We start from the raw sequence: 112551 nt of genomic DNA on the forward strand, positions 1-112551 counted from the left end.
CCGGGAGATGACCGGGTTGATAGGCCAGATATGGAAGACCCGTGAGGGTTGGAGTTGACTGGTACTAATAAGCCGAGGGCTTGACCATTGATTGCTCGCGTCCACTGTGTCAGTTCTGAGACAACAACCCGCTTGTGATAATTGCAGAGTGAGTGTGTGTTGCCGATACAGGTTTCCACCACCCATGGTGGTGGTGGTGTGTTTCGGTGGTCATAGCGTGAGGGAAACGCCCGGTTACATTCCGAACCCGGAAGCTAAGCCTGACAGCGCCGATGGTACTGCATGCGGGAGCGTGTGGGAGAGTAGGACACCGCCGAACAAATCTTGAGAGAATAGCCCCGTTGGATGGTTAACCCCCCAACGGGGCTATTCTCATTTACCGACCCATGCCCGCGTACAGTTGCCGGCATGGGCAGGTACGACATGGTCGTCTTCGACAACGACGGTGTGCTGGTGGACAGCGAGCCGATCTCCAATCGCGTGCTCGCTGCCTTTCTGACGGAATTGGGACACTCCACCACGTACGAGGAATCGATCCGCGATTACATGGGTGCCGCTCTGCATCGCGTGCACGACGTCGTGTTGGAGCGATCCGGGGAGCGGCTCCCCGACGACTTCGACGACACCTTCCACGCCCGCGTCTTCGCCGCCTTCCGACGGGAGCTGCAGCCGGTGCCGGGCGTCGCCGAGTTGCTGGCGAAGCTGGACGCCGAGGGGCAGCCGTTCTGCGTCGCATCGTCGGGGAGCCACGAGCGTATCCGCGTCACGCTGAGGAAGACGGGCCTGTACGAACACTTCGGTGAACAGCGCATTTTCAGCTCGCAGGACGTGGGACGGGGGAAGCCCGCGCCGGACCTCTTTCTTCATGCGGCCGATGCGATGGGCGTAGCTCCGGAGCGGTGTGCCGTCGTCGAGGACAGTCCGCTGGGTGTGCGTGCCGCTCTCGCCGCCGGTATGGACGTCTACGCCTTTGCGGCGATGACTCCCCGCGATCGGCTCACCGCTGCCGGTGCGGGTGTGATCTTCGAGGAGATGGGCGAGTTGACCGCGCTGCTGGCGTAGAGCCGGGCAGCTTCGGTGCCTGCCGCGGCCCCCGGTACGGTGGCGGGATGAGCGGTGGCGCGCAGTTGATGTGGGACGAGGCAGTCACGGAGTACGACTTCGGTCCCGGGCATCCGATGGATCCGATCCGTCTCGCCTTGACGATGCGGCTCGTCGAGGCGTTCGGGCTCGACGACTTGAAGGATCTGAAGGTCGCCGCGGCCAAGCCGGCGGGCGATTCGACCTTGCGGCTCGTGCACCGTCAGGACTACATCGACGCGGTGCGCAGGCTGTCGGCTGACCCCGCGGCTGCGAACGGCGAGTACGGGCTGGGCACGCCGGACGACCCCGCGTTCGCCGGTATGCACGAGGCGTCCGCTCTGATCGCGGGACAGTCTGTGGCTGCTGCCGAAGCGGTCTGGCGCGGCGAGGTGAAGCACGGTGTCAACTTCGCCGGCGGGCTGCACCACGCGATGCACGCCTCTGCCGCGGGCTTCTGCATCTACAACGACGCCGCGCTGGCCATCGCGCGTCTGCTGGAACAGGGCGCCGAGCGCGTGGCGTACGTCGATATCGACGTCCATCACGGTGACGGTGTCCAGGACGCGTTCTGGAACGACCCCCGTGTGCTGACCATCTCGCTGCACGAGCACCCCCGTTTGCTCTTCCCCGGGACGGGCTGGCCCGAGGAGAGCGGCGGCCCCGAGGCCGAGGGCGGCGCGGTGAACCTCGCCCTCCCCGGCGGAACGGGGGACGAGGGCTGGCTGCGTGCCTTGCACTCCGTGGTTCCGCAGCTGCTCGAAGGGTTCCGGCCTCAGGTGCTCGTGACCCAGCACGGAGCCGACACGCACTTCGAGGACCCTCTCGCGCACCTCGCCGTCAGCGTGGACGCCCAGCGCCTCGCAGCGGAATCCCTTCACGGCTGGGCCCACGAGTTCTCGGACGGACGGTGGCTCGCCCTGGGCGGCGGCGGGTACGCGGTGGTCGACGTCGTACCGCGGACGTGGACGCACCTGGTCGCGATCGCGGCGGGCGCGCCGTTGCCGCCGGAGACGGAAGTGCCCGACGAATGGCGGCAGTTGGTGTACGCGAAGACGGGAAGCCCGGATTCTCCCCGCCGGATGACAGACGGACGCGAGATCGCCGTGCGCACGTGGGAGGAGACGGGGTACGACCCCGCCGACCCGCTCGACCAGGCGGTTCGCGCCACACGCAACGCCGCTTTCCCCGCGCGCGGGATGATGCCCTGACCGGGCCGGGACCTGAGGGCGCCTGACCCGGGAGACTGGCCGGGACGCGTCCCAACAAGCCCCGTCTGCCCGGCAGTCGGCGTTCCCTGCTGAGGACCCAAGACCCGCGCGGCCGGCGTGATCCGGAAGTCCGGAGGCAGAGCACCCGAGCCGACTCCTGGATCTCTACGCCTCATTCGTCCCAGGGCCCTCGTCGGCGTCGTGCACTCTCCTCACATCAGAGCAGTGGAGACGTGTCGACATAACGACCCGGTTCGGCGTACGCCATCTCATCCTCGCGGACGCGCCGACGGCTGTGTCGGCTGCCGGTGCCGGCGCGCGTTCTCCCCGTCATGCGCCGGTAGTTCACGCCTCTTCATGGGTCCGGTCCGGTGAGGTGTGGAGCGACGCGAGGACGGTGTGCCGACCGTCGCCGCGGCGGTTCCGGTGTCGCGCCCAACGGGTCTGCGCAGCAGGTCAGTTGGGTAGAGATGGGTGCAGGCCCTCCAGGACGCGCGGCATACCGGTGACGGCGGCGGACGCGTCGGTGGGCTCGCGGCGGCGCCCGCCGATGACGCTGCGCGGTCCGCCTACTACCGTCCGCAGACGCGCTATGTACTCAATCGGGCCCGTCTGTCACAGTAGGAGGCCGATCGCTACTCCTCTTCCCCACTTGCATCACCCGCCCCTAATCTGGGGAGGAGCGCGCATGCGAGCGGGAGTCGCCGGAAGGGGAAGCCGGTGACCGACATGTGCGGAAGGTTCAGGTGTGACATGGCTGCTGGCAAGGGACCTCTCAACGAGGTCAACTTTCTGACCGTGGCGGAAGTCGCCTCGGTGATGCGAGTGTCCAAGATGACCGTGTACCGGCTGGTGCACAGCGGTCATCTGCCGGCGATCCGGGTGGGAAGGTCATTCCGGGTCCCAGAGCAGGCCGTCCATGAGTACCTCCAGGAGTCGTACGTGGGGGTGGAGACCGCCTGACGGCCGCCCGCTGACCCACCCTCGGATTACGAGCTGCCCCCGGCGGCGGGTAGGCTGAACCTCATGTAGGTCGTGTGGGCTCGGACGCCCCGCGCCGAGTGAAGGCAGTTCCCTCCGCGTCGGCGGGGATGATTTGTGAGCGAGGGTAGTCGTGGGCTCTGTTATCAAGAAGCGGCGTAAGCGGATGGCCAAGAAGAAGCACCGCAAGCTCCTCAAGCGCACGCGTGTTCAGCGTCGCAACAAGAAGTGAGCGAGCGCCGGGTACGTAAGGGACCGCCGTTCTGCCGCCCGCACCGAGCTGTGCGGGACGGCAGGGCGGCGGTTTCGTGTGCGCCGTCCCCCTTGTCCCGCGGTTTCGCCGCAGGCGGTGCCCCGCGGACCGGTTTCGGGCGCGGGAGCGAGGACAGGCGGTAGACGGACGGCGCGGCCGCGCCGTCGAGCCGCGGTACGGACCGGCCGCGTGCGTGCGGCATGGGAGGAATCTTGGGCAGGGTCGTGCTCGTCACCGGAGTCGCCCGCCAGCTCGGCGGCCGCTTCGCCCGCCGGGTCCAGCGCGAGCCCGACGTGGACCGCGTCGTGGGCGTGGACGTGCTGGAGCCCGCGGACGATCTGGGCGGTGCGCAGTTCGTCCGTGCGGACATCCGGCAGCCGGAGATCGGCAGGGTGCTGGCGGAGTACGGGATCGACACCGTCGTGCACATGGACGTCCATGGCAGCCCCCTCGCCGTGCCGGGCAGCGGCAACCGCAGCTCGGTGAAGGAAACCAACGTCATAGGGACGATGCAGCTGCTCGGCGCCTGCCAGAAGGCACCCTCGGTGCGGCGGCTCGTCGTGAAGTCGACGACCAGCGTGTACGGCGGGGCGCCACGGGACCCCGCGCTCTTCGACGAGTCGACTCCCGCCAAGTCCCTGCCCAGCGGCGGCTTCTCGAAGGACGCCATGGAGGTCGAGGGATACGTACGGGGGTTCGCCCGGCGCCGCCCCGACGTGTCGGTGACCGTGCTGCGCTTCGCGCACGTGCTCGGCCCGTCGGCGGATTCCCCCCTCGCTGCGTACTTCGCGCTGCCGGTCCTGCCGACGGTGCTGGGTTACGACCCCCGCCTGCAGTTCGTGCACGAGGAGGACGCCGTCGAGGTGCTGCGGCTTGCGGCCCGCGAACCGCGGCGGGGCACCCTCAACGCGGGGACCTTCAACATCGCCGGGGAGGGCACTCTGCTGCTCTCCCAGTGCGCGCGGCGGCTCGGCCGGCCGACGGTGCCGCTGCTGCTCCCCGCGATCCGGTGGGGCAGGTCGCTGCTGCAGACGGTCGGGGCGACCGACTTCTCGCCGGAGCAGGTGCGGTTGCTGACCCACGGGCGGGTCGTACGGACGGTGCAGATGCGTGAAGTGCTCGGTTTCGAACCGCGGTACACGACGGCGGAGACGCTGGAGGCCTTCAGCCGCAGCAAGGGTCCCGGCCTGCTGCCGCCCGAGGCTCTCGCGCGTACTGTCGACAGGCTGGCGGGGCTGGTCCGTCCCGGGCCCGCGGGATCCGGGGAGCGAGAAGGCGAGGAGGCCGGAAGGCATGGGTGAGGCGAAGGTCATCCCGTTCGGCTCGCCGGACGACGGCTCCGGATCCGGCCGCCGCGGCAACAGGCAGGGCGGGCAAGCGAATCCGGGCGGCGGCGCGTCCGCCTCCGGCGCCGGCGGACATGAGTCCGGGCAGGCGGCAGGCGCCCCCCGCGCGGACGACCCGGGTACCGAAGGCCCGGGGCAGGGCGGCGGGAGCTGGGAGCAGAAGGTGGCTCAGGGCCTCGCGTTCCTGCGCCGGCGGGTGACGGGGGAGTACGAGGTCGACGACTTCGGGTACGACCCGGAGCTCACCGACCAGGTGCTGATGTCGCTGCTGCGCCCGCTGTACGAGAAGTACTTCCGCGTCGAGGTGCGGGGCGTGGAGAACATCCCGGACGACGGTTCGGCCCTGGTCGTCTCCAACCACTCCGGCACCCTGCCCATGGACGGGCTGATGCTGCAGGTCGCCGTCCACGACAACCACCCCGCTCAGCGCCATCTGCGCCTGCTGGCGGCGGACTTGGTGTTCATGCTGCCGGTGGTCAACTCCATCGCCCGCAAGGCCGGCCACACGCTGGCGTGTGCGGAGGACGCGGAGGCGCTGCTGGGCAGGGGCGAGGTCGTCGGGGTCATGCCCGAGGGCTTCAAGGGCCTCGGCAAGCCCTTCTCGGACCGCTACAAGCTGCAGAGGTTCGGGCGGGGCGGGTTCGTCTCGACCGCGCTGCGGGCGGGGGCGCCCATCGTGCCGTGCTCCATCGTCGGGGCCGAGGAGATCTACCCGATGGTGGGCAACTCCCGTACGCTCGCCCGCCTTCTGGGCTTCCCGTACTTCCCCGTCACGCCGACCTTCCCCTGGCTGGGGCCGCTCGGCGCCGTTCCGTTGCCGACGAAGTGGACGATCCAGTTCGGTGAACCGATCGAGACGGACGGATACCCGGCGGGGTCGGCCGACGACCCGATGCTGATGTTCAACCTCACGGACCAGATCCGGGAGACGATCCAGCACACGCTCTACAAGCTTCTGGTGCAGCGAAGGTCCGTCTTCTTCTAGGTGTACTGACCTGATGCGCTTCCAGCGCCTTTCCGAGGGCGCCGTCCACGCCGCGAGCGGTGCTCGTGGGCGCGGTGGGAGGCAGCCGGAAGCAGCGGGAGGCAAGAGCGAAGGCCCCTCCGCGTACCCGGCGCGTACGTCCGGGCGTGCGGGAGGGGCCTTCGGTCCGCGAGTTCAGTCGTCCGCCGACAGGTTCCGCAGGTCGGGGAGGACGTCCGGGACGATGGGCGGAAGGGTCACCTCGGAGCCCGGGAGCGGGCGTCCGTCCTTGCCGGGGCCCGGACGGTGGGGATCGCCCTGCTGGTCCCCCTCCGGGCCCAGGAGGCCGCCGCCGCCGATGAGTCCGCCCGTGTGCGGCGTCGAACCGGACGGTGAGGGGGAGCCGCGCTCCGTGCCGTCCCGCTCGCTGTCTTTCCCGGAGCCGGAAGAGGAGCGCGGCTCGGGCGACTCGTGCTTGTCCGTACGGTCCGCACCGCCCTTGCGGGGGGTGCGCGGGGCGTCGAGCGCGGGGTCGGTGAGGAGCCCGCGGATCGGCTCGATGTCGTCGTCCATGGCGGCGAGGACGGAGTTGACCTCGTCGCGCACGTCCGAGAGCTGGGGCGGCAGCCGGTCCTTCATGCGGGCCCAGCTCGCCCCGTGGTCGGCGCGGAAGGACGAGAGGGAGCGCATCGGCTCGATGCTGCCTTCCCTGGCGTACGCGGCGTTCAGCAGCCTGTGGCCGTCGGCCGCCTCGTTGCGCATGCCTGACAGGGCGCGGCGCACCTCGGCGAGCGACTCGTAGTCCAACTCGGCGCCGCCCCTTGCCCGTTCCATGAGCCGGCGGGCCTCCTGCATGCGCGTCGAGGCATGGTCGAGGTGGACGTTGCCGCGCTCCGCCTCGTCGTCGGCCATGTCCAGGCGGAGGTCCTCCATGCCGCGCTTGAGGCCGTACAGCGAGTCGCCCGGAAGGGCGTCGCCGCTCGCGGCGGCGACGCCGCCGAGAGCGGAGGCCGCCACACCGACACTGAGCCCGCTCGCCGCGAGTCCCTTGGTCAGCCGGGAGCGCGGACGGAGCTTGCTCACGGGGGTGGGAGCGCGGTGCGCCCCCTTCCTGCCGCGGCCGTCGCGCTGCTCGGGGACCTGGCGGGCGCGTGCCTCCGGTGAGGCGAACTCGGCCTCCATGGCGGCGATCAGCTGCGCCCGCTGGACTGTCTTCACCTCCGGGTCCAGCGCCGGCCGCGGCAGCTCCGCGAGCTGCCCGGCGATCTGCAGGAGGCGGGGGTGCCCGGGATCGCCCGCACCTTCGCACGGGGTGCAGGTATCATCTCCGCCGCTCTCGCTCCCGCCCGTCCGGGGCGGAGGCTCAGGGGTGGGCCGAAAGACACGTGCGCCCCCGTCTTCCGCCGCTCGGTCGGCCGCCGCCGCCTCTTCGAGCTCCCGCTCGTCCAGGGCATCGGCGAAGGCGGTTGCCCGCCTGCTCGTTGCCACGGAACCGATCACGGGCGGCACCTCCTCTCGTCAGCACGGTCCAATCCCCGGCACGGTCGGAAGGTCTTCGGCAAAACCGCTCGTCTTCACTCGGAAGGGTGAGTGACTACTTGCGCGACACGGTTGCGGGGAGTCTGCAACTCCCACAACGAGCCGCAAGCCAGTCGGGTTACGGACTCACGATGATGTGACCGCACGCGTCTCGGGGGTGACTGAACGTCACTGAACTGCCGCTGCGGGCAAGGCCGTTGCAGCGGCAGTTCAGAGTTCGTGCCCGGTGTTCGCCGGCGTTCCCGCGAGAGGCGGTGCCGGGTCAGCGGGCGTCCTGCGGGAGCAGACGCGCGAGAGTGCGGACCGCCCTGTACTGCAGGGTCTTGATGGCGCCCTCGTTCTTGCCCATGGCGCGTGCCGTCTCGGCGACGGAGAGGCCCTGCAGGAACCGGAGTGTCACGCACTCCTGCTGCTGCGGGTTGAGCCGGCGTACGGCCTCCAGCAGCGCGGCGTTGGAGAGCGACTCCAGGACGGAGTCCTCGGGGCTCCGCTCGACCTCGTTGGCGTCGAGCATCTCCCCGGTGGTCACCTCCAGCCGGAACCGGCTGGACTTGAAGTGGTCGGCGACGAGGTTCCGCGCGATGGTGACCAGCCACGCGCCGAAGTCGCGCCCCTGCCAGGTGAAGGTCCCGATGCGCCGCAGCGCCCGCAGGAACGTCTCGCTCGTGAGGTCCTCGGCCGTCGCCTTGCCGCCGACGCGGTAGTAGATGTAGCGGTACACGGTGTCGCTGTACTGGTCGTAGAGGCGGCCGAAGGCCTCGGACTCCCCCGACTGCGCACGCTCCACCAGCTCCATCATCCGGCGGCTGTCGGTGTCGCTCGCCGCCGGACGGGCCCGGCGTGCGGTCGAGGTGCCCGCGCTCCCGGAGGCTCCGCCGCGGGTGCGTCTGCCGATGTTCCCGGCAGGGGCCGCGGCGGCGGTGGCCTGCGCCGCGCTCGCGGGGGCCGCGGCGGGGGCGGAACGGCCGCCCAGTGCGTGGCGACGGCCGGCGGGGACGGGCGCGGCCATGGCGAAGGCGGGGACGGCGTACGTGTGGGGGACGAGTGTGCGTAGCCGGCCGACAGCGGCAACGACCGTGCTGCGCAGCGTAGCCAGGCCCGAGGCGTCAACCCCGACGTGTGGGTACACGGGACTCCCAGAGGCAGAGCTTCCATCACGTGCAGTACGGAACCGTTCGACCCGGATTGGGGCGGGTGGGTACCGATTGCGTCTGAGGAGAATAACGCTTCGTACAGACAGTGCTACGCCTAGTTGCTGAAATCGCCGGTTCAGTCGGTTGTGTTACGCATTGGTGCCCATCCGGACACCGACTGTGATCGGCTCTCTGACCGCTTCCTGTCCGCAACTTGTCGTTTGGATGGCGTCTTGTGCTCGAACGTCCGAAGCGTGACTGGCGGGAGCGGGGGCCGGGCGGGATGCGGGAATTGCCTCATCGCCCGGGCGCGCAGCGTGAGTTCGGTCGACGCGGAGAGCGCCGCAACGGGGGGAGTCAGAGCCTGGAGCAGCCGTGAACGGTGCCCCGGCGGGGCTCAGCGCCGGCGTCGCTGGATGGCGACAGCGGCGGCGGCGCCGCCCGCCACCGCGCCGACTCCGGCCGCCGCGGGGATGCTTGCCTTGGCCGCCTTGCGCGCGGTGCGGTAATCCCGCAGCCGCCAGCCCATTTCGCGGGCGTGGCCGCGAAGCCGGCTGTCAGGATTGATCGCATACGGATAGCCGACGAGCGAGAGCATCGGTATGTCGTTCGCCGAGTCGCTGTAGGCGGCGCACCTGTCCAGTTCGAGATCCTCCGCGGCGGCGAGCGCCCGGACGGCCTCCGCCTTGGCCGGGCCGTGCAGCGGCTCTCCGACGAGCCTGCCCGTGTACACGCCGTCGACGGACTCCGCGACGGTGCCCAGGGCGCCCGTCAGGCCCAGGCGGCGGGCGATGATCGTCGCGGTCTCGACGGGAGCGGCCGTGACGAGCCAGACCTTCTGGCCGGCGTCGAGGTGCGCCTGGGCGAGGGCGCGGGTGCCGGGCCAGATGCGGCCGGCCATGTACTCGTCGTAGATCTCCTCGCCGATGGCGGTGAGTTCGCTGACGCTGTGGCCCTTGACGATGGAGAGCGCGCTGGAGCGGACGTCCTCCATGTGGCCCGAGTTCTCGCTGCCCGCCACCCGGAACCAGGCCTGCTGCCAGGCGAACCGGGCGAGTTCGCGCTTCTCGAAGAAGTCCCGCTTGTAGAGGCCCCTGCCGAAGTGGAAGAGGGCCGCGCCCTGCATCACCGTGTTGTCGAGGTCGAAGAAGGCGGCCGCGCGGGTGTCTCCGACGACGGGGAAGACCTCCTCCCCGGGCCCGGCGGCGGCCAGTTCGCGGCCGACCTGCTCCAGTTCCTGCTTCCGGGCGGCCTCCGCCGAAGCCTCGCCCGCCATCACGCTGCGCGCGGTCGCCGAGCGGCTGCGGTGCGCGAGCCAGGCCCAGGCGCGTCGGGGTGAGGGGCGGGAGAGCATGCCTTGAGGATAGCCACCGGATGCGCCGGTCCTGTTACGGCCGGGTGTCCGGTTGTGGGCGATCAGGAACACGGACGGGACGTGCTTCCCGCATCGGTGTGCTGGACGCGCGGTGGGCCAACTCGGCGGTGCGGCCCGGTCGTCGGGCCCGTGCGCTGGTCGGTGGGGTGCCGCGGGGCGGGTGCCGGGTGTGCGCGGGCGCGGCCGGAGGCGCGGATGCCGGATGTGAAGCGGGACGGACATGCGGTGTGGTGTCCGCGAAGCGTGACAATGGTGCGCATGAGGACTGTCACGCTGATCGGGAAGCCCGGGTGCCATCTGTGCGACGTCGCACGGGACGTGGTCGTCCGGGTCTGCGAGGAGACCGGGGCCGCCTGGGAGGAGAAGGACATCAACCAGGACGGGGAGCTGTACCGGAAGTACTGGGAGCAGATCCCCGTCGTGCTGGTGGACGGTGCGCAGCACGACTTCTGGCGCGTCGACCCGGACCGGCTGCGGAAGGCCCTGACGGGCTGAGCCGCGGCGGCCGGCGGCGGCGCGGCGTGACCGGCCCGGCGGCCCGGTCCGTCACGGGCGGTGCACGAGGAGTGGTGCGTGGTGCTGCCGTGGCGTGTGGCGCCGGTCACGTTGAACGGACAAATCGGGCACCAGCTTTGTGCACGCGTTCACAAAGGCATAGCCTGGTTCGCGACGGAGCGGTCCGGGCGCGCACTCGGCGAAGGATCGCTCACCGCTTCGCGCAACCGGCAGGAGCACCGTGGCAACTGGCCGAAACCACCGACCGGCGACGAGCCGGAGCCGAGGAATCCCCGAGGCCACCGTCGCCCGGCTACCGCTGTATCTGAGGGCGCTCACGGCACTGTCGGAGCGCTCCGTGCCCACGGTCTCCTCCGAGGAACTCGCGGCCGCCGCCGGTGTCAACTCCGCCAAGCTCCGCAAGGACTTCTCCTACCTCGGCTCGTACGGCACCCGCGGCGTCGGGTACGACGTGGAGTACCTCGTCTACCAGATCTCCCGTGAGCTGGGACTGACGCAGGACTGGCCCGTCGTCATCGTCGGTATCGGCAACCTCGGCGCCGCGCTCGCCAACTACGGGGGCTTCGCGTCCCGCGGCTTCCGCGTGGCCGCGCTCATAGACGCCGACCCCGTGCTGGCCGGCCGCACCGTTGCGGGCATCCAGGTCGAGCACACCGACGGCCTCGAGCAGATCATCGCCGACAACGGCGTCTCCATCGGCGTCATCGCCACCCCCGCGGGGTCCGCGCAGCAGGTGTGCGACCGGCTCGTGGCAGCCGGCGTCACCTCGATCCTCAACTTCGCGCCCACCGTCCTGTCCGTGCCCGAAGGCGTGGACGTACGGAAGGTCGACCTCTCCATCGAGCTCCAGATCCTCGCCTTCCACGAGCAGCGGAAGGCCGGCGAGGAGGCTCCCGAGGAAGAGGAGACCGCGCCTCCGGCGGCTCCGCCCGCCGCCGCCGTCACCAAGAAGCGTTCCGAGCCCGGACCAGACGGGGACGTCCCCGCCGTGATGCCCGCATGAGTCTGCTGGTCGTCGGATTGAGCCACCGCAGCGCGCCGGTGAGCGTGCTGGAGCGGGCCGTGCTCGCCCCGCAGGTACGAGGGAAGCTGCTGCAGGAGGCGATGAGCGCCGAGCCCGCGGCGGAGGCGGCGGTGCTCTCCACCTGCAACCGCATCGAGCTGTACGCCGACGTGGACAAGTTCCACGCCGGCGTCGCCGAGCTCTCGACCCTGCTCGCCGAGCACAGCGGTGTCGGACTGGACGAGCTCACTCCGCACCTGTACGTGCACTACGAGGACCGGGCGGTCCACCATCTGTTCTCCGTGGCGTGCGGCCTGGATTCGATGGTCGTCGGCGAGGGGCAGATCCTCGGCCAGATCAAGGAGGCGCTGGCGCTCGCGCAGGACCAGCACACCGCGGGGCGGCTGCTGAACGACCTGTTCCAGCAGGCCCTCCGGACGGGGAAGCGCGCGCACAGCGAGACGGGCATCGACAAGGCCGGCCAGTCCCTGGTCACGTTCGGCCTCGAACAGCTCGCCGGTTCCATGCCGGTCGCGGAATGGGTGCGCGGCAAGCGGGCCCTGGTGATCGGCGCGGGTTCGATGTCCTCCCTGGCCGCCACGACGCTCGCGCGCGCGGGTGTCGCCGAACTGGTGATCGCCAACAGGACGCTGGACCGCGCGGAACGGCTCGCCACCGGCCTCACGTCCGGGCTCGCCGCGGGCGCGGCGCCGGCCGCGGCCCTCAGCGGCGGCGACGGCCCCCGCGCGCACGCCCTGCCCATGGACGGGATCACGGCGGAGCTGCCCCGCGCGGACGTCGTCGTCTCCTGCACCGGGGCGACCGGGCTGGTCCTGACGCTCGACGCGGTGCGCGAGGCGCTCGGGCGGCGGGAGGGGGCCTCCTCGCCGGAGCCCTCCGAGCCCATGGCCCTGCTCGACCTGGCGATGCCGCGCGACATCGACGCGGCCCTGCACCGCTCGGAGCTCGGGGGCGGGGTACGCCTCGTCGACATCGAGTCGCTGGCCGAGGCGGCGGCGGACGCGCCGCTCGCCGCCGACGTGGACGCCGTACGCGGCATCGTCGGCGAGGAGGTCGCGGCCTTCGGGGCCGCGCAGCGAGCGGCGACGATCACACCGACGGTCGTGGCCCTGCGCACGATGGCCGCCGACGTCGTCGCCTCGGAGATGGCCCGGCTCGAAGGACGGTTGCAGGGGCTGGACGACAAGCAACGCGCGGAGATCACCCAGACGGTGCGCCGCGTCGTGGACAAGCTGCTGCACGCCCCGACGGTGCGCGTGAAGCAGCTCGCCGGGGAGCCCGGAGGTGCGGGCTACGCCGACGCGCTGCGCGAGCTCTTCGACCTCGATCCGCAGGCGGTCGCCGCGGTCAGCAGCAGCCCCGCGTCCGGGTCCGTCCCGCCGAAGGGCGTCCCCGGGCCGGCCGGACCGCCGGAGCGCACGCCGCAGCACGCTGCGGGAGGTACGACGGAACACTCGCCGGAACGTTCGCGGGAACGTCTTCCGGATCCGACGACGGGCGGTCGGCCATGAACGGGCGGACGGCCGTGAGCGAGGCCCTCACAGGGAGAGGCGGGCGTCATCCTGCCCGGCACGGGCCTGGCGGGGGCGGGCCCCGCGGGGCCGGGCAAGTCAACGAAGGACGCGTCCCGCGCGGCAGCGCGGACGGGCACGACGAGGTGAGCGCATGACCCACACGCCAGAAGCACCGGCCCTGCGGCTGGGCACACGGCGCAGCAAGCTCGCCATGGCCCAGTCCGGCCTCGTGGCCGAGCAGGTGCGCCGGGTGACGGGACGTCCCGTCGAACTGGTCGAGATCACGACGTACGGAGACACCAGCAGGGAGCATCTGGCCCAGATCGGCGGCACCGGCGTCTTCGTCGCGGCGCTGCGCGAGGCGCTGCTGCGCGGCGAGATCGACTTCGCCGTGCACTCGCTGAAGGACCTGCCGACAGCACCGCACGACGATCTGCTCATCGCGGCGATCCCCCCGCGTGCGGACGCCCGCGACGTGCTCATCGCCCGCGACGGCCTGGACTTCGAGCAGCTCGTGCACTCGTCGCGCACCACCGGGAAGGCCGCGACCGTCGGCACGGGCTCGCCCCGCCGGATGGCGCAGCTCAACTCCTGGGCTCGGTCCCTGGGCGGGCGGGTCGAGACGGTGCCCATCCGGGGGAATATCGACACGCGCATCGGGTATGTGCGCTCAGGCGAACTCGACGCAGTGGTGCTGGCAGCCGCCGGGATGGAGCGCACGGGCCGTCTCGACGAGGTCACCGAACTGCTCAGCCCCGACGCTGTACTGCCCGCCCCCGGCCAGGGGGCACTGGCCGTCGAGTGCGCGTCCGCCAACGCGTATCTGGCTGTCCAGCTCGCCGAGCTCGACGACCCGTCCACACGGGCCGCCGTGACCGCTGAGCGAACCCTGCTCGCCGCCCTGGAGGCCGGTTGCAGCGCGCCTGTGGGCGCGCTCGCCGACCTGCGGGACGACGGGCAGGCTGTCACCGAAATGCGCCTGCGTGGCGTCGTCGGAACCACCGACGGCGAGACGCTGGTGCAGCTGTCCACCACCGGTCCCGTACCGGCATCCGGCGACGGCACGACGGTCCCGCAGAACATGGGCCGTGAACTCGCCGACGAGATGCTCGCCAAGGGTGCGGCCGGTCTGATGGGGGAGCGAGCACTTTGAGCCCCACCACTGCCCACAATTCGACAACTCAGCACCTCTACGGTGCACACGGACACGTCACCTTCCTCGGTGCCGGGCCCGGAGATCCGGGTCTGCTGACGCTGCGCGCCGTCGAGGCACTCGCGCATGCCGATGTGCTTGTGGCCGACCCCCAGGTGTACGACGTCGTCCGCACCCACGCTCGGGCAGGGGTGGACACGCCGCTTCGGGATGCTGACGACGCGTCAACTCCCGCCGCGCCCGCGGGCGGTGCAGCAGATCTTGCCATGGCTGCCGCACGCGCGGGCAAGCGGGTGGTGCGTGCGGTCACCGGTGATCCCGGGCTCGACGCCGACGCCGCGAGGGAGATGCTGGCGTGCGCGGCAGAGGGCATCCCCTTCGAGGTGGTGCCGGGTATCGCGACCGCCGTGGGCGTCCCCGCGTACGCGGGTGTGCCCCTCCGGAACGGCCAGGGCACCGACGTCCGCTTCATCGACGCGCGTACAGCGGACGAGAGATGCTGGACGGAGGTCGGGGCGAGCGACGCCACAGTGGTCGTCTCGACCACGCTGGAGTCCGTCGTCTCCGTCTCGGGCGAGCTGGTCGCGGGCGGCCGCAAGCCGGAGACGTCCCTGACGGTCACCGCCGCCGGCACCACGACCCGGCAGCGCACCTGGACGGCGACGCTCGGCACCATCGGGCAGGTGCTGAAGACCGCGAAGGTCCTCCCCTCCTCCGACGGCGGCCAGCCGGTGATAGCCGTGGTCGGGGAGCACGGCACGGCGGCGGAGCGCCCCCAGCTGGCGTGGTTCGAGTCCAAGCCGCTCTTCGGCTGGCAGGTCCTCGTGCCCCGTACGAAGGAGCAGGCCGAGTCGCTCTCCGACCAGCTGCGCAGCTACGGCGCGGTGCCGGCCGAGGTCCCGACGATCGCCGTCGAACCGCCGCGCACGCCGCAGCAGATGGAGCGGGCCGTGAAGGGCCTGGTGACGGGGCGGTACGAGTGGATCGCCTTCACCTCCGTCAACGCGGTGAAGGCCGTGCGGGAGAAGTTCGAGGAGTACGGCCTGGACGCCCGCGCCTTCGCGGGGATCAAGGTCGCGGCGGTCGGCGAGCAGACCGCCAGGGCGCTCGTCGAGTTCGGCGTGAAGCCCGACCTGGTGCCGAGCGGTGAGCAGTCGGCCGCCGGGCTGCTGGACGACTGGCCGCCCTACGACCCGGTCTTCGACCCCATCGACCGCGTCTTCCTGCCGCGGGCCGACATCGCGACGGAGACCCTCGTGGCCGGGCTCATCGAGCTGGGCTGGGAGGTCGACGACGTCACCGCCTACCGCACGGTGCGGGCCTCGCCGCCGCCCGCGGAGACGCGCGAGGCCATCAAGGGCGGCGGTTTCGACGCGGTGCTGTTCACCTCGTCCTCGACGGTGCGGAACCTCGTCGGCATCGCGGGCAAGCCGCACAACGTCACAGTGATCGCCTGTATCGGGCCGGCCACGGCCAAGACGGCGGAGGAGCACGGCCTGCGGGTCGACGTCATGTCCCCCGAGCCGTCGGTGCACAAGCTGGCGGAGGCGCTGGCGGACTTCGGCGCCAAGCGGCGCGCGGAGGCGGTCGCGGCGGGCGACCCGGTGAAGCGGCCGAGCGAGAAGCGCCCGGCCCGGAGGAGGGCACGTACATCTTGAGCAGTGAGCGTTCCGCGGCGGGCGGCTTCCCCGGCGCACGTCCCCGCAGGCTGCGGACGACGCCGGCCATGCGCCGCATGGTCGCCGAGCACCGGGTCCACCCGGCCGACCTGATCCTTCCCGTCTTCGTGCGGGACGGCATCAGCGAGCCGGTTCCGGTCGCCTCGATGCCGGGCGTCGTGCAGCACACGCGGGAATCGCTGAAGGAGACCGCCGCCGAGGCCGTGCGGGCCGGCCTGGGCGGGATCATGGTCTTCGGGGTGCCGAAGGACGAGGACAAGGACGCGGTCGGCAGCTGCGGCACCGATCCCGGGGGCATCCTGCAGGTCGCGCTGCGGGACGTGCGCTCGGAGGTCGGCGACGACATCGTCGTCATGTCGGACCTGTGCCTGGACGAGACCACCGACCACGGCCACTGCGGCGTGCTCGACGCGGACGGCAGGGTGGACAACGACGCCACGCTGGAGCGGTACGCGGAGATGGCGCGCGTCCAGGCGGAGGCCGGTGCCCACGTGCTGGGGGCCAGCGGAATGATGGACGGCCAGGTCGGGCACGCGCGCAGGGCGCTGGACGCGGCGGGCCACGAGGACGTGTCGATCTTCGGGTACACCGCGAAGTACGCCTCCGCTTTCTACGGGCCGTTCCGTGAGGCCGTCGGCTCGTCGCTCCAGGGCGACCGCCGGACGTATCAGCAGGACCCCGCCAACTCCCGCGAGTCGCTGCGCGAGCTCTCGCTCGACCTCGCCGAGGGCGCGGACATGGTGATGGTCAAGCCGGGCCTGCCGTACCTGGACGTGCTGCGGGACTTCGCCGAGCGGGTCGACGTGCCGCTGGGCGTCTACCACATCTCAGGTGAGTACGCGATGGTCGAGGCGGCCGCGCGGAACGGCTGGATCGACCGGGACGCGGCGATGATGGAGACGCTGACCAGCTTCAAGCGCGCGGGTGCGGACCTGATCCTGACGTACTGGGCGCTGGAGGCGGGGCGCAAGCTCTGACCGGTGCCGTTGCCGTTGCGGCGGCGACCGCGACGGCGACGGGAGGGCCGGCCTGCCGCAGGTGCGGCGCCCCCGCCCGCGTTCCGCCGCCGCCTCAGGGCTTGCGGCCGATGCCCGCGTAGAAGAAGGCGTCGGCGTCGGTGATGCCGGAGTCCCCTTCGGGGCGCCAGCGGTGCGTCGAGGTCAGACCGGGCTCGATCAGCTCCGTCCCGTCGAAGAAGCGCTCGATCTCCGCCCTGGTGCGGATCTGCGCGGGCGTGCCGCTCTGCCGGTAGACCGCCACGGCGTCGTGGGCCGCGGGGTTGAAGTCCGGTGTCGCGTGCGAGAGGACGAGGAAGCTGCCGGGCGCGAGCCGCTCCACCATGGACCTGACGATCTCGTACGGCCCGTACTCGTCCGGCAGGAAGTGCGTGACGGCGAGCAGCGACAGGGCGACGGGCTCTTCCAGGTCGACGGTGGCGCGCAGCCGCGGCGCTTCGAGGACGTCGTCGTGGCGCAGGTCGGCGTGGACGTAGGCGGTGCGCCCCCGCGGATGGCTGAGGGTCAGCGCGTCGGTGTACTCCAGCACCGTCGGATCGTTGTCGGCGTAGACCACGCGGGCCTCGGGCGCGGCCTCCTGGGCGACCTGGTGCAGGTTGGGTGAGGTCGGGATGCCGGTGCCGATGTCGATGAACTGCCGCACTCCGTACTCGGCGGCGAGGGTGCGCGTGGCCCGGTGCATGAAGTCGCGGTTCGCGCGGGCTCCGGTGACGATGAAGGGGAAGACCTCCTTCACCTTCTCCGCTGCCTCCCGGTCGACGGGGTACCAGTCCTTGCCGCCGAGGTAGTAGTCGTACATCCGGGCCGAGTGCGCTCGGCCGGTGTCGATCGGGGGAGGCTGTGCGCCGGAACCGGTCATGGTCGCTCTTCCGTTCCTCGTCTGCCGCCGGCCGTGCGGTCCGCTCGACCGGGCGAGCGCGGCTGTTCGGCCCGTCCGGCGTCAACATGCCTTCAGGGCGGGCGGGTTGAACGTACCAAGGAGCGTGCGGACGCTCGCGGCGCGCACGGGAGCCCTCACGTGATCGCCGCTGTTCGGGCGCGAATCCCGCCCCTTCAGGCGGCGTGCTCAGCGAGGTGCACGGGATGTACGGGGTGCCCGGGGCGCACGGGACATGGCGGCCCTCACGCGCCCGTCCCCCTCTCCGCCCCGGGAACGGGATCGCCGGGATCGCCGGGACCGAGCTCCACGACGAGGTCGGCGGCGTCCCGGCACGGCGCGATCCGCCGGGCGTTGGCCTCGTCCGAGCGGTGCACCCAGCTCTCGGCCTCCGCGCGGCTCTTGCCGTACCGCATGTGGCGGTCGATCAGCCTGCGCAGACGTACGTCCTCGGCCGGGCCGACCCACCAGCATGTGTCCAGCAGGGTCCGGACGGGCCGCCACTCCGGCTCGTCCAGCAGCAGGTAGTTGCCCTCGGTGACGACGAGCGGCACGTCCGGCCGCACCGGCAGCGAACCCGCGACGGGCTGCTCCAGCTCGCGGTCGAACGCCGGGGCGTAGACGGTCTCGCCGCCCTGGCTCCGCAGCCGCCGGAGCAGAGCGGCGTAGCCGTGGGCGTCGAACGTCTCCGGGGCCCCTTTGCGGTCGAGCAGCCCGAGGCGGCGCAGCTCGACGTCGGCGAGGTGGAAGCCGTCCATCGGGACGTGTACGGCCCGGCCGGGGCCGAGCGCCTCGGTGAGCGAGGCGGCGATCGTGGACTTGCCCGCGCCCGGCGGCCCCGCGATCCCGAGGATGCGGCGGCCGCCGGAGTCGGCCGACTGCTGCGCCAGCGCGAGCAGCCGGCCGAAACGACGCGCGGTCTCGCGGCGTGTCACGGCAGTCCGGCGGCGGTCAGAAGACGCCCTGGCCGGGAGTGAGGATGCCGGACGGGTCGTAGCGGTGGCGGGCCGCCGCGAGAGCGGGGAACGCGGGACCGAAGTGGTCGCGCCAGTCGGCCCGGTCGAAGGGGACGGAACCCACCGGGTACTGCTTTCCGCCCGCGTCGCGCACCTGCTCGTACGCCGCGCGGTTGTCGGCGAGCAGGCGCTTCACGGTGGCCGGGTCGCCGGGCGGACCGGTGCGCAGCACGGCCAGCAGGTACGGCACCGGGTCGGAGGGCATCCGCAGCAGCGGCGTGCGCAGCACCTTCCTGCGCAGCGGGTAGAGCAGGACGACACCGCTCGACCCGATGTCCTCGGGACGGAGGCCCCCGAGGATGTCCGAGGCCAGCGCTTCGACGGAGGAGGAGGGCAGCAGCAGGTTGAGCCAGGGGTGCGGGTCGTCCCAGACGCCGGACTCCTTCTGCTCCTCGACGGACGGAGCGAGCCTGTCGAGGAAGGTGTAGTAGTCGAGCGTCTCCGCGGTCATGCCCGCCTGCTCGAACCGCAGCCCGGCCAGGAGCTCGCCGTCGTCGGGCTCCGGCCTGGGGGCACCTCCCAGGCCGGAGGCTCTGGGGGAGGGCGGGCCGTACGCGACGGCTTCCAGCACGTGGACGCGGAAGGCGCCCGTCTCGTCGGGGAGGACGAGGCCCTCGACGTAGTCGAACCTCCCGTCGGTGACCAGCCGCCGCTGGTCCTCCAGGTACGTGCCCAGCTCCGCGTACGGGAGCTGGAAGTGCCTCACGGTCTCCGGCGCGCGTACGAGGCGGATCGTCGCGCTGACGACGATCGCGCACTGGCCGAGGCCGGCCCGTACGGCGTCGAACAGGTCCGCGTGCCGGCTCGGCGAGCAGCGGACCAGCTCTCCGGCGCCGGTGACGACCTGAAGCTCGGTGACGTTGTCGGTCTGGGCGCCGTGCCGGTGGGTCTGACCGCCGAGACCGCCCACGGAGAGGGTGCCGCCGACGGACAGTTCGAGGTAGTCGGTGAAGACCGGAGGCGTGAGGCCGTGCCGCAGCGTGGACTTGGCGACCCGGCTCCAGCGGGCGCCGGCGCCCACCGTCACGGTGCCGCCGCGGACGTCGCCGATGTGGTCCAGCGGCGTCGTCTCGACGACCAGGCCGCCCTTGACCTGGGCCTGGCCGAACGTCGTGTGCCCCTGCCCGCGCGGGGCGACGGGGATGCCGTGACGGCGGCAGAAGCGCACCATCACCACGATGTCCCGGACCGAACCGGGACGGAGGACGGCGGCGGGCCTGCGGTGGACGATGTGTCCGAAGTCCTCGGCGGCGGCGTCGCGTGACGCGTCGTCGGTGAGCAACGACCCGTCCAGGGGCGGGACTTCGTGGAACGGGGAGCGGGAAGGAGTCGGCCGCTCCGTCGCCCATGCCCGGGCTGCGGGGTCGAATCCGACGACGGCGGCTGCCGTGGCCAGGCCGTACAGTGCGGTCCGTCTGGTGGGTTCCGGGCGCATGCGGGTCCTCCTGGGGGCCGGCGGGTGATGGAGTCTCAGGCGGTGGATGCTACTTGCAAGCACATGCGCCGGGCTCGCGGTCGCGAGGGCCGACCCCCGGGAGGGTGAGCGGCGGGCGGGGGCTCCGGGACGGCGTGCGGTGCCGCGCCGGGACCGGACAGCGGCGCCGGCCGGGCGGCGCTGCCGCACCGTCAGCCGTCGCCGCCGCCCCGCCGGCAGGAGACGCTCAGAGCCGCTCGGGCGTGCGGATGCCCAGCAGCGTCATGCCCTCGCGGAGGGTGCGGGCCGTCAGGTCGCAGAGGAAGAGGCGGTTCTCGGCGGCCTGCTGCGAATCGGCCTTCAGCACGGGGCAGTTCTCGTAGAACGGGCCGAAGAGCGTGGCCAGTTCGTACAGGTACGCCGCGAGCTTGTGCGGCTCGTAGTTCTCCGCGACGGCCGTGAGGGTGTCGCCGAACTCGTCGAGGTGCAGCGCGAGGGCACGCTCGGCGGGCTCCAGCGCCAGCATCGGATGCACCTGCGGCCGCAGCTCTCCCGCCCGGCGGAAGATGGACCGCACCCGCGCGTAGGCGTACTGCAGGTAGACGCTGGTGTCGCCCTGGAGGGAGACCATCCGGTCGAGGTCGAAGACGTAGTCGCGCGTCATCGAGTTCGACAGGTCGGCGTACTTCACGGCGCCGATGCCGACCTGGGCGGCCCGCTCCTGGATCTCCTCCTCGGTGAGGTCCTGCGCCTTCTCCCGCACCACGACGGCAGCGCGCTGCTTCGCCTCGTCCAGCAGGTCCACCAGGCGCACGCTCTCGCCCTCGCGGGTCTTGAACGGCTTCCCGTCCTTGCCCAGGACCGTGCCGAACGCGAGCTGCCGCGCCGCGCCCTCGGGGAGCCAGCCCGCCCGCCGGGCGGTCTCGAAGACCATGCGGAAGTGCAGCGCCTGCCGGGCGTCCACGACGTAGAGGATGGTGTCCGCCTGGAGCTTGCCCACGCGGTCGCGGATGGCGGCGAGGTCGGTCGCGGCGTATCCGAAGCCGCCGTTGGACTTCTGGACGATCAGCGGAGTCGGAGTGCCGTCGGGACCCTTGACGTCGTCGAAGAACACGCAGAGGGCGCCCTCGGAGCGCACGGCCACGCCCGAGGACTCCAGGTCCTTCACGACCTGCTGGAGGTCGTCGTTGTAGGCGCTCTCGCCGACGATGTCCTTGTCGAGGATCTCCACGTCCAGGTCTTCGTAGACGGCCTGGAAGTACGTCTTGGACTCGTCGACGATCTTGTGCCAGAGCCTCCGCGTCTCCTCGTCGCCCGCCTGCAGCGCGACGACGCGGTCGCGCGCCCGCGCCTTGAACTCCTCGTCGGAGTCGAACAGCGAGCGCGAGTCCTTGTACAGCCGGTTGAGGCGGGCCATCGCGGCCTCGCCCTCGTCCCGCCCGTCCCCGGTGTCCGACGCGTGGTCCAGCTCGTGCGGGTGCTCGATCAGGTACTGGATGAGCATGCCGAACTGGGTGCCCCAGTCCCCGATGTGGTGGCGCCGGACCACCGTCTCGCCCCGGTGCTCGAGGATCTTGGTGACGGCGTCGCCGATGACGGTCGAGCGGAGATGGCCGACGTGCATCTCCTTGGCCACGTTCGGCTGCGAGTAGTCGATCACCGTGACGCCGGGGGACTCCGCGTACGGCACGCCCAGCCGCTCGTCGTCGGAGCGGGCCGCGAGGTTGCGCAGCACCGCCGCGTCCGAGACGACGATGTTGAGGAAGCCCGGACCGGAGACCTCGACCGAGGCGATCTCCTCGTTGGCCGGGATGCTCTCCACGACGGTGCCCGCGAGCTCACGCGGGTTGGACTTGAGGCGCTTGGAGAGCGCCAGCATGCCGTTGGCCTGGAAGTCGGCCCTGTCGCTCCGTCGCAGCATCGGGTCCAGCCAGTCGGCGGGAGTCTCCTGCGGCACTGATGCCGACAGGGCCTCCGCGAGGCACTGGTGGAGCGTGGCGGCGAGCGAAGGGACCGAGGCCATGAGTGCGAGCCGTTCCGTACGTGGGTGGCTGGGTAAGCAGGCCCGAGTATCCCACGCACGGGCAGGGCCGGGCACACGCATATCCCAGGGGCGGGCGGCACCCCGGCAGTGGGAGAATGGGCCCCGCAGACACGCCTCGCCGGAGCAGAGAGAAGGAAGTGCCGGAAGTGGATCGCACCACCAGCGAGACCGACTGGGTCTCCCGTATCGCGGATGACGTCGTCGCCGAAGCGGAGCGTCGTGCGCCCGGGAAAGCAGTGGTCTGCGCCTCCGGGCTCTCCCCCTCCGGCCCCATCCACCTGGGCAACCTGCGCGAGGTGATGGTTCCGCACCTGGTCGCCGACGAGATCAAGCGGCGCGGCGTGGAGTGCGAGCACATCATCTCCTGGGACGACTACGACAGGTTCCGCAAGGTGCCCGCCGGTGTCGAGGGCGTCGACGAGTCCTGGAACGAGCACATCGGGAAGCCGCTCACGTCCGTGCCCGCCCCGCCCGGGAGCGCGTACGAGAGCTGGGCCGCGCACTTCAGGAGCGCGATGGAGGAGTCGCTCGCCCAGCTCGGCGTCGAGTACCGCGGCATCAGCCAGACCGCGAAGTACACGGCGGGCGCCTACCGCGAGCAGATCCTCTTCGCGATGCGCGAACGCGAGCGCATCGACGCCGTGCTGGAGCGCTACCGGACGCTGGACAAGGCCGCGGCGGGCGGCAAGAAGCAGCAGAAGAAGAAGCAGGGCGAGCCGGACGCCGCCGAGCTGGAGGCCGCCGAAGGCTCGGGCGCCGCCTCGGAGGACGACGGCTCGGGCGCCGGCGGCGGGGCGTACTACCCGTACAAGCCCTACTGCACGGCCTGCCTGCGGGACACGACCACGGTCACGGCGTACGACGACGCGACGACCGAGCTGACCTACAGCTGCCAGTGCGGCCACAGCGAGACCGTCCGGCTGGACGAGTTCGACCACGGCAAGCTGGTGTGGAAGGTCGACTGGCCGATGCGCTGGGCGTACGAGGGAGTGGTGTTCGAGCCGAGCGGCGTCGACCACCAGTCGCCCGGCTCGTCGTTCGTCGTCGGCGGCCAGCTCGTCAAGGAGATCTTCGACGCCGAGCAGCCCATCGGGCCCATGTACGCGTTCGTCGGCATCAGCGGCATGGCCAAGATGTCGTCCTCCAAGGGCGGGGTGCCCACGCCCGCGGACGCGCTGGAGATCATGGAGGCGCCGCTGCTGCGCTGGCTGTACGCGCGCCGCCGCCCCAACCAGTCGTTCAAGGTGGCCTTCGACCAGGAGGTCCAGCGCATGTACGACGAGTGGGACGCCCTGGAGCGGAAGCTCGCGGCGGGCCAGGCCCAGCCCGCCGACGCCGCCGCGCATCTGCGTGCGTCCACCACCGCCGCGGGGCCGCTGCCCTCGACGCCGCGTCCGCTCCCGTACCGCACCCTCGCCTCCGTCGTGGACATCACGGCGGGGAACGACGAGCAGACCCTGCGCATCCTCAGCGAGCTGGACCCGGAGCGTCCCGTCAGCGCGCTGGACGAGGTGCGCCCGAGGCTCGACCGCGCCCAGCGCTGGATCAGCACGCAGGTGCCCGCGGAGCAGCGGACGCGCGTGCGGGAGGAGCCGGACACGGCGCTGCTGGAGTCGCTCGACGACGAGCAGCGCGAGTCGCTGCGGCTGCTGCTGGACGGCCTGGACCGCCACTGGTCGCTGGAGGGCCTGACGCAGCTCGTCTACGGCGTCCCGAAGGTGCAGGCCGGTATCGAGCCGGAGGCCAAGCCGACACCCGAACTGAAGGTGGCGCAGCGGTCGTTCTTCGCGCTGCTCTACAAGCTGCTCGTCGGGCGTGACACGGGCCCGCGGCTGCCGACCCTGCTGCTGGCCGTGGGATCGGGCAGGGTGCGCAAGCTGCTCGGGGCGTGACCCCGGGACGGGCGCGCTGCCGCCGCCACGCGCGTGGCGCGCCCGTTCGGCACCCCTCGCGGTCGGTTCCTCCGGGCGGTGCGGGTCAGCCCGCGAGGCCCATCTCGGTGTTGTACCGCTCCCTGAACTCCCGCATGTACGAGCGGAGATAGCTCTCGCTCAGCAGCGATCCGTCGGCGTTCGTGACGCCGTGCCGCTCGTGCAGGGCGCGGGAGAGCTGGCGCGCGTTGGGGAAACTCGCCTGCGAGGCGACGAACTGCCGGTAGGCGTTGAAGTAGAACTCGTCGCGCGGCACCCCGTCGGGTATGCCGACGGGTTCGGTGTCCTCCGGCAGAGAGCCGGACGCCGGGGCGGCGGGGGCCTGTTCGCGGAGCTGCCGTTCCGGCGGCAGGTCGTAGTCGTAGTCGAACTCCTGCTGCGCCTGCTCCGCCGCCAGGGCCTGCTGCTGGGACGGCGGCGCGGGCCTGGGCTCAACGAACAGCTGCTGCTCTTCGGCGCGTTGCGGGGGCAGGTAGGCGGGCCCGCCGTTGACGGGTGCGTTCGAGTTGCCCAGCGCGCGGCGGCGGCCGGGGCCCACGGGCACGGTCACCTGCGGGTTCGGGGGCTGCGCCTCGGCGTACGAGTACGCGGGGGCCTGCTCCTGCGGCTCGTGCGCCGCGGCCGGTGCCGGCTCCGGTACCGGCCCGGGGGCAGGGTCGCCGGCCTCGTGCGCCGGCGGTCTGCGGGACGGCGCCTGCGGTGCCGGCTCGGCGGCCGCCTCGCCCGCACCGTCGGTCGCCGCGGCGAACGGCCTTTCCCCGGCGGCCTGTTCATGCTGCACGGCGGCCGACGGTTCCGCCTCGCCCGCGGGGGATCCGGCCGCTCCCGCGGTGAGTTCCGGACGCGGCCGGTCCTGCTCCGCCCGCTCGCGCACGGCACCGGCACCGCGGGACGCCGCCGCCGGACGGGACGCCACGGCGGGCGCGTCGATGCCGGCCGCCGCGAGTCCCTGCGGTCCGGTCTCCGACAGCGGGACGCCGTAGCGCGCGAGCTTCAGCGGCATCAGGGACTCGACGGGGGCCTTGCGCCGCCAGCTGCGTCCGAACCGCGCCTGTAGCCGGGCCTCGTAGACGAGCCGGTCCTGCTCCATGCGGATCACTTCGTCGTAGCTGCGCAGCTCCCACAGCTTCATCCGGCGCCACAGCCGGAAGGTCGAGGGGAACGCCAGCAGCCAGCGCGAGACGCGCACGCCCTCCATGTGCCTGTCGGCCGTGATGTCGGCGATCCGCCCGATCGCGTGCCGGGCGGCCTCGACGGAGACGACGAACAGGACGGGGATCACCGCGTGCATCCCGACGCCGAGCGCGTCGGGCCAGGCGGCGGCGCCGTTGAAGGCGATCGTCGCGGCGGTCAGCAGCCACGCGGTCTGGCGCAGCAGCGGGAAGGGGATGCGGATCCACGTCAGCAGCAGGTCCAGCGCGAGCAGGACGACGATGCCCGCGTCGATGCCGATGGGGAAGAAGGGGGCGAACGCGCCGAAGCCCTTCTTCTCGGCGAGGTCGCGCACGGCGGCGAACGAACCGGCGAAGCCGATCGCGGCGATCGTCACGGCACCGATGACGACCACCGCGACCAATATGCGGTGTGTACGAGTCAGTTGTACGGCCTGCACTGGAGTTGTCCCCCACCCTCGGAAACCGGCGCGGCGCACCAGACTGGCACACGCGTCAAGTCCCCGCCGCACGGAGTACGGCGGGGGCCCGGCCTCACTTCAGGGACGCGACCGCTTCCTTGGCCGCCTTCTCGGCGTTCTTCCCGAGGTCGTCGGCCTTGGGGAGCTTGGCGTCCTCGAACCCGGCGCCCGAGTAGTCGACGGAGACGACGACGTTCGCCTGGCGCACCACGAGGCGCTCCTCGCGGAAGGCCTCGGACTTCTTGCCGTCCTTCTTGTCGACCTCGTAGCTGACGGCAGTCGCCTGCTCCCCGATGCCCTTGACCGGCTCGGTCTTGAGGTCCTTGTTGGCCTTGTCGGTCTTGAGGCCGTCGACCTGCTGCTGGAGGAAGGCGCCGGCGAGCTTGTCGCCGGAACCGCGGGAGGCGTCCGAGTCGAAACGCTTGAGGGAGACGGTCAGCTGCCGGTAGTCGAACTTGTCGAGGCCGCTCCACAGGCAGCTTCCCGAGTCCTGGGTGTTGCCCGCGCCGATGCGCTTGCCCGAGGCGTTGTCCGTCTTCGGCGTCAGCTTCTTCACCGTGTCCTTGGAGAGCGTCTTGCACGCGTCCGGCAGCTCCTTGAACTTCACGGGAGCCGCGCTGGGAGTGCTCTCGCCCTGCTCGGAGGAGGCCGGCTCCTCTCCGGAGTCGGAGGAGCAGCCCGCGACGAGCAGGGCCGGAAGAACGAGTGCCGCGCAGGCGAGCGTACGGGCGGAACGCGTGGCGCTTCGCGAGGAGGTTCGCTGAGCTGTACGGGGCATGGTTCCTTCGCTTCCAGTCAGTCTGCGTCTGCGTCGTCAGTTGTCGTCGAAGTCCGCGGCGAGCTCTTCCGCGACGCTGCGGGCCTTCTCCTGCAACTCGGCGCTGTCCGGGGTGCGCCGCTTGTCGGTCAGCCACTGGTCGTAGGTGACCGTGGCGATCACGTTGGCGCTCCGGAAGACGAGCGTAATGTCCCGGTGGACTCCGGAGTCACCGGTGTCCAATTGGTCGTCGATGTAGGCGTTGTCGCCGATATCGTCGAGTGTCCGCGGGGAAAGGTCCGCGTCAGAGGAGGGGGACGGTTCGCCGCCCGGCTCCTCGGAGGCGTCGGAGCCGCCGCCGCTGTCGGATTTCTCACCCTCGCCGCCGGGGTCGCCGCCGCCTTCGCCGCCGCCCTTGCCGTCCGTGCCGGAGTCCGCCGCCTCACTTCCGCCGTCCTCGCCGGAGCCGCCGCTCCCGGATTTCCCACCCTCGTCGGCGGGGTCGCCGCCCTCGCCGCCTTCCTCGTCGGCCGGGGGCTCGCTCTCGGTGGGGATCTCGGCCTGGCCGGCGCGCTCGTCGTAGAGCAGCTGCGCCTGCTCGTCGTCGCTGACGGCGGGGTCGTAGGAGACGACGCGCTCGAAGTCGACGGTGAGGTTGCGGGTGGCCAGGCTGTTCGTGCTCTTCCAGCGGCAGCCGGCGCGGCGGTCGGTGTCGTACGTGGCGATCGGCTGCCCCTCGTACGGCGACTCCTCGTCGCCGCTCGCCGTTCCCTTGCCGGGGGTGCTGCTGCCCTGCGGGGCGCCCTCGGCGTCCGGGAGGAGCTTCTTGAGGGTGCTCAGGTCGACGGCTCCGCAGGGCTCGGGGAGTGTGCGGTACCTGCCGGGCGGGGCCGAGGAGTCGGGGGCTCCGGAGCTGCCCGCCTTGGTGTCCTCGCCGCCTTCGTCCTCCGGGGAGCCCGTGCAGGCAGTGAGCCCGCCGGAGAGCATGACGGCCAGCGCGACGCCGGTGAGGTACGTCCTAGCCCTCCGCTGCACTGTCCTGCCTCCTGGTCCGGCACTGCCGTCGGTGATGGTTGCTTCGTCGCGGGGTGCCGGCCGCCCGCCGCGGGTCGGGCCGGCGGGCTCCTGCGGGGGCGGTGGCCGCCCGGGGGCCCGGCCGGAGGGGCCGGTGGTCCGGCGTCGCCGGAAAAGCGTTGTCGCCGTGGCGGGGCCACGGAACACAATGTCTATCGCACGCACGGCTCGGCCGTCCGGTCGACCGGTGCTTATGTTGCGCAAAGTCCTCTTTTTCCTTTTTCTGGGCTTGATGCGCTTGTCTGTGCTTCGTCCATGGGGGAGTTGAGTGAGATGTCCTACACCGAGGTAGCCGGCGCACGGGTGCCCATCCGGATGTGGGCCGACCCGGCGACCGTCGAGGCGGGGGCGATGCAGCAGCTGCACAACGTCTCCACGCTGCCCTGGATCCAGGGCCTCGCGGTGATGCCGGACGTCCACTACGGCAAGGGCGCGACGGTCGGCTCCGTGATCGCCATGAACGGTGCGGTCTGCCCGGCCGCGGTCGGCGTCGACATCGGCTGCGGCATGTCCGCGGTGAAGACATCCCTCACGGCGAACGACCTGCCGGGCGACCTGTCCCGGTTCCGCTCGAAGATCGAGCAGGCGATCCCCGTGGGCCGCGGGATGCACGGCGAGCCCGTGGACCCGGGCCGCCTGCACGGTTACCCGACCGCGGGCTGGGCGGACTTCTGGAAGCGGTTCGACGGCATCGCGGAGGACGTGAGGTTCCGCCGGGAGCGGGCCGTGAAGCAGATGGGCACCCTCGGATCGGGCAACCACTTCCTGGAGGTGTGCACCGACACCGAGGGCGCGGTGTGGCTGATGCTGCACTCCGGGTCCCGGAACATCGGCAAGGAGCTCGCGGACCACCACATCGGCGTCGCGCAGAAGCTCCCGCACAACCAGGACCTGATCGACCGGGACCTGGCCGTCTTCGTCGCGGACACCCCGCAGATGGCGGCGTACCGGAAGGACCTCTTCTGGGCGCAGGAGTACGCGAAGCACAACCGCGCCGTCATGATGGGGCTGCTGAAGGACGTCGTCCGCAAGGAGTTCAAGAAGGCGAAGCCGGTGTTCGAGCCCGAGATCTCCTGCCACCACAACTACGTCGCGGAGGAGCGGTACGGCGGACTGGACCTGCTGGTGACCCGAAAGGGCGCCATCCGGGCGGGCTCCGGCGAGTACGGCATCATCCCCGGCTCGATGGGGACCGGGTCCTACATCGTGAAGGGGCTCGGCAACGCCGCGTCGTTCCAGTCCGCCTCGCACGGTGCGGGCCGGAGGATGAGCCGCAACGCCGCGCGCAAGCGCTACTCCGCCAAGGACCTGGAGGAGCAGACGCGGGGCGTGGAATGCCGCAAGGACTCCGGGGTGGTGGACGAGATCCCGGGCGCGTACAAGCCCATCGAGCAGGTCATCGACCGGCAGCGCGACCTCGTGGAGGTCGTCGCGAAGCTGAAGCAGGTCGTCTGCGTCAAGGGGTGAGGCGCGGACGGGACGGCCCCCGGGCGGTGCTTGAGTTCTGGTGAACCCGGGGGCCGCGCGGGGTGGGTCGCCGCGGCGGCGCGGGGGCGGGGCGGTACGGGCGGGCGCCGGGCGTCAACGCTCCCGGTGCACCTTGGAGTTGGACGCCTGGGCGCGGGGGCGCACGACGAGCAGGTCGACGTTCACGTGCGGCGGGCGCGTGACCGTCCACGTGATGGTGTCCGCGACGTCCTCCGCGGTGAGCGGCTCGGCCACGCCCTCGTAGACCTTGGCGGCGCGCTCGGCGTCCCCGCGGAAGCGGGTGAGCGCGAACTCGTCCGTCTTCACCATGCCGGGGGCGATCTCGATGACGCGCACCGGCTGCCCGCACAGCTCCAGGCGCAGCGTCTCCGCGAGCACGTGGGCGCCGTGCTTGGCCGCGACGTAACCGCCGCCGCCCTCGTACGTGGCGTGCCCGGCCGTGGAGGAGACCACCAGGACCGTGCCGTCGCCCGAGGGGGATCCGGTCAGGGCGGGCAGCAGCGCCTGGGTGAGGTGGAGTACGCCGAGGACGTTGACCTCGTACATCGTGCGCCAGTCGGCCGGGTCGGCCGTGGCGACGGGGTCGGTGCCCAGGGCGCCGCCGGCGTTGTTGATCAGGACGTCGCAGCGGTCGAGCCCGGCGGCGAAGGCATCGACCGCCGCTCTGTCGGTGACGTCCAGCGGGGTTGCGACGGCCTCGTGGCCCGCGCCGGTCAGCTCCTCGGCGAGCGCGTCGATCCGGTCGCGACGCCGGGCGGTCAGGACGACCCGGTAGCCCGCTTCGGCGAGTTGGCGTGCGGTGGCGGCGCCGATACCGCTGCTGGCGCCGCTGATGACAGCAGTGCGGTTGGTCATGGCTGAAGGCTACGTGCGCTGTCCAGAGGGGCCGGGGGGAGGAGCGGCCCATGGGCAGCGGGCAGCGGGCAGCGGGCAGCGGGCAGCGGGCGTGTGGGCGACGGCGGGGCGTGCGGGCGACGGCGGGACGGCCACGCCTCTGCCGGGCGGGAGGCGGCGCGGCTCTCAGCGGGCGGCGAGGACGCCCTCGACCACGGCCCGCAGACCGGGTGTGAAGGCGTCCTCGGCCGTCAGCGAGGCCCAGCGGTTCCCGACACGGGCCAGGCGGGGGAACTCTTCCGGGTCGAGCCCGCCGAACACCCGCTCCCGGTACGTCGTACGGTCGTGCTCCGCGCGGCGCTTGGCGGCCGTCCCCCGGACGACCATCTCTCCGGCGGTGTAGTACCAGATCGTGCGGTACCCGTGCACGGCCTGCTCCAGGGTCAGCCCGCACTCGACCAGGCCGCCGACGATCTGCTCGACGTGCCACAGGGCGGACGTGGACATCAGGTCGTCGGCCGTCAGCACCTCCACGATCCAGGGGCATCCGGCCAGCGCCTCATGGATCGCGGCCGCGCAGACGGTGACCTTCTCGCGCGGGTCGGCGGGCAGTTCGGGCCGGCGCAGCGTCCGTGCGGCGTAGTCGTCCAGCAGCAGGACGAGCAGCTCTTCCTTGTTGCGCACGTGGTGGTACAGCGCCATGGGGGTGGTGCCGACCTCGGTGGCGAGCCGGCGCATGGTCAGCCGGTCCACGCCTTCCTCGTCCACGATCCGGCGGGCGGTCCCGACGACCTGCCCGAGTGAGATGCGCGCGGGCCGGCCCCGGGCCTTTCGCGGTGCGGGCGGCTGGGACGGCTGGGACAGCTGGGACATGGCCCCATCATCACGCAGGACCCGACAGCGCTGACCTCCCTCGCTAGTTGTCTTACCTGTAAAAGAACTGAGAGGCGGACCCGGGTTGATCCTGGGGGCGACCGCCGCCGTCCTGTTCGTCCTCACCTGGACATACCGGTCGTCGACGTCGCCCTGCCCGCGATCTGCGCCGCGCTGGGGTTCGCACCGGTCGACCTGGCGCGGTTCGCGCACGGGTACGCCCTGATGTTTTCGGCGGATTCCTGCTGCTCGGCGGGCACGCCTGCGACGTGTGCGCTGGGCGTCCTGGCAGGCGGGCTGCTATCCCCGTCGCGCGGGCGGGCGCCGGGTGATGCTCGTCAACCTGCCTGTCGTGGCGGTGGCGCTCGTACCCGTGGCCGTGGGCGTGTCCGCGGGGGAGCCGCACGTACGGGCGGGAGCGGCTGGACTCGCCGGGCGCCCCTGGCGACCGGACCCGAGGGAGCGCCGCGGCCGTCAGTGACCGCGCGGCGCGTACATGATCACGGCGACCCCGGCGAGGCAGACGAGAGCACCGGTCACGTCCCACCGGTCGGGGCGGAAGCCGTCCACGACCATGCCCCAGGCCAGCGAGCCCGCGACGAAGACGCCCCCGTACGCCGCCAGGATCCGGCCGAAGTCCGCGTCGGGCTGCAACGTGGCGACGAGCCCGTAGAGCCCCAGGGCGACGACGCCCGCACCGATCCACGCCCACCCACGGTGCTCGCGGACGCCTTGCCAGACGAGCCAGGCTCCGCCGATCTCCAGGAGCGCGGCGAGAGCGAACAGGACGATGGAGCGGCCGACGAGCATGACCGCAGGCTACGCGGCACGCGGCGCCGTGGCACCCGCCCATTGCCGCAGAGCGCGACGCAGGCCCTCCGCGTCCGGTGCGTCGCTTGCCCAGGCGATGTATCCGTCGGGCCGTATCAGCAATGTCCGGGTTCGCTGCCCGCCGCTTCCGCCCGCCGACTGGACGTGTACGACGCGCTCTTCGTCGGCCGCTTCCGGGCCGGGTGCGTCTCCTGCCGGCGTGACCAGCACGAACTTGCCTTCCCTCAGGGCCTCGTAGAGCCGTTCGCGACCCGGCGCGGGTTCGAGCGCGAGGTCCGGAGCGCGCTTGCCGACGAGAGGGTGGGAACCGCGCGGGGACGGGTACGAGACGCCGATGCCGGAGACGGTACGCACAGCGCGCCGGCCCAACGGGCCCACCCGGTTGAGGAGTTCGGCGCCGACCGCGCGCAGGGCGCGCAGCGCCGGGGAGCGGGCGAGGGCGAGCCGGATGATGGCTCCGCTGGCCCGCAGCGCCTGCTTGCCGACCGGGTGGCGTTCCCTGTGGTAGCTGTCGAGCAGTTCGGCGGCCGCGCGGCCGTGCAGCACGGCGGAGAGTTTCCAGCTGAGGTTCGCCGCGTCCTGCAGGCCCGTGTTCATCCCCATGCCCCCGGCGGGGGAGTGGACGTGCGCGGCGTCCCCCGCGAGGAGGACCCGGCCCACGCGGTAGCGCGGCACCTGGCGTTCGTCGCTGTGGAAGCGGGAGACCCAGCGGGGGCCGTACATCCCGAAGTCGGAGCCGAGGGCCCGGCGGGTGAAGTCGCGGACCTCGCCGAGATCCGCGGGTTCGCTGTCCGGGAGCTGCCGCTTCCGGTTCCATCCGCCCACGCGGTACCAGCCGTCGCCGAAGTCGGCGACCAAGGCGAACGCGTCGTCGACGGCGTTGAACATGAAGGGTTCCGACGGAGGTTCGGCCAGCCGGACGTCGGCGAGCACGATGGAGCGGATGACGGATCTGCCGGGGAAGGGGAGCCCGAGCGCCGAGCGGACACTGCTGCGCACTCCGTCGCAGCCGACCAGGTACGAGGCGCGCAGCGTGCCCGTGGTGACGGCAGGGGCAGCGGCGGCGCCTCCGGCAGGGGCGACGCTCCCCGAGCCCGACCCGTCCGACCCGTCCGGCTCGTCCTGCGCTCCCCCCGCTGCCCACACCGCGACGTCCACCTCGACGCCCGTCCCGTCCTGGCGGAGGCCCGTGACCTCTGTGCCGTACAGGAAGGTGGCCCCCGCCTCGCGGGCCCGCCGCTCCAGCAGCCGCTCGACCTCGGACTGGCCGACGACGAGGATGTACGGATAGCGGCTCGGCAGCGTCGTCGGATCGAGCACCGCACGCCTGAAGACCCCGAGCCGCTCCGCGTGGGCGCCCAGACCGGCCAGTTCGTCGCCCACGCCGCGGGCGTCGAGCTGTTCCAGGGTGCGGGCGTGCACCACCAGGGAGCGGGTGAGGTTGCTGATGCCCGCATCGCGTTTCTCGACGACCGTCACTCTGTGGCCGGCGGCCGCGAGATCGCCGGCGGTCAGCAGACCGGCGGGGCCCGCGCCCACGACGATCACGTCCGCCGCCCTCGATGTGCCGTCCCCCGGAACCTGTGCACTGCTGCGAGCCATGGCGCCTCCCCGGATGCCAACGCTTGTTGGTCAACGCTTGTTGGCAACGTTAAGGACCTCGCTCTGGCCTGTCAACACGCGTTGGCCTACAGTCGTTGGCATGGACGCTCAGAGGTCGGCCGAGGGCAAGGCGCGTGCGGACGCGGACGCGGCGGGGAACGTGGCGGGGAACGCCGCCGCCGGGGCGGCCGGTCGGCACCGCCGCTCGGAGGCGACGAGGGCCGCCATCCTCGAGGCCGCCCGCGACCGGTTCGCCGCCGACGGCTACGAGCGCGCGACGATCAGGGCCATAGCGCGTGACGCGGGGATCGACCCTTCGATGGTGATGCGCTACTACGGCAACAAGGAGGGCCTGTTCGCCGCCGCGTCCGAGATCGACCTGCGGCTGCCCGACTTGAGCGGCACCCCGCGGGAGGAGGCCGGAGCCCGGCTCGTACGCCACTTCCTCGACCGGTGGGAGGGCGACGAGACGCTGAACGCGCTCGTGCGCGTCAGTGTCACCAACGCCGCCGGCGGCGAGCGGCTGCGGGCCGTCTTCCGCGATCAGGTGGCTCCCGTGGTCGCCGCCGTGTGCCCCGACCCGTCGCAGGCTCCCACCCGTGCCGCCCTGCTCGCCTCACAGGTCCTGGGGATGGCCCTGACGCGGTACGTGCTGAAGCTGCCTCCGGCGGCCGCTCTCGGCCACGAGGAGATCGTCGCGTGGCTCGCACCGTCCGTGCAGCGGTATCTCACAGCCGAACAGCCGTGAGAACAGCGGCCGTTGCGGTGCCCGGACGGGGCCCCTTCCCGTCTGCCGGCCCGGCTCCGCGCCCGTGGCGGGACGGAACGCGGAACGGAGCCGCGCCACCGCCGCCCGGGTTCCGATGAGTTGACCCGGAACGCATGGGTACCCGGGAGGCCACGGACGGATCCCCAGTTGATGAGAGGTGTCATACGTGTCGTCCTCCCTCGTAGAGACCGTGGATGTCGAAGCCCCCGTCGGCGTGACCTGGGCCCTGTGGCACGACGTGGCGGAGTGGCCGAAGTTCCTGCGGCACGTGAAGGACGTCGTACGCATCGACGACCGGTCCTTCTCGTGGTGGCTCGATCTTCCGGGAGCGGACAAGAGCTTCACGGCCGAGATCACCGAACTCGTCCCGCAGGAGCGCATCGCGTGGAAGACGACGGACGGCGTCGAGCACGCCGGGGTCGTGACCTTCCACCGCCTCAGCGACACGTCGAGCAGGGTGACCCTGCAGATCGAGTACAACCCGCAGGGGTTCGTGGAGCGGCTGGGCGCGCTCACCAACCTCGACTCCGCGCTGACCAATTACGACCTGGGCGAGTTCAAGCACAAGGCGGAGTCCGCCGCGGGCAACACCGCGAAGCTCTGAACCCGCAGCCGTGGCCGCGTACGGCGGTGGCCCCGCAACTCCCGCGCGGCGACAGCGCGGTGCGGCGGAAGCACAGGCAGCACGAAGCCCGCGTGGCGGCGTACGCCCGGAGGGGGCGCCGTCACGCGGGCCGGAGTACACGGCGCGGGCCGCCTCTCGGGGCGGCGGCGGGCGGGTCAGCGAGGGAACAGCCTGCGCGGGAACAGGCAGTGCGGGAACAGGCAGTGCGGCGGGATCAGGGCCAGACCAGGCAGTACGGCTGGTGCCCCGCCATGTGCAGACGGTCGGAGAAGTCCTGCCACTCGTGCAGGAGTTGGTACACGTTGTAGGCGTCCTGGGGGCCGGAGCGGTCCGGAACCGTCGACCAGATGAAGGCGGCCGCGCCGACCGACTCCTCGCCGATGCCGCGCAGCGGGTCGACCACGGTCATCGGCAGCTTCACCACCGCGTAGTCCGGGTGCAGCACGACGAGTTCGAGCGGAGGCACCCGGTGCAGCGGTATGCCTTCGATCCCGGTGAGCACCATGGCGGCCATCGTCTCCGGCTTGATCTTGGTGAACATGCCGTGGCCCAGCTCGTCGCCGCCGAGCTCCTCCGGGCGCATGGAGACGGGCACCCGTGCGGCCGTCGCGCCGTCCGGGGCGCCGAAGTACTTGTAGGTCACCCCCACTCGGCCGCCACCCTTGCTGCTTCCAGTGTCCTTCTCCACCGCGTCTCTTCGGTGGCGTCCCCTTGCGCGCTCCGGACCGAGGTCCCCGGTACCCTCGCCCAGTCCTCCACCGCGCTGCATGTCACCACCCGACCACTCGCGGCTACCGCCGCGCAACCCGATCATCGTGTCAGAGACCTCCCCGCCTCACGGGTCGTGAAACGCCCCGCAGCGTCCGGGTAATCCCCGCGTTACCCGGCCCGTACCGCCCGGGCCGCCCATCCCGCACGTACCTCCCGGTGGGACGCCGTCCGGTCGGGGCGCTCTGACACCATGGCCCTCGTGACTTACTCGTACGAGGCCCCAGTATCGCAGTCGCTCTTCGACCGTGCCGCCGCTGTGACACCAGGAGGCGTGAACTCTCCGGTGCGCGCGTTCCGTGCCGTGGGCGGTACGCCCCGGTTCATGGTGTCCGGCGCCGGTCCGTACCTCATCGATGCGGACGGGAGGGAGTACGTCGACCTCGTCTGCTCGTGGGGGCCGATGATTCTGGGTCACTCTCACCCCGAGGTGATCGCGGCCGTTCAGGAAGCGGTGGCGCGCGGCACTTCCTTCGGCACGCCCGGCGAGGACGAGGTGCGGCTCGCGGAGGAGATCACCGACCGGATCGGGCCGGTGGAGCAGGTGCGTCTGGTCTCGTCCGGCACGGAGGCGACGATGTCGGCGATCCGGCTGGCACGCGGCTTCACCGGGCGCGCGAAGGTGGTGAAGTTCGCCGGCTGCTACCACGGGCACGTGGACGCGCTGCTGGCGTCGGCCGGTTCGGGCGTCGCCACGTTCGGGCTCCCCGACACCCCGGGCGTGACCGGTGCGCAGGCCGGCGAGACGATCGTCCTGCCGTACAACGACATCGAGGCCGTGCGTGCCGCGTTCGCCGCGCAGCCCGACGGGATCGCGTGCGTCATCACCGAGGCCGCCCCCGGAAACATGGGAGTGGTGCCGCCGCTTCCCGGGTTCAACGCCCAACTGAAGGAACTCTGCGGGCAGTACGGCGCGCTCTACGTCTCCGACGAGGTGATGACGGGCTTCCGCGTGAGCAGGCAGGGCTGGTACGGCATCGACGGAGTCGCCCCGGACCTGATGACGTTCGGCAAGGTGATGGGCGGCGGCTTCCCGGCCGCGGCCTTCGGCGGGCGGCGCGACGTGATGGACCACCTCGCCCCGTCGGGCCCCGTCTACCAGGCGGGAACGCTGTCGGGGAACCCGGTCGCGACGGCCGCCGGTGTCGCGCAGCTGCGGCTGCTCGACGACGCGGCGTACGCGGCGGTGGACACCGCGTCCGGGCAGTTGCGCGACGCCGTCACGGGCGCGCTCGAAAAGGCGGGCGTCGCGCACCGGTTGCAGGTCGCGGGCAACATGTTCTCGGTGTTCTTCACCGATTCGCCGGTCACGGACTACGAAGGGGCCAGGTCCCAGGACGCCTTCCGCTTCACGGCGTTCTTCCACTCGATGCTCTCGCAGGGGGTCTATCTGCCCCCGTCCGCTTTCGAGTCGTGGTTCGTCTCGACCGCGCACGACGACGGAGCGCTGGAGCGGGTGGCCGACGCGCTGCCCGCTGCCGCACGAGCCGCAGCGGAGGCGACGGCATGAGTACCGAGGGCGGAAGAGCCGCGGAAGCACGTCCCGGCGACGAGGGAACCGTCACCGTGGTGCACGTGATGCGCCACGGCGAGGTGGAGAACCCCACCGGCATCCTGTACGGGCGGCTGCCCGGCTACCACTTGTCCGAACTGGGCCACCGGATGGCCGACCGGGTGGCCGAGCATCTGGCGGGACGCGACATCAGGCACGTCGTCGCCTCACCTCTGGAGCGGGCGCAGGAGACGGCCGAGCCGATCGCCAAGGCGCACGGTCTGGACGTCTCCACGGACGGGGACCTGATCGAGGCCGACAACGTCTTCCAGGGCCGGACCGTCGGCGTGGGCGACGGCGCCCTGCGCAGGCCCGCGAACTGGCGGCACCTGTTCAATCCCTTCCGGCCCTCCTGGGGGGAGTCGTACGTGCACCAGGTCGTGCGGATGCGTGCCGCGATCGACGCGGCACGTGACGCGGCGCGGGGGCACGAGGCGGTCTGCGTCAGCCACCAGCTTCCGATCTGGACGCTGCGCAGCTTCGTCGAGCGGCGCAGGCTCTGGCACGATCCGCGACGCCGCCAATGCACCCTGGCCTCGCTGACCACCTTCACCTTCAACGGGGACAAGATCGTCTCCGTCGGCTACACGGAGCCGGCGCGCGACCTGGTGCCGCCGCACCTCCGCGCGGGCGCGCGGGGAGGGAAGGGCGGCGGGGGCCGGGGGGCCTGAGCCGCCGCTGCGCCGCACACGCCGCGGCCCCGGCCCGACGTCGTGCGAGCCGTCTCCGCGTACCGGCCGAGCGCGCACCGGAGACGGGGGGCGGGAAAGATCCCTTCGAGAGCCATGCGAAACTTTTCACATGAGTAGGATCCGCGCCTTCCGCCGACGCTCCGCCCCGCTGGTCGCCACGGTCGTGGCGGGTGTGGCGGTGCTCGCCGGGTGCGGTGACGGGGAGACGGGATCGTCGTCCGGCGACAAGAACTTCGTCGAGGGCACCGGCCAGATCACCAAGGTGCCCGGCGGTGAGCGGCAGGCGGCTCCGGACCTCTCCGGCAAGGGCGTCGACGGCGAGCGGCTGGACCTCTCCGACTACAAGGGGAAGGTCGTCGTACTGAACGTCTGGGGCTCCTGGTGCAAGCCCTGCCGCGACGAGGCGCCGAACCTCGCCAAGGTCGCGAGGGAGACCGACGACGAGGACGTCCAGTTCGTCGGCATCAACACCCGCGACCTGGACCGCGCCAACGCGAAGTCCTTCGAGCGCAACTACGAGGTCGACTACCCGAGTTTCTTCGATCCCAGCGGCAAGCTGATCCTCCGCTTCCCCCGGGGCAGCCTCTCCCCGCAGGCCATTCCGTCGACGCTGATCCTGGACCGCGAGGGCAAGATCGCCGTCCGGGCGCTCAAGGAGCTCAGCGAGAGGGAGTTGCGCTCCGCGCTCGACCCGCTGACGGCGGAGAAGTGACCACGGCATGAGCGAGCTCGCCGATGCCGCCGCCCTGATGACGACGGCAGCCGCCGGTCCGGGCGGAGTGAACCACACCGTCCTGAGCGGTGCGCTGCTGCTGGCGGTTCCCATCGCGGTCCTCGGCGGCCTGGTCTCCTTCTTCTCCCCGTGCGTCCTGCCGCTCGTCCCCGGCTACCTCAGCTACGTCACGGGGGTCAGCGGCACGGACCTCGCGCAGGCGCGCCGCGGCCGGATGCTTCTGGGCGCGGGTCTCTTCGTGCTCGGTTTCACCGCCGTCTTCGTCTCGGGCGGTGCCCTCTTCGGGGGCTTCGGGGCGACCCTCCAGGAGCACCGGACGGTGATCTCCCGGGTGCTGGGGGCGCTGACGATCCTGCTGGGGCTGGCGTTCATGGGCGCGCTCGGCCCGCTGTCGCGCTTCACGTCCCGCGAGTTCCGCATCCACCGCAGGCCGGCTGTCGGACTCGCGGGGGCGCCGATGCTCGGCGTGCTCTTCGGCATCGGCTGGACGCCGTGCATCGGGCCGACGCTCGCCGCCGTGCAGACCCTCGCCTTCAACGAGGCCAGCGCCGGCCGCGGCGCCCTGCTGACCGTGGCGTACTGCGTCGGCCTCGGCGTCCCCTTCGTCGTCGCCGCCATCGCCTTCCGCCGGACGCTCGGCGCCTTCGGCTGGGTGAAGCGGCACTACGCGTGGGTGATGAGGACGGGCGGGGCGATGCTGGTCGTCGTCGGGCTGCTGCTCGTGACGGGGGCCTGGGACCGGATCGTGTACGACCTGCAAGTCTGGTCGTCCGACTACACCGTGGGAATCTGAGCTATGCGTACGACGTCCACCGACTCCGGCAACAGCGGTGCCTCCGGGCACGGCGGCGGCGACGCCGCGGGCACGGCCGGGGACGAGACCCGGCTGACGCGCGAGGCCGCCTCGCAGCTCGACCAGCTGGACGAGCAGTCGCAGCGCTCGACGCTCTCGACCGCCCCCGGCGAGGACAGGCTCAACGTCCCCTCCATGAGCGCCCTCGGCTGGGCCCGCTGGATCTGGCGGCAGCTGACCTCGATGCGCGTCGCCCTGATCCTGCTCTTCCTGCTCTCCCTCGCCGCGATCCCCGGCTCGGTCATCCCGCAGACCAACGTCGACAGCGTCAAGGTCGAGGAGTTCAAGGAGAAGCACGACGTCATCTCGCCCGTCTACGAGAAGCTGCAGCTCTTCGACGTCTACACCTCGGTGTGGTTCTCCGCGATCTACATCCTGCTGTTCGTGTCGCTGGCCGGCTGCATCGTGCCCCGCACGTGGCAGTTCGTGGGCCAGCTGCGGGGGAGGCCGCCGCGTGCGCCGCGGCGCCTGGACCGGATGCCCGCCTACACGACCTGGCACACCGGTGCCGAGCCCGACGCCGTGCTGGGCGGGGCCGCGAAGCTGCTGGGGAAGCGGCGCTTCCGGGTGCAGCGCGACGGCGACGCCGTCGCCTCGGAGAAGGGTTACCTGCGCGAAGCGGGCAACCTCGTCTTCCACATCGCGCTGATCGTGCTGCTGCTGGCGTTCGCGGCCGGGCAGCTGTGGAAGTCCGAAGGCGGCAAGCTGATCATCCAGGGCGACGGCTTCTCCAACACCCTCACGCAGTACGACGACTTCAAGTCCGGCTCCCTCTTCGACACCAGCGACCTGGACTCCTTCGGCTTCACCCTCGACCGCTTCCACGCCACGTACGAGGAGAGCGGCCCGGAGAAGGGCACGGCCCGCGACTTCCGCGCCGACGTCTCGTACTGGAAGGGGGCGGACGGCAAGGAGCGGCGGAGCACGATCGAGGTGAACCATCCGCTGGAGGCGGGCGACACCAAGGTCTACCTGAACGGCAACGGCTACGCGCCCGTGGTGTCCGTCAAGGACGGCGAGGGCAGGACGGCCTACCGGGGTCCCGTGCCGTTCCTGCCGCAGGACGGGAACCTGACGTCGTCGGGTGTCGTGAAGGTCACCGACTACCGCAACGCGAAGGGGTTCAAGGACCAGCTCGGCTTCCAGGGCTTCTTCGTGCCGACCTTCGGCGGCTCGGGCTCCGGCTCGATGTTCTCGCAGTCCCCTTCGCTGAAGTACCCGGTGCTCTTCCTCACCGCCTACCACGGCCCCCTCGGGTACGAGAGCGTCTACCAGCTCGACACCGAGCCCATGAAGCAGTTCAAGGGGAAGGACGGGAGGCCGCTCGCGAAGAAGATCCTTCCCGGCGAGTCCATGAAACTCCCGGACGGGAAGGCCTCGCTGAAGTTCGAGGGCGTACGGAAGTGGGCCCAGTTCCAGATCGTCCATCAGGTCGGCAACGGCTGGGCGCTGGGCGGTGCGCTCGCCGCGATCGCCGGCCTCGCCGGTTCGCTGTTCATCCAGCGGCGCCGCGTGTGGGTGCGGGCGGTCGCGGGGCCGGACGGCCGCACCGTCGTGGAGATGGCCGGGCTCGGCCGCAGCGAGTCCGCGAGACTCCCCGAGGAGCTGGGCGACCTGGCGCTCTCCCTGCAGTCCGACGCCCCTCCGGTGCACGAGGAGACCGGACCGGACGCCGCTGAGGACGCCGCGGACGCCGCGGACGCCGGTGACACCGGGGAGACGGACTGCGCCGACACCGAGGCCACCGGCACCGGCACCGGGGGAGCGGACCGGAGCCCGGCTCCGCAGGTTCCCCCGTCCCGCACCCCGCCCCCGCCCGGCAAGACCACCGAAGACAGCCCCCAGGACGGCGCCGAAGCCTCGCCGCGAGGAGAACGCCAGTGAACATCGCTGCCGCAACCAACGAGAGTCTCGCCGAGATCAGCAACTACCTGATCTATTCGGCGATGGCCGTGTACACGCTCGCCTTCGCCGCTCACATCGCCGAGTGGGTCTTCGGCAGCCGCAGCAAGGTCGCACGCACGGCCGCGGCGCTGAGCGGCAAGGGCGAGAAGGAGAGCGGGGACGCCGCCGCGCCCGCGGTCAAGGTGCGCAAGGGCGGGAGCACTTCGGTGCTGGAGCGCCCCAAGGTCGTCGTACGCTCCTCGTCGGGCCGCCGCGGCGACCTCCCCGACGGCCCCGGCGCCGCGGGCGGTGACGAGCAGGGCGACCTGTACGGCCGGATCGCCGTCTCCCTGACGACGCTGGCCTTCCTGCTGCACGTGGCGGGCGTGCTCGCTCGCGCGCTGTCGGTGCAGCGTGCCCCGTGGGGCAACATGTACGAGTTCTCGACGGCCTTCTCGATGGTCGCCGTCGGCGGCTACCTCGGGTTCCTCGTCGCGAAGAAGAACGTCCGCTGGATCGGCCTGCCGCTGGTCACGACGGTCCTGCTCGACCTGGGGCTGGCCGTCACCGTGCTCTACACCGAGAGCGACCAGCTCGTGCCCGCGCTCCACTCCTACTGGCTGTGGATCCACGTCTCCCTGGCCATCTGCTGCGGCGCGCTGTTCTACCTCGGCTTCGTGGCGACGGTGCTCTACCTCTTCCGGGACCGCTACGAGGTGAAGCTGCTGGACGGGGGCAAGCCCGGGGGCTTCGCCACGTCCGTCCTGGAGCGGCTGCCGTCCTCGACGTCGCTGGACAAGTTCGCGTACCGCATCAACGCGGCCGTCTTCCCCGTGTGGACGTTCACGATCGTCGCCGGCGCGATCTGGGCGGGCGACGCCTGGGGACGCTACTGGGGCTGGGACCCGAAGGAGGTCTGGTCCTTCATCACCTGGGTCGCGTACGCGTGCTACCTGCACGCCCGCGCCACCGCGGGCTGGAAGGGCCGCAAGGCCGCCTACCTGGCGCTGCTGGCCTTCGCGTGCTTCCTCTTCAACTACTACGGCGTGAACATCTTCTTCAACGGCAAGCACAGCTACGGCGGGGTCTGAGCCGTACGGCCCGTCCGGGCCGCCGGCCGCCTCCCGTCCGCCCGCCGACCTGCGGCCTCAGCCGCCTCGCGCCCCTGCGGGGCGGGGGTCAGCGGGCCTGGGGCGGCTCGTCCGAACCGTTGTCCCGCTGCCGTGCCTCTTCCTCGCGGCGGTGCAGCTCCGCCTCCTGCCGCGTCGGCTCGGCGGGCGCGCCGTCGCCGGAGGCGCCCCCGTCCGCCGGGACGGAACCTGCGGCGGGTTCCGCGCTCTTGCCGCGCTCGCCGCCCTCGGCCCCGGCGTCCGGACCGGTCCCGAGCGGACGGCCGGACTCCGCGCCGCCCTCGTCGCCCTGCTCACCGTCGGTCTGCGGGCCGCCCGAGGGCGTTCCGTCCTTGAGGGACTTCAGGAACTCCGGGTTGTCGTCCGGGGCGACCCACCGCCGCTCGTCGGGGCGGGTGGCGCCGTAGGGGGCGTTCCGGCGGGGGCGTCCGACCGCGAACCAGGCGATCGGGCCGAGCAGCACCTGGCCGAAGAGCAGGATGATGAGCACCCACGCCACCTTCGGCAGCTTGCGGACCTCTTTCTCCGGTGTGTTCAGGCAGTCGATGAAGGCGTAGATCCACACCGCCAGGACGAGGATGAACGGCAGGTACCTCAGCATGTGTGACGCCCCCTAGGCGAGCTGTCCCGGCACGGCGGGCCAGTAGTGCGGTTGGCGCGGTTCGCGTTGCGGTTCACGTACGTAGGCCAGCGTAACGGGGAGCTGTGCGGCCCCGGGGGCGGGCGGCGAAGGCCACGGGGCCATACCGGATACTGGAGCGCATGGCTTACGACGATCTCCGCTCGCTGCTGCGGGCGCTGGAGCGGGACCGGGACCTCAAGCGCATCAAGGCCGAGGTGGATCCGTACCTGGAAGTGGGAGAGATCGTCGACCGGGTGCAGAAGGCGGGCGGCCCGGCGCTGCTCTTCGAGAACGTCAAGGGCTCGTCGCTGCCGCTCGCGATGAACGTCTTCGGGACGGACCGCCGCCTGCTGAAGGCGCTGGGGCTGCGCTCGTACGACGAGATCAGCGAGAAGATCGGCGGACTGCTGAAGCCCGAACTCCCCCAGGGGTTCGTGGGGATGCGCGAGGCGTTCGGGAAGCTCGGCGCCATGGCGCACGTCCCCCCGAAGAAGGTCAAGGACGGCCCCGTGCACGACGTGGTCGTGCAGGGCGACGACGTGGACCTGGACCAGCTGCCCGCCCTGTTCACGTGGCCGGAGGACGGCGGCTCCTTCTTCAACCTCGGGCTGACGCACACGAAGCACCCGGAGACGGGCGTACGCAACCTCGGCCTCTACCGGCTCCAGCGGCACGACCGCCGCACCATCGGCATGCACTGGCAGATCCACAAGGACAGCCGCAACCACTACCAGGTCGCTGCCCGGCGCGGTGAGAAGCTGCCCGTCGCCATCGCCTTCGGCTGCCCGCCCGCCGTGACGTACGCCGCGACGGCGCCGCTGCCGGGCGACATCGACGAGTACCTGTTCGCGGGGTTCACCCAGGGCAAGCGCGTCGAGATGGTCGACTGCAAGACCGTGCCGCTGCAGGTGCCGGCGAACGCGGAAGTGGTGCTGGAGGGCTGGCTGGAGCCGGGGGAGATGCGCCCGGAGGGCCCGTTCGGGGACCACACCGGCTTCTACACGCCGCAGGAGGACTTCCCGGCGCTGACGATCGACTGCGTGACGATGCGGAAGCGGCCGGTCTTCCAGTCGATCGTCGTGGGCCGGCCGCCGACGGAGGACGGGCCGCTCGGCCGTGCCACTGAGCGGTTCTTCCTGCCGCTGTTCAAGATCATCGTCCCGGACGTCGTGGACTACCACCTCCCCGAGGCGGGCGGATTCCACAACTGCATGATCGTCTCGATCGACAAGAAGTATCCCAAGCACGCGCAGAAGGTCATGCACGCGATCTGGGGCGCCCACATGCTCTCCCTGGAGAAGCTGATCATCGTCGTGGACGCCGGCTGTGACGTACGCGACCTCCACGAAGTCGCGTGGCGGGCGCTCGGAAACGTCGACTACTCCCGTGACCTGACCGTCGTCGAAGGGCCGGTCGACCACCTCGATCACGCCTCCTACCAGCAGTTCTGGGGAGGAAAGGCGGGCATCGACGCCACCGCGAAGCTGCCCGAGGAGGGGTACACCCGCGACGGCGGCTGGCCGCACATGATCGAGTCCGACCCGCGGATCGCCGAACGCGTCACCGCGCGCTGGAAGGAGTACGGCCTGTGAGCGGCGAAGCAGTCGCGGGCGGCGGCGGAGCCGGCCACGGGGAGACCGCGCGGCCCGCCCCCGCGGGGAGCCCGCGTCCGCAGGGCGGCGTACGGGCGTTCCTGCGCCTGGTGATGATCGAGCACTCCGTCTTCGCGCTGCCCTTCGCCTACATCGCCGCGCTCACCGCGATGTTCGAGGAGAGCGGAGCCGTCGAGTGGCGCGAGCTGCTGCTCGTCACCGTCGCGATGGTCGGGCTGCGCACCTTCGCCATGGCCGCCAACCGGATCATCGATCGCGAGATCGACGCCCGGAACCCGCGCACGGCCGGACGCGAACTCGTCACCGGCGCACTGTCGGTCCGCTCGGCGTGGGCGGGCGCCCTCGTCGCGGTCGTCGTCTTCCTCGGGGCGTGTGCGCTGCTCAACCCGCTCTGCCTCGCGCTGGCGCCGGCGGCCGTGCTCCCGATGGTCGTCTATCCGTACGGGAAGCGCTTCACCGACTTCCCGCACGCCATCCTCGGACTCGCGCAGGCCATCGGCCCGGTCGGCGCGTGGATCGCGGTGACCGGCGCCTGGTCCTGGGACGCGGTGGTGCTCGGGCTCGCGGTCGGCGTGTGGATCGGCGGCTTCGACCTGATCTTCGGCTGCCAGGACGTCGCGGCGGACCGCGCCCACGGGGTGCGCTCCGTGCCGGCCCGCTTCGGGATCGCGGCGGCGCTGTACGGGGCGCGCGTCTGCCACGTCGTCACCGTGCTGCTGCTGTTCTGGTTCGGTTGGCTCACCGGGGCGGGGGCGTTCTACTGGCTCGGGCTGGTGATCGTGGCCGGCGCCTTCGTCTACGAGCACTCCATCGTCAAGCCCGGTGATCTGTCCCGCCTCAACCGTGCCTTCTTCAGCGTCAACGGCTTCATCGGCATCGCGCTGTTCGTGTGCGCGCTGCTCGACCTCGCCGTCCGCGGGCTGGGCGTCTGACCGCCGGACGCCGGACGCCCGCGCCCCTGCGCCGACGGCCCTGCGTCAGTGCCGGGCGTCGCGCCCGGCGTCAGTGCCAGGCGGGCTTGGTTCCGCCGGGCGCACGCCGGGAGGACGTGAGGAAGGCCGCGACGATCCCGCCGACCAGCCCGAACAGGTGCCCCTGCCAGGAGATGCCGCCGTCGGTGGGCAGCACACCCCAGAGGATCGAGCCGTACAGGACGGCGACGACACCGCCCAGCGCCACGTCGGTGATGCGGCGGTCCACGAAACCGCGCACCAGCAGGTAGCCGAAGAGGCCGAAGATCAGGCCCGACGCCCCGGCCGTGTTGCTCGCCGGCGGGGCCACCAGCCACACGCCCACCCCGCTGACCACGATGATCGTCAAGGCGACGGCGAGGAACCTGGCCGTCCCGCGGAGCGCCGCGAGGAAGCCGAGGACGAGCAGCGGCAGCGTGTTCGCCACGAGATGGCCGAAGCCGAAGTGCATGAACGCGGCCGGCACGACGTCGACCAGTTCGTCCTGCCGGCGCGGGACGATCCCGAAGGTGTCCAGAGCGTGGCCGGACGCGTAGTCGACCGCCTCCAGCACCCACAGCAGCGCGACCCAGGCCAGTATCAGCTTGGCCGCCGTCTTGGCGCCCCCGCTCGTGACCTTGCCGCTGCTGGTGCTGTCGGTGCCGGACCCTGATCCGTACGCCATCGAGTCTCCCCTTGAGAAGAGTGGGCGGAGCCGATGCCTTCGCAGTGGGAACGTGGCAGACGGCGCGCGTGTTCCGCACCTCAGGATGGCGTCAGAAATGCTCCGTGCCCAGGGCGCCGTACATCAGCGCCGCCACGAGGTCCTGCGGCTCGAGCTCCTTCGTTCCGCCGGGCGCGGCGACGGGCACGGCGTCGCCGCCGCTGAACTCCACGCGCAGGGGCAGGCTCCTGCCCGTGCCGGTGAACTGGTCGAGGTCGAGCGTGAGCGTCGTCAGCTGGCCGCGGCGGATGTCGAGATCGGCGGTGACGTCGCGGTCCGGCACGCGGTCGGGGTCGATCTCCGCGCCCAGCGGCTTCAGCGCCGAGACGAGGTCGTCGGCGGCTTTGTCACCCGGAAGTGTGAGCCGGACGCGCTCGGCTCCGTCGTGCTCGCCGCGGTCGGAGAATTCGGCGTGCTCGCGCAGCAGTTCCTGCACTCCCGTCACGAACTCCCGCTGGGACTGCCCGTCGAGCGCGGAACCGATGGTCACCGCGTCGCGGATCTCGCGGGTGCGGCGGGCCTGCTCGCTCTTCCGCTCGGCCTCGGCCCTCTCCGCGTCCTCGGCCTGCTTCTTCTTGCTCTCCGTCCGGTTCTTCTCCCGGTCGTTGTCCAGCGCGCGGGCCGCGAGCATCTCGGCGGTACGGGCGAAGTCGTCGAACGCCTCCGGATCCACCCGCACCCATTCGCCGTCGAGGGCGTCCTTGGCCGCGCCGAGCGTGGACGGCAGATCGTCCGTGAGCCCGACGATCTCCGACGCGGTGCGGCGGGCCTTCGCGGAGCCGTCCGCCTGGCGCACGAGCGAGCGCAGGCTCACGCGCAGATAGAGCTTGTCCTGCACGGACTTGACGGCGGCGATGTCCTTGCCGCCGAAGTTGAGCGCGGCCGCCACGTTCGCCGCGTCCGACCCCGGCATCTCCTTCAGCGGGACCTCCTCGTCCCCCGAGCCGGCGGCCACGGTCAGCTCCGCACGCGACAGCCGGAGGGCGTCCCGCTGCGGAACCGGCTTGCCCCGCGCCGCCTCCAGGAAGCCGCGGGCGCGCTCGGGCGAGCCGTCGACGGAGACGGTGACGCTGGCCGCGGACTGCTCGCCGAGCTTCACCACCGAGTTGCGGACCGTCATGCCCGTCGTCAGCTGCTCCGCCGCGCTGCACGCGGCGGCCGAGACGGCCAGCAGGGCGGCACACGAGACGGCGGCGGTGAACCGCAGCCGGGGACGCGGGCGCGGGCGGGAGGACTGCATGCGGAAAGCCAACCGCATCACGTGCCTCCGGCGCCAGTCGGTACCGAGCCCCGGTGCCGCGCCCGGGCCGCGGGCCGCGAGCCGCACCCTGCCGCGCGGGTTCCCGAGCCGGTTCCCGAGCCGGATCCCGAGCCGGTTCCTGCGGCAGATCCCGCCGGATCCCGCGTCCGGGAGAGTGCCGTCCGGGAGAGTGCCGGGTCCCGTCGCGCCGGTCTCAGGCCCCGCGCCCGGGCCCGGCCAACTCGCCTTCCCAGCGCCGGTAGAGCTTGTGCGGCACGCCCGCCGCGTCCAGCGCACGCCCCGCGACGAAGTCGACGAGCTGCTGCACGGTGCTGCCGCCCGCGTAGAACGCGGGCGACGCGGGCAGGACGACGGCGCCCGCCTCGTCGAGCGAGACGAGGTGCTTCAGCGTCTGCCCGTTGAGCGGCGTCTCCCGAACACCCACCACGAGGGGGCGCCGTTCCTTGAGGGTGACCGAGGCGGCGCGCTGCAGCAGGTCCTTGGAGAGGCCGAGCGATACGCCGGCGACGCAGGCCGTGCTGGCGGGCACGATCAACATCCCGCGCACCGGGTACGACCCCGACGAGGGGCCCGCGGCGAGGTCGCCCGCAGGCCAGTGGCGTACGGCGGCGACGTCCGGATCGAACGCGTCCGGGGTGCCGTCCGCACCGCGGGAGAGCCAGCGGTGCAGGTCCTCGTCGGCATGGCCGTCGCGGAAGGCGTGGCCCGTCTCGTCCAGGATCGTGAGCCGGGCCGCTCTGCTGACGATGAGGTCCACGTGCTCGCCGGCGTCCAGCAGCGCCCGGAGCACGGCGGCGGCGTACGGCGTTCCCGAGGCGCCGGACACCCCGACGACCCACGGGCAGCGATCGGTCGTTGCGGTCACGCCACCGAGCGTACGCGGGGCCGCGGCGGTCCCGGCCGCCGGGACGGACGCATCGGCACGCACAGGCACGGACGGGCATAGGTGCCGCGCCGTACGGGCCGCGGCGGCGGCTCCCGCACCCCGGCGGAAGGCTCCGCAGCGGCACAGCGAGTGCCTTCGGCGGCCCTTGAGCAGAGGTGTCTGAGGGCGAGCGAGCCCCATGCCTTAGATTCGTTACCGGAGATTTCGCAGAACCACGCTTCCCTGCCGGGAGGAACGTCCCCTGCCTCGGGCGGGAGGACGCGTTCCGCGGCGGTGAGGACAGTCCAGGCATTCGGCGACGGAAGGCACCAGGACACATGGACGCGGTCGACAGGCAGCTCATCCAGGCACTGCGCGAGAACGGCAGGGCCTCATACGCCGAGCTGGGCCGGCTCGTCGGCCTCTCCGGCCCCAGCGTCACCGACCGCATCAACCGTCTCGAGACCGCGGGCGTGATCACCGGCTACCGCGCCACCGTCGACGCCCGCTCGCTCGGCCTGGGCGTCACCGCCCTCATCGGCATCCAGCTCAGCGACGCGACGGACCACGAGGACGTGGCGGGCCGCCTGCGGAGCCTCACCGAGGTCGAGGACTGCTGGTTCATCGCGGGCGACGACTCGTTCATGCTCAAGGTGCGCGCCTCCGACGTCGACGCCCTGGAGACGCTCATCCAGAGGCTGTCGGGCACGAAGGGCGTCTCGCGGACGCGGACCACCGTCGTCCTGTCCACGAAGTGGGAGAACCGGGTCGGCGAACTGCCCCAGGAGGTGTGAGCGCGGCAGACCGGCCGACCGGTCCGTGCTCCCGGGGAGTAGGCTCCAGAAGGCGCTCGAAGCACACATCCGAGGAGGGCGACGCATGGACGCTGGGCTCAAGCGCGAGCTGGAGGAGAAGGTCCGCGCAGGTGAACGGCTTACGCGTGAGGACGGCCTGGCCCTCTACGACAGCGACGACCTGGCATGGCTCGGCGGTCTCGCCCACGAGGTGCGAACGCGGAAGAACGGCAACGTCGTTCACTTCAACATCAACCGCCACCTCAACATGACGAACGTCTGCACGGCCTCGTGCGCGTACTGCTCCTTCCAGCGCAAGCCCGGTGAGAAGGACGCGTACACGATGCGCATCGAGGAGGCGGTGAGGCTCGCCAAGGCGATGGAGGGCGAGAACCTCACCGAGCTGCACATCGTCAACGGCCTCCACCCGACGCTGCCTTGGCGCTACTACCCGCGTTCGCTCAGCGCCCTCAAGGAGGCGCTCCCGGACACCGTGTCGCTGAAGGCGTTCACGGCCACCGAGATCCAGCACTTCGAGAAGATCTCCGGGATGGACGCGAGCGACATCCTCGACATCCTCATCGAGTCCGGCCTCGAGTCGCTGACGGGCGGCGGCGCCGAGATCTTCGACTGGGAGGTCCGCCAGCACATCGTCGACCACGACACCCACTGGGAGGACTGGTCGCGCATCCACCGGCTCGCGCACCAGAAGGGCCTCAAGACCCCGAGCACGATGCTGTACGGCCACATCGAGGAGCGCAGGCACCGCGTCGACCACGTCCTGCGGCTGCGTGAACTGCAGGACGAGACGGGCGGGTTCCAGGTCTTCATCCCGCTGCGCTACCAGCACGACTTCGTCGACATGCAGGACGGCAAGGTCCGCAACAGGCTCCAGGCGCGCACCACGATGGCGTCCGGTGCGGAGGCGCTGAAGACGTTCGCGGTCTCGCGGCTGCTGTTCGACAACGTGCCGCACGTGAAGGTCTTCTGGGTGATGCACGGTGTGCAGACCGCCCAGCTCGCACTGCAGCACGGCGCGGACGACATGGACGGCTCCGTCGTCGAGTACAAGATCACGCACGACGCCGACAACTACGGGACGCCCGACAAGCTGACCCGCGAGGACCTGCTGGAACTCATCCGGGACGCCGGCTTCCAGCCCGTCGAGCGCAACACCCGGTACGAGATTCTGCGCGAGTACGACGGGCCGGACCCGGAGCGCCGCGAGTCGCCGCAGCCGATGCGCATCTGAGCACGAACGGCCGGGTAGCCGGCGCGGGCCCCGGGGTACCCGGGGCCCATGCCAGCCACAGACGGGCCCGTCGGCCGGGGCGGAGGACCAGAGGACGACTACACGGCTGAGCCCTTCCTCCCGGACGGTGAGGCCGGTCTCGCCGCTCTGCGCGAGGCAGCCGCCGGATGCCGCGGCTGCCCGTTGCACGAGGACGCGACGCAGACGGTCTTCGGCAGCGGTGACGCCGGTGCCCGCGTGATGCTGCTCGGGGAGCAGCCCGGCGACCAGGAGGACAAGCGGGGCGAGCCTTTCGTAGGCCCGGCGGGTCGGATCCTCGACGAGGCGCTGGAGGAGTCCGGGATCGACCCGGCGCAGTCCTACGTCACCAACGCGGTGAAGCACTTCAAGTTCGGCTACGCGTCGGGCGGGCGCGGCAAGCGCCGCATCCACAAGGCGCCCAGCATGCGGGAGACGACGGCATGCGGCCCCTGGCTCCGCGCCGAACTGGCCCTCGTGCGGCCGGAAGTGGTCGTCGTGCTGGGGGCGACGGCGGGGAAGGCGCTGTTCGGTTCCTCGTTCAGGGTCACCCGGGAACGCGGATCGCTGATCGAGCAGGACGTGCACGGGCGGCGTGAGCGGGTGGTCGCGACCATCCATCCGTCCGCTGTGCTGCGCGCCGACGACCGGGAGGCCGTCCGGGCCGGACTGGTCTCCGACCTCAAGGTGGCCGCCGGCGCGCTGCGCACGTGCTGATCCAGGGCCCCTGATCAGGGACTGGTGATCAGGGGCTTCCGGGAGGGGCCGGACGGATCAGCGCTGTCCCGCCTGTCCCGCCAACTGCCCCTCCGTGCCGCGGTGCTGCTCGATGGTCCGGGCGCGCGCCGCGTGCGGGACGGTCGCAAGCCGGGGTGCGGCCAGCCGCCGCTGCACGCCCTGCACGAGCCGCGAGGCGGTGAACGTGGCGCCGTAGACGAAGCGCATCGAGGGGCCGTACGCGGGCGCCGTGAGCAGCCCGGCGAAGAACAGGCCGGGATGTGAGGACTCGAAGCGGGCGTTCAGCTCCGGAGCGTCGCTGCTGCCGACCCGGTGCAGGATCGCGCGCACGGAGTCGTCGAGCATCGACAGCCGGGCGAGCCGGGGGGCGAAACCGGTCGCCGCGACGACGTGGTCCGTCTCGACGGTGCGCACGATGCCGTCGGTGGACTCCAGCCGCAGACGCACCTGGTCGCGCACCAGCTCGGCGGCGGTCAGGCGGCTGCTGAGCAGGACCGGCACCGCGAACTCGAAGCGGTCGCGCAGCCACCAGGCGCCCGCGGGCCCGAGTGCCGTGCGGGCGATGTGCACGCGCAGCCCCGCCGGCAGCTTCCGCACCGCCCACGGGATCTCCGACCACGCCCAGCTCGGCCAGCCCGTCCCCAGTCCGCAGTGCGGGTCGCGGATCGCCTTGAACAAGGAGCGCTCCAGCGGCTGCGGCGGGGTGTTCCAGTTGATGCGGTCGGCGCGGGCCACCACGCGCACGTGGGCGCCCTCCTCGGCGAGCAGCGCCGCGGACTCCAGCGCCGCCTGCCCGGCGCCGACCACTGTGACGTCCTTGCCCTTGAAGCGGGACAGGTCGCGGTGGTGGCTGCTGTGGGAGACGAACTGGGCGGGCAGCTTGCGCAGCGGTCCCGGCTTGTGGACGAAGGGCATGACGCCGACCGCCAGCGCCACGGTGCGCGAGACGAGCACCTCGCCTTCGGCTGTCTCGACGCGGAACCCGCGGGCGCACGGCACGACGGAGGTGACTGTCTGCTCGTCCGCGGGCGGGGCCGCCCGTTTGCCGAACCACTGCCCGTACTCGGTGAACGTGCCGATGGGCAGAGGCCGTCCGTGCTCGACGGTGATGCCGCGTGCGGCGCAGTACGCGGCCAGCGTGTGAGTACCGGCGGGGTCGGAGAGGTTGGAGGACCACGGCTCGGACTTGAGGAACATGCCCTGCGGCATGTGGTCGCGCCACGAGGCCATGGGCCTGCCGAGGACGCGCAGGTTGAGTCCGGCGGCGGCGGCGTGCGAGGCGATGGAGAGGCCGTAGGGCCCTGCGCCCACCACTACGAGGTCGTACATGCGTTTCCTTCTCTCTGATCATTCACTGATCGCTCATCACGAGGGGTGCGGAACCGCGGCGCCGGAGGCAGCGCCGCCGCAGTGGACGACGGCAGCTTCGACAGCCGGTGCCGGACGCCCTGCCGGACCTTCGACATGCAGCGGACGCACCAGGCCGCCGCCATGGCGAAGAACGGGCGCGGGTCGTCGAGGGAGAACCAGGCGCCCTCCACCCGGCCGCGCCGTTCCCGCACCCTGTGCTCCCGGGCGTCACCGCGGCCGCGTCCGCGGCCGGAGGTGCGGCCGGGAGCACGACAAGAGCCCCGGTCCCGGTCACCGGTCCGCAGCCCGAGGGAGGCGGTGGTGGCCAGCGCGGACAGCAGGGCGTAGTTCTCCGCGACGAACACCCGTCCCGGCCTGCCGCGTTGCGCGGGCACGGCACGCCCGGTGAGGTGCAGGTGCTGTGCGCGTACGACGTCCGTCCCGGTGCCGTCGGTGAACAGCCGGAACTGGGCTCCGGGGCGGGGGTTGAAGTCGAGCAGGTGGTAGGTGCCCGTCAGCGGGTCGAGTCTGAAGTCGAGGTCGAGGATGCCGCGGTAGTCGACCTCGGCGGCGAGCCGCGACGCCGCCTCCTCGACCTCCCGGTTGGCGAGCCAGGTGCCGACGGCGGTCAGGCCCGTGCGCGGCGGCCACGACATCTCCTTGCGGCCCGCGCCTCCGGCGAGGAAGCGGCCGTGCTCGGCCGCGTAGCCGTGGAAGAACCAGTCCGTTCCGCGGCCGCCCGGAAGGCGCTGCTGCAACAGCAGCCGGCTGCCCGCCTGGGCGCTGCGCTCGAAGAGTGCGCTCGCGTCGCCGGGCGTCCTCACGAGAGTGGTGCTGCGCATGCCCTCCGGGAGCAGCCACGGGCGGCTCCACTTGGCCACCACCGGGAGCCCGAGCGCGACGGCCTGGCCGGCCGCGTCGACGGCGCTCCGGGGCGTCACCGTCGTGGGGTGGGCGATGCCCGCCTGCTCGCACAGCAGCGAGAGTTCGGCCTTGTCGGCGACGCGCTCGGGCAGCTCGGGCGAGATTCCGGGCAGCATGTAACGGCCCGTCAGGCGGGGTGTGAGCGCCGCGACGGAGAGTGCGCTGCGGTCGTCCAGCGCGATGAGCACGGCGGGTCTGCCGATGGAATCGGAGATCCGCAGGAGCGCCGATTCGAGTCCCCATTTCGAGGTGCTTCCCGGCGGCAGGGTGTGCACGCGGTGCAGGAATCGGCTGCTTCCCAGCGGCCCTTGTGCGGAATCCAGCGCGACATGGACCTTGATCCCCGTGCGACCGAGCGATCTGACAGCCCCCAGCGTTCCGTGGTGGAACGGATTGGGATCGAGCCGGAGCAAAAGGACGGGGACTTCCGTGTCGAAGGTCGGCATGGGTATGTCCTTGCGTCATGAATGGGGCGAACAGGGAGAAAATCTCTCCATTGGGATATCAGATCGCACTACGCCGTTCCGGAGGGTGAGGTCTGAAATGCGTGTTTCGCGACGCGCGGACGTCGCCGACGGATCGGAGGAACGATGGGGAGCCCCAAGCGCCGCAGAGTCAAAGGAGTTTGCGGCGTCATCGTCGGAGCGGGGCTCTTGGCCTCCTGTAGCGTCATTCCTGTGGGATTGCCCGAATTTGAACCGCAGGCGTTCATTCGCGGCGCGGCACAGCCCGCCGGCAGCGCCGAGTCGGAGAACCGCGAGCCCGCCACGGCGCCGTCGCCGCCACCCTCCACGGACCCGGTGCCGATGGTGGGCGCCTTCCTCCGGTCCGACGAGCGGGGCGTACGCGCGATCGACGGCATGCAGCGCTGGCTGGGCGGCACGGACCTGCGCGTCGGGCACACCTACCTCCCCGGTGACCTGTGGTCCAACATCGAGGGCCGGCCCCGCTTCCTCGCGCCGTGGGCGCGCTGGCGCAACGCCGAGCGGGACCGCATGTTCGTGCTCAACGTGCCGATGCTGGAGCGGAACGAGGAGCGGCTCTCCGACGGAGAGGTGCGCGGGCTGCTCCGCGCGGGAGCGTCCGGACGGTTCGACTCCCACTACAGGACGCTCGCCGAGAGGCTGGTGCGGATGGACCTGCGGGACACGGTCGTCGTGCTCGGCTGGGAGATGAACGGCACGACGTACAGCCACCGTTGCCGCCCCGAACCGCAGGCGTGGAAGCGGTACTGGCAGCGCATCGTGCGGACGATGCGCTCCGTCGAAGGCCAGAAGTTCAAGTTCGACTTCACCCCGAGCCGCGGCCGGGACGCCATCCCCTGGCCGGAGTGCTACCCGGGCGACGAGTTCGTGGACATCATCGGCATGGACACGTACGACCAGCCCGAAGGGGCACCGTTCGAGACGCACGTGCACGAGGCGTTCGGGCTGCAGGCGCAGGTGGACTTCGCCGCGGAACACGGCAAGGAGATCTCGTATCCGGAATGGGGCCTCTTCCGCAACGGCGACAACCCCGAGTACGTGAGCCGGATGATCGACTGGTTCGAGCGGCACAGGCCCCTCTACCAGACGATCACCGACTACTGCCCGCACGGCGTGTGGCAGTGCTCGCACAACCCGGACTCGGCGGAGGCGTACCGCGGGGCCTTCTTCGGGCGTCCCGGGGGCGGACAGGCACCCGCTCCGGCTCCGGAACAGGAGCGGCCCGCGGAACCCGCCCCGTCCGACCGCCCGACGCGGAAGCCGCTGTTCGACAAGTGCTTCAGGGGCAACGACATCTGTATCCGGATCGACAACAACCTGCCCGACTGGATCGACTGATCCGCCCCGGGACGGCGGGGTCCTCACCCCGCCGTCCGCCGGTTCTCCCCTCCGGCCGTACGCCCGCTCCCGGAGCGCCGTCCCGTCGTCCGCGTCCGCCACGTCCATCCGCCTCGCGCCGCGTACCGCCGGACCAGGCCGGCGGCGGCGGACCGCCCGAGGATCCGCGCCGTGTGCAGGGCCAGGCCCGGCGCCATCTCGCGGCGGGCCAGAACGAACCGCTGGTTCGGCACGGGAACCGGCTGCCAGCGCAGCTTGTAGGGTTCCGTGCCGCGCAGCAGGCTCAGCGTTCCGCGGCCGCTGCTCTCCGCGAACGCCGCGTCGTGCCGCAGCAGCATCGTGGTGATGTCGAGCCTCGCGGCGCGCAGGCGCGGGTGGGCGCCGTAGAGATAGCCGCAGACCATGTCGGCGGAGCTCAGGCTGATGTCCGAGGCGACGGTCTCACCGCCGATGCGGTACTCGGTCAGCACGGCGTCGCCGCTCGCCACCAACTTCCGTACCGTGCGCTGCAGATGGGCGCGGAAGCGGGGGAGCAGGTGCTCCGGCGTCACGCCGCGGCCCTCCCACTGCAGTTCGTGCAGGCTCAGCATCGTCCGTACCGCGGCCGTCGCCTCAGCGGGGCCCACCAGGTGCTCGGTGACGCCCGTCTTGTCGATCTTGCGCAGCTTCTGCCGGGTGCGCTTGGCGCTGGGCGCCGGCAGTCGCTCCAGCAGGGTCTCCATGGGCACGCCGGGCAGCTCCAGGCACACCGAGTCCCGGAGCTTCCGGCGCGGGCCCGCCCACGCGTCGTAGAGCCGCTCGGCCGCCGCGCCGGGCCGCACCTCGCGGAGGTCCACCACCGCGCCCCGTGCCACCCGGTGCAGCGCTCCGGCCAGGGCGGGGGCGGCATCGGGGTCGCCGTCGTCCAGCAGTACGTCGGAGAAGTCGGTGATGTCACCGCCGAGGGCGACCAGCGTGGGCAGCGGGGTGTACGTGAGCATCATCGGTGCGGCACCGACGAGTTCGCCGCCCCTGCTGACCAGCACGACGCGGAGCCGGCCCGGATGGCCGTAGGAGAGCCACCACGAGTGCAGCCACGCGTGGCTCTGGAAAGGGGTGGAGGACCTGCTGCGGCGGCGCAGATCGTCCCACTGACCGGCGAGTTCGCCGAAGACTTCGGGATCGCGGACGAGTCTCGCGGCCGTCGCCGATCCCGCCGGGGTGCCCGTGCCCGGGGCCTTCGCGGAGGCGGGCGCCGCCGTGGCGGTGCCCGCGCTCGCCGGTGTCCGGACGGCGGTGCTCATCGCACCGGCTCCGCACGCTTGCCGGCGCCGCTGACCTCCGCGGACAGGGCTGCGGGCGGGACGTCGTCGGTGGCGGTGGCGGTGGCGGTGGCGCCGGTGCCGGCCTCGTCGGGGCGGTGCGCGGAGGTGGCGCCCGGGGCGGCGGCGGGCGGCCAGTCCTCCGGGTGAGGCCGGCGGACTCGCTGCGGACGTGCGAGCAGCACGAGGCCGCCGATCAGTCCGCCCGCGCAGCCGCCGACCCCCACCGCGACGGAGGAGGACGGCGAGACGGGTGCCGCCGGAGCCACCGCGTCCGAGAGGACGGTCAGCCGGGCGCCGGTCCGTTTGACGCTCGCCTTGGCCGTCCGCGCGAGGGCCTTGGCGACCGCGTCGGCGTTCTTCGCCGCCTGCTTCGGCCGGGGCGACGAAGCGGTGATCTGCACCATCGGGGCGTCGGGCGAAGTGGTGGCCTGGACGGTGTCGTTCAGCGCGCCCCGGCGGAGTTTCGCCTTGTCCTCGGCCTCGGCGAGGACGACCGGGTCGGTGGCGACCTTCCCGTACGCCTGCGCGTATCCGAGGGCCGACGCGGCGTCCGAACGGCCGGCCGGCGAGACGACCACGTAGCTGATGGCCGCGTACTGCGGCGGAGTCGCCGAGGAGTAGACCGCGCCGCCCGCGGCACCCAGCGCGATGCACAGAGGCAGCGGCCACCACCTCGGCACGCGGCGCAGGGACGCGGCGAGGCGGCCCGGACGGCGCCGCTCGCCGCGGGGCGGCGCCTCGGACGCACCGCGCCGGGCCGACTTCGAGCGTCCGGCGGACTTGGTGCGTCGAGCCGACGTGGTGCGCTCGGCGGACTTGGTTCGCTTCGCGGACTTGCGCGTCGTCCTGGCCGTACGGGGCTTCTCCGTCCGCGCGGCGGTACGGGACGGCTCGGCGGTGCGGTTCTCCCGGGCGCCACTCGCCTTCCCGGCTTCGGCGCCTTCAGCGTCTGCGGTCTCCGCGCCTGCGGTCTCCGCGGCTGTGGTCTCCGCGCCTGCGCTCTCCGCGTCTGCGGTCTCCGCGGCTGCGGTCTCCGCGCCTGCGCTCTCCGTGTCCACCGTTTCGGCGCCGTCCGCCTCCGTGCTCGTGGCCCGGGCGTCTCCGGCCTCGCCGGCGTCGCCCTTCCCGGCGCGGACTTCCGCGGTCTCGACGGCCTCCGTGTCCGCCCCGCCGCGCGCCCGCACGGCCCGTTCCGCGTCGCGCGGTGCCGGGGGAGCGGCGGGCGTCTCCGCGTCCTCGGCGCCGAGGACGATGCTCGTGGTGCGGACGCCCTTCGCCGTGGCCGGCCGCTCGCCGGAACCGTCGTCCCGGGAGGCCGGCTTCCGCGCTGCCGACTCGCCCGCGACGTCGTCCCTCCCGGTCCCCGCCTTCGAGCCCGCGTCAGGCTCCGTTTCCGCTTCCGCTCCGGAAGGTGCGGCGGCCTCTGACGTCCCGGCGGTGGCGCCCTCCTTCCCGGCGGCTTCCCCGGTGGCTTCCCCTGTGGCACCGGCGTTCCCGGAGCCTTCGGCGTCCTTCGCCGGTGCCTCGGTTTCCGCGGCAGCGGCCTTGGCCGCCGGCTTGGCCGTGCGGCCCGTCGCGCCGCGACGCGAGGAACGGTTCGTGCGTGTCGAACGGGAGGCCGGTCCGGTGGCCGACTTCGCTCCCTGTGCGGCTTTGGACATTGCAGTGCTCACCTCGTTGTCATGGGAAGGGTCGGCGGCGCCGGGGAGGGAGCCGGGGCCACCGCGGGCGGTGCCGGGGCGGGCAGTTGCGGGGCGGTGCTCGTCGCGGCGTGGTAGAGAGCCATCAGACGTTCCGCGCTGCGCGCGATGTCGTAGCGCTCCACGACCGGGGGCACGGGCAGCCGCCGGGCTCCGGCCGTCCGGTACTCCCGCAGCAGCGCGGTGAGTTGGGGCACGCCGGTGCCGATACGGCGGGCGCCGGGCGCCTCCTCCGGCGGCAGGTCCTCGACGGCGGGGCAGGTGACGTACAGCGTGGGCAGGCCCGCGGCGAGCGCTTCGAGCACGGCCAGCCCGAACGACTCCTCGGACGACGGCGACACGAAGACGTCCATGGCCGACAGCACCCCGGGGATCTCCCACTCGCCCCCGGCGCCGGAAGCGGCGACCGTCCCGTCGCACTCCCCGAGCAGATGGATCCGGTCCCGCGCGCCGAGCGCCTCGACGATGGCCCGCAGGTTGCCGTGCTCCGGGCCGTCACCGGCCAGCAGCAGATGGGCGTCCGGCAGTACGGCCACGGCGCGCACCAGCGTCTCGAAGTGCTTGCCGGGGACGAGCCTGCCCACGCCGCCCACCACGAAGGCGCCCTCCGGGATGCCGAGCCGCGCCCGGGTGCCCGCGCGCAGCGCCGCGTCGAAGCGGAAGCGGCTCGCGTCGATGCCGTTGGGCACCGTGTGCACCCGTGATGCGGGGACGCCCCACTTCCGCAGCCGGCGGGCCACCGTGGCGGAGACGGCGACGGTGGAGCAGCCGAGCCGTTCGGCGGCCAGGTAGAGCGCTCTGACGCCGAAGTTGAGCGGCCGTCCCTCGATCTCCTTCTCACCGAGTGAGTGCTCCGTGGCGATCACGGCGCGTACGCCGGCCAGCCGGGCCGCGAGGCGTCCGTAGAGGCAGGCGCGGTACAGGTGGGTGTGGACGAGGTCGTAACCGCCGTCCCGGATCAGCTGCACCAGGAGGGGGAGGACGGTGACGTCGCAGTTCCCGCCCATGCCGAGGTGGGTGACGCGGTGCCCGTCGGCGAGGATGCCCTCCGCGACGGCGCCGGGCGCGGTGAGGGTGAAGACGTCGCAGCGCGCCGGCAGGTGGCGCAGCAGCAGACGCAGCTGCTGTTCGGCACCTCCCACGCCGAGTCCCGTGATGATGTGTGCGACCTTCACCGCTTGCTTCCGCTCTCGTCGTCCGTCTGACCGGTCGTGGGGGCGTCTTCGCCGGTCCGGGGCGTCTGCGAGGCGGCCTCCTGCGGGACGGCGTGCGGCCGCTTCGGCCCGGGGGCCGCGGTCCCGGAGACGGGCAGCGGCTTGCGGCGCAGCGGGTGCAGGGCTCTCTTGAGGAACAGCCGCACGGAGTTGTCCGACGCGTCGACGTGCACCCTGGGCAGGGCGTGTACGCCGGTGAGCGGGCCGGGGTCGATCGCGCAGGCGTAGCCGTAGCCGGCGGTGCGCACTGCGTCGACTGCCCTGGCGTCGACGGTGCCGTACGGGTAGCAGAACCCTGCGGGCGCGGTGCCCGTGATGTCGGCGATCAGGGTGCGGCTGTGCCTCGTCTCGCGTTCGAGCGTCGCGTCGTCGGCGGTGGTGAGGTCGGTGTGGAGCAGGCCGTGCGAGCCGATCTCCATGCCCTCGGCTTCGGCCGTCCTGATCCCGTCGGCGCTCAGCAGCGGTTTGCGCGGCCCGAGTGCGTCCCACGCGTTGTCGCCGCCGAGCCGCCCCGGCAGGACGAACACGGTGGCGGTGCAGCCGTGGCGGAGCAGCAGCGGCAGCGCGGTGTCGACGAAGTCCGCGTAGCCGTCGTCGAACGTCAGCCCGACGAGGCCGGCGCCGCGGCCGGACGCGCGGGCCCGCATCAGCTCCCCGACGCTCACGCCGGTCAGGCCGCGGCTGCTCAGCCACCGGAGCTGCCGGTCCAGCCGGTAGGGGGAGACGGTGATCCGGTACGGGTCGTCCGTGCAGGTGGAGACCGAGTGGTACATCAGCACCCAGGGCGGGCGGCGGCGCTGCGTGATCATCGGTGCCGTGGAGGGGGCCGTCACCGGCTTCCGGGCGGCGGCCGGCACGGGGACGCGGCGCTGCGGCCTGGGCAGCGCGGACGGGACGACTGTCTGGCGGGTGCGGAGTTCACTGGACATGGGCGAGCCTTCGTTTGACGGTGGCGAACAGCTGCGGCACTTCCGGCGCCCGTACGAGGTGAGCCACGGACGCGAAGACGACGAGCACGGCGACGCCGCCGGCCAGGACCCCGGCGAGCGGGTCGTGGACGAGCCGGGCCGCGCCCCAGCCCGCTGCCGCCGCGGCAGCACAGGCCGCCGCCAGCCGGGCGATCCCGGCTGCCACGCTGCGTACGTCGATGGCGACCACGCGGGCGCCCAGCCCCCGCAGCAGCAGCAGGGCGGCGAACGTGATGCCGAGGGCGTTGGCGGCGGCGATGCCGTGCACCCCCCAGAAGCGCACCGCGACCGCCCCCGCGATCACGGTGACGGAGAGGCCGGCGCCCATGGCCGCGGCCGGATACCACGTCGGCCGGTCGCCGGAGAAGAAGGGGCGCACGAGCGCGCCCACCATGCTGTGACCGAGCAGGCCGCAGCTGTAGACGCGCATCACCGAGGCGGTGTCGCCGGTGTCGCGGGCGTCGAACGCGCCCCGCTGGAAGAGGAGCTGGATGATCTGCGGGGCGCAGGCGGTGACGAACGCGGTGCCCAGCAGCACGACGATCCCGACCAGCGCCAGGTCGCGTTCGACGCGGCGGCGGGCCCGCTCCCTGTCGCCGTCGGCCATGGCCCGGGCGACGACGGGGAAGGTGACGGTGCAGACCATGAGGGAGAGCACCATCGGCATCTGCGCGACTTTCTGCGCGTAGTTGAGGTGCGAGATGGCGCCGGCGGGCAGCGGCGCCGCCAGGAAGCGCTCGAAGAGCACCTGTCCCTGACGCGTCAGGGCGAAGCAGAGCACAGGAGCGAGCACTCCGAAACTCAGCAGAACGACGTGCCGGCGCGCGGCGCGCCCCGTGATGCGCTGCCGCACGGCCTCCCGGAGCCCCGGCCCGGCGGCCACGGCGTTCCCCGCCGCAGTCGCGTCCCCCGCGGACGGGACGGTGCCCGGCGTGCTCGCCGCGCCGGCAGCGGGCGCGAGGTGCGCGGCGTGCGCGCGGCGGGCCGCTCGTCCGGGCAGCCGCGCGAGGAACGGGGGGAGTTGCACGAGCACCATCAGCAGCCCGCCGACGGCGACCCCGAGCGCCGCCGCCCGTACGCCCATCTCGGCGTGCCCGGCGAACATCACGGTGATGATCGCCACGTTGTAGGCGACGTAGATCGCGGCGGGGGCGACGAAGTGCCGGTGGGCGCGGAGGGCCGCGCTGCAGTAGCCGGCCAGGCCGAACGTCACGACGGTCAGCGAGGTCAGGCGCATGCAGTCCACGGCCGTTCCCTCGTCGGGGAGCCCGGGCGCCAGCAGCCGCACCAGCAGCGGCGCGGCCCAGGCCAGCAGCGCGGCCGCCACGGCAAGCCCCAGCGAGAGCCGCGGCAGCGTCGCCGTCACGACGGCCCACACGGGATCGGGCCCGCCGTGGAGGTCCTCGCCGTCGGTGCGGTCGCGGGCCGCGCGCTGCGCCAGGGCGAGGCTGAACGCCGGCACGAGGACGAGCGCCATCGCGTCCTCGATGAGAAGCGTCGACGCGAACTCAGGCACCGTCCACGCGACGAGGAAGGCGTCGGTGTCCGCGTCGGCGCCGAAGAGGCTCGCGATGGCCTGGTCGCGCAGTAGTCCGAAGACGGCACCCGCCGCGGTGAACGCCGCGGTGACGGCTGCCGCCCTGGCCAGGAAGCGGTTCAGCCGAGGGGGTTCGCCGGTCTCCGGGCCGGTGCCGGCCCCGGAGCCACCGCCGTTCGGCGCGGTGGTCTCCGGGCGGACGCCCTTCGAGCCGGGCAGGGGCGCGTTGCCGGCCGAGCGGGAGGCGTGCGTGTCCGTCATGGGGAGGATGTCCCGCCGTCGGCTCCGGGGCGGACCCCCAGGGCCCACCAGGCGACCGCTCCGAGGACGACGGCCGTCAGCACGGTGGAGGGGCCGCCGATGTCGGCGTAGAGGAAGTCGACGGCCTGCCAGACCAGCAGCCCGACCGCGACGAGTCCGCAGTCGGCCGCGCCCGGCGCGCCGGACGTGTGCTGCTCCGCGGCGCCCGCGCCGCCCGAGGGGTCCGCGGCGTACCGGCGGCCGGCCCGTCGCGCGACGCGCAGACGCCGCACGCAGCACAGGCCGAGAGCGGCCCCGCCGCCGACGAAGGCCACGCTGCCGACGAGGCCCTGCTCGCTGAGGACCAGCAGGTACATGTTGTGCGGCGAGAGCAGCGGCTCCCGCTGGAACTGCATGCCCGCCCCGGCCGTGTCGCTCCCGGAGGACAGGCCGAGGGAAGCGTGCCCGTCGCGGTGGGCGGGGAAGTTCTTGGGGCCGACGCCCGTGGCGGGGTCGGACTGCCAGATGCTCACCGCGGCCGCCCAGAGGCTGTAGCGGTCGGTGACGGACCGGTCCGGCGCGGAGTTGACCTCGAAGATGCTGCTGACGCGCTCCTCGAACATCGCGGAGCCGACCCCCGCTCCGCCGACCACCACCACCGCGGCGGCCGCCAGCGCGACGAGGATCAGCAGCGCCCGGCGCACCCCGGCGAGCAGCAGCACGACCGCGCACGCCAGCGCCGTGGCGATCCACGCGCCGCGGCTGAAGGAGAGGACGAGCGGTACCGTCAGCGCCGCCGCGCACCACAGCGCGCAGGCGCGCAGCCGCCGCGACGTCGCCCCGCCCGGGGCGACGCCCAGCGCGAACGCCGCGACCAGCGCGTACGAGACGACCGTGGACATCCCCATGACGTCCAGCGCCCCGAAGGTGCCGACAGCGCGGATGTCCTGCCCCATGTAGGAGGCGCCGGTCCCCGTCAGGTACTGCACGACGCCCACCGCGCCCTGCACCAGCCCGAGCAGCACCAGCGCGCCGCACAGGACGCGGAAGTCGCGGGCGTCGCGCATCGTCAGCAGCAGCGCGGCGGGAACGACGACGAAGATCTGCAGGTAGCGGGCGAAGCCGGTCAGGCTCGCGGAGGGATCGGCGGACGCGGCGGTGGTGACGGCGAAGGCCACGGCCGGCGCCCCGAGCACCAGCGCCGCCCTGCCCGTCAACCGGCCGCCGCGTCCGCGCAGCAGCCCCACCAGGCACCACACCACCAGCACCAGTGAGGCCGCGTCCGGGACGGTGATCTTGCCCGACGCCGTGACGTCGCCGGTCTGCACCGGCGCGCACAGCACGAGCACCGTTGCCACCGCGGGAAGCATCGGAGCCCAGCGTTTCCAGAACCCGCTCCGCGTCCAGGGCTTCGGCCCGGCGCGGTCCGTCCGGCGGTCCCGGAGGTCCCCGTACGGGAAGCGAGGGTCACGCGGCGCGGGCGAGCCCGGCGGGTTCTCCGGCGGTTCCGGGGCCGTTCCGTCCGCGCGGTACGGCTGCCCGGCCGTCCGCCGCTCGTCCCCGTTCGGCGGACGCCGGCTCTCCGGCAGCAGGACGGTCACCGCGCTCACCGCCCTTCGAGGCGGAAGAACGACGTCACGGTGCGGCACATGATCTGGACGTCCTGCCACAGCGACCACGTCTCGATGTAGTGGTTGTCGAAGCGGGCCCGGTCCTCGATCGAGGTGTTGCCGCGCAGCCCGTGCACCTGGGCCAGGCCCGTGATGCCGACGGGGGAGCGGTGGCGCTCGGCGTAGCCGGGGAGTTCGTCGCTGAACTGCTGGACGAAGAAGGGCCGTTCGGGGCGGGGGCCCACCAGGCTCATGTCGCCGCGCACGACGTTCCACAGCTGTGGAAGCTCGTCCAGGGAGGTACGGCGCAGCAGCCTGCCCACGGTGCTCATCCGCTCGTCGCCCGCGACGCTCCACAGCGTCGCCGCCTCCGTGGCGTCGGCGGGTTTGATCGTGCGGAACTTCAGCAGCGTGAAGGGTCCGCCGCCCAGCCCGACGCGCTCCTGACGGAAGATCACACCGGGCCCGTCGGAGAGCCTCACGGCCAGCGCGCACGCCGCCAGCACGGGCGCCGCGACGATCAGCGCGGGCACCACCAGGACGAGGTCCAGAAGCCGCTTCCGCCAGCTCCAGCCCGAGCGCGGGCACTCCAGGGAGAGCCGCCGGCAGGAGAAGCCCCACACGTGCGCGGGGCCCGCCCCGTGCGTGCCGTGCGCGCCCACGGCGCAGCCGGGCCGCACCAGCCACCCCGCGACGCCCCGCTCACCGAGCAGCCCCGCGAGCAGTGCGTTCTGCGGCTGCTCCCAGGGGGAGTGCAGGAAGACCGCGTCCTTGACGGTGTTCTGGATGACCGCCCTGGTCACGTCCTCCAGCGTGACGACCACCGGCAGCGGCGCATCGCCGGCGGGCGTGCCGTTCCCGCCCGTCCCGCCGTTCTCCGCCCCGAGATCGACGAAGCCGACCGGCCGCAGTCCGTACCGGGGCTGCTGCGCGAAGATCCCGGCGACCGTCCGTGCCAGTTCGCCGCTGCCCACGACGAGAGCGGGACGCGGACTCCGCCGTGCCCTGGCGTGCCGCAGGCCGTGCACGAGGGCGCGCGCCGTCGCGGCGAGAAGGGAACCGGCCGCGACGGCGGCGAGGAGCGCCGCCCAGTGCAGCTCCGCGGGGCGTCCGAACGCCGCGAGCAGCGCCGCGGCCACGCACCAGGCGACAGCGGTGCGGGCGGCCAGGGCGGGCAGCTCGTCCAGCGCGTACGTCTGGAGGCCCGGCTGGTAGAGGCCCTTGCGGGCGTTGAGGGCGAGGACTCCGCAGACGACCGCCCCCAGCAGGACCGGGTCGGCGGCGCCTCCGCCCACGGCGAGGACGACGGCCGCAGAGGACAGCGCGTCGGCGGCGGCGAGCGCGCCGCCGCCGCGGTGACGCAGCCGCAGCAGGTTCTTCCGGCGGCGCAGCCCGCCGACGGGCGGCGCCGGGGGCGACGTCGGAGACATCCGGGGGGCGGCCGGGGCGAGTGCGACGGTGCCGTCGGGCAGGTCGCCCTGCCCCGGCTGCCGTCCGTCCGTGCCGCGGCTGCGGTTCGCCGCGCCGTCGCGCGCGCTGCCCTTGCCGGCGACCGTCCTCGTGGCGACGCCCGCGGCCTGCGCCTTCTCCTCGGCGCTGTCCGTCGTCATCGGGTCGGCCGCCGGGTGTCCGCAGGGGCGTGGGGGCCGAGCACTTCGCGTGCGCCGAGCACTTCGCGGTACAGGTCCAGCACGGAGGAAGCGGTACGCCGTACGTCGAACTCGGCCGTCACATGCTTGCGGGCGGCCTCCCCGAGGTGGGCGCGGAGAGCGTCGTCACGCAGGATCCGGGTCACGGACGCGGCGAGAGCCTCGGGGTCGTCCGGCGGCACGAGGCACAGATCCTCCTGCCCGGGCGGCAGGCACTCGCGAGCGCCGCCCACGTCGGTGACGACCACGGGCCGTCCGCAGGCCATCGCCTCCAGCGGCGTCAGGGCCATCCCCTCCCAGCGGGACGGCAGAACGGTCACGTCGGCCGCGGCGTACCACCGGCCCACCGCGTCGCTCGCCCCGGCGAAGAGCACCTGCCGCGGTGCCCGGGCCTCCAGCGCCGCGCGGTCCGGGCCGTCGCCGACGAGTACGAGCCAGGCGCCGGGCACCTGCGCGGTGACGTCCGCCCACGCCTTGAGCAGCGACTTCTGGCCCTTCTGGGGGCACAGCCGTCCGACGCACACCACGAGCGGGGCGTCTTCGGGGAGGGCCCGGAGCAGAGGGAGAGCCGCCCGGCACGCGGCCCGCGCGGTCTCGTCGTCCCCTCCGTCCCCCGGGGAGGTGCCGTCCCCTTCGTCCCCGGGGAAGGTGGTGAAACGGCCGAGGTCCACGCCGTTGGGCACGACAGCCCACCGTCCGTCGACGCCCGCCCGCTCACCCGTGCGCCGTTCGGCCTCGCTCACGCACAGCAGACGGTCCGTCCAGCGCGCCGCCGACCGCTCCCACGCGCGCGCGAGCAGGGCCGTCGCGCCGTGGACGGCCTCGAACGACCAGGCGTGCGGCTGGTAGACCGTCGGCACGCGGCCCCGCAGCGCGAGGCGTGCCGCCAGTCCCGCCTTGGCGCTGTGCGCGTGGACGATGTGCGGGCGCACCCGCCGGATCAGCCGGTGCGCCCGCACCGTCTCCGCGGCCACCTGCGGGCCCAGCTCCCGGACCGCCGCCCAGTGCTCGACGTCGGCGCCCGCCGCGAAGGCGTGCCCGGCGAGACGTCCGCCCGCCGGGCAGCCCACGACGACGCGCACACCGTTCCGCACCTGCGCCCCGGCCAGGTCGCTCACGACCCTTGCCACCCCGCCGTCGACCGGCTGAGCCAGGTGAAGAACCGTGAGACGGTCCTTTCTCACTTCGCGCTGGGAAAGCACCCGAACGTCTCCTCGAACGTCACTGCCGAATACGTCTCTGGCGGGGCGGGGGGAATGTCAGCGCCGGGTCCCGAACTGAGCGAACACGGCACCGAGCAGGTAGTCGTCCTCGGGCGACGCGAACCGGAGAAGGAGATTTCCGGCGCCGGAGCGCAGCGCCTCGCTCGCGTCGAATACGTCCGAGTCGTATCCGAGCGTGTTGCGGTGAGCGGGAACCCTGCCCTGCACTTCTTTTCCGCGGTCGGTGATCGTCGAATTGAAGGCGTCACCGGCCGGGTTGGCGGAATTCGCAAGCGGAACGCCCGCCCTCTTGTTCGGGGCGAGGGTGAGGGACTCGCCGCCGGAGCCCCGGTCCCCGTCGTATCCCACGATGCCCACGGAGCCCTTCGCGTTCGCCGGCACGTTCGTGCGGCGCGTCGCGACGGGAAGCCCTCCGGGGTGGTCCTCCGTCGCCGCGAATCCGTCCCAGACGGTCATGTCCCGCAGCGGCGACCGGCTGTTCTCGTAGGCCACGACGAGCGTCCAGCCGCCCCACGCGCCCGCCTTGGAGTGCCCCATCGCCACGTTGAGCTGCGCGACCGTGTACGCGCCCGGGCCGTGGTTCCTGACCAGGGACGTCACGTTCGCGGACGCCTGGTAGGCGTCGGCCCCGTCGCCTCGGCGGTGCTTGTGGACGGTGTCCGCCTTGACGGCGCGGTAGCTCCCGCCCGGCTCGGCGAGCAGCACACGGCCGTTGTCCTTGGCGGGCTTGACCTCGCCGACGCGGAGGTTGCCGCCCCAGTACAGGCGCGCGTAGGAGACCTTGGACTTCTTCGGGAGGCGCAGGACCGCACGCGTGGAGTTGTACGTGTTCTTGTCGCGGTCGATGTCGGAGTAGAACATCTTGTAGCCGTCGTTGCGGCTCTCTCCGCCCCGCTGAGCGGAAGCGCACGGTTCCGAATTGCCGACCGCGCTGCGGCAGGTGATCGCGGAGTTCGCCGCGGTGGCGATTCCGCCGTGCTTGACGGCGTGGTAGCGCTCCTTGAGCGCATTTCCGGAAGGGGCTTCCGCGGAAGCCCCGTGCCCGGACGCGCCCTCCTTCGCCGCGGTGTGCGTCGCGGAACTCGCGGGCGCGGTGAGTGACACCGTCGCCGCCGCGCACAGGACCGCGCACCACAGACCGTGAGCCGCAGTTCTTCTCTTGTCCACCATGGATGAATCCGCCTCCCGTCAGAAAACAGAGCGACCTTGACAAAGGCGCTGGCGGATTCCCGAGCGGCTCGCCGGTCATTTTTCCTTTTTCACTGACTAGCGGACACTCGATGGGCGCTACGGCGCCGGACGGAGCACGGAAAGAGCCGGAACCGGCCGGTGGGCTAGTGTCGGAGCATGCCGCTGAGCTTCGAGACGGACCCGGCGATCACGCGTGAACTCAGCGACGGTCTCAGCTCGTTGTGGGCGGACGTCACCAACGCGGACGGCGCCGTCGGCTTCCTTCCCCCCGTCACTCCCGAGGACATCCGCCCGGATCTGCTCAACCATCTGGCGGCGGTCGATTCCGGCCGCACCCGGATGCTGATCGGCCGCGACGAGACGGGCGCCGTCGCCGCCAGCGCGTTCCTGGCCCTCAACGCGCACCGGCTCAAGCGCCACTGGTGCTCCGTCTACACGGTGATGGTGCATCCCGGCGCGCAGGGCAAGGGCCACGGGCGGGACCTGATGTCCGCGGTCGAGAAGGCGGCGCGCGACATCGACGGCATCACCGCGCTGCGGCTCAGCTGCCGCGGCGGGCTCGGCCTGGAGCGCTTCTACGTCAGCTGCGGCTACCACGAAGTCGGACGGCTGCCTCAGGCGATCATGGTCTCCGAGGACGACTTCAGGGACGACGTCACGTTCTGGCTGTCGCTCACCTGAGCCCCTGCACCCGCCTGGTCCGGTCGGAGACCGAAGCGGCGGGCGGGTACGGAGGCCCCCGTTGCGGGTCCCCGCGCGGGTGCTGGTGCAGGGGCGGCGTGCACCGCGCGGGGGCCCGGGCTTTGAAGTGGCTGGGGCCGCGCGGACGGCGCGAGCTCGCCGATCGAGGCCGGTCAGTCGACGTCCGCGGGCGACATGAGCGGCGACGTGCGAGTCCGGGAGTCCGTGGGGTGGCCCGGGGGTGGACGGACCGGTGAGAGGGGTCCGGATGATCGCCTTCAGCCCTGTGTTTGACTGGAATGCGAGCCGCCGGCGCCCGTACGGGCTGCCCAGGCCGGAACCGGCGCCGTCCCGTCAGAGAAGTCCGGAGAAGAACCCGTGAGCAGCAAGTCGCACGCAACGCTCCGCTACACCGCCATGAGGGCCGGAATCTTCGCCGGCTGCCTCGTGGTCGTCGCCGTCCTGGCCTACGTGGGGATCATCCCGGAAGGCATCGGCAAGTCCAACCCGCTGTGGGTGGTGCTCATCGCCCTGGTGATCTCGGCCCCGCTCAGCTACGTGCTGCTGCGCAAGCAGCGGGACGAGATGTCGGCGCAGCTCGTCGAGGGCGTCGACCGTGCCAAGCAGCGGATCGCGGCCAACCAGGGCCAGGAGGACGGCGCGGCGTAGCCACGGCGGGCACCCCCGCGCCACCCTGCGCAGGCGGCGCCCGGACTGTAACGCGTGTCACGCCCCGCTCCCGTGGGCGCCGGGAATGACCGTCATGCACCGGTGCGTTGTGGGTCGTCGTACTCCGCGAAGGAAACTCGCGGAGCCGCATTCCACGACCCTTCGCCGAGCGGGAGCGCGACGTGACCTCGTCCCCAGAGTCCCCAGACACCTCACCGGAGACCCCGGACGCCTCGCACACCGCGGCACCCGGCCGGAGCCGAATACCCCGCGTCCCGTTCTGGGCGCAGATACTGCTGGGCCTGGTCCTCGGCGTCGCGCTCGGCTGGGCGGCACGCAGCGGCGACGTCTCGTGGCTGGGGACGGCGCTCACCAAGACCGGTGAGATCTTCGTCCAGTTGCTGAAACTGGTGGTCGCCCCGCTCGTCTTCTTCGCGATCACCATCTCGATCACCAACCTCCGCAACGTGCACAACGCCGCACGGCTGGCCACCCGGACGCTGTTGTGGTTCATGGCCACGTCGCTCATCGCGGTCGCCATCGGACTCGCCATCGGGCTGCTCACGCACCCCGGTTCGGGCACAGGGCTCTCCGCCGGCGATGCGGCCAAACCGGAGGAGGCGGGCACCTGGCTGGACTTCCTCACCGGCATCGTCCCGACCGACATCGTCACGCCGTTCACCGAACTGCAGGTCCTGCAAATCGTGTTCATGGCCGTGGTCGTCGGCGTCGCCGCCCTCAAGCTCGGCGAGAAGGCGGCTCCGCTGCTCACCTTCGGGGAGGCGGTGCTCGCGCTGCTGCAGAAGGCACTGTGGTGGATCATCCGGCTCGCGCCCGTCGGCACGGTCGGCCTCATCGGCACCGCCATCAAGGACTACAGCTGGGACCTCATCGGCAAGTACGCGACGTTCACGGCCGACGTCTACATCGGCTGCGCCGTCGTCCTCTTCGGCGTGTACCCGCTGCTGCTGGCCACCGTCGCCAAGGTCAACCCCCTGCAGTTCTTCCGCGGAGCGTGGCCGGCCATCCAACTGGCGTTCGTCTCCCGCTCGTCCGTCGGCACGATGCCCGTCACGCAGAAAGTCACCGAACGCCTGGGCGTCCCGCGGGACTACGCGTCGTTCGCCGTGCCCTTCGGGTCGACGACGAAGATGGACGGCTGCGCCTCGATCTACCCGGCCATCGCCGCGATCTTCATCGGCGAGTTCTACGGGATCCAGCTGGGGCTGCGCGAATACCTGCTGATCGTCGTCGTCTCCGTCATCGGCTCCGCGGCGACCGCCGGTCTCACCGGCGCCACGATCATGCTGACCCTCACGCTGTCGACGCTGGGGCTGCCCCTCGCCGGCGTCGGGCTGCTGCTCGCGATCGACCCGATCCTCGACATGATGCGCACGGCGACGAACGTGGCCGGGCAGGCCGTCGTTCCGGTGCTGGTGGCGGCGAGGGAGAAGATCCTCGACCGCGAACGGTTCGCGGGGGCCCGCAGCTTCGACCTGGATTCCTTCGAGACGGAGCCCCAGCCGGCGACAGCGGCGGCGTAACCGCAGCCCTGGGTCGGCTCGTCAACTCCCCTGGTCTCTACGGAGGTCGGGGGAGTCGCCACGTTCGGGCGCCACGGCGTGTGCCCTCGGTGGGTACGGTCGATCTGGTATCTGCTGTGCTGCATCGTCTGCCTCGACAGCGAGGGTGCGGAGCTGATCCGCTTCGGTGAGAACGCCCCCTGTTCCGGCTCTCGTCGCATCCGGTGATCGTTCGCATCGCACGGTCTACGGACTACCTGCCGTCGGGACGGAACGAGGTTCAGGTGTCGCGGTGGCTGGACCGCGAAGGGTTCCCGGCTGCGCGTGTCCTGGAGGACATCGAGCAGCCGATGGTCGTGGACGGGTGTGCTAGGTGAAGAGCGGTCGGGGGGCTAGGCGACAACTGGGCAACCGCGCGCGCTTCGCCTGGTGATTGACCCTCCTCGAGCCTCTGAACGACTGCGTGTCTACCAGTCCGCCCTGACCCGCGTTGAGGTCCTAAAGCGCCGTCAGGTTCACGACTGCCTCGATGGCCCTTACATATCGCTCTGGCTCCCCATCGTGGTCCTGCCGCGACGGGCCTGCGTTCTCGCTGTGCGCGACGAGCCTGAAGATCAGTGCACGAATCAGCATCTGCGGCCAGTCCCGGTGATCGCTGGAAGCTGCCAGCAGGCTGGACGGTAGGCCGAACCACAGGAGCCCATCTGCGAGCACGATGGCCTCGGCAAACACCGGAGGCCGCCAGTACGGAGAAAAATCGATCACAGCAGGCACTTCATCGGGTGCAAAGAGGACATTGCCGGTGAGGTCGCCGTGGATGAGCTGGGCTGCTTCCTGCTTCACCGGCTGTCTCAGTTTCAGCAGAGTTGAGAAGGGTGCAGCGAACTCGTTGATCACGTCGATGTTCTGCTCTCCCCACGCGACCCGGTCGGCCACAGCCCAGGGATGCCTTTGCCGATCGAGGAAGTCGGGCCGGGGCAGGTCTCGCAAAGCGGCGTGGAAGGCTCGGCCGGTGCTGAGCACATCAGCCCAATGCCCTTGCGGACCTCCCTCACCGGTCAGGAATTCGCTGGCAGTCCAGCCGTCCACGATGCAGCGACCGTCGGAGGCCCGGAGCGGCAACGGGATACGAAAACCACGGTTGGGCGCCAAGGTCTCGAACAACGACGCCGCCCACTCGACCTCGTCGTCGGTACCCTCTGCGGGCTTGAATACAAGCCCACCGACGCGAACACTCCCTCCCTGTCCACCAGCCAACGGGAGGGCAGCGCCCTTCACACCGAAGGCGTCGAGGACGGCAGGTGTCGGAATAGTGGTGCTCGGCTGCTCAGTCACACCGTGCATCCTGTCGACACCATCTCGGCCAGTGCACCTTGGTTTCGCGTAGATCAGGCCTCTGCGCCAGCCTCACACAACTGATCCGGATGAAGGGCAGCGAAGATCCGCGGCGACATGACCTAGTCATCCAACTCGGTCGTCGCGTCCTGCACTTTGTCGTTGAACTCCTGCACGGCGGGATTCGTAGGGTGCGCCGATACCTCGCGCTGGAAGTCCGTGACGTAGCGCTGGAAACGTGAAGACTGAAGCGCGTCTCCACCGTCCACAGCCAGGCCGGCGGTTGTCACAGCGGCTTCGAGTTCGCCGTTCAATAGCTGAAAGCGCTCTCCCTCGTTCATGGCGTGCGTCGCGCCCCTGGCGTCCCCAGCTGTGGACAAGGCGCGGGCTTCGTGAGCAGAGAACAGAGCCATGGCACGAGGTGTCGAGCGGCCCTTCCCGCCCTCGACGGAAGCTCGGGCAAGGCGCACAGCTCTCGGGGCTTGGCCCAAGTAGTCGCCTGATGGCTCATGTTCGTGAGGATGCGAGCACCCATCATGCGGTCGTCGACTACTTGGGTGAGTTGCAATGTGGCAATGAGGTAGCGGTCGGCCAACACGTGGTTGCCCGTGTCGTACGCGGTCCACGCGAGCAGTTATGCGGTCGGGGTGTCAGGAAGGAACCCGAGAGCTCGTTCACAGCCGACACAGGTAAGGCAGGGGCATCCCGAACTCGCTTGCCTGCGTGGTGAGTTCGGACGGAGTGGCGCGCGGGACGGTTGCCATGGGGCGGTGGATGGCGAAGAGTTGCCGCCGGTGCGGTTCCGCGGGCTGAGAGAGGCGGTTCAGATGGTCGACGCGTACGAGGAAGCCGAGGCGGCAGGGCCTTCCCGGCGGCACGTGACGGCCGCCATGGCTTCGGGCCTGGCGGGCGCGGTGTTCGTCGCGGGAGCTCCCGGCGCGCATGCCGCCGAACGGCGTCCGTCCGGCGGCCGGCCCGGTCCCGCGCACCACGACGTCCTGTTCGTCAGCGCCCATCCGGACGACGAGGCGGGGAACCTGTCCACGTTCGGTCTGTGGCGCGAACGCCGGGGGCTGCGCACCGGCGTCGTCACCGTCACCCGCGGAGAGGGCGGCGGGAACGCGGTGGGGCCGGAGGAGGGCGCGCCCCTCGGCATGCTGCGCGAGAAGGAGGAGCGGTCCGCGACGGCGCTGGCCGGCATCGAGAACATCTTCTACCTCGACAAGCCCGACTTCTGGTACACCCTCTCCGCCCCTCTCACGGAGAGGATCTGGCACGAGCAGGACACCCTGGAGCGCATGGTCCGGCTGTTCCGCATGGCGACGCCGCACACCGTCGTGACGATGGACCCGCGCCCGTTCAACCAGCACGGCGCACACCAGATGTCTGCACGCCTGGCCATCGAGGCGTTCTTCCTTGCGGGCGACCGCAAGGCGTTCCCCGAGCAGTTGACGTGCGAGGGGCTGGCGCCGTGGCGGCCCCGGCGGCTGCTGGCGCAGAACTACGGCTTCTCGGATCTGCTGGGACCGGAGCCGCCCGAAGAGCGCCGCACCGATCCGGACACGGGCCTGCCCGTCGTCGGTGTCTGGTCCGGCCACGCCTCGCGCGAACACGGCACGTCCTGGGCGCAGGTGGAACGGGACGCGAGCCGCATGTACCGCAGCCAGGGCTGGGCAGCGATGCCGCCGGAGGTCCCGTCGGATCCCGGGGAGCTGGGGTCGGACTGGTTCAGCGTGCTGGCGGAGAAGGGCCGCGTCGTCAGGGCACCGGTGAAGGACCAGGGTGAACTGCGGCCCGTGTACGCGGAGTTCCGCCGGTGGACGCGACGGGTCGGCCTGCCGTGGCTGGCCAACGGCGCGCAGCCGGACTATCCGGATCCGCCGTCGACCACCGTTCCCGAGGTCGCTGCGGCTCCCGTGCTGAACGGTGTCGAGGGCGACGGCGAGTACCCCGGCCCGCAGTTGGACCTCGTGCACTGGGAGGGCGACGAGGTGACGGACGCCGACTGCTCGGCGACGGCGAAGTTGTCCAGGCACGGCGACGACCTGTTCGTACTCGTCACGGTGAAGGACGACCGGGACGGGACGCACCTGGAAGGGGACGACGCCAAGAGGCACTGGCGGACCGACGCCGTCGAGATCGCGCTCGACCCCCGCGGCGACGCCGACGACACCTCCGCCACCTTCAAGACCGGGATCTTCCCGTTCACGGCCGGGGGCGGCGGCCCCGTCGCGGAGCGCGACGCCGACAACCGCCAGGGGCCCGCGGGGGAGACCGCGCCTGGGATGCGCGTCGCGGCGTCGGTCGGCGAGCCGTACCGGGGCTACACGGTCGAGGCGAAGATCCCGCTGGGGGAGCTGCCCGCGGCGGCCGACCCGGAGCGCTTCGCCGTGAACATCCTGGTCTACGACTCCGACACCAAGGACAAGACGGGCCAGACCCGTCTCGCCTGGTCGCCTTTCGGGAGTGCGCAGGCCGACCCCTACGTGTGGGGTACCGCCCGGCTGGAGGGCTACACGCCCCCGGCGGACCGTCCGACGGACCCGGCGGAGCCGCAGATCCCGACGGAGGCCGCGCGCAGTGAGGACTCGCCGGCGTCCCTCGAGCAGTCCCGCCGCACCGGCATCCCCCTCGCGGGCGGCCCACGCCCCTGCACACCCCGCCGCTGACGGCGGCGCCGCGCCGGCCGTCCGAGCCACGAGAACCGAGCACGCCGGGCGCTTCCCAGGACGGGGAGGGCCCGGCGTGCGTTGCGCGTATGCGGGGCCATGCCCGGGCGGGGTCAACTCGCCTGTGACGAGCCGGACTTGAACTGAACCTGCATCTCCCGCTTGCCCCATGGTCCGGGCTTGCGGCTCCGCGGAGAGCCGAAGACCCGGCTCGCGGCGTCCTGGGCGGACGGCTTCGCGCTGCCCACGCCCCCGCACCCTGCCGCCCACACCGGCTCTGACGTGGGAGTTCGACGAGGGTGTAACAGCCGGGCGGCCTTCCTTGTGCCGCGAAAATACCTAGGTCTACTATGCATCACGGACCTAGGTATGGGGAGGCAGGGAGGTCTCGTGAAAGTCACCAAGGATCTAGTGGCCGCTTCGGCGACACCGATGGTGCTCGGCATCCTGGCCGAGGGGGAGAGCTACGGCTACGCCATCCTCCGGCGGATCAGCGAGCTGTCCGGCGGCGAGCTGGACTGGACCGAGGGGCTGCTCTACCCGTTGCTGCACAGGCTGGAGCGCCTCGGCCACGTGGAGTCGAGCTGGCAGTCGGTCAAGGGGGAGCGGCGGCGCAAGTACTACCGCCTCACCGACAGCGGCCTCGCCGAGCTCGCGGAGCAGCGCCGCCAGTGGGCGACGGTCGTCGAGGCGCTCAAGCAGGTCTGGCCCGGCGGCGGAACGCTGTCCGCGATACCGCTGGAGGGCATGGCATGACGGAGTCCGACGGCCACGACGAGCTGGAGGCCCAGTTCGCCCAGTGGCGGCAGTACGCGGAGCGGCGCCCGGAGCTGCGCAAGGCCGACACCGAAGAGCTCGAGGACCATCTCCGGGGCTCCGTCGACGAGTTGACGGGAATCGGCCTGCGCGCGGACGAGGCGTTCCTGGTCGCGGTCAAGCGGATGGGCGGACTGGACGACCTGTCCCGCGAGTTCGCACGAGAGCACTCCGAACGTCTGTGGAAGCAGCTCGTGCTCACCGGGGAGGAGGACGGCTCCGGCCCGGACACCCGGTCGCGGCGCGACATGCTCGCGATGGTCGTCTGCGCCGCCGGCGCGGCCGTGTCCGTGAAGGTGCCGGAGCTGGCCGGGATCGGTTTCGACGACGACGGCGGCTTCTACGGACGCAACCTCGCCCTGTTCACGCTTCCCTGGCTGGCGGGCCTCCTGGCCTGGCGCCGCCAGGCGGGGCGGGGCGTCATCGGGGCGCTGCTGGGACTGTTCGCACTCGGTGCCCTGGCGGCCAACGTCTACCCGCTCGCGGAGAGCTCCCAGTCGGTGGTGCTGACCGCGATCCACCTGCCCATCGCGCTGTGGTTCGTGGTGGGGCTGGCCTACGTGTCCGACGACGTGCGCTCGTCACGACGGCGGATGGACTTCATCCGCTTCACCGGCGAATGGTTCGTCTACCTGGCGCTCATCGCGGCGGGTGGCGGGGTGCTGACCGCTTTCGTCTTCGGGACCTTCGAGGCCATCGGGATCACCCCGGAGGACGCCATCGGGCAGTGGCTCGTCCCGTGCGGCGGCGTGGCCGCCGTGGTGGTGGCCGGATGGCTCGTCGAGGCCAAGCAGAGCGTCGTCGAGAACATGGCCCCGGTGCTCGCGCGGCTGTTCACCCCGCTGTTCGCCGTGGTGCTGATCGCCTTCCTCGTGGCCTTCGGCTGGACGGGCGAGGGCATCGACATCGAGCGGGAGGCGCTGATCCTGTTCGACCTGCTGCTGGCCGTGGTGCTGGGGCTGCTGCTCTACTCGCTCTCCGCCCGCGACCCGCTGGCGCCGCCCGGCGTCTTCGACAGGCTGCAGCTCCTCCTCGTCGTGAGCGCGCTCGTCATCGACGTACTGGTGCTGCTGGAGATCACCGGACGCATCACGGAGTACGGCACCACGCCCAACAAGGCCGCCGCGCTGGGCGAGAACGTCATCCTGCTGGCCAATCTCGCCTGGTCGGCGTGGCTGATGCTGGGGTTCGTCCGCCGGCGCACGCCGTTCGCCGCGCTGGAGCGCTGGCAGACGGGCTACCTCCCGGTGTACGCCGGGTGGGCCTGGGTCGTCGCCCTCGTGTTCCCGCCGGTGTTCGGCTACCTCTGACGTGCTGTGCTGCCGGGTCCGGTGGACCCGGCAGCACCACGCCGTGCTCCCGGCGCGAACGCCTCTACCTCCCGGCGCGAACGCCTCTACCTCCCGGCGGGGCCGGCGTCACTCCTCGGCGGGGTCGGCGCTACTTCTCGGCGGGGTCGGCGCTACTTCTCGGCGGGGTCGGCGCTACTTCTCGGCGAAGTTGGCGTCCGCCGCGCGCGTCTCCGAGGCGTCCGGGTGCCAGCTCGGGCAGTCCTTGCCGCCCTTGTGGCCGGACATCAAGCTGGAACAGCCCTCGTTCCGCCGGTCGTCCAGGCCCAGGATGTGCCCGAACTCGTGGGCCGCGATCCGGGGGGAGGAGTGCCCCGTGTCGAGAGCCGCGCGGCCCATGACGATGGTCCCCATGCCGATCTGCGGCGGCTTCGTCCTGGCTTCGGGCCACCCGTTCTCGACGACGATCCGCACGTCCGCCTTCTCGCCGGCCTTCGCGGGGCGGATCTCGACGTTCTGGAGGCTGTCGTTCCAGGCGGCCACCCCGACGGAGATCGGCTCCGCGAACTCCGCCGCCTTGCTCACGTCGTAGGTCACCGTGGTCGGCCCGGCGGCCTTCGCGTCGCCCGGGCCCTCCGGCACGGGCTCGTCAACGGGGAGGTCCGTGGAGGTCTCGGCCGGCTCCTCCGTCGCCGGATCCCCCTCCTCTCCGCCTCCTTCACCCGTCGTCTTGTCCGCCTCGCCCGGCGAGCCGCCCCGGCCGGTGGAGGCGGAGTCCGGCTTCCGGCCCGCGTCCGAGTCCTTCCCGGGGCCGCAGGCGGAGAGTGCCAGCAGTGCCAGCGGTATGCAGACGGCGGTCGCCAGCGGGCGACTTCCCTTGCGCATGGTCGGTCTCCGTCGTGGTGTGGGGGGTGTCGTTCCGGCCCCGCCCCTCGGGCGCCGCTACGGCCCGGCGGGCGGCCGGATCGCTGACCCGCGGATCCGGACTGCCCGGGTTCCAGGGGTACTTGTGGACGGGCCGGTCAGGCGGCCGTACTCCGGCAGGGCGGCGCGCTCCGTGTCGGCAGCGGCTTCCGCGTCCCGCCGGTCGGCGCCCGGAGGCGGACGGTCGCCCCGTCCGGCCGGTGGCCGCCGTCCGGCGCCGCTGCCACGGGGTGCGCCGCCGGAACCGGCCAGGCCGCCCCCGCGATCCACCCTTCGCGACCGGCTGCGAGTACGAGCCGTTCGCGGGGGCGTCTCCCCGTCGAGGGCGGCCCTCGCGGCTCCGGCGGCCCGGCAGTCCGAACTCTTCCCCCGCGACTGTTCGTTCGGAATGTCGCCCGGAACCGTTCCGGGTGCCGGTCCGCAACCCGTCGCCGGACATTCGAGCAGAGCCCCGTGATCGCCCACAACATTTTCCGGGAGCAACACGCCTCCGAAGGCCGTTCTTTGCCACGGGAGGCAATACACGGGCCCGCCGATTTCCCATCCCGGCGACGCGACTCGTGACCGGCCGGGAACTCTCCGTCACGGCGGAGAGGGGGTCCCGTCGGTCGTTGGTATATGCATCCGAATTCCACCGGCGCCGCCGGTCCTCAAGACGCGTGATCCGGCTCTCATGTGACGTCTCGAAAGCCCGCCGGCGCTCTTTCCGTGCGAATCCGGAATTGTGGAGGCCGACGCTTTCGGGAGGGTGGTGGGCCGAGGGTGATTCGCAGGTCGGGCGGCCTTCCGTGGGCTGGCTCCTGCGGGCCCGGCTCTCCCGCGGCCGACGTGAACGGGCGTGCCGCCAGGCCGAGTCCACGCCCACTGGTGTCCGACGGAGGGGAACACAGGGGGCGTGGAGGCTGTATGCTCCCCGCCCTGGAACCGGTTTCAGGGCTCTGTGAAGCGGATCGGACGGTTCGGGACCCCGGCGCGCGAGTGCCCGGGGGGAGGCTCTGCGACGCGACCTGGGAGTGACGATGGACAGGGGCTACTTCGCGCGCCTGGCGGCCAGGCGCGACTCCACCGCCCTGGCGATGCGGAACGCCATGGTGCGGCACGTCCCCCTTTACGGCGCGCAGTCGTCGACCCAGCAGGTCGCGCTTCTGGGCGAAATCCACGACACGTGGCGGCCCGTTCTGAAACAGGCGGCGAAAGACGAGCCGCTGACGGAGGCCGACCTCGAGCCGTACCGAATTCTGGGGCGGAACAGAGGAATGAAGTCGTTTCCTCTCGGTGAACTCCGTGCGGGCTTCGAAGTCGCTCATACGACGGGTCTCCGCGAATGCCTTTCCATGATCGAGCCCGGCGACGGCGGCGCGTCCATAGCCTTCACCGCATGGGGTGTCAGGGAACTCCCGCGCATCATGAGCACCGTCGAGAGCGCGTACGCGAGAGCCTGCGGAACGGCAGGGGACCGCTCGCAGGCGCGGCAGTTGCTGATGGACCGCCTGACGCAGGGCAGGCCGGCCGGCGACGTGGCTTCCGCGCTGGGGATGGAGTTGCCGAGCGGGTACCTCGTACTGCTGTGCAAACCCCGCGTCGACCGGCCGGACTGCGGCTTCCGCGGCGGGCTGCCCACGCGCCGACTGGAGTCGGTCCCCGGCCTGTTGTGGCAGGCCGATCACGCGTCGGGCGGTCTGCTGGTCCTGCTGCCCGCCCACGCGGGCGCCGCAGCGGCGCGAGCGACGGCGCGGGGGCTGGTCACGTCCCTCGTGACCGCCCTGGGCCGGCGCCTGAGCGCCGCGGAGGCGCACGGGGCGACGCTGGACGACGTCCCGGCGGCCCTCCACGAGGCCAGGCAGTCACTCGCGCTCGTCGGCGCGATGCCGGACGCGGAGAGCCGGCCGTACGGTGCCGACGAGTTGCTCGTCGAGCTGGCCGTGGCCCGTCAGCCCGCCGTCCGGCGCAAGCTGGCCGAGCTGCTGGCGCCGTTGCAACGCGGCACCGACCTGCAGCGCACCCTCGAAGTCCTCTTCGACTGCGGGCTCGACAGGCAGAGGACGACGGCGGCCCTCCACATCCACCGGCGGTCGCTGACGTACCGGATCCAGCGCATCCGCGAGCTCACCGGCCTCGACCCCACCACCGCCCACGGCATCCAGCTCCTGCGCGCGGCGCTCACGGCCACCCGCCTCCCGGCGACGCTGCCCTCGCCCCGGGGCTGATCCGCCGCCACGGAAGCCGGCAGACCTGCGGAGGCAGCAGTTCGTGACGCTCCAGGCGCCGGCCCGTGCCGTCAGGCCTGACGGACACCGTCCTCCAGCAGTCCGAGGACGACCGCCGCGAGTTCCGCGGGCTTCGTCATCGGCACATTGTGGTTCGACGCCAGCTCGACCAGCCTGCGTCCGGGGGCGGCGTCGACGACGGCCCGCACCTCGTCGCGGCGCGCGGCGTAGGAGCCCCCGTCGGCCAGCACGACCGTCACGGGGCAAGTGACGCGCTCGTACACGTCGTTGCTCGGGAAGGCATGCGCGCACTGCCCGACGTCGCTGACGGCCGCGATCTCCTCGACCGTGGGCTGCCGTACCCAGCGGCCGCCCCGGCGGAGGAACGAGCGCCGCGCGACGGCCCCGACGAGTCCGGGCCGCGCGCCGGCGTTCAGCGGGTCGTCCGCGGCGTCCCTCACGCACCTGCCGACGTACGCCTGCATCTGCTCCTCGCCGGTCTCCCAGCCGTAGCGGAACCTGGTCCGCAGCCGGTCCGCCGCCTCGGCGGTCCGTGCGGCGGCGTGCCAGGCGAGTGCGGTGCCGCGGTCGTTGAGCACCATCCCGTCCACCAGGCACAGGGCGGCCGGTTCCAGCAGGCCGCACGCGGCGGCGGCCGTCACCGCGTAACCGCCGCTGGAGTGCCCCACGAGCAGGGGCCGCTCCCATGACAGCGCGGCGACCACGCTTCCGATGTCCTGCCAGTACTGCTCCGGCCCGGTGGAGGCCAGCCGGGTCTGCCCGTGGCCGCGCAGGTCGACCGCGACCGGGTGGCAGCGGTCCGCCAGCCGTGTCGCGACGTCCGTCCACGCCGCCGCGTTCTGCCCGCTGCCGTGCACGAGCAGCACGTTCCTGCCGCCGCCCCCGAAGTCGAGGCCCGACAGGACGCCGCCGTCGACGGGCAGTTCGATCTCCGTCCCGGTCACCTGCGCACCTCCTGACGGGAAGACGGCGGTCGGACGACGGTTGAACTGCCCTTACCCGCCTGAGAGTTCCGCAGCCGAGCGGCGAACCCGCCCGGGAGGCCGCGCCGCCACCCGGCCGTGGCCGGAAGGGAGGACCCGGGCATCGGTCATCCGAGGGCCGCGTCGGCGGCGATGACGACGAGCCCGAGGACCATGGCGAGCGTCCCGGCGAGGAGTGCCGCGCCCGGGCCGCTCCCCGAGGCGCGGGCCGGCCACGCTCCGGCACCGAAGAGCGCCGCCGTGTTGAACGCGAGGGCCGTGTCCACCGCCGTGGCCTCCGCCCACCAGCCCGCGTAGGCGCTGAACAGCATCGCCACCGTGGGCAGGGCGGCGGCCACCAGCGGCCACTCCGCCGCGACCGTACGGAACGCGCCCGCCGCGCCGCTCGCGTGCCCGGCGGAGCCCCCCGCGATCACGTGTGCGTAGCCGTGGGCGGCGGCAGCGACCAGCACGGTGAGCAGCAGCCACACCAAGTCGTCGCCGGGGTCGGGCCGTTCGCCCTCGCTGTCCAGCGCGGCGGAGAGGGTGCTCGCCAGTACCAGCCCGTACGTACCGCTGAAGAAGACCCGTTCGGGAGGCCGGTACGGCCGGTGCCCACGGGGCGGTTCGCCTGCTGGGCGCGGGACGGGGCCTGCGTCGGGCATCTCTGGGCCTCGGGGGATTCGCGGACGGGGGCGCTCATGCTCTCCTCTTCCGGCACCGCCGCGAGGAGACACACGCCGCCCGCGTGCTGCTTGCCCCGAAGGGGTGTGCGGGACCGCCGCGGCCAAGCAGCGGGCCTCCGGTCCGGCTCAGGGTGAGGGCGGCGAAGAGCAGGATGACCACGGTCTCCGACGCGGCCACCGGCGCTCGTTCCTCTCTCCCGGAAGCCCCGGACATGCGGAAGACCTCCGCGCGACGGGAGCGGTCCGCGCGGAGGTCTTCGGGGCGGGGCGGGGTGGGGCCAGGCCGGGGGCGGTGGCCCGGGGATCCCGGATGGGGCTGGCCGTGGGTCTGCGTGCGGCGCGGCCGTCCGTGTGTCAGGGCGTCCGCCGCCGCGGCGGGGCATCCGGTCCGGCCGTCAGACCCCGGGCTCGGGGACGCGGCCTTCGGGCTGCTCCTCCGGCCCCCGGTCGCTGATGACCTTGGCGATGAAGACGTCGTACACCTTCGCGCCGATGACGCCGCCGATGAGGGGTCCGACGATCGGGACCCACCAGTAGGCGCTGAACCAGTCGAACCGGCCGGGGAACGCGATCGCGCCCCAGCCCTCGAAGAACGTGAACAGCCGCGGCCCGAAGTCGCGGGCGGGGTTGATGGCGTACCCGGCGTTCGTTCCGAACGTGAGGCCGATCATGACGACCACGAGGCCGGTGATGAACGGGGCGAGGTTGGCCATCGGGCCGGTGTTGCGCTGGTCGATGATGGCGCAGATCAGCAGGAGCAGGAGGGCGGTGCCGATGATCTGGTCGAGCAGGGGACCCCACAGCGAACCGCCGAAGTATTCGGCCGGGAACGTCGCGAAGATGGAATACGTGGGCAGCGACTCCTCCCGTCCGATCCCTTCTTTCGCGTTGAACGCGTCGATCGCCCAGTGGTAGGCCGCGTAGACGAGAGCGGCGGCGACGAAGGCGCCGAGCACCTGGGCGGCCCAGTACGGCAGGACCTTCCGCCACGAGAAGTGCCCCCGTACGGCGAAGGCGAGAGTGACGGCCGGATTGATGTGGGCGCCGCTGATGCCGCCGGCGACGTACACGCCGAAGACGACGGCCAGGCCCCAGCCCCAGGAGATGATCAGCCAGTTCGCGGGGCCGAACTCCCCTGCCTGGCGGCCCGATCCCGACAGTCCGACGACAGCGACGGCCACGGAGCCACAGCCGATCAGGATGAGGACGAGGGTTCCCAGGAACTCGGCGAGCAGTTCACCGGTGAGACCCTCCCCGTAACCGCGTCGGCGCGTACCGCGCTCTGCACTCTGCTCAGCCATCGGCGCTCCTTAATCGGATGGGTCAGCCCTGTCGCCCCTTGTGAAACCGTAAGCAGGGGGCACCGCAGCGGTGCGTGCCTGAGGGCGCGTCACCCGGTATGTCAATCCGATGGCGTACGGGTATGACGAATGGGTCAGGGGTGCGTGCCGGGGCCCGGCCCCGGAGCGGAACCGGCACCGCCGGCGGACGCCTGGACCAGACGCCGCTGAGCCCTCCCGATCAGGAACTTCGCGGGGAAGAGCGTCAGCCAGACCCACTTGGCGAGGGCGGGGGAGGCGAAGGCCAGGGGGACGGTCACGCCGAACACGAGCACGGTGGAGGCCAGGTCGGCAGCGTCGAGCCGGCGTGCTCTGGCGTCGGTGCGGTCGGACGGCGGCCCGAGGCGCTTGTGGGAGGTGAGCAGCAGCGCCAGATGCACGGTGTTCTGCGCGGAGACGCTCAATCCGTACGTCGCGACGGCGAGGGGCTGCGCGCTGTACTCGGCGAGCAGCGCCGTGGGGAAGGGAAGTACGGCGGTCAGGCCCAGGCCGAGCAGGGTGAGCCCGGTGACCTTGCCGTCGAGGACGGAGAAGCGGGCGAGGATGCGGCGGTGGTCCCGCCAGAACTCGGAGATCACGGCGAAGCTCAGCGCGTACGCGGCGATGTGCGGGAGCGCCCGGTGCAGCGCGTCCTCGAAGCCGGCCGTGCTCAGGCCCCGTCTGATGGAGATGTCCAGGACGAGGAGGGTCATCGCGATGGAGAAGACGCCGTCCGAGAGGTTCTCGAGACGCGCCAGGCCACCGCTGTCCGGGGCGGCGGCAGGCGTGTTGTCCACGTCCGGATCGTAGAGCCGGGGCGGAACGGCCCGGCCGGTACGCGCCGCCGCCGGTGGAGACCCACACGAAGTGCTGAGCGGCGCGGCCGATGGCGCCGCGAGCCGCGGGCGGGGCCTTTCCGTGCAACCGTCCGCTTCCCGGTGCGATGACACAGCGTCCGCGTACGCTGACGTCCGAGGAGCCCGTGGGGAGATGCGGTGAAGGGGCACACAGGTGGGGACCAAGAGCAAGGACGGCGTCCGCCGTCGGATGCCGCGCGAGGTGCGCGAGCGGCAGATGCTGGACGCCGCTGTCGTGGGCTTCGCGCGGCACGGGTACCAGGCGGCGTCGATGGACGAGATCGCCGAGCAGGCGGGGGTCTCCAAGCCGCTGGTCTACCTGTACCTCAAGTCGAAGGAGGACCTCTTCACGGCGTGCCTGCGGCGTGAGCGTGCCGCGCTGGTCGAGGCCGTGCGAGGGGGCACCCAGGAGCGTCGGGTCTCGGCCGAGCAGCAGCTGTGGAAGGGGCTGTGCGCCTTCTTCGCGCACACGGCGGCGCGGCCCGACGGATGGGCGATGCTGCACCGGGCGGCCACCCAGGGGGAGCCGTTCGCGGACGAAGTGGCCGGTATGCGGGCGGAGATCACGGAGCTGGTGCGGCTGCTGCTGAGCCGGGCGGCCGAGGACGCCGGCTGCGACAGCGAGTTCGCCGAGCGGGAGGTCTCCGGGCTGGCGCACGCCATGGTCGGCGCGGCGGAGTCCCTCGCCGAATGGGCCAACGCCCGTGAGGGCGACGCGCCTTCGGCGAAGGAGACCGCCGCGACGCTCATGAACTTCTGCTGGACCGGTCTGGGCCGGATGACGGAAGGTGCTCGCTGGTCACCTCACCGGTGAGGTGCAGCCGCCCGGGGCTCTGGCCGCCCTCTCCGCCGGCGCGGCGCAGCTCGAACCGGTGGACGCGCACCGGCGCCCGGTACGGCCCGGTGGACGCGGTGGGTTCGTCGAGGCCGAAGGCGACTGTCGAGGGAAGCAGCACCGGAGCCTTGAACTCGGCGCGGACGGAGAGCTGTTCGCCGCCCTCGGCGGCGCCGGTGGCCGCGAGGGCGCGGGCGAAGGTCCACATGCCGTGCGCGATGTGCCGGGGGAAGCCGAAGAGCTTCGCCGTCAGCGGATGCAGGTGGATGGGGTTGCGGTCGCCCGACGCGGACGCGTAGCGGCGGCCGAGGGCGGAGGGCAGCCTCCAGTGGTCGTGCACGGGGAGCGGGGCGGGGGGTTCCGGACGTCGCCCGCCGCCGTCCGTGCCGCCGTCCGTGCCGCTGTCCGGGTTGCCGTCCGCGCCGCCGTCCTGGCGCCCGCTCCCGCCGTGCCTGCACAGGTAGGTGCTGCGCGAGTGCCAGACGAGCCGTCCGCCGAGCCGGGCCTCGGTGACGACGTCGAACCGCGTTCCCCGCCTGTGCGGTTCGAGGTGCTCGGCGTGTACGGAGATCTCCGGCCGGTCGTCCGCGTCCAGGGCACGCTGCTGGGTGAGTTCGATGCCGGTGTGCACGAGGCCGAGCAGCGGGAACGGGAAGTCGCGTCCCGCCATCAGCTGCATGGCCAGCGGAAAGCCCAGGAGGTGCGGCCAGCTCGGCGGCAGCGGCGTCCCCTTGCCGGGCTCGGGGAACCCGCAGACGCGGGCGTACGCGCGCAGGTGCCGCGCGTCCGTCGCGGCATCCGGCAGGACGAGGCGCTCCTCGGGCAGCCGCGCTCCGCCGTACGGGCCGCGTTTCGCCGCCGAGGTGCAGGCGCCCCTGGCGAGGACGGACGACAGCCGGGGCGGTGCGGACAGGCGGGTCACGCGTGGCTGGACGGTCATGGCCCTCACGCTCCCAGCAGGGACTGGCCGCAGACCCGTACGACCTGGCCGTTCACGGCGTAGGAGGCGGGGTCCGCCAGCCATGCCGTGGTCTCGGCGACGTCGACGGGCAGGCCGCCCTGCGAGTGGCTGCTCATGCGCCGGCCGGCCTCCCGGATGAAGAAGGGGACGGCCGCCGTCATCTTCGTCTCGATGAAGCCGGGAGCCACGGCGTTGACGGTGATGCCGTGCTCGGCCGCCGCGCGCGGTGCGAGGGAGCGGACGAAACCGATGACGCCCGCTTTGCTCGCGGCGTAGTTGGTCTGGCCGACGTTGCCCGCGATGCCCGCGATGGAGGCGGTCGCCACGACCCGCCCGGTGCCCGGGCGCAGCGCACGCTCGGCCAGCAGGTGGTCGGTCGTGCGCAGCACGGAGTCGAGGTTGACCGCCAGGACGCTCTCCCAGCGTTCGGCGCTCATGTTGGCGAGGCGGCGGTCGCGGGTGATGCCCGCGTTGTGCACCAGGACGTCGAGGCCGCCGGAGGGCAGGGCGGCGGCGATGCGGGCGCCGGCGTCGCCGGCGGTGATGTCGAGGGGGAGCGCCGTGCCGCCGGCCGCTTCGGCGACGCGCAGCAGATCGTCCTCGGCCTGCGGGACGTCGAGGCACAGGACGTGCGCGCCGTCCCGCGCGAGGGTCGCGGCCACCGACTCGCCGATGCCGCGGGCGCAGCCGGTGACGAGGGCCGTACGGCCGCGCAGGGGCTGTGCCGGGTCGCCCGACGCGTCCGGCCCGGTGGGTGGAAGGTCGCCTTCCGGGACGGCGGGGGCGCCGCCGATCTCGACGACCTGGCCGCTGACGTAGGCCGACTTCGGCGAGAGCAGAAAACGGAGCGTGGACGCCGCGTGCGCCGGGGTCGCTTCGGGCGCGAGCCGCACCAGCTGGGCGGTGCGGCCGCCGCCGGTCTCCTTGCCGAGGGAGCGCACGAAACCCTCCAGCGCCTGCTGTGCCGCTGCCTGCCGGTGGTCGTCCGGGTCGGGTGAGGCGCCGAGGACGACGATGCGGCCGCACTCGGCGAGCGAACGCATCACCGGGTGCAGGCATGCGTGCAGGCCGCGCAGTCCGTCGACGGTCCGTATCCCGGTGGCGTCGACGAGCGCCGCGGCGTGACGGGCGCCGGGCTCGGCCTCCATCACGACCGGCAGCCCGGTAGCCTCCACTGTTCCGGCCAGCTCCTTCGTCTGCTGCGCGCCCCCGCGCGGCGGTTCGGGCGTCAGGTGCAGGACGGGGCCGCCCTCCAGCCGGGGCCGCCGCGGCGACCAGCGGTGCAGCGGCACGGGCCGGGGGAGGCCGAGCGTGCGGGTGAGGAGACGGCCGGGCCGTGTGTTGGTCCAATGCAGATAGCGGTCAGCCATTCCCCATTCCTTCCAGCTCGCGTAAATTTACTTCCGAGTAAGGTTACTTTCAGGTCAGGAGTTTGGTCGAGGATGGGTTCCAACGGCCTCATGTCTTCCGGCACTCCGCGCCGCGTAGCGGTGATCGGCGGAAGCCGCATCCCGTTCGCACGCTCGGACGGCCCGTACGCCACCTGCTCGAACCAGGAACTGCTCACCGCGGCCCTCGACGGCCTCGTCGACCGGTACGCGCTGGACGGTCAAGGCGGCCGCGGCGTGGGCGAGTTCGTGGCGGGAGCGGTCCTCAAGCACAGCCGCGACTACAACCTCGCCCGCGAGACCGTGCTCGGCTCCCGGCTCGACCCGCGCACGCCCGCGTACGACATGCAGCAGGCGTGCGGCACCGGCATGCAGGCCGTGATCGCCGTCGCCAACAAGATCGCACTCGGCCAGATCGACGCGGGCATCGCCGGCGGCTCCGACACCGCGAGCGACGCGCCGCTGGGCGTCAACGACGAACTGCGCCGCATCCTGCTCGCCGCCCGCAGGGCCAAGACCTTCCAGCAGCGGGCCAAGGAGCTGGCGCGGGTCCGGCCCCGCCACCTCGTCCCCGAGATCCCGCGCAACGCCGAGCCGCGCACCGGCCTGTCCATGGGCGAGCACGCCGCCAGGACGGCACGCGACTGGGGCATCACCCGGCAGGCGCAGGACGAGCTCGCCGCCGCCAGCCACCGCAACCTCGCCACCGCCTACGACAGCGGCTTCCTGCACGACCTCGTCACGCCGTTCCGCGGCCTCGCGCGCGACCAGAACCTGCGGCCCGGCACCACCCCCCGGAAACTCGCCGAGCTGGAGCCGGTGTTCGGCACCGGCGAGCCCGACGCGACGATGACGCCGGGCAACTCCACCCCGCTCACCGACGGCGCCGCGACGGTGCTGCTCGCCTCCGAGGAATGGGCGGAGGAGCACGGGCACACGCCGCTGGCGTACCTGTCCGTGTACGAGACGGGCGCCGTGAAGTTCTACGACGAGGACGGCGGACCCGGAGAGGACGGGCTGCTGATGGCGCCCGCCTACGCGGTCCCCCGGATGCTGGAGCGGGCGGGCCTCGGGATCGAGGACTTCGAACTCTTCGAGATCCACGAGGCGTTCGCCTCGCAGGTGCTCGCGACGCTCGCGGCCTGGGAGAAGCGCGGACTCGCACCCGTGGACCGGGAGCGCCTCAACGTCGCCGGCTCGTCCCTGGCGACCGGGCACCCCTTCGCCGCGACCGGCGCCCGCATCGTCGCCACCCTGGCCAAGCTCCTCGCCGAGCGGCCCGGCGCGGAGCCGGGCGCACGCGGCCTGATCTCCATCTGCGCGGCAGGCGGCCAGGGGGTGACGGCAGTTCTCGAGAGGGCCTGACGCCCTCCGCACACTTCTTCGACCCGGGGATCGGCACCTCCTCGATCCTCGCCGAGGCACGCCATGGAGAGGAGCCGCTCATGTCGTCCAGCCCCACCGGCCCTGCCGCGTCCGCGACCGGACACGCCGGCGCCGCCGCAGGAGACGCCGCCGCGCCCGTGCTCGTAGAACCCGCGAAGGAGACGGTCTCGGGCGCCGTCCGGCAGGTGACCATGCCGCCCTTCGCGCCGCCCGTCACCAGCGGCTCCCTCGGCGACATCCCCTTCGTCAACGCCGAGGAGGCGCCCGCCGAGGCGGTGCTCAGCCGCAAGCGCCAGGACGGCACCTGGCGGGACGTGACCGCCCGGGACTTCGCGCGGGAGGTGCTGAACGCCGCCAAGGGGCTCATCGCCCTGGGCCTCGAACCCGGTGACCGCGTCGGCATCATGGCCCGCACGACGTACGAGTGGACGCTGCTCGACTTCGCGGGGTGGGCCGCCGGACTGGTGACCGTCCCCATCTACCCGACCTCCTCCGCCTCGCAGGCCCGCTACATCCTCCAGCACTCGGGCGCGCGGGCCTGCGCCGTGGAGAACGTCGAGCAGGCGCGGATGCTCTCCGCCGAACGCGGAGCGATGCCCCGTCTGGAACACCTCTGGCAGTTCGGCGCCGGAGCGCTCTCCCAGCTCGCGGACGAGGGCAGGGCCGTCGAGGACGGAGCCGTCGCCGAACGCCGCGCGCTGCGAGGCCCGGAGGACGCCGCGACCCTCATCTACACCTCCGGCACGACGGGGCAGCCGAAAGGCTGCGTGCTGACCCACGGCAACTTCTTCGCCGAGGTCGACAACGACATCGAACTGCTCCACCCCGTCTTCAGGTCCGTCAGCAAGGACCCCGCGGCCACGCTGCTCTTCCTGCCGCTCTCGCACGTCTTCGGGCGCATGGTGGCGGTCGCCTGCATGCGCGCCCGGGTACGGCTCGGGCACGCGCCGAGCATCCAGACCGACGAGCTCCTCGCCGACCTCGCCGGATTCCGGCCGACATTCCTGCTCGGCATCCCGTACGTGCTGGAGAAGGTCTACAACACGGGCCGCGCCACCGCCGAGAAGATGGGCCGCGCCTCCTCCTTCGACCGCGCCGCCCGCGTCGCACGCCGCTACGGCGAGGCCGTCGAGGCGCAGGAGCACGGGAGCGGCAGCGGGCCCGGCAAGGGGCTGAAGGCGGCACGCGGCCTGTACGACCTGCTCGTCTACCGGCGCATACGCGCCGCGCTCGGCGGCAGGTGCCGCTACGTCATCAGCGGCGGATCGCCGCTGGGGTCGCGGCTCGCCGCGTTCTACGAGGGCGCGGGGATCTCCGTCTTCGAGGGCTACGGCCTGACGGAGACCACCGGCGCCTCCACCTGCACCCCGCCGCTCAAGCCCCGGCTCGGCACCGTCGGCTGGCCGGTCCCGGGCACGGCGGTACGCATCGCGGACGACGGCGAGGTGCTGCTGCGCGGCCCCCACGTCTTCGGCGGCTACTGGGACCAGCACAGCGAGGCCGCGGTGCCCGTGACGGACGGCGGCGGATGGCTCGCCACCGGCGATCTCGGCGCCCTCGACCAGGACGGCTACCTGACGATCACCGGTCGCAAGAAGGACCTCATCATCACGTCCGGCGGCAAGAACATCGCCCCCGCGCCGCTCGAGGACTGGCTGCGCGCACACCCGCTGGTCAGCCAGTGCCTCGTCGTCGGGGACGACCGCCCCTACGTCACCGCACTGCTCACGCTGGAGCCGGACGGGCTCGCGCACTGGCAGCAGATGCACAAGAAGACCGGGCTGACGCCCGAACAGCTCATCGCGGACGAGGAGTTGCGGCAGAACCTGCAGCAGGCGGTCGACGACGCCAACAGGATGGTCTCGCGGGCCGAGTCCATCCGCCGGTTCGCCGTGCTCCCGCACGACTTCACCGAGGAGGGCGGGCATCTTACACCCTCGCTGAAGCTGAAGAGGGCGGCGATCGTGCGGGACTTCGAGACGGAGATCGCGGCGCTCTACGAGGACGTCCGCACGGAGAGCGACGGCTGAGCACGTCCGCGGTCCCTCGCGGGAGCCGGAGGAGGACACGGCCCGCGAGCACTGAAGTAAGGTAAGCCTAAGTAGGACGAGCGGCGTCGAGGAGGCAGCCATTCCCGTCAGGGCTCACCACACGCAAGGGACCCCGGTGTGGGTCGCCACCCGGGACGGGCGCCGTCTCCACACGATGGTCCTCTCCGGCCCGGCCGGCGAAGAGTCCGCACCGGTGGTGGTGTTCGAGGCGGGCGCCGCCGCGAGCCGCTCCTCGTGGGCACTCGTGCAGCCCGGAGTGGCCGCGTTCGCCCGCGCGATCGTCTACGACCGGGCCGGGCTCGGCAAGAGCCCGTCCGACCCGGCGGGCCGGACGCTCGACCGCATGGCAGCGGACCTGGGCGAGATCCTCGACCACTTCGCACCCGGTCCGTTCGTCCTCGTCGGGCACTCCGCGGGCGGTCCGATCGCCCGGCTGGCCGCGTCCCGGCGCACCGACCGGATCGCGGGGCTCGTGCTCGTCGACCCGACCGACGAGCAGGCCGACGTCCTCTTCGGCCGTACGTTCCGGCGCGGGGAACGCCTGGCGATCCTGGCCGCTGGGCTGCTGGCCCGCGTCGGCGCGCTGAAACCGCTCTTCCGGTTCCTGCTGGAGGCAGCACCCGACGACGTCCGGCAGGACATGGAGCGGGAGGCGTTCACCCCCGGGGTCGTCCGCACCCAGGCGGCCCAGGCCCGAACCTTCCTGGACGAGCTGGCCACTTGGCGCCGAACGCCGCCCCCGCTCGGCGGCATTCCCGTCACGGTCGTCTCCGGCGCACTGCCCGGCAACGGCATGAACGCCGCGACCCGTGCCGCCGCGAACGCCTCCCACGCGCACCGTGCCGGTGTCTCACCGAACGGGCGGCACGTCGTCGCCGAGCGCTCCGGTCACTACGTGCCGATCACTGAACCCGGCCTCGTCGTGGAGGAGATCCGGCGGATCGTGCGGAACCGGCCGGCTTCACGCCCGGCGCAGGACGGGGACGGCACCACAGCACGTTCGTGAACTGTGCGTCCGGGCAGGCGGGAAGCGACGCGGGCGGCGGCTGAACCGGCCGTCCGCCGGTGGCTCCGGGGCGCTTCCGCTTCTGGAGGTCCGCGGCCTGGAAGTGCTGCGGCCTGGAAGTGCTGCGGCCCCGCTGACGTACGCCGGGGCGTACGTCAGCGGGGCCGGGGGACGGGGCGGGCGGTCTCGTGTCCCGTAGGTCAGCTGCCGCAGTTGCCCTCTGTGGCCTCGCCCTTGAAGCGGTCGTTGAGCCAGTTCATCGCCGGGATCGACGCGAGGATGGCCGTACCCGCGTGCGGCGCGAGCGGGTAGCTCTTCCACTGGACGGTGCTGCCCTTCGCGCACCAGTCCGCGCGGAGCTGCGCCCCGACCTCGTGCGGAATGATCTCGTCACCCTCGCCGTGGTAGACGTACACCGGGTGGCCGGGCGCCTTGGTGCCGAGCTTGTCCTCCGCCAGGCGCTGCTGCCAGTCCGGCTCCTGGTTGGGGTCGCTCACGGTTACGTCCTCGATGGACTTGTTCGCGCCGGCCTCGCGTGCCTCCTTGAGGCAGCCGTCCCGCATGATGCCGGTGATGCGCTTGCCCTCGTCGTTGAGGTAGCTGTCCAGGGCGAGTTCGGGGTACGCGGCGTCGTGCCCGATGGCCGACATCAGCACCAGACCGGCCTCCGCGTCGCCGTCGTTGTACTCGGCGACCTTCGGCAGGTCGGCCGGCACACCACCGCTTGCGGTGCCCTTGACCTTCAGCTCCGGCGCGTAGGTGCTGCTCAGTTCGGCCGCCCAGCCGCTGGCCTGACCGCCCTGCGAGTAGCCCATGATGCCGACGGGGGACTCGGCGCTGACGCCCTTCTCCTGCGCCTCCGGAAGCCGCTGCGCGGCGCGGGCGGCGTCGAGGACGGCCGTACCGGCCGCACGGCCCACCGTGTAGGTGTGCGTGCCCGGAGTGCCGAGGCCCTCGTAGTCGGTGACGGCGACGGCCCAGCCGCGCAGCAGCGCGCCCTCGATCAGCGCCGCCTCGCTGGCCGTTCCCTCGGCGAACTGCGCGGACGGGGCGCAGTGGTCGCCGATGCCGACGGTGCCGAGTGCGTACGTCACCAGCGGCCGCGGCCCGTCGGACTCGGTCTGCGGGACGAGGACGGTTCCGGAGACGGTGTTGGCCTTGCCGTGCACGTCGGTCGAGGTGTACTGGATCTTCCAGGCGTGTGTGGGGGTGGGCACGCCGAAGACCTTGAACTCGGTGGGCTCGGAGCTGACGACGTCGCCGGGAGCCGCGGCTCCGGCCTGCGCGGCGGACTGCTCCGCGGGCGCCGCGGCCGACGCCGGGGCCGCCGCGACGACGCCCGGCACACACAGAGCGGCCACCGCCGTGGCGGTGACCGCTCTGTTGCGCAGGCTTCGTCTGCTGAGGGTGCCGGTCCGGCCGGCGCCTCTCCTGCGGGTGGACAACTGCATGGGGGGTCTCCCAACGATCAGAAGTGCTGGGCTCGTTGAGAGGAAGGTACTGACGGGTCAGTACCTTCGCCAGGGGTCGCGCGTGACTTCTCCCCCGGCTTGTCACCAGGAGCACAGCTCGCACCGGCCCGGCGGCGGCCCGCAGTTCAGCGGTCGACGCCCAGGTACTCCTCGATGCGCGCCACGAGCCCCGCCCGGAGGGGAAGCATCCGCCGCGCCACGTCGAGGTACGGGGGACGGCCGTCCGCACCCGCGAGGTCCAGGGCGTGTCTCAAAGTAGCGTCGTCCGGCCGTAGGCCGGGGGACGCGGCGTCTGGTGCGTGCGATCGCAAGGCGGAGGGAGGAGAGCGCAGCGGGCTGCGCCGACGACCGACAACGCAGCCAGCGTGCGTGCCAGGCACCGCGGCCCGGACGGGACGTTGAGACACGCCCCAGAGGTCCGGGCGGGCGAACAGGACGTCGTAGAAGGGCGCGAGGGAGGCATCGGTGAACGCGAACTGCCGGGCGACGGTGTGGAGCGGCGTGCCGAACCTGTCCACTGCCCTGTTCACGTCGGCCCCGCCGTCGAGCAGCCGCTCCAGCAGCGGGGCTTCGCGCGGGAAGTCGTGCTTCCCGCGGCCCAGCAGGACGTGCAGAGTCGTGAACCCCTCGGCACCCGACAGGGCGGCGGCGTCGGCGCCGTCGTCGAGCAGCCGGTCCGCGATGGCGACGCGGGCGTGGAGGTCTCCGTTCGCGAGCGCGGCGTGCAGCAGGGTGCGTCCCGTGGAGTCCGCCGCGCGGGCCGCCGCTCCGGGCTCGTAGCGGCTGAGGAACTCCTCGTACGTCCCGCGGCGGGCTGTCCGGGCGAGGCTGTGCATGCGGCGGTCCCCTTCGGTCGGCAGGACGCCACGTTAACGGCGGGGACCGACAGCGGCCCCGCGCGCATCGGCCCGTGGGGGCGCCGGCGGGGGCAGGGCGGATGAACCCGGCCCCCACCGGCGGGAGTTGGACCCCGGCGCCTCAGAAGGGCCGGTCGCCCGCGATGGCGACGCGTTCCGCGACGCGGCGGTGCGGGGCGTAGTCGTCCACGGCGTAGTGCTGCGTGGCGCGGTTGTCCCAGAAAGCGACGTCGCCGGCCTGCCAGCGGAAGCGCACCTGGTACTCCGGCACGTGGGCCTGCCGCACGAGGTAGCTCAGCAGCCGGTCGCTCTCCTCGCGCTCCATCCCCACGATGTGCGTGGTGAAGGAGGTGTTGACGAAGAGCATCCGGCGGCCCGTCCCGGGGTGCCGGCGCACCACGGGGTGCTGCACCGGCGGGAACTCCTCCTGGAGCGGGATCAGCTTCTCCGGGCCGTAGAAGCGCGCGAAGCCGGGGATGAAGTCGTGCACCGCCCACGCGCCGTCGATGCGGGCCTTCACCGTCTCCGGCAGGTTGTCGTACGCGGCCGCCATGTCGGCCCACATGGTGTCGCCACCGGACGGGGGAACCTCGTGAAGCTGCAACACGGCACCCAGGGCGGGGCGTTCGCGGAAGGTGACGTCCGCGTGCCACACGTTCTCGAACGTCGGGGTGCCTCCGGCGCCCTTGTCGAAGCGGACGACTTCCTCGGAGGAGCCGCGCGCGAGCAGCGGATTGGTCTCCAGCTCGCCCCAGTTGGCGGCGAAGTCACGCTGCTGCGCGGACGTGAGCGACTGGCCGCGGAAGAAGAGCACCTTCCACTCCAGCAGCGCCCTGTCCAGCTCCTCGCGGAGCGCGGCGGACAGCGGCCGTGAGAGGTCGACGCCGTGGATCTCGGCACCGATGACGCGTCCCTGCGGGACGAGTCCGAAGAGTTCGTAGGGGCGCTCCTCGACGCCCTCGGGGAGCCGGCGCAGCGTGCGGCGGCCCTCGTACATGCCGTCCGCGGGGACGCGGGCCTCACGGAGGGCGGGGCGGCTGGAGACAGGGGTGTCCGGGGTGACGGCGGTCATGGGTGATCCTTCGAGGTCGCGGTCGGTCGACGGTCCTTGGGGCGCTCGGAGCGCCGTGCTACAGACCGGACCGCTCACACCCGCGCCGCCACGGGACGACCTGGCGGCCCAGCGGACAGGAGGTGTGACGGATCATGCCCGTATTGATAGCCCGGGGTGACGGCCGGCGTCAACGCCGGTCCGGGATGTGAACGCGGCGGCGGGCCGGACGGTCCGACCGCCGGCCCGCCGCCCGCTCGTCAGCCTCTGGGAACGGGCCCGATCGAGCGGCCCGCCCACTCCGGAGCCGCCTCCACGAGGGACGCCAGACACTCGCGCACCGGCTCGGGGAACGGCGCGGCACGGCCCGCCCCCTGGTCGACGTGGATCATCAGCAGTTCGGTCGTCGCGACCGCGGAGCCGCCCGCGGAGCCGCCAGAGGCACCGCCGCGGCCGGCGGGCCCGGCCGCGTACATCTCGTGCACGAGGCGGCACTTCTTCGCGTCCACGCCGAGGACCCGCGTACGCACCGTGAGTCCGGCGCCCTCCGGCACCTCCCGGAGATAGCGCACATGCGCCTCGGCCGTGTAGAGCGAGCAGCCGCTGCGCCCGCGGTAGGCCTCGTCGAGTCCGACCTCGGGCATCAGGGCGTCCGTGGCGTGGCCGAAGACGAGGACGTAGAACGCCTCGCTCATATGGCCGTTGTAGTCGATCCACTCCGGCACGACGACCGCCCGGTGGTCCGGCAGTCCCGTGCGGTCCCCGCTCACGGCCTCTCACCGCCCGCGGACCGGGGGAGTCGTCCGGTGGCACGGAGCACGTCGATCACGCCCTGGTCGCGTTCCGCGACGAGCTGCGCCGCCGAGCGCCCGGCGGCGGCCGCGTCGCAGCCCTCGACCATGGCGTCGCGCAACGACGCGTCCAGCTCGGGCGCCTCCAGCCGCGTCCACGGCGACTTCAGCGACGGGCCGAAATGGTCCAGCATGTGGGCCATGCCGCCCTCCCCGCCGGCGAGGGCGAAGGTCAGGCACGGGCCCATGAACGCCCAGCGCAGACCGGGGCCTTCGGTGATCGAGTCGTCGATCTCCTGCACGGTCGCCTCGCCGTTGGCGACCATGTGCAGGGCCTCGCGCCACAGGGCCTCCTGGAGGCGGTTGGCGATGAAGCCGGGCAGCTCGCGCTCCATGGTGATGACGGACTTGCCGGCGGCCTCGTAGAAGCGCGACGCCCATTCGACGGCGCCGGGCCGCGTCAGCTCGCCGCCCACGACCTCGACGAGCGGGATCAGGTAGGGCGGGTTGAAGGGGTGCCCGACGAGGAGGCGGCCCGGGTCGGCGGCCTCGCCCTGCATGTCCGTCATCGGGTAGCCGGACGTGGACGAGGCGATGACGACGCCTCCGGGTGCGGCGGCGTCGATGCGGGCCAGCAGGGAACGCTTGAGCTCCAGCTTCTCCGGGGCGCTCTCCTGCACGAACTCCGCGTCGGCGACGGCCTCTTCGAGAGTGGGCAGGACCGTCAGCCGGTCGGGCGAGGCCGACGGGTGGAGGCCGAGCCGGCGCAGCGCGGGCCAGGCAGCGTCGACGAGGCGGCGCAGCTTCTCCTCCGCGTCGGGGGCGGGGTCCCACGCCGTGACGTCGTAGCCGCGGGCCAGGAAGTGCGCCACCCAGCCGCCGCCGATCACTCCGGCGCCGACGCAGGCGACGCGGCGGACCTCTCCGGGCGGGCAGGGAGCGGGGGGCGGGGAGCCGGCTTCGGGTTCGGGGCCCGGGCCGGGGCGGGGTACGGGTGCGGGTTCAGGTGTGGCTGTCATGCCGGCGGTGTCCTCGGGGTCGGGTGCGGAGACCGGTTCTCTTGCGGGTCGCGGGTCGCGGGACGCGGGTACGGGTCGGGGCAGGGGCGGCCAGGGCGAGGTGGCACGGGGCCGGCGGCGCGCGGGCCGGACGCGGGGCGCCGGGACGCGTCAGCGGCGGGCCCGCAGCCCCAGCCGCTCGCGTGCCTGGTCGGGCGTCGCGACCTTCGCGCCCAGCAACTCGGTGATCTGGACGGCACGTTCGACCAGCTGGCCGTTCGTGGCCTTGACCCCCTTGCTGAGGTACAGGTTGTCCTCCAGGCCGACCCGGACGTTGCCGCCGAGCAGGATCGACTGCGCCACCCACGGCATCTGCATCCGTCCGAGAGCGAAGCTCGCCCACTGCGCCCCCGGCGGCAGGAAGTCGACCATGGACTTCAGCACTCCCGGCTCGGCGGGCGCACCCCACGGGATGCCCATGCACAGCTGGAAGACGGTGGGGTCGTCGAGCAGGCCCTCGTCGAGAAGCTGCTTGGCGAACCAGAGCTGGCCCGTGTCGAAGATCTCCAACTCCGGCCGCACGCCCAGCTCCTGGATGCGCTTGGCCCCCGCGCGCAGCATGTCGGGCGTGGAGACGTAGAGGTTGCTTCCCTCGCCGAAGTTGAGGGACCCGCAGTCGAGCGTGCAGATGTCGGGCAGCAGCTCCTCCACGTGCGGAAGCCGCTCGATGCCGCCCACCAGGTCGGTCCCCGGCAGGTGCTTCAGGGGTTCGTCGGGGTCGATGACGAGGTCGCCGCCCATCCCGGCGGTGAGGTTGATGACGACGTCGGTGCCCGTCTCCTTGATCCGCTCGACGACCTCGCGGTAGTAGCGCGGGTCGCGGGACGGGGCCCCGCTGCCGGGCTCCCGTACGTGGACGTGCACGACCGCCGCGCCGGCTTCGGCGGCCTCGACGGCGGAGCGGGCGATCTGCTCGGGCGTCACGGGGACGTGCGGGCTCCTGCCGACCGTGTCACCGGCACCGGTGAGCGCGCAGGTGATGATGACGGAGTCGTTCATGGGCATGGCGGTTCCTCCGCTCGTAGGGATCGTCGGATGCGTCGGTGTGCGGGTGTGCGGGTGTGCGGGTGTGCGGGTGCGGGGCGAACGGTGCGTCGGGCCGGTCGGTGCCGGGGTCGCGGTGGTGCCGGGGTTCGCGTGGCCGGCGGGCGGCGCCTACTCGCCGTCCACGGCGAGCAGGGCCTCTACGTGTGCGAGCAGAGCGGCCCGCATCTCCCCGGCGTCCGTGCCCTGTGCACCGGCCGCCGCCTGGGCCGTCTCGCTGTCGGCCCCCGCCGCGGCCAGGACCTGCGCCGCGAGTCCGTCGATCAGCGCGGTGAGGTGCAGCGCGCTGAACTCCGGGTCGACGTCCCGGAAGACGCCCTGGGCGATGCCGCGGCGGATGACGTCCGCGACGGTCGTACGCCACTGCCGGTAGTACTCGACGTGCAGCCGCCCGACGGCTGTCGAGCGCGCCGCCTCCGCCCACAGGTCGAGCCACACGCGCCACTGCACGCGCTGCTGCTCGGTCCGTGGCGTCTGCAGCTCGATCAGCTGGCGGAGTTCGCCTGCCGCGTCGGCCGCCTCGGCGGTGCGTGCCGCGCGCCGCGCGGTGTCCTCGTCCATGCACCAGCGCACGGCCGCTTCGAGGAGTTCGGCACGTCCGGGGAAGTGGTAGTGGATGGCGGCCGTGCTGGTGGCACAGGCCTCGGCGATGTCCGCGACGCGGACGGAGTGGAAGCCGCGCTCCGCAATGAGCCGCACCGTCTCCCGCACGATCTGCAGCGGACGACCGCCTTCGGGTGTGCCGCCGGACCGGGTACGGGCGCGGGCCGCGGGCACTCCCGCTTCCGGCCAGGCCGTGCCCGTACCGGACGCCGCGGCGGAGCCCAGGAGCCAGGCGGCGTCGACTCCGCCCTCGTCCGCGATCCGGGCCAGTTCGGCGACGGTGAAGCGGCGGCTGCCGCTCAGCGAACGGGAGAGCTTCGACGGGTCCATGACGATCCGGCGCGCGAACTCCCGCTGGCTGCGGCCCGCTTCGCGGATCACGCGGCGTACTCGCTCCGCCACGTCCTCCCCGGCTCCGGCGGAGACCGCGACGCGGGTTCCCGGTTCGTGCTCCATGCCGGGGGACGCTACGCGGGTGTTGAGGAAAACGCAACATTCGGTGCTGAAAACTGTGCTGGCCCGAGCGATGTTGAGACTCTGACTGAGAGATCAGTCAGCACGATGCGCGGCCCGGTTCCCCGAGGGGCGCGTCTGATTGCCCGTCACTTACGCCTGAATCCCGTACAACCCCGGCGGGGGCTCGCCGGTCTCCTCTGTCGGGTCCGCGGCACCGTCCACGGGCCCGTGGCCGACCGACCATCGGCCACCGACAACGACATGACTGGGGGAACAGTGATGCGTTCGAAGAGTGTCGCCATGGCGGCCGCCGTCGCGGCCGTCGCCGGTACGGGGCTCATCGCCACGGCCGGGACCGCCTCCGCGGCCACGGCCGGCAGCGCCGCGCCCAGGGCCGCGTACAACGGGGCCTGCGGCTCGGGCTACAGCGTCGTGAACCAGGCGGGGATCGCCGACCTGGGCACCGTCTTCCTCACCTACAACAAGTCGACGGGGAAGAACTGCGTCGTCACGGTGCGGAACGAGACGGGGGACCCGGTGTACATGTCGGCCTCCGTGCGTGTGCTCCTGGACGACGAGGAGACGGTTCCCGTCGTCGAGGAGGGCGAGTTCACGTCCTACGCGGGCCCGGTCTTCGTCGACGAGGGCGCCGGCCACTGCATCGAGTGGGCGGGCGTCATCGGTGACGAGGAGTACTTCAACTCCGGCTCGAACTGCGGGACGCGCAAGTAACCCGCCCGCGGTCGCACGGCCCGGCGGACGTGCGACCGCGTAGCGGCCGGGGGCGGCTGGCCCGTGGGAAGGTCAGCGGTCCTCGGCCGCGGCGCCGGCGACGCCGTTCGCCTGCTCCTTCCAGGTGTTCAGCGCGGTGGTGAACACCTGGTTCTTCTCGTCCCAGAGGCGGTCGCGCGCCTCGAAGTAGATCGTGTACTCGGTGCCGTCGGCGGCGATGTACGCCTGGTCAGTGGCGTGCATGACCTGGCCGGAGCCCGTCGTCCACTTGAACTCCCAGATGGCGCCCGGGCGTCCCTGGAAGGTGTTGCTCTCCAGTCGGATCCGCTGGTAGGTCGGGTCGTTGCTGGCGAGCTGCTGCTCGGCCTGGGCGAAGGTGTCGGCGGAGGAGGCCCCGGCATTGGCCGACTCCCCGATGCGGAGGACCTCCTGGCCGGTCGGCGGCACGTAGTCCACGTGCGTCTCGCTGAGCGACCTGCGCTGCCACCCGTCCATCACGGCGAGGCTGAAGCCCATCTCGTCGTTCACGCGCCGGAACCCGGCGGGAAGACCGTCGGACGGCTTGCCCGGCGGCTTGCTCTTCGTGGGTTCGGGCTTGGCCGACCCCGGCGGCGAAGAGGACGCGGAGAGAGGCTTCCCCGTCTTCTCCTTCTTGGGGGACTTCGACGGCGACGGGTCGATCTTGATGTCCGGCCCGGGCACCTTGTGCTGGGATATCCGCTCCTCGGCCGGGCCCTCGTCCCCGCCGTGCTTGAGCATGAGGCCGGTCGTCGCGCCCGCGCCGACGAGCAGGAGCACGGCCCCCGTGGTGATCCACATCCAGGGGCGGTTGGGGCGCAGGTTCAGCCAGAGCGAGGGCACGGAATTGTGATCGGGGGCGGCAGCGGGATTCGAGAGCCGGTAGAGATCACGTCCGCATCCCGTGCAGGCATCAGCCGTTGCGGGCGATGTGGTGCCACAGTGCGGGCATGTGGTCGGCATGCGCAGACTCCTGCAGGTTTCGAGCGGTTCCCCACTGGCCGCTACCGCTGTCGGACCCACAGACACTACTTCTCGCAGGGCCTCCACGACCCCTCAGCGCATGCGACTTAGCAGTACCTGACAAAGCAGTGACGGGGACTCACCGCATATACCAAGCGATTTCCGGCGAATCAGATGCGGCCTGCTCGCGGACGTCCGGGCGGCACAGGCAGGAGCCCCCGCCGGCACGGCCGGCGAGGGCTCCTTGGGTGGTGCGACTCAGGTCACTGAGGCGTGACGTTCTCCGCCTGAGGCCCCTTCGGACCCTGGGTCACGTCGAAGCTCACGAGCTGGTTCTCCTCGAGGGAGCGGAAACCAGTCGCGTTGATCGCGGAGTAGTGGACGAAGACATCGGGACCGCCGCCGTCCTGGGCGATGAAGCCAAAGCCCTTTTCAGCGTTGAACCACTTCACGGTTCCGGTAGCCATAAGCCCTCCTTGGGCCTATAAGGGTCGCCCTGCTCCCAGAACCCCGCTAAGAAGTCTCTGAAAACGACGAGAGCCCGCGGTCACATGCTCCGCAGGCTCTGTACTGCAAGGGAAACCAAACTGCAACTTGCGGCGAGCCTAGCACGGTGCCCTGGTGCCGGGGAAGAGCCGACGATCTCGCCCGTGCGCTGCCCGTTCCCCCTTCTGGGCCCCGCTGCGGGCCCGTGCCGGGCGCCCCGCCCTGCGGGCGCCTCGGTGCCCGTGGAGAGGGCGGCGTACGCTCCGGGGTGTGACTGCACTGCCGAGGCTTCCGAGATCCCGCCCCCGCGTCGGGCACATCCAGTTCCTCAACTGCCTGCCCCTCTACTGGGGCCTTGTTCACACCGGCTCCCTGCTCGATCTGGAGCTGACGCGGGACACCCCCGAAAAGCTGAGCGACCAGTTGGTGAACGGGGATCTCGATATCGGACCCGTCACCCTGGTCGAATTCCTCAAGAATGCCGGCGAGCTCGTGGCGCTGCCGGATATCGCGGTCGGCTGCGACGGGCCGGTGATGTCGTGCGAGATCGTCTCGCGCGTGCCCCTGGACCAGCTGGACGGCGCGAAGGTCGCACTGGGCTCCACGTCACGCACGTCGGTACGCCTGGCCCGCCTGCTGCTCTCGGAACGCTTCGGCGTCCGGCCCGAGTACTTCAGCTGCGAGCCCGACCTCGGCCTCATGATGCGGGAGGCGGACGCCGCCGTGGTGATCGGCGACGTCGGTCTCCGCGCGTACCTGCGGAACCTGCCCGACCCCGGTCTGGAGGTCCACGACCTCGGCCAGTTGTGGAAGGAGTGGACCGGCCTGCCGTTCGTCATGGCGGTCTGGGCGGTCCGCCGCGACTACCTCGCGTGCTTCCCGGAGACCGTGCGGGACGTGCACCGCGCCTTCCTCGCCTCGCGGGACCTGGCCCTGGAGGAGGTCGCGAAGGTCGCCGAGCACGCCGCGCGCTGGGAGGTCTTCGAACCGCCCGTGCTGGAGCGGTACTTCACGACGCTCGACTTCCGTCTGGGGAGGCAGCAGCTGAAGGGCGTCGAGGAGTTCGTCCGGCGCACCGCCGGCACGGGCGACTATCCCGGGGACGTACGGGTCGAGCTGCTGCACGACCCGGCCTGAACGGCTCCGTTCCGTCGCGCCCCCCGGCTCCGACCTGACCGCCCCGACCTGACCGCCCCGACCTGACCGCCCCGGCCTGACCGCGCCGCCGCGCGCCGGCCGCCCCGCCCGCGGCCCGCTCCCTCGCGCCGTGGCCGCCCGTCAGGCCGGGCTCTAAGCTGAGTCCGGCAGTCACACGGCGGGGGGATCCGGATGCAGCCGCTCGAGCCTGACGATCCGCGCACGGTCGGGCCGTACCGGCTGCTGCGCCGCCTCGGCGCCGGGGGCATGGGCCGGGTCTACCTGGGCCGTTCGCCGAGCGGCCGGACGGTCGCGGTGAAGGTCGTGCACCCCCATTACGCCACCGACGAGCAGTTCCGCAGGCGCTTCCGCCGTGAGGTGGCGTCCGCGCGGCGCGTGGGCACGGCCCCGCCGTCGTCCGGCGGCGCGGACAGTCCGGCCGCCCAGTGGACCGCTCCCGTGCTGGACGCGGACCCCGGCGCCTCCACCCCGTGGATCGCGACGGGCTACGTCGCGGGCCCGTCGGTGCAGCAGGCCGTCGGCGAGCACGGGCCGTTGCCGGAGCGGTCGGTGCGGATTCTCGGCGGCGGCCTCGCGGAGGCGCTGCGTCACGTGCACGGGCTGGGCCTGGTGCACAGGGACGTCAAGCCGTCCAACGTCATGCTCACGCCCGGCGGGCCCCGGCTGATCGACTTCGGCATCGCGCGTGCGACGGCGGGCACCGCGTCGATCACGTCGACGGGCGCCTCGATCGGTTCGCCCGGCTACATGTCGCCCGAGCAGGTGCTGGGCGAGGAGACGGGCCCGGCCTCGGACGTCTTCTCGCTGGGCGCCGTGCTGGTGTACGCGGCGACGGGCGAGGCGCCGTTCCGTGGAGACAGCTCGGCGGTGCTGCTCTACAAGGTCGTCCACGAGGAGCCCGAACTCGGCTCTCTGAGCGGGGAGTTGCGGGAGATCGCCGCGTCCTGCCTGGAGAAGGACCCGGGGCGCCGCCCGTCGCCCGCCCGGCTCGCCGAGCTGCCGGCGGGCGAGGACGCGGCCGGTACCGCCGGGACGATGATGCGCGACGGCTGGCTGCCCGCTCCGATCGTGGAGCAGATCAGCCGACGCGTGATCGAGCTCCTCGACCTCGAACCGTCCGAGCAGGGCGGTGGTTTCACCGCCGGTCCCGCGGGAGGCGAGGGGAGCGGCGGCGGCCCGGCCGGCACCGGCCCCGAGTCCGGGCCCGTCCCCTTCACGACCCCGTCCGAGACCCCGCTTCCCACGCGGCAGCCGCAGCAGCCCCCGGCGACGGCTGGGCGCCCGGACGCCGCGGACGCCCCGGACACCCCGTACGCCGCAGGCGGCTCGTACGGAGGGGACGGAGAGGAGGCGCCGGGGCAGCCGGACCGGCCGGGCGTGCCCGAGCGGTCCTGGCCCTCCTGGCAGCCCGCGCCCTCCCGTCCGGCGGAGGCGCCCGCGGCGGCGGGCGTGCAGCCGGGGGAGGCGAACGGCGGTGCCCCCGACGGCGCCGCGTCCGGCGGAGGCGTCCCGGCCGCGCCGCCCGCCCGACCCGGCATCGCGCTGACCGCCAGCGCGGAGCGGAGCAGGCGCCAGGTCAGTTGCAGCCTCGTCCTGACGGTCGCGTGCCTGCTGGCGGTCGCCCTGCTCGGCACGTACTTCTTCCAGTTCCTTCCCGGCGGCGGGGGCGACGCCGGGGCTCCCGGCCCGCCCAGCGACTCGCACGCCGGGGACAGCCGCAAGGAGGAGGTGCCGGCCGGCTTCGCCGGCACCTGGCAGGGCCGGTTGGTCTTCGCGGACGGCGAGTCCGGCGGCACCATGCGGATCACCTTCGAAGAGGGGGCCGCCGGCCGGGAAGCGGCCCACGGCGGCCCCGTCGAGGACGGCACCGCGTGCGACGCGGACTACGAACTCGACGCGGTCGGCGACGGCACCCTGCGGATGACGCCCTCCGCGCCGGACGGCCCGGGCGTGTGCGCCGACGGCCGGCCCGTCGAGTTCACCCTTCGCGACGACGGGACGCTCCGCTACACCTCGCGCGCGTCCGGCCCGGGGGAGCCCGGGGCCGAGGCGACGCTCCGGAAGGTGGAATGAGGCCCTGGCGTAGGCTGGCCGGGTCAGGGAAAACCGAACCGCCACCTTCGGAGGGACGCCCCCGGTGCCTGAGACCGCCGACCGTCAGTCCGTACTCGACCGTGCCGCCGAGGGCGCCCGCATCACCCCCGAGGAAGCGCTCGACCTCTACCGCTCGGCTCCGCTGCACGCCCTCGGCTCCGCCGCCGACGCCGTCCGCCGCCGCCGCTACGAGGGCACGGAGCACATCGCGACGTACATCATCGAGCGGAACATCAACTACACCAACTCCTGCGTCACGGCCTGCAAGTTCTGCGCCTTCTACGCCTCGCCGAAGAGCGACGACGTGTGGACGCGGGACCTGGACGACATCCTGCGGCGCTGCGCGGAGACGGTCGAACTGGGCGGCACCCAGATCATGTTCCAGGGCGGCCACCACCCGGACTACGGCGTGGAGTACTACGAAGAGCACTTCGCGGCCATCAAGAAGCAGTTCCCGCAGCTCGTCATCCACTCGCTCGGCGCGTCCGAGGTCGAGCACATGGCACGCATCTCGGGTGTCACTCCGGAAGAGGCGATCCGCCGCATCCACGCCGCCGGGCTGGACTCGTTCGCGGGCGCCGGCGCCGAACTCCTGCCCGCCCGGGCGCGGAAGGCGATCGCCCCGCTCAAGGAGTCCGGCGAGCGCTGGCTGGAGATCATGGAGACGGCGCACAACCTCGGCGTGGAGTCCACGTCGACGATGCTGATGGGCACCGGCGAGACCAACGCCGAGCGGATCGAGCACCTGCGGATGATCCGCGACGTGCAGGACCGCACGGGAGGCTTCCGCGCCTTCATCCCGTACACCTACCAGCCGGAGAACAACCACCTGAAGGGCCGGACGCAGGCGACGCTCTTCGAGTACCTGCGCATGATCGCCATCGCGCGGCTCTTCCTCGACAACGTCGCCCACATCCAGGGCTCCTGGCTGACGACCGGCAAGGAGGTCGGCCAGCTCTCGCTGCACTACGGCGCCGACGACCTGGGCTCGGTGATGCTGGAGGAGAACGTGGTCTCCTCGGCGGGCGCGAAGCACCGCTCCAACCGCATGGAGCTGCTCGAACTCATCCGTTCCGCGGACCGTGTGCCGGCCCAGCGGAGCACGACGTACGAGCACCTCGTCGTGCACGAGGACCCGGCGGACGACCCGTCGGACGACCGCGTGGTCTCGCACTTCTCCTCGACCGCGATCGAGGGCGGCAGCGCCCACCCGGAGCTCAACCTCATCGAGGCCAAGTAGCCCTCGTGCGGGCCGGTCGTGCGGGCCGGTCGCGCGGGGTGGTGCCCCCGCGCGACGGGTCCGTGACACGAGGGGGACAATGAGCGGGTGACCCGCGCATCCCTCGACAAGCAGCCGCACGAAGTCGCCGCGATGTTCGACGACGTCGCGGCGCGCTACGACATCACCAACGACGTGCTCTCCCTCGGGCAGGCGCGGCTGTGGCGAAAGGCCGTCGCCCGCGCCGTCGACGCGCGCCCGGGCGAGCGCGTGCTGGACCTCGCCGCGGGGACGGGCACCTCGTCCCAGCCGTTCGTCGAGGGCGGCGCCTACGCGGTGCCCTGCGACTTCAGCCTCGGCATGCTCTCCGAAGGCAAGAAGCGGCTCCCCTGGATGCCGTTCACCGCCGGGGACGCGACCCGGCTCCCGTTCCGTGACGGCGTGTTCGACGCCGTGACCATCTCCTTCGGACTGCGCAACGTGCAGGACACCGACGCCGCCCTGCGGGAGATGCTGCGCGTCACCGCGCCGGGCGGCAGGGTCGTCATCTGCGAGTTCAGCCACCCGACTTGGGCGCCGTTCCGCACGGTCTACACCGAGTACCTGATGCGGGCGCTGCCGCCCGTGGCGCGGGCGGTCTCCTCCAGCCCCGACGCCTACGTCTACCTCGCCGAGTCCATCCGCGAGTGGCCGGACCAGCCCGCGCTGGCGGGGCGACTGCAGAAGGCCGGCTGGGCGAAGGTTGCCTGGCGGAACCTGTCGGGCGGCGTGGTCGCCCTGCACCGCGGCGTGCGCCCGTAGGACGTGTCGTCCGGAGTCGGTGAACTCCCCGTGGCGCGCCGGTCGGAGGCCCGTTCGACGGGGCGTTCCCGTACGGCCCGGACGGGCCTCCTAGACTGCCAATGCCCTACTGCCCAGCATCTGCGGGAGCCCTCGTGACCGAGACCGTCACCTCCGACCGGACAGCCGATGTGATCGTTGTCGGTGCCGGCCCCGCGGGGGCCACCACCGCCTACCACCTCGCCCGCAGCGGCCTCGACGTGCTGCTGCTGGAGAAGACCGCGTTCCCGCGGGAGAAGGTGTGCGGCGACGGCCTGACGCCGCGCGCGACGAAGCAGCTGATCGCCATGGGCATCGACGTCTCCGAGGAAGCGGGCTGGCTGCGCAACAAGGGCCTGCGCATCATCGGCGGCGGCCAGCGGCTTCAGCTCGACTGGCCGGAGCTGGCCAGCTACCCGGACTACGGACTCGTACGCAAGCGCGACGACTTCGACGAGCAGCTCGCCAGGCAGGCCGAGAAGGCCGGCGCCCGCCTCCACGAGCGCTGCAACGTCGGCGAGCCGGTGCTGGACTCCGCGGGACGCATCACCGGCGTGCACGCCAAGCTGGGCGAGGAGAAGACGCCCGTCACCTTCCACGCCCCCGTCGTCGTCGCGGCCGACGGCAACTCGACGCGGCTGTCGCTGAAGATGGGCCTGCACCGCCGCGAGGACCGCCCGATGGGCGTGGCGGTCCGCACGTACTTCAACTCGCCCCGCCATGACGACGACTACCTGGAGTCGTGGCTGGAGCTGTGGGACCGCCGCGGAGCGCAGGACCGCCTGCTGCCCGGTTACGGATGGGTCTTCGGCATGGGCGACGGGACGAGCAACATCGGCCTGGGCGTCCTCAACACCTCGGATTCCTTCAAGGAGCTCGACTGGCGGGAGATCCTCAAGGCGTGGTGCGCGTCCATGCCCGCCGAGTGGGGTTTCACGCCGGAGAACATGACGGGGCCCATCCGCGGCGCCGCGCTCCCCATGGCCTTCAACCGCCAGCCGCACTACACGCGCGGGCTCCTGCTCGTCGGCGACGCGGGCGGCCTGGTCAACCCCTTCAACGGCGAGGGCATCGCGTACGCCATGGAGTCCGGCGTCATCGCGGCCGAGACCATCGTGCAGGCGCAGGGGCGGGCCACCCCCGCACAGCGCGAACTCGCCCTGCGCCGCTACCCGAAGATCCTCAAGGAGACGTACGGCGGCTACTACACGCTCGGACGCGCCTTCGTGAAGCTGATCGGCAACCCCAAGGTCATGAAGGTCGCCACGGAGCGCGGCCTCTCGCACCCGGTGCTGATGCGCTTCGCCCTGAAGATGCTCGCCAACCTCACGGAACCCACCGGCGGCGACGCCATGGACCGCATCATCAACGGCCTCAGCAAGGTCGCCCCGCGCGCCTGACGCCTCCGTGAGGCGGTGCGCCTGCGGCCGGGACGAGTGATCCCGGCGCAGGCGCACCGCCTCATCGCCGTTCCGGGCAGCCCTCGCAGAGCGAGCCGGCCCCGCCCCCCGGCAGACAGACGAACGCCCCCTGTGCGGCCGTGTGGCCGTACAGGGGGCGCCGGTGTTGTCGTCGGGCACCTCAGCGCCGCGTCAGTGTGCTGCGGACGCGGAGGCGTGGACGTCAGATCGTCACAGCACGCGGACCGCGCCGGACGGCGGGTCGTAGTCGAGGGGCTTCTCGACGACGCCCGTCGAGGAGTTCTGGGCGCCGATGAACTTGCCGCCGCCCACGTAGACGCCGATGTGGTAGGCGCTGCCCCGGCCGCCCCAGTAGAGGAGGTCGCCCTCCTGCAGCGCGTCCATGGATACGGGCGTGCCCTCAAGGGACTGGGTCTGGGAGGTACGCGGGAGGCTCACGCCCACCTGCTTGAAGGCGGCCTGAGTGAGGCCGGAGCAGTCGTAGGAGGAGGGCCCGCTCGCGCCCAGCACGTACGACTTGCCCACCTGGGCCTTGAGGAAGCTGATGACGGAGGAGACGTTGCCGCTGCCCGACGAGAGGTCGGTGCGGCCCGTGGAGCGGGAAGCGCGTACTTCGGCTGCCTTCTCCCGCGCCTCGGCCTTGCGTTCGGCCGCGGCGGCCTTCTTCTGCGCCGCCTCCAGCGCGCGGTCGGTGGCCTTGGCCTCGGCCTGGCGCACCTCGTACTGCAGTGCCGTGGTCTTGAGGGAGTCGGCAGCCGTGGCGGAGGAACCCGCCACGGTGTGACTGACCTCGGAGACCGCGCCCGTCTCGGCTGCGGCTTCCGACTTCGCCGAGGCCTTGTCGGCCAGGGGCGAGGCCGGGGACATCGCCGTGGTGAAGGCGATGGCGCCGAGGACGCCGCCGGTGGCGCTCACTCGCAGCGACCTGTTCACGCTGCTCTCGCGAGGCTTCCGGTGTCTGGGTACGTGAGTGTTCCGGGACATGGGGAATGGATAGCAGCCCGCAGATGATCCGTTCAAAATTCGTGCAATCTGACACAGTCGCTGCGAGAACGCCCAGTTGAGGCCCGGTTGATCTTCACAGGTCTCGCTCCGGTCACGGCCGTCGCCCAACTACCCGGCTGTGACCACCTAGTTATCTTCACGGTGACGGGAAGTAGCCGCGTATACCACGGCTTTCATGGACCTGGCAAAGGTGGCAGGGGCTGCCAAAGGTCGGCGTGACGCACGTCACACAACCGGTGTCGACTCCGTCCATGAATGGAGTCTTGATGCCTGGTCATCCCTTTCTGTGCCGATCGGTCCCGGTGATCGGACGGTGAATGAAGTGGCGGATCAGCGGAGGATTGTGCCGACGTTCACGAACACGGCAATCGCAGACGGGTCCGGCTCCCCCCTCGGCCGGGCATCCGTGAGTGCTTTCCGGCGGGCCTCGCGCGGGCGCTTTCCGGGCGTTGCGGGGAACGCCTTTGCGGATCTTGGGCATTGCCGACCGGCAAGCCCCTGACGTGCGGTTTCCCCGTCGCGTGTTGGAGATCACAAGCCTCTGGGGGGACCCCGTGTCGCACGTCACAAGGCCCGGGCATAAGATGCCTCCCGCAAGGGCTTGTGAACTGCCTCACATAGAACCGATCTTGGTGAAGGCGGCACGAGTCCGGTGGACAGCCGGCAGTCAGCGTCGACAGTCCCCTGGGCCTACCGGTCCGGGAGGTCTCCAGGGTCGACTGGAAGGAGCGGGGAGCGGTGAACGCCTACACGCCAATCCTTGTACTGGGAGCCATCGCGGCTGCGTTCGCGATCTTCTCGGTGGTCGCGGCATCGGTCATCGGCCCCAAGCGCTACAACCGAGCCAAGCTGGAAGCGTACGAGTGCGGCATCGAGCCCACTCCCCAGCCGGCGGGCGGCGGGCGTTTCCCGGTCAAGTACTACCTGACGGCGATGCTCTTCATCGTCTTCGACATCGAAATCGTCTTTCTCTACCCGTGGGCCGTTCACTTCGACTCCCTCGGGATCTTCGGCCTGGTCGAAATGCTGGTCTTCGTCGCCCTCATCGGCGTCGCGTACGCCTACGACTGGCGGCGCGGCGGCCTGGAATGGGATTAGGGGCAGGTACGCAATGGGACTCGAAGAGAAGCTGCCGAGCGGCTTTCTGCTGACCACCGTCGAGCAGGCCGCGGGCTGGGTGCGCAAGTCGTCCATGTTCCCCGCGACCTTCGGACTCGCCTGCTGCGCCATCGAGATGATGACGACGGGCGCGGGCCGCTACGACCTGGCGCGCTTCGGCATGGAGGTCTTCCGCGGATCGCCCCGCCAGGCCGACCTGATGATCGTGGCCGGCCGCGTCAGCCAGAAGATGGCCCCGGTGCTGCGGCAGGTCTACGACCAGATGCCCAACCCCAAGTGGGTCATCTCCATGGGCGTCTGCGCCTCGTCCGGCGGGATGTTCAACAACTACGCGATCGTGCAGGGCGTCGACCACATCGTCCCGGTCGACATCTACCTGCCCGGCTGCCCGCCGCGCCCCGAGATGCTCCTCGACGCGATCCTCAAGCTGCACCAGCACGTGCAGGGCGAGAAGCTCGGCGTCAACCGCGAGCAGGCGGCCCGTGAGGCGGAGGAAGCAGCCCGGAAGGCCGTGCCGACGATCGAGATGAAGGGGCTGCTGAGGTGAGCGACGCCAAAGCCAATGGCAACGGTTCCGACGGCGCCGACGGTTCCGTCCCCGCTCCGCGCAACGACGCCGGCGAGGTCATCGGCGTACGCCGCGGCATGTTCGGCGCGGACAGGGGCGGCGACACCTCGGGCTACGGCGGCCTGGTCCGCACGATCCGGCTTCCCGGTGCGAGCAGCCGCCCCTACGGCGGGTACTTCGACGAGGTCGCGGACGAACTCGAGGGCGCGCTGGAGGAGCAGGGCCTGGCGCCCGAGGACGCGATCGAGAAGACCGTCGTCGACCGCGGCGAGATGACGCTGCACATCGCGCGCGAGCATCTGCTCCAGGTGTGCCGGACGCTGCGGGACGACCCGGCGCTCCGCTTCGAGCTGTGCACCGGCGTCAGCGGCGTGCACTTCCCCGGCGACAAGGGCCGCGAGCTGCACGCCGTCTACCACCTGCGTTCCATCACCCACAACAGGGTGATCCGCCTGGAGGTCAGCGCCCCGGACGCCGACCCGCACGTCCCGTCCGTCGTCGAGGTCTACCCGACCAACGACTGGCACGAGCGCGAGACGTACGACTTCTTCGGCCTGATCTTCGACGGGCACCCGGCGCTGACGCGGATCATGATGCCCGACGACTGGCAGGGCTTCCCGCAGCGCAAGGACTACCCCCTCGGCGGCATTCCCGTCGAGTACAAGGGCGCCCAGATTCCGGCTCCCGATCAGCGGAGGTCGTACAGCTGATGAGCACATCCACCAGCCACTCCCGCCCGTCGCCCGACCACCACTCCTCATCGGGGCCCTCCGGGCCGCGGTCCACCGCGGGCATCCGCGAGACCACCGAGGGCACGGTCTACGACGTCACCGGCGGCGACTGGGACGAGGTCGCCGCGGCAGCCGCGCGCAGCGACGACGAGCGGATCATCGTCAACATGGGTCCGCAGCACCCGTCGACGCACGGCGTGCTCCGCCTGATCCTGGAGATCGACGGCGAGACGGTGACCGAGGCGCGCTGCGGCATCGGCTACCTGCACACCGGTATCGAGAAGAACCTCGAGTACCGGACGTGGACGCAGGGCACGACGTTCGTGACGCGCATGGACTACCTGACGCCGTTCTTCAACGAGACGGCGTACTGCATGGCCGTGGAGAAGCTCCTCGGCATCGAGGACGACGTCCCGGACCGGGCCAACGTCATCCGCGTCCTGCTGATGGAGCTGAACCGTCTCTCCTCGCACCTGGTGGCGATCGCCACGGGCGGCATGGAGCTGGGCGCCACCACGGTCATGATCTTCGGGTTCCGCGACCGCGAACTGGTCCTGGACCTCTACGAGCTGATCACCGGCCTGCGGATGAACCACGCGTTCATCCGCCCCGGCGGCCTCGCTCAGGACCTGCCGCCCGGGACCGTCGACGCGCTGCGCGAGTTCCTGAAGAAGATGAAGAAGAACCTGCCGGAGTACGACGCGCTGTGCACCGGCAACCCCGTCTTCAAGGCCCGCCTGAAGGACATCGGCCACCTCGACCTGGCCGGCTGCATGGCGCTGGGCGCCACCGGCCCGATCCTGCGCTCCGCCGGGCTGCCGCACGACCTGCGCAAGTCCGACCCGTACTGCGGTTACGAGGACTACGACTTCGAGGTCCCCACCGTCGACACGTGCGACTCCTACGGGCGTTTCCTGCTGCGCCTGGAGGAGATGCGGCAGTCGCTGCGGATCATCGAGCAGTGCATCGACCGCCTGGAGCCCGGGCCCGTCATGGTCGGCGACAAGAAGATCGCCTGGCCCGCGCAACTGGCCCTCGGCCCGGACGGGCTGGGCAACTCGCTCGACCACATCAAGAACATCATGGGCACCTCCATGGAGGCCCTGATCCACCACTTCAAGCTCGTCACCGAGGGCTTCCGCGTACCGCCGGGACAGGCGTACGCGGCGGTGGAGTCGCCCAAGGGCGAACTGGGGGTGCACGCCGTGAGCGACGGCGGCACACGCCCGTACCGCGTGCACTTCCGCGACCCCTCCTTCACCAACCTCGAAGCCATGGCGGCCATGTGCGAAGGCGGCCAGGTCGCCGACGTGATCGTCGCCGTCGCGTCCATCGACCCCGTGATGGGAGGCGTCGACCGATGACCACCGCGCCCGACCGGGGCACGACCCCCGAAGCACCGATGCTCGGCATCCCCTCGATGCCCGCGCCGGACTACCCGTCCGACGTCCGCGAGCGGCTGGAGGCCGACGCGCGCGAGATCATCGCGCGCTACCCCGACAGCCGTTCCGCGCTGCTGCCCCTGCTGCATCTCGTGCAGTCCGAGGAGGGGCACGTCACGCGTACC

99 protein-coding genes and 2 rRNA genes (1 of these 101 only partly in view) are annotated in these 112551 nt (G+C 72.0%); 52 read left to right on the forward strand and 49 right to left on the reverse strand.

Annotated elements, in window-relative coordinates:
• From H181DRAFT_RS25515 to H181DRAFT_RS25550, 8 genes are all read left to right on the forward strand, one after another.
• Window positions 1-88: ribosomal RNA gene (locus H181DRAFT_RS25515) — 23S ribosomal RNA — on the forward strand; the annotation flags it as partial.
• A gap of 114 nt (window positions 89-202) precedes the next feature.
• Window positions 203-319 (forward strand): 5S ribosomal RNA (gene rrf, locus H181DRAFT_RS25520).
• A gap of 89 nt (window positions 320-408) precedes the next feature.
• Window positions 409-1062, forward strand: a complete 654-nt coding sequence (locus tag H181DRAFT_RS25525) for an HAD family hydrolase (RefSeq protein WP_045866803.1) — start codon at window positions 409-411, stop codon at window positions 1060-1062.
• A 47-nt stretch (window positions 1063-1109) separates the two neighbouring features.
• Entirely contained in the window at window positions 1110-2291 is a 1182-nt protein-coding gene (locus H181DRAFT_RS25530; RefSeq protein WP_045866804.1) for an acetoin utilization protein AcuC, read from the forward strand.
• Between the two features lie 753 nt (window positions 2292-3044).
• Window positions 3045-3254, forward strand: coding sequence for a helix-turn-helix domain-containing protein (locus H181DRAFT_RS25535; RefSeq protein WP_158677109.1), 210 nt, complete (start codon window positions 3045-3047; stop codon window positions 3252-3254).
• 151 nt (window positions 3255-3405) lie between these two features.
• Window positions 3406-3504, forward strand: a complete 99-nt coding sequence (locus H181DRAFT_RS25540) for a 30S ribosomal protein bS22 (RefSeq protein WP_003948845.1) — start codon at window positions 3406-3408, stop codon at window positions 3502-3504.
• A 233-nt stretch (window positions 3505-3737) separates the two neighbouring features.
• Window positions 3738-4826, forward strand: coding sequence for an NAD-dependent epimerase/dehydratase family protein (locus H181DRAFT_RS25545; protein WP_045866805.1), 1089 nt, complete (start codon window positions 3738-3740; stop codon window positions 4824-4826).
• Window positions 4819-5856 carry a lysophospholipid acyltransferase family protein gene (locus tag H181DRAFT_RS25550; RefSeq protein ID WP_045866806.1) on the forward strand — a complete coding sequence of 346 codons (1038 nt, stop codon included), beginning with the start codon at window positions 4819-4821 and terminating at the stop codon, window positions 5854-5856. Before H181DRAFT_RS25545 ends, H181DRAFT_RS25550 begins: the two co-directional genes overlap by 8 nt.
• 174 nt (window positions 5857-6030) lie before the next feature.
• On the opposite strand, the gene H181DRAFT_RS25555 is transcribed toward H181DRAFT_RS25550, so the two are convergent.
• From H181DRAFT_RS25555 to H181DRAFT_RS25565, 3 genes are all read right to left on the reverse strand, one after another.
• On the reverse strand, window positions 6031-7335 hold the full coding sequence (locus H181DRAFT_RS25555) for a DUF5667 domain-containing protein (RefSeq protein ID WP_045866807.1): 1305 nt from the start codon (window positions 7333-7335) through the stop codon (window positions 6031-6033).
• A 301-nt stretch (window positions 7336-7636) separates the two neighbouring features.
• A complete protein-coding gene (locus H181DRAFT_RS25560; RefSeq protein ID WP_045866808.1) occupies window positions 7637-8503 on the reverse strand; it encodes an ECF subfamily RNA polymerase sigma factor, BldN family in 867 nt (288 codons plus the stop codon).
• A gap of 401 nt (window positions 8504-8904) precedes the next feature.
• Window positions 8905-9861 (reverse strand): HAD family hydrolase, encoded by a 957-nt coding sequence (locus H181DRAFT_RS25565; protein WP_045866809.1) that lies wholly within the window; start codon window positions 9859-9861, stop codon window positions 8905-8907.
• A 279-nt stretch (window positions 9862-10140) separates the two neighbouring features.
• Between H181DRAFT_RS25565 and H181DRAFT_RS25570 the strand changes: the two genes are divergently transcribed.
• The 6 genes from H181DRAFT_RS25570 to hemB all read left to right on the forward strand — a co-directional run bounded on the left by H181DRAFT_RS25570 (window position 10141) and on the right by hemB (window position 16745).
• Window positions 10141-10377, forward strand: coding sequence for a glutaredoxin family protein (locus H181DRAFT_RS25570; protein ID WP_045866898.1), 237 nt, complete (start codon window positions 10141-10143; stop codon window positions 10375-10377).
• A 241-nt stretch (window positions 10378-10618) separates the two neighbouring features.
• Complete coding sequence (locus H181DRAFT_RS25575) at window positions 10619-11401, forward strand: redox-sensing transcriptional repressor Rex (protein WP_045866810.1); 783 nt, start codon at window positions 10619-10621, stop codon at window positions 11399-11401.
• A complete protein-coding gene (locus tag H181DRAFT_RS25580) occupies window positions 11398-12933 on the forward strand; it encodes a glutamyl-tRNA reductase (protein WP_078895976.1) in 1536 nt (511 codons plus the stop codon). The genes H181DRAFT_RS25575 and H181DRAFT_RS25580 overlap by 4 nt, the downstream gene beginning before the upstream one ends.
• A gap of 154 nt (window positions 12934-13087) precedes the next feature.
• Window positions 13088-14089 carry a hydroxymethylbilane synthase gene (gene hemC / locus H181DRAFT_RS25585; protein ID WP_045866811.1) on the forward strand — a complete coding sequence of 334 codons (1002 nt, stop codon included), beginning with the start codon at window positions 13088-13090 and terminating at the stop codon, window positions 14087-14089.
• A complete protein-coding gene (locus tag H181DRAFT_RS25590) occupies window positions 14086-15747 on the forward strand; it encodes a bifunctional uroporphyrinogen-III C-methyltransferase/uroporphyrinogen-III synthase (protein WP_045866812.1) in 1662 nt (553 codons plus the stop codon). The genes hemC and H181DRAFT_RS25590 overlap by 4 nt, the downstream gene beginning before the upstream one ends.
• Complete coding sequence (gene hemB / locus H181DRAFT_RS25595) at window positions 15744-16745, forward strand: porphobilinogen synthase (RefSeq protein ID WP_045866813.1); 1002 nt, start codon at window positions 15744-15746, stop codon at window positions 16743-16745. The genes H181DRAFT_RS25590 and hemB overlap by 4 nt, the downstream gene beginning before the upstream one ends.
• Window positions 16746-16839: 94 nt before the next feature.
• On the opposite strand, the gene H181DRAFT_RS25600 is transcribed toward hemB, so the two are convergent.
• The 4 genes from H181DRAFT_RS25600 to argS all read right to left on the reverse strand — a co-directional run bounded on the left by H181DRAFT_RS25600 (window position 16840) and on the right by argS (window position 22114).
• Window positions 16840-17643 carry an SAM-dependent methyltransferase gene (locus tag H181DRAFT_RS25600; protein ID WP_045866814.1) on the reverse strand — a complete coding sequence of 268 codons (804 nt, stop codon included), beginning with the start codon at window positions 17641-17643 and terminating at the stop codon, window positions 16840-16842.
• Between the two features lie 263 nt (window positions 17644-17906).
• Complete coding sequence (locus tag H181DRAFT_RS25605; RefSeq protein WP_045866815.1) at window positions 17907-18596, reverse strand: nucleoside/nucleotide kinase family protein; 690 nt, start codon at window positions 18594-18596, stop codon at window positions 17907-17909.
• A gap of 16 nt (window positions 18597-18612) precedes the next feature.
• Window positions 18613-20112, reverse strand: a complete 1500-nt coding sequence (locus tag H181DRAFT_RS25610) for an FAD-binding protein (RefSeq protein ID WP_045866816.1) — start codon at window positions 20110-20112, stop codon at window positions 18613-18615.
• A 226-nt stretch (window positions 20113-20338) separates the two neighbouring features.
• On the reverse strand, window positions 20339-22114 hold the full coding sequence (gene argS / locus H181DRAFT_RS25615) for an arginine--tRNA ligase (protein ID WP_045866817.1): 1776 nt from the start codon (window positions 22112-22114) through the stop codon (window positions 20339-20341).
• A 167-nt stretch (window positions 22115-22281) separates the two neighbouring features.
• Here argS and lysS point away from each other — a divergent pair, with 167 nt between their 5' ends.
• Window positions 22282-24027, forward strand: a complete 1746-nt coding sequence (gene lysS, locus H181DRAFT_RS25620) for a lysine--tRNA ligase (protein WP_045866818.1) — start codon at window positions 22282-22284, stop codon at window positions 24025-24027.
• Between the two features lie 85 nt (window positions 24028-24112).
• On the opposite strand, the gene H181DRAFT_RS25625 is transcribed toward lysS, so the two are convergent.
• The 3 genes from H181DRAFT_RS25625 to H181DRAFT_RS25635 all read right to left on the reverse strand — a co-directional run bounded on the left by H181DRAFT_RS25625 (window position 24113) and on the right by H181DRAFT_RS25635 (window position 27491).
• Window positions 24113-25678 carry a DUF2637 domain-containing protein gene (locus H181DRAFT_RS25625; RefSeq protein WP_254666971.1) on the reverse strand — a complete coding sequence of 522 codons (1566 nt, stop codon included), beginning with the start codon at window positions 25676-25678 and terminating at the stop codon, window positions 24113-24115.
• A 94-nt stretch (window positions 25679-25772) separates the two neighbouring features.
• Window positions 25773-26477 carry a hypothetical protein gene (locus tag H181DRAFT_RS25630; RefSeq protein WP_045866819.1) on the reverse strand — a complete coding sequence of 235 codons (705 nt, stop codon included), beginning with the start codon at window positions 26475-26477 and terminating at the stop codon, window positions 25773-25775.
• Window positions 26478-26513: 36 nt separating this feature from the next.
• Window positions 26514-27491 (reverse strand): hypothetical protein, encoded by a 978-nt coding sequence (locus H181DRAFT_RS25635; RefSeq protein ID WP_045866820.1) that lies wholly within the window; start codon window positions 27489-27491, stop codon window positions 26514-26516.
• Between the two features lie 312 nt (window positions 27492-27803).
• On the opposite strand from H181DRAFT_RS25635, the gene H181DRAFT_RS25640 reads away from it, so the two are divergent.
• Window positions 27804-28997, forward strand: coding sequence for an RtcB family protein (locus tag H181DRAFT_RS25640; RefSeq protein WP_045866821.1), 1194 nt, complete (start codon window positions 27804-27806; stop codon window positions 28995-28997).
• A 114-nt stretch (window positions 28998-29111) separates the two neighbouring features.
• On the opposite strand, the gene H181DRAFT_RS25645 is transcribed toward H181DRAFT_RS25640, so the two are convergent.
• The 4 genes from H181DRAFT_RS25645 to H181DRAFT_RS25660 all read right to left on the reverse strand — a co-directional run bounded on the left by H181DRAFT_RS25645 (window position 29112) and on the right by H181DRAFT_RS25660 (window position 33158).
• Complete coding sequence (locus tag H181DRAFT_RS25645; protein WP_045866822.1) at window positions 29112-29873, reverse strand: SDR family NAD(P)-dependent oxidoreductase; 762 nt, start codon at window positions 29871-29873, stop codon at window positions 29112-29114.
• Between the two features lie 165 nt (window positions 29874-30038).
• Entirely contained in the window at window positions 30039-30725 is a 687-nt protein-coding gene (locus H181DRAFT_RS25650; protein WP_175439828.1) for a TetR/AcrR family transcriptional regulator, read from the reverse strand.
• A gap of 474 nt (window positions 30726-31199) precedes the next feature.
• The gene (locus H181DRAFT_RS25655) at window positions 31200-31535 is read right to left on the reverse strand and encodes a YnfA family protein (protein ID WP_045866823.1); all 336 of its coding nucleotides are present in this window, start codon (window positions 31533-31535) and stop codon (window positions 31200-31202) included.
• Window positions 31536-31544: 9 nt separating this feature from the next.
• Window positions 31545-33158, reverse strand: a complete 1614-nt coding sequence (locus H181DRAFT_RS25660) for an FAD-dependent oxidoreductase (RefSeq protein ID WP_045866824.1) — start codon at window positions 33156-33158, stop codon at window positions 31545-31547.
• 100 nt (window positions 33159-33258) lie between these two features.
• Between H181DRAFT_RS25660 and H181DRAFT_RS25665 the strand changes: the two genes are divergently transcribed.
• Entirely contained in the window at window positions 33259-33906 is a 648-nt protein-coding gene (locus H181DRAFT_RS25665) for a TetR/AcrR family transcriptional regulator (protein WP_078895978.1), read from the forward strand.
• Between the two features lie 187 nt (window positions 33907-34093).
• Window positions 34094-34531: an SRPBCC family protein gene (locus H181DRAFT_RS25670; protein WP_045866825.1), complete on the forward strand. Its 438-nt coding sequence runs from the start codon at window positions 34094-34096 to the stop codon at window positions 34529-34531.
• 235 nt (window positions 34532-34766) lie between these two features.
• Here H181DRAFT_RS25670 and H181DRAFT_RS25675 read toward each other — a convergent pair whose 3' ends face one another.
• Complete coding sequence (locus H181DRAFT_RS25675) at window positions 34767-35321, reverse strand: hypothetical protein (protein WP_074468050.1); 555 nt, start codon at window positions 35319-35321, stop codon at window positions 34767-34769.
• A 192-nt stretch (window positions 35322-35513) separates the two neighbouring features.
• On the opposite strand from H181DRAFT_RS25675, the gene hemL reads away from it, so the two are divergent.
• The 6 genes from hemL (at window position 35514) to ccsB (ending at window position 42125) form a co-directional block, all read left to right on the forward strand.
• On the forward strand, window positions 35514-36830 hold the full coding sequence (gene hemL, locus H181DRAFT_RS25680; protein WP_074468051.1) for a glutamate-1-semialdehyde 2,1-aminomutase: 1317 nt from the start codon (window positions 35514-35516) through the stop codon (window positions 36828-36830).
• A complete protein-coding gene (locus H181DRAFT_RS25685) occupies window positions 36827-37543 on the forward strand; it encodes a histidine phosphatase family protein (protein ID WP_045866828.1) in 717 nt (238 codons plus the stop codon). Before hemL ends, H181DRAFT_RS25685 begins: the two co-directional genes overlap by 4 nt.
• Window positions 37544-37673: 130 nt before the next feature.
• Entirely contained in the window at window positions 37674-38276 is a 603-nt protein-coding gene (locus H181DRAFT_RS25690; protein WP_045866829.1) for a TlpA family protein disulfide reductase, read from the forward strand.
• A gap of 37 nt (window positions 38277-38313) precedes the next feature.
• Window positions 38314-39090 (forward strand): cytochrome c biogenesis CcdA family protein, encoded by a 777-nt coding sequence (locus tag H181DRAFT_RS25695; protein WP_045866903.1) that lies wholly within the window; start codon window positions 38314-38316, stop codon window positions 39088-39090.
• Between the two features lie 3 nt (window positions 39091-39093).
• The gene (locus tag H181DRAFT_RS25700) at window positions 39094-41034 is read left to right on the forward strand and encodes a cytochrome c biogenesis protein ResB (RefSeq protein ID WP_078895981.1); all 1941 of its coding nucleotides are present in this window, start codon (window positions 39094-39096) and stop codon (window positions 41032-41034) included.
• A complete protein-coding gene (gene ccsB / locus H181DRAFT_RS25705; protein ID WP_045866830.1) occupies window positions 41031-42125 on the forward strand; it encodes a c-type cytochrome biogenesis protein CcsB in 1095 nt (364 codons plus the stop codon). Before H181DRAFT_RS25700 ends, ccsB begins: the two co-directional genes overlap by 4 nt.
• A gap of 88 nt (window positions 42126-42213) precedes the next feature.
• Here ccsB and H181DRAFT_RS28580 read toward each other — a convergent pair whose 3' ends face one another.
• On the reverse strand, window positions 42214-42765 hold the full coding sequence (locus H181DRAFT_RS28580; protein ID WP_045866831.1) for a PLD nuclease N-terminal domain-containing protein: 552 nt from the start codon (window positions 42763-42765) through the stop codon (window positions 42214-42216).
• A gap of 161 nt (window positions 42766-42926) precedes the next feature.
• Here H181DRAFT_RS28580 and H181DRAFT_RS25715 point away from each other — a divergent pair, with 161 nt between their 5' ends.
• Entirely contained in the window at window positions 42927-44378 is a 1452-nt protein-coding gene (locus tag H181DRAFT_RS25715) for a menaquinone biosynthesis decarboxylase (protein WP_045866832.1), read from the forward strand.
• A complete protein-coding gene (gene mqnP / locus H181DRAFT_RS25720; protein WP_045866833.1) occupies window positions 44375-45331 on the forward strand; it encodes a menaquinone biosynthesis prenyltransferase MqnP in 957 nt (318 codons plus the stop codon). Before H181DRAFT_RS25715 ends, mqnP begins: the two co-directional genes overlap by 4 nt.
• 70 nt (window positions 45332-45401) lie before the next feature.
• On the opposite strand, the gene H181DRAFT_RS25725 is transcribed toward mqnP, so the two are convergent.
• From H181DRAFT_RS25725 to H181DRAFT_RS25735, 3 genes are all read right to left on the reverse strand, one after another.
• On the reverse strand, window positions 45402-46034 hold the full coding sequence (locus tag H181DRAFT_RS25725) for a rhomboid family intramembrane serine protease (protein ID WP_045866834.1): 633 nt from the start codon (window positions 46032-46034) through the stop codon (window positions 45402-45404).
• Between the two features lie 91 nt (window positions 46035-46125).
• Window positions 46126-47313 (reverse strand): hypothetical protein, encoded by a 1188-nt coding sequence (locus H181DRAFT_RS25730; protein ID WP_045866905.1) that lies wholly within the window; start codon window positions 47311-47313, stop codon window positions 46126-46128.
• A gap of 214 nt (window positions 47314-47527) precedes the next feature.
• Window positions 47528-48199 (reverse strand): UbiX family flavin prenyltransferase, encoded by a 672-nt coding sequence (locus tag H181DRAFT_RS25735; RefSeq protein WP_045866906.1) that lies wholly within the window; start codon window positions 48197-48199, stop codon window positions 47528-47530.
• 338 nt (window positions 48200-48537) lie between these two features.
• Here H181DRAFT_RS25735 and H181DRAFT_RS25740 point away from each other — a divergent pair, with 338 nt between their 5' ends.
• The 3 genes from H181DRAFT_RS25740 to H181DRAFT_RS25750 all read left to right on the forward strand — a co-directional run bounded on the left by H181DRAFT_RS25740 (window position 48538) and on the right by H181DRAFT_RS25750 (window position 50980).
• Window positions 48538-48993 (forward strand): Lrp/AsnC family transcriptional regulator, encoded by a 456-nt coding sequence (locus H181DRAFT_RS25740; RefSeq protein ID WP_045866835.1) that lies wholly within the window; start codon window positions 48538-48540, stop codon window positions 48991-48993.
• An 85-nt stretch (window positions 48994-49078) separates the two neighbouring features.
• On the forward strand, window positions 49079-50245 hold the full coding sequence (gene mqnE / locus H181DRAFT_RS25745) for an aminofutalosine synthase MqnE (RefSeq protein ID WP_045866836.1): 1167 nt from the start codon (window positions 49079-49081) through the stop codon (window positions 50243-50245).
• Between the two features lie 48 nt (window positions 50246-50293).
• A complete protein-coding gene (locus H181DRAFT_RS25750; RefSeq protein ID WP_045866837.1) occupies window positions 50294-50980 on the forward strand; it encodes a UdgX family uracil-DNA binding protein in 687 nt (228 codons plus the stop codon).
• A 57-nt stretch (window positions 50981-51037) separates the two neighbouring features.
• Here the strand turns inward: H181DRAFT_RS25750 and H181DRAFT_RS25755 are convergent, their stop codons facing one another.
• Window positions 51038-52330 carry an NAD(P)-binding domain-containing protein gene (locus H181DRAFT_RS25755; protein ID WP_045866838.1) on the reverse strand — a complete coding sequence of 431 codons (1293 nt, stop codon included), beginning with the start codon at window positions 52328-52330 and terminating at the stop codon, window positions 51038-51040.
• The gene (locus H181DRAFT_RS25760; RefSeq protein WP_074468052.1) at window positions 52315-53721 is read right to left on the reverse strand and encodes a carboxylate--amine ligase; all 1407 of its coding nucleotides are present in this window, start codon (window positions 53719-53721) and stop codon (window positions 52315-52317) included. The genes H181DRAFT_RS25755 and H181DRAFT_RS25760 overlap by 16 nt, the downstream gene beginning before the upstream one ends.
• A gap of 231 nt (window positions 53722-53952) precedes the next feature.
• On the opposite strand from H181DRAFT_RS25760, the gene H181DRAFT_RS25765 reads away from it, so the two are divergent.
• On the forward strand, window positions 53953-55098 hold the full coding sequence (locus tag H181DRAFT_RS25765; RefSeq protein WP_368073297.1) for a glycoside hydrolase family 26 protein: 1146 nt from the start codon (window positions 53953-53955) through the stop codon (window positions 55096-55098).
• A 23-nt stretch (window positions 55099-55121) separates the two neighbouring features.
• On the opposite strand, the gene H181DRAFT_RS25770 is transcribed toward H181DRAFT_RS25765, so the two are convergent.
• The 9 genes from H181DRAFT_RS25770 to H181DRAFT_RS25810 form a co-directional block, all read right to left on the reverse strand.
• Entirely contained in the window at window positions 55122-56381 is a 1260-nt protein-coding gene (locus tag H181DRAFT_RS25770) for a GNAT family N-acetyltransferase (RefSeq protein WP_045866839.1), read from the reverse strand.
• A complete protein-coding gene (locus tag H181DRAFT_RS28585) occupies window positions 56378-58063 on the reverse strand; it encodes a hypothetical protein (protein ID WP_052708733.1) in 1686 nt (561 codons plus the stop codon). Before H181DRAFT_RS28585 ends, H181DRAFT_RS25770 begins: the two co-directional genes overlap by 4 nt.
• Before the next feature lie 8 nt (window positions 58064-58071).
• Window positions 58072-59277: a glycosyltransferase gene (locus H181DRAFT_RS25780; protein ID WP_045866840.1), complete on the reverse strand. Its 1206-nt coding sequence runs from the start codon at window positions 59275-59277 to the stop codon at window positions 58072-58074.
• Complete coding sequence (locus H181DRAFT_RS25785) at window positions 59274-60125, reverse strand: polysaccharide deacetylase family protein (RefSeq protein ID WP_254666974.1); 852 nt, start codon at window positions 60123-60125, stop codon at window positions 59274-59276. Before H181DRAFT_RS25785 ends, H181DRAFT_RS25780 begins: the two co-directional genes overlap by 4 nt.
• Window positions 60126-60234: 109 nt before the next feature.
• Window positions 60235-62082, reverse strand: coding sequence for a lipid II flippase MurJ (locus tag H181DRAFT_RS25790; RefSeq protein ID WP_045866841.1), 1848 nt, complete (start codon window positions 62080-62082; stop codon window positions 60235-60237).
• Window positions 62079-63431 carry an O-antigen ligase family protein gene (locus H181DRAFT_RS25795; protein ID WP_045866911.1) on the reverse strand — a complete coding sequence of 451 codons (1353 nt, stop codon included), beginning with the start codon at window positions 63429-63431 and terminating at the stop codon, window positions 62079-62081. The genes H181DRAFT_RS25790 and H181DRAFT_RS25795 overlap by 4 nt, the downstream gene beginning before the upstream one ends.
• A gap of 236 nt (window positions 63432-63667) precedes the next feature.
• The gene (locus tag H181DRAFT_RS25800) at window positions 63668-65281 is read right to left on the reverse strand and encodes a sugar transferase (RefSeq protein ID WP_254666972.1); all 1614 of its coding nucleotides are present in this window, start codon (window positions 65279-65281) and stop codon (window positions 63668-63670) included.
• A complete protein-coding gene (locus tag H181DRAFT_RS25805; RefSeq protein ID WP_368073298.1) occupies window positions 65278-66438 on the reverse strand; it encodes a glycosyltransferase in 1161 nt (386 codons plus the stop codon). Before H181DRAFT_RS25805 ends, H181DRAFT_RS25800 begins: the two co-directional genes overlap by 4 nt.
• Before the next feature lie 141 nt (window positions 66439-66579).
• Window positions 66580-67713, reverse strand: a complete 1134-nt coding sequence (locus tag H181DRAFT_RS25810) for a hypothetical protein (protein ID WP_045866843.1) — start codon at window positions 67711-67713, stop codon at window positions 66580-66582.
• A 177-nt stretch (window positions 67714-67890) separates the two neighbouring features.
• On the opposite strand from H181DRAFT_RS25810, the gene H181DRAFT_RS25815 reads away from it, so the two are divergent.
• The 3 genes from H181DRAFT_RS25815 (at window position 67891) to H181DRAFT_RS25825 (ending at window position 70628) form a co-directional block, all read left to right on the forward strand.
• Window positions 67891-68415, forward strand: a complete 525-nt coding sequence (locus H181DRAFT_RS25815; protein ID WP_045866844.1) for a GNAT family N-acetyltransferase — start codon at window positions 67891-67893, stop codon at window positions 68413-68415.
• Window positions 68416-68793: 378 nt separating this feature from the next.
• Complete coding sequence (locus H181DRAFT_RS25820) at window positions 68794-69084, forward strand: DUF4229 domain-containing protein (RefSeq protein WP_302622656.1); 291 nt, start codon at window positions 68794-68796, stop codon at window positions 69082-69084.
• A 263-nt stretch (window positions 69085-69347) separates the two neighbouring features.
• The gene (locus H181DRAFT_RS25825) at window positions 69348-70628 is read left to right on the forward strand and encodes a dicarboxylate/amino acid:cation symporter (protein ID WP_254666975.1); all 1281 of its coding nucleotides are present in this window, start codon (window positions 69348-69350) and stop codon (window positions 70626-70628) included.
• A gap of 477 nt (window positions 70629-71105) precedes the next feature.
• Here the strand turns inward: H181DRAFT_RS25825 and H181DRAFT_RS25835 are convergent, their stop codons facing one another.
• Together H181DRAFT_RS25835 and H181DRAFT_RS30300 are read right to left on the reverse strand one after the other, a co-directional pair.
• Entirely contained in the window at window positions 71106-71942 is an 837-nt protein-coding gene (locus tag H181DRAFT_RS25835) for a phosphotransferase (RefSeq protein ID WP_045866846.1), read from the reverse strand.
• Window positions 71943-72064: 122 nt separating this feature from the next.
• Window positions 72065-72283, reverse strand: a complete 219-nt coding sequence (locus tag H181DRAFT_RS30300; RefSeq protein ID WP_368073299.1) for a hypothetical protein — start codon at window positions 72281-72283, stop codon at window positions 72065-72067.
• A 486-nt stretch (window positions 72284-72769) separates the two neighbouring features.
• On the opposite strand from H181DRAFT_RS30300, the gene H181DRAFT_RS25845 reads away from it, so the two are divergent.
• The 3 genes from H181DRAFT_RS25845 (at window position 72770) to H181DRAFT_RS25855 (ending at window position 76737) form a co-directional block, all read left to right on the forward strand.
• Window positions 72770-74611 (forward strand): sugar-binding protein, encoded by a 1842-nt coding sequence (locus tag H181DRAFT_RS25845; RefSeq protein WP_045866847.1) that lies wholly within the window; start codon window positions 72770-72772, stop codon window positions 74609-74611.
• 390 nt (window positions 74612-75001) lie between these two features.
• Complete coding sequence (locus H181DRAFT_RS25850; protein WP_045866848.1) at window positions 75002-75367, forward strand: PadR family transcriptional regulator; 366 nt, start codon at window positions 75002-75004, stop codon at window positions 75365-75367.
• Complete coding sequence (locus H181DRAFT_RS25855) at window positions 75364-76737, forward strand: permease prefix domain 1-containing protein (protein WP_045866849.1); 1374 nt, start codon at window positions 75364-75366, stop codon at window positions 76735-76737. Before H181DRAFT_RS25850 ends, H181DRAFT_RS25855 begins: the two co-directional genes overlap by 4 nt.
• A gap of 174 nt (window positions 76738-76911) precedes the next feature.
• Here the strand turns inward: H181DRAFT_RS25855 and H181DRAFT_RS28595 are convergent, their stop codons facing one another.
• Window positions 76912-77601 carry a snapalysin family zinc-dependent metalloprotease gene (locus tag H181DRAFT_RS28595; protein ID WP_052708737.1) on the reverse strand — a complete coding sequence of 230 codons (690 nt, stop codon included), beginning with the start codon at window positions 77599-77601 and terminating at the stop codon, window positions 76912-76914.
• 1058 nt (window positions 77602-78659) lie between these two features.
• Between H181DRAFT_RS28595 and H181DRAFT_RS25865 the strand changes: the two genes are divergently transcribed.
• Window positions 78660-79847: a PucR family transcriptional regulator gene (locus tag H181DRAFT_RS25865; protein WP_139131761.1), complete on the forward strand. Its 1188-nt coding sequence runs from the start codon at window positions 78660-78662 to the stop codon at window positions 79845-79847.
• A 71-nt stretch (window positions 79848-79918) separates the two neighbouring features.
• Here the strand turns inward: H181DRAFT_RS25865 and H181DRAFT_RS25870 are convergent, their stop codons facing one another.
• The 4 genes from H181DRAFT_RS25870 to H181DRAFT_RS25885 all read right to left on the reverse strand — a co-directional run bounded on the left by H181DRAFT_RS25870 (window position 79919) and on the right by H181DRAFT_RS25885 (window position 83632).
• The gene (locus H181DRAFT_RS25870; RefSeq protein WP_045866850.1) at window positions 79919-80812 is read right to left on the reverse strand and encodes an alpha/beta fold hydrolase; all 894 of its coding nucleotides are present in this window, start codon (window positions 80810-80812) and stop codon (window positions 79919-79921) included.
• 146 nt (window positions 80813-80958) lie between these two features.
• Entirely contained in the window at window positions 80959-81495 is a 537-nt protein-coding gene (locus H181DRAFT_RS25875) for a hypothetical protein (RefSeq protein WP_045866851.1), read from the reverse strand.
• Between the two features lie 416 nt (window positions 81496-81911).
• A complete protein-coding gene (locus H181DRAFT_RS25880) occupies window positions 81912-82817 on the reverse strand; it encodes an MIP/aquaporin family protein (protein WP_045866852.1) in 906 nt (301 codons plus the stop codon).
• A gap of 134 nt (window positions 82818-82951) precedes the next feature.
• Window positions 82952-83632 carry a TMEM175 family protein gene (locus H181DRAFT_RS25885; RefSeq protein ID WP_045866853.1) on the reverse strand — a complete coding sequence of 227 codons (681 nt, stop codon included), beginning with the start codon at window positions 83630-83632 and terminating at the stop codon, window positions 82952-82954.
• A gap of 250 nt (window positions 83633-83882) precedes the next feature.
• On the opposite strand from H181DRAFT_RS25885, the gene H181DRAFT_RS25890 reads away from it, so the two are divergent.
• Complete coding sequence (locus H181DRAFT_RS25890) at window positions 83883-84506, forward strand: TetR/AcrR family transcriptional regulator (protein ID WP_045866916.1); 624 nt, start codon at window positions 83883-83885, stop codon at window positions 84504-84506.
• On the opposite strand, the gene H181DRAFT_RS25895 is transcribed toward H181DRAFT_RS25890, so the two are convergent.
• Both H181DRAFT_RS25895 and H181DRAFT_RS25900 read right to left on the reverse strand, forming a co-directional pair.
• Window positions 84439-85467, reverse strand: coding sequence for a MaoC family dehydratase (locus H181DRAFT_RS25895; RefSeq protein ID WP_045866854.1), 1029 nt, complete (start codon window positions 85465-85467; stop codon window positions 84439-84441). The genes H181DRAFT_RS25890 and H181DRAFT_RS25895 overlap by 68 nt on opposite strands.
• A gap of 5 nt (window positions 85468-85472) precedes the next feature.
• A complete protein-coding gene (locus H181DRAFT_RS25900) occupies window positions 85473-86858 on the reverse strand; it encodes a 3-oxoacyl-ACP reductase (RefSeq protein ID WP_045866855.1) in 1386 nt (461 codons plus the stop codon).
• 72 nt (window positions 86859-86930) lie between these two features.
• On the opposite strand from H181DRAFT_RS25900, the gene H181DRAFT_RS25905 reads away from it, so the two are divergent.
• The 3 genes from H181DRAFT_RS25905 to H181DRAFT_RS25915 all read left to right on the forward strand — a co-directional run bounded on the left by H181DRAFT_RS25905 (window position 86931) and on the right by H181DRAFT_RS25915 (window position 91319).
• Window positions 86931-88241: an acetyl-CoA C-acetyltransferase gene (locus H181DRAFT_RS25905; RefSeq protein ID WP_045866856.1), complete on the forward strand. Its 1311-nt coding sequence runs from the start codon at window positions 86931-86933 to the stop codon at window positions 88239-88241.
• Between the two features lie 80 nt (window positions 88242-88321).
• A complete protein-coding gene (locus tag H181DRAFT_RS25910; protein ID WP_078895982.1) occupies window positions 88322-90292 on the forward strand; it encodes an AMP-dependent synthetase/ligase in 1971 nt (656 codons plus the stop codon).
• Between the two features lie 136 nt (window positions 90293-90428).
• Entirely contained in the window at window positions 90429-91319 is an 891-nt protein-coding gene (locus H181DRAFT_RS25915) for an alpha/beta fold hydrolase (protein ID WP_254666973.1), read from the forward strand.
• Between the two features lie 200 nt (window positions 91320-91519).
• Here H181DRAFT_RS25915 and H181DRAFT_RS25920 read toward each other — a convergent pair whose 3' ends face one another.
• From H181DRAFT_RS25920 to H181DRAFT_RS25950, 7 genes are all read right to left on the reverse strand, one after another.
• On the reverse strand, window positions 91520-92770 hold the full coding sequence (locus H181DRAFT_RS25920; protein WP_078895983.1) for a lipase family protein: 1251 nt from the start codon (window positions 92768-92770) through the stop codon (window positions 91520-91522).
• Between the two features lie 146 nt (window positions 92771-92916).
• Window positions 92917-93627 (reverse strand): ankyrin repeat domain-containing protein, encoded by a 711-nt coding sequence (locus H181DRAFT_RS29575; RefSeq protein WP_052708740.1) that lies wholly within the window; start codon window positions 93625-93627, stop codon window positions 92917-92919.
• Between the two features lie 142 nt (window positions 93628-93769).
• Entirely contained in the window at window positions 93770-94720 is a 951-nt protein-coding gene (locus H181DRAFT_RS25930) for a TauD/TfdA dioxygenase family protein (protein WP_045866858.1), read from the reverse strand.
• A 239-nt stretch (window positions 94721-94959) separates the two neighbouring features.
• On the reverse strand, window positions 94960-95469 hold the full coding sequence (locus tag H181DRAFT_RS25935) for a thioesterase family protein (protein WP_045866859.1): 510 nt from the start codon (window positions 95467-95469) through the stop codon (window positions 94960-94962).
• On the reverse strand, window positions 95466-96509 hold the full coding sequence (locus tag H181DRAFT_RS25940) for a 3-hydroxyacyl-CoA dehydrogenase NAD-binding domain-containing protein (protein ID WP_074468053.1): 1044 nt from the start codon (window positions 96507-96509) through the stop codon (window positions 95466-95468). Before H181DRAFT_RS25940 ends, H181DRAFT_RS25935 begins: the two co-directional genes overlap by 4 nt.
• 150 nt (window positions 96510-96659) lie before the next feature.
• Window positions 96660-97553 carry a beta-keto acid cleavage family enzyme gene (locus H181DRAFT_RS25945; RefSeq protein ID WP_045866861.1) on the reverse strand — a complete coding sequence of 298 codons (894 nt, stop codon included), beginning with the start codon at window positions 97551-97553 and terminating at the stop codon, window positions 96660-96662.
• 150 nt (window positions 97554-97703) lie between these two features.
• On the reverse strand, window positions 97704-98651 hold the full coding sequence (locus H181DRAFT_RS25950; protein WP_045866862.1) for a TetR/AcrR family transcriptional regulator: 948 nt from the start codon (window positions 98649-98651) through the stop codon (window positions 97704-97706).
• A 279-nt stretch (window positions 98652-98930) separates the two neighbouring features.
• On the opposite strand from H181DRAFT_RS25950, the gene H181DRAFT_RS25955 reads away from it, so the two are divergent.
• Window positions 98931-99383 (forward strand): hypothetical protein, encoded by a 453-nt coding sequence (locus H181DRAFT_RS25955; protein ID WP_045866863.1) that lies wholly within the window; start codon window positions 98931-98933, stop codon window positions 99381-99383.
• Between the two features lie 72 nt (window positions 99384-99455).
• On the opposite strand, the gene H181DRAFT_RS25960 is transcribed toward H181DRAFT_RS25955, so the two are convergent.
• On the reverse strand, window positions 99456-100244 hold the full coding sequence (locus H181DRAFT_RS25960; protein ID WP_045866864.1) for a hypothetical protein: 789 nt from the start codon (window positions 100242-100244) through the stop codon (window positions 99456-99458).
• A gap of 383 nt (window positions 100245-100627) precedes the next feature.
• Window positions 100628-100831, reverse strand: coding sequence for a cold-shock protein (locus H181DRAFT_RS25965; RefSeq protein ID WP_028432886.1), 204 nt, complete (start codon window positions 100829-100831; stop codon window positions 100628-100630).
• Window positions 100832-101120: 289 nt separating this feature from the next.
• Here H181DRAFT_RS25965 and H181DRAFT_RS25970 point away from each other — a divergent pair, with 289 nt between their 5' ends.
• From H181DRAFT_RS25970 to H181DRAFT_RS25990, 5 genes are all read left to right on the forward strand, one after another.
• A complete protein-coding gene (locus H181DRAFT_RS25970) occupies window positions 101121-101987 on the forward strand; it encodes a menaquinone biosynthetic enzyme MqnA/MqnD family protein (protein ID WP_074468054.1) in 867 nt (288 codons plus the stop codon).
• A gap of 192 nt (window positions 101988-102179) precedes the next feature.
• Window positions 102180-104081 (forward strand): serine/threonine-protein kinase, encoded by a 1902-nt coding sequence (locus H181DRAFT_RS25975; RefSeq protein ID WP_045866865.1) that lies wholly within the window; start codon window positions 102180-102182, stop codon window positions 104079-104081.
• 64 nt (window positions 104082-104145) lie between these two features.
• On the forward strand, window positions 104146-105342 hold the full coding sequence (gene mqnC / locus H181DRAFT_RS25980) for a cyclic dehypoxanthinyl futalosine synthase (RefSeq protein ID WP_045866866.1): 1197 nt from the start codon (window positions 104146-104148) through the stop codon (window positions 105340-105342).
• A gap of 87 nt (window positions 105343-105429) precedes the next feature.
• Window positions 105430-106122, forward strand: a complete 693-nt coding sequence (locus H181DRAFT_RS25985; protein WP_045866867.1) for a demethylmenaquinone methyltransferase — start codon at window positions 105430-105432, stop codon at window positions 106120-106122.
• A gap of 101 nt (window positions 106123-106223) precedes the next feature.
• On the forward strand, window positions 106224-107540 hold the full coding sequence (locus tag H181DRAFT_RS25990) for a geranylgeranyl reductase family protein (protein WP_107068854.1): 1317 nt from the start codon (window positions 106224-106226) through the stop codon (window positions 107538-107540).
• Window positions 107541-107771: 231 nt separating this feature from the next.
• On the opposite strand, the gene H181DRAFT_RS25995 is transcribed toward H181DRAFT_RS25990, so the two are convergent.
• Window positions 107772-108545: a C40 family peptidase gene (locus H181DRAFT_RS25995; RefSeq protein ID WP_045866869.1), complete on the reverse strand. Its 774-nt coding sequence runs from the start codon at window positions 108543-108545 to the stop codon at window positions 107772-107774.
• A 759-nt stretch (window positions 108546-109304) separates the two neighbouring features.
• Between H181DRAFT_RS25995 and H181DRAFT_RS26000 the strand changes: the two genes are divergently transcribed.
• The 5 genes in view from H181DRAFT_RS26000 to nuoE are tightly spaced (at most 13 nt apart) and all read left to right on the forward strand, a layout consistent with a single transcriptional unit that may run on beyond the window.
• Window positions 109305-109664, forward strand: coding sequence for an NADH-quinone oxidoreductase subunit A (locus H181DRAFT_RS26000; RefSeq protein WP_045866870.1), 360 nt, complete (start codon window positions 109305-109307; stop codon window positions 109662-109664).
• Between the two features lie 13 nt (window positions 109665-109677).
• Window positions 109678-110232 carry a NuoB/complex I 20 kDa subunit family protein gene (locus tag H181DRAFT_RS26005; protein WP_045866871.1) on the forward strand — a complete coding sequence of 185 codons (555 nt, stop codon included), beginning with the start codon at window positions 109678-109680 and terminating at the stop codon, window positions 110230-110232.
• Entirely contained in the window at window positions 110229-110963 is a 735-nt protein-coding gene (locus tag H181DRAFT_RS26010; protein WP_045866872.1) for an NADH-quinone oxidoreductase subunit C, read from the forward strand. The genes H181DRAFT_RS26005 and H181DRAFT_RS26010 overlap by 4 nt, the downstream gene beginning before the upstream one ends.
• Window positions 110963-112348 (forward strand): NADH-quinone oxidoreductase subunit D, encoded by a 1386-nt coding sequence (locus H181DRAFT_RS26015; protein ID WP_045866873.1) that lies wholly within the window; start codon window positions 110963-110965, stop codon window positions 112346-112348. Before H181DRAFT_RS26010 ends, H181DRAFT_RS26015 begins: the two co-directional genes overlap by 1 nt.
• Window positions 112345-112551: the start of an NADH-quinone oxidoreductase subunit NuoE gene (nuoE, locus tag H181DRAFT_RS26020; RefSeq protein WP_045866874.1), read on the forward strand. Its footprint extends 693 nt past the window's final position; the window shows 207 of its 900 coding nt (coding positions 1-207); its start codon is at window positions 112345-112347; its stop codon lies off the right edge, out of view. Before H181DRAFT_RS26015 ends, nuoE begins: the two co-directional genes overlap by 4 nt.

Source organism: Streptomyces sp. WMMB 714 (genome assembly GCF_900090125.1).
GTDB classification, from domain to species: domain Bacteria; phylum Actinomycetota; class Actinomycetes; order Streptomycetales; family Streptomycetaceae; genus Streptomyces; species Streptomyces daqingensis.

Excerpts from the sequence above, each read along its gene's own strand:
- H181DRAFT_RS25530 (WP_045866804.1), top strand. The coding sequence starts at position 1,110 with ATGAGCGGTGGCGCGCAGTTGATGTGGGACGAGGCAGTCACGGAGTAC.
- H181DRAFT_RS25640 (WP_045866821.1), top strand. The coding sequence starts at position 27,804 with ATGTCCTACACCGAGGTAGCCGGCGCACGGGTGCCCATCCGGATGTGG.
- H181DRAFT_RS25855 (WP_045866849.1), top strand. The coding sequence starts at position 75,364 with ATGACGGAGTCCGACGGCCACGACGAGCTGGAGGCCCAGTTCGCCCAG.
- H181DRAFT_RS25725 (WP_045866834.1), bottom strand. The coding sequence starts at position 46,034 with ATGGCGTACGGATCAGGGTCCGGCACCGACAGCACCAGCAGCGGCAAG.
- H181DRAFT_RS25750 (WP_045866837.1), top strand. The coding sequence starts at position 50,294 with ATGCCAGCCACAGACGGGCCCGTCGGCCGGGGCGGAGGACCAGAGGAC.
- H181DRAFT_RS25785 (WP_254666974.1), bottom strand. The coding sequence starts at position 60,125 with ATGATCACGCAGCGCCGCCGCCCGCCCTGGGTGCTGATGTACCACTCG.
- H181DRAFT_RS25675 (WP_074468050.1), bottom strand. The coding sequence starts at position 35,321 with ATGCAGCGCGGTGGAGGACTGGGCGAGGGTACCGGGGACCTCGGTCCG.
- H181DRAFT_RS25610 (WP_045866816.1), bottom strand. The coding sequence starts at position 20,112 with ATGCGCCCGGAACCCACCAGACGGACCGCACTGTACGGCCTGGCCACG.
- argS (WP_045866817.1), bottom strand. The coding sequence starts at position 22,114 with ATGGCCTCGGTCCCTTCGCTCGCCGCCACGCTCCACCAGTGCCTCGCG.
- H181DRAFT_RS25690 (WP_045866829.1), top strand. The coding sequence starts at position 37,674 with ATGAGTAGGATCCGCGCCTTCCGCCGACGCTCCGCCCCGCTGGTCGCC.
- H181DRAFT_RS25795 (WP_045866911.1), bottom strand. The coding sequence starts at position 63,431 with ATGCTTCCCGCGGTGGCAACGGTGCTCGTGCTGTGCGCGCCGGTGCAG.
- hemC (WP_045866811.1), top strand. The coding sequence starts at position 13,088 with ATGACCCACACGCCAGAAGCACCGGCCCTGCGGCTGGGCACACGGCGC.
- H181DRAFT_RS25655 (WP_045866823.1), bottom strand. The coding sequence starts at position 31,535 with ATGCTCGTCGGCCGCTCCATCGTCCTGTTCGCTCTCGCCGCGCTCCTG.
- H181DRAFT_RS25790 (WP_045866841.1), bottom strand. The coding sequence starts at position 62,082 with ATGACGGACACGCACGCCTCCCGCTCGGCCGGCAACGCGCCCCTGCCC.
- H181DRAFT_RS25645 (WP_045866822.1), bottom strand. The coding sequence starts at position 29,873 with ATGACCAACCGCACTGCTGTCATCAGCGGCGCCAGCAGCGGTATCGGC.
- H181DRAFT_RS25760 (WP_074468052.1), bottom strand. The coding sequence starts at position 53,721 with ATGCCGACCTTCGACACGGAAGTCCCCGTCCTTTTGCTCCGGCTCGAT.
- H181DRAFT_RS25535 (WP_158677109.1), top strand. The coding sequence starts at position 3,045 with ATGGCTGCTGGCAAGGGACCTCTCAACGAGGTCAACTTTCTGACCGTG.
- H181DRAFT_RS25995 (WP_045866869.1), bottom strand. The coding sequence starts at position 108,545 with ATGTCCCGGAACACTCACGTACCCAGACACCGGAAGCCTCGCGAGAGC.
- H181DRAFT_RS25740 (WP_045866835.1), top strand. The coding sequence starts at position 48,538 with ATGGACGCGGTCGACAGGCAGCTCATCCAGGCACTGCGCGAGAACGGC.
- H181DRAFT_RS26005 (WP_045866871.1), top strand. The coding sequence starts at position 109,678 with ATGGGACTCGAAGAGAAGCTGCCGAGCGGCTTTCTGCTGACCACCGTC.
- H181DRAFT_RS25895 (WP_045866854.1), bottom strand. The coding sequence starts at position 85,467 with ATGACCGTCCAGCCACGCGTGACCCGCCTGTCCGCACCGCCCCGGCTG.
- H181DRAFT_RS25920 (WP_078895983.1), bottom strand. The coding sequence starts at position 92,770 with ATGCAGTTGTCCACCCGCAGGAGAGGCGCCGGCCGGACCGGCACCCTC.
- H181DRAFT_RS25650 (WP_175439828.1), bottom strand. The coding sequence starts at position 30,725 with ATGTCCCAGCTGTCCCAGCCGTCCCAGCCGCCCGCACCGCGAAAGGCC.
- H181DRAFT_RS25580 (WP_078895976.1), top strand. The coding sequence starts at position 11,398 with ATGAGTCTGCTGGTCGTCGGATTGAGCCACCGCAGCGCGCCGGTGAGC.
- hemL (WP_074468051.1), top strand. The coding sequence starts at position 35,514 with ATGGCCCTCGTGACTTACTCGTACGAGGCCCCAGTATCGCAGTCGCTC.
- H181DRAFT_RS25630 (WP_045866819.1), bottom strand. The coding sequence starts at position 26,477 with ATGCCCCGTACAGCTCAGCGAACCTCCTCGCGAAGCGCCACGCGTTCC.
- H181DRAFT_RS25945 (WP_045866861.1), bottom strand. The coding sequence starts at position 97,553 with ATGCCCATGAACGACTCCGTCATCATCACCTGCGCGCTCACCGGTGCC.
- H181DRAFT_RS25950 (WP_045866862.1), bottom strand. The coding sequence starts at position 98,651 with ATGGAGCACGAACCGGGAACCCGCGTCGCGGTCTCCGCCGGAGCCGGG.
- H181DRAFT_RS25905 (WP_045866856.1), top strand. The coding sequence starts at position 86,931 with ATGGGTTCCAACGGCCTCATGTCTTCCGGCACTCCGCGCCGCGTAGCG.
- H181DRAFT_RS25910 (WP_078895982.1), top strand. The coding sequence starts at position 88,322 with ATGTCGTCCAGCCCCACCGGCCCTGCCGCGTCCGCGACCGGACACGCC.
- H181DRAFT_RS25940 (WP_074468053.1), bottom strand. The coding sequence starts at position 96,509 with ATGACAGCCACACCTGAACCCGCACCCGTACCCCGCCCCGGCCCGGGC.
- H181DRAFT_RS25880 (WP_045866852.1), bottom strand. The coding sequence starts at position 82,817 with ATGGCTGAGCAGAGTGCAGAGCGCGGTACGCGCCGACGCGGTTACGGG.
- H181DRAFT_RS25875 (WP_045866851.1), bottom strand. The coding sequence starts at position 81,495 with ATGCCCGACGCAGGCCCCGTCCCGCGCCCAGCAGGCGAACCGCCCCGT.
- H181DRAFT_RS26015 (WP_045866873.1), top strand. The coding sequence starts at position 110,963 with ATGAGCACATCCACCAGCCACTCCCGCCCGTCGCCCGACCACCACTCC.
- H181DRAFT_RS25965 (WP_028432886.1), bottom strand. The coding sequence starts at position 100,831 with ATGGCTACCGGAACCGTGAAGTGGTTCAACGCTGAAAAGGGCTTTGGC.
- H181DRAFT_RS25865 (WP_139131761.1), top strand. The coding sequence starts at position 78,660 with ATGGACAGGGGCTACTTCGCGCGCCTGGCGGCCAGGCGCGACTCCACC.
- H181DRAFT_RS25810 (WP_045866843.1), bottom strand. The coding sequence starts at position 67,713 with ATGGTGGACAAGAGAAGAACTGCGGCTCACGGTCTGTGGTGCGCGGTC.
- H181DRAFT_RS25975 (WP_045866865.1), top strand. The coding sequence starts at position 102,180 with ATGCAGCCGCTCGAGCCTGACGATCCGCGCACGGTCGGGCCGTACCGG.
- H181DRAFT_RS25755 (WP_045866838.1), bottom strand. The coding sequence starts at position 52,330 with ATGTACGACCTCGTAGTGGTGGGCGCAGGGCCCTACGGCCTCTCCATC.
- H181DRAFT_RS25715 (WP_045866832.1), top strand. The coding sequence starts at position 42,927 with ATGGCTTACGACGATCTCCGCTCGCTGCTGCGGGCGCTGGAGCGGGAC.
- H181DRAFT_RS25660 (WP_045866824.1), bottom strand. The coding sequence starts at position 33,158 with ATGGCTCGCAGCAGTGCACAGGTTCCGGGGGACGGCACATCGAGGGCG.
- H181DRAFT_RS25565 (WP_045866809.1), bottom strand. The coding sequence starts at position 9,861 with ATGCTCTCCCGCCCCTCACCCCGACGCGCCTGGGCCTGGCTCGCGCAC.
- H181DRAFT_RS25550 (WP_045866806.1), top strand. The coding sequence starts at position 4,819 with ATGGGTGAGGCGAAGGTCATCCCGTTCGGCTCGCCGGACGACGGCTCC.
- H181DRAFT_RS28595 (WP_052708737.1), bottom strand. The coding sequence starts at position 77,601 with ATGCGCAAGGGAAGTCGCCCGCTGGCGACCGCCGTCTGCATACCGCTG.
- H181DRAFT_RS25955 (WP_045866863.1), top strand. The coding sequence starts at position 98,931 with ATGCGTTCGAAGAGTGTCGCCATGGCGGCCGCCGTCGCGGCCGTCGCC.
- H181DRAFT_RS25570 (WP_045866898.1), top strand. The coding sequence starts at position 10,141 with ATGAGGACTGTCACGCTGATCGGGAAGCCCGGGTGCCATCTGTGCGAC.
- H181DRAFT_RS25685 (WP_045866828.1), top strand. The coding sequence starts at position 36,827 with ATGAGTACCGAGGGCGGAAGAGCCGCGGAAGCACGTCCCGGCGACGAG.
- H181DRAFT_RS25845 (WP_045866847.1), top strand. The coding sequence starts at position 72,770 with ATGGTCGACGCGTACGAGGAAGCCGAGGCGGCAGGGCCTTCCCGGCGG.
- H181DRAFT_RS25730 (WP_045866905.1), bottom strand. The coding sequence starts at position 47,313 with ATGCAGTCCTCCCGCCCGCGCCCGCGTCCCCGGCTGCGGTTCACCGCC.
- H181DRAFT_RS25930 (WP_045866858.1), bottom strand. The coding sequence starts at position 94,720 with ATGACCGCCGTCACCCCGGACACCCCTGTCTCCAGCCGCCCCGCCCTC.
- H181DRAFT_RS25770 (WP_045866839.1), bottom strand. The coding sequence starts at position 56,381 with ATGAGCACCGCCGTCCGGACACCGGCGAGCGCGGGCACCGCCACGGCG.
- H181DRAFT_RS30300 (WP_368073299.1), bottom strand. The coding sequence starts at position 72,283 with ATGAACGAGGGAGAGCGCTTTCAGCTATTGAACGGCGAACTCGAAGCC.
- mqnE (WP_045866836.1), top strand. The coding sequence starts at position 49,079 with ATGGACGCTGGGCTCAAGCGCGAGCTGGAGGAGAAGGTCCGCGCAGGT.
- H181DRAFT_RS28580 (WP_045866831.1), bottom strand. The coding sequence starts at position 42,765 with ATGCTGAGGTACCTGCCGTTCATCCTCGTCCTGGCGGTGTGGATCTAC.
- H181DRAFT_RS25890 (WP_045866916.1), top strand. The coding sequence starts at position 83,883 with ATGCCGCGCGAGGTGCGCGAGCGGCAGATGCTGGACGCCGCTGTCGTG.
- H181DRAFT_RS25600 (WP_045866814.1), bottom strand. The coding sequence starts at position 17,643 with ATGACCGGTTCCGGCGCACAGCCTCCCCCGATCGACACCGGCCGAGCG.
- H181DRAFT_RS25900 (WP_045866855.1), bottom strand. The coding sequence starts at position 86,858 with ATGGCTGACCGCTATCTGCATTGGACCAACACACGGCCCGGCCGTCTC.
- H181DRAFT_RS25695 (WP_045866903.1), top strand. The coding sequence starts at position 38,314 with ATGACGACGGCAGCCGCCGGTCCGGGCGGAGTGAACCACACCGTCCTG.
- H181DRAFT_RS29575 (WP_052708740.1), bottom strand. The coding sequence starts at position 93,627 with ATGCACAGCCTCGCCCGGACAGCCCGCCGCGGGACGTACGAGGAGTTC.
- H181DRAFT_RS28585 (WP_052708733.1), bottom strand. The coding sequence starts at position 58,063 with ATGTCCAAAGCCGCACAGGGAGCGAAGTCGGCCACCGGACCGGCCTCC.
- H181DRAFT_RS25525 (WP_045866803.1), top strand. The coding sequence starts at position 409 with ATGGGCAGGTACGACATGGTCGTCTTCGACAACGACGGTGTGCTGGTG.
- H181DRAFT_RS25815 (WP_045866844.1), top strand. The coding sequence starts at position 67,891 with ATGCCGCTGAGCTTCGAGACGGACCCGGCGATCACGCGTGAACTCAGC.
- H181DRAFT_RS25700 (WP_078895981.1), top strand. The coding sequence starts at position 39,094 with ATGCGTACGACGTCCACCGACTCCGGCAACAGCGGTGCCTCCGGGCAC.
- H181DRAFT_RS25990 (WP_107068854.1), top strand. The coding sequence starts at position 106,224 with ATGCCCTACTGCCCAGCATCTGCGGGAGCCCTCGTGACCGAGACCGTC.
- H181DRAFT_RS25800 (WP_254666972.1), bottom strand. The coding sequence starts at position 65,281 with ATGACGACGGACAGCGCCGAGGAGAAGGCGCAGGCCGCGGGCGTCGCC.
- H181DRAFT_RS25665 (WP_078895978.1), top strand. The coding sequence starts at position 33,259 with ATGGACGCTCAGAGGTCGGCCGAGGGCAAGGCGCGTGCGGACGCGGAC.